This window comes from Pseudaestuariivita atlantica (genome assembly GCF_001205715.1).
GTDB classification, from domain to species: Bacteria; Pseudomonadota; Alphaproteobacteria; order Rhodobacterales; family Rhodobacteraceae; genus Pseudaestuariivita; species Pseudaestuariivita atlantica.
In genome coordinates, this window is sequence record NZ_AQQZ01000009.1 from 56175 (window position 1) to 166462 (window position 110288).

The following is a 110288-nucleotide window of genomic DNA, read 5'->3' on the forward strand; positions in this document are numbered from 1 at the left end:
TGGGCCTGCCCTTCGTGCGCACCTCTCCCGATCACGGCACCGCCTTCGACATCGCAGGTCAGGACCGCGCCAACCCGTCCTCGACGATCGAGGCGCTGAAACTGGCCGCGCGCATGTCGGGGAGCGGATCGTGACCGCCCCTGCCCGACGGACCCGGACCCATCATGGCGATTGACGACCTTCCTCCCCTGCGCGCGGTGATCGCGGAACACGGGCTCAGTGCGCGCAAGGCGCTGGGGCAGAACTTCCTGCTGGACCTGAACCTGACCGCCAAGATCGCCCGCGCGGCGGGCGACCTGACCGGCGCGGACGTGCTGGAAGTCGGACCGGGGCCCGGAGGGCTGACGCGCGGGCTGCTCGCCTCGGGCGCGCGGCGTGTACTGGCGGTGGAGAAGGACGCGCGCTGCCTGCCCGCGCTGGCCCAGATCGCCGCCGCCTATCCCGGCCGGCTGGAGGTGATCGAAGGCGACGCGCTCGACATCGACCCGCTGGACCACCTGACGCCGCCCTACAAGGTGGTGGCGAACCTGCCCTACAACGTGGGGACCGAACTGCTGATCCGCTGGCTGACGCCTGAGAGCTGGCCGCCTGCATGGTCCAGCCTGACGCTGATGTTCCAGCGCGAGGTGGCGGAACGTATCGTGGCGCAGCCGGGATCGAAGGCCTATGGCCGCCTCGCCATCCTTGCCCAGTGGCGGGCGGACGCGCAGATCGCGCTGACCCTCCCACCCGAGGCGTTCACCCCGCCGCCCAAGGTCTCAAGCGCGGTGGTGCATCTGACGGCGCTGCCCGAACCGCGTTACCCGGCGGATCCGGCGGTGCTGGAACGGGTGGTGGCGCGCGCCTTCAACCAGCGGCGCAAGATGCTGCGCGCGGCGCTGAAGGGGCTTGCCCCGGATATCGAGGATCGGTTGCGCGCGGCGGGCATCGCACCGACCGAACGCGCGGAACAGGTCCCGCTGGAGGCGTTCTGCGCGCTGGCGCGAACGCTCTCCTGAAACGCTGACTGTTACTCGGCTGCCTCGGGCGCGCCGCCGTCACCCTTGGGCGCATCATCCGATGATGCGTCACCCTTGGGCGCGGGTTTGCGCGACGACCGGCTGCGCGAACGCTTCGGCTTGGCATCGGCGTTCTCGGGCGTCTCGACAAGACCGCTGTCGCCATCGGACCCGCCAGACGTGAATTCGAGAACGTCGGGTTGCGGAGCCTCCGCCGGATCGGGCTGGCCGCCTTCGTTGCCGCCACCGCCCTGCTGGCCGTTCGATTCGCGTTCCTGCCGTTCGGCGCGGTCGCGGTCGCGCTGCGCCTGCCGCTCGCGGTTCTGGCGTTCCTGCTCTTCGCGGCGGGCATCCTGCTCTTTCTGGGCCTCGCCCAGCATGCGCAGGTAATGTTCGGCGTGTTGCTGGAAGTTTTCCGTCGCGACACGGTCACCGGACAGCTGCGCGTCACGCGCAAGCTGGTTGTACTTGTCGATGATCTGCTGCGGCGTACCGCGCACCTTGCCCTCGGGGCCTGAACTGTCGAACACGCGGTTGACGACATTTCCGACAGAGCGGTTGCGGTTTCCCTTGGACCGCGAACGTGACTTCGATGATCTCATGCGATTTGGGCAGCCTTGTTGCGTTATCCTGACCCGCGCCTTGCGAAAGCAGCCTACGAAGCGTCGGGGAAGTCGAGCGGGTCGGAAGCGGTAGTGCGCAGGACCCTTGCGTCGGACAAGTGACTGTGTAGGCAAGTTTCCCCGAATGTAAAAGGCAAAAGTGCCGAAATGGACGGATTGTGTGGGATTTCCGCCATGATCGGTCGGCATCCTGCGGCAAGTGATGCCGTTTGCGCCGGTCCCGGCCCCTGTCAGCCGCTGGCGCGGATCGCCCGGACGACCCGGTCGCGCCCATCGAGATCGCTGAGGATGCGCGTCTCGAATCCTTCGCCAAGAAAGATCGCGCAGACGTCGGCGCCCTGCGACGCGCCGATTTCGACAAGGATCGTCCCGCCGGGCGCAAGCCGGATCGCGGCCCCCGCCGCGATGGCGTGATAGGCGCTCAGCCCGTCGCCTTCATCGGTCAGCGCCATGCGCGGCTCGTGCGCCAGTTCGGGCGCAAGCTCGGCCATCTCGGCCTCGGCGATATAGGGCGGATTCGATACGATCAGGTCGAACTGATCGGTCACCCCGTCGAACCAGTAGGTCGCGCGGATATCGGCCCGCGCCGCGACACCGTGGGCGACCGCGTTGGCGCTGGCCACGAGGCAGGCGGCTTCGGACAGGTCGGTGCCTACGCCGACCGCGTGCTCCCGTTCGGCCAGCAGGGTGACAAGGATCGCGCCCGACCCGGTGCCAAGGTCCAGCACGCTGGCAAACGGCAGGGCCAGCGCGGCCTCGACCAGCGTTTCCGTCTCGGGCCGGGGGTCGAGCACCTGCGGCGTCACCTGGAAGCGGCGGCCATAGAACTCCCGCGCGCCGGTCAGGTGGCTGACCGGCCGCCGCGCGGCGCGCTGTGCCACGAGGTGAGCAAAGCGTTCGGCCACCGTGTCGGGCAGCGGTTCGGGCGCCATCAGGGTCACGCGGGTCGCGTCGACGCCCGCGGCATGGGCCAGCAGGCGGCGGGCGTCGCGGGCGGGATCGGGCACCTCGGCCTCGGCCAGTCGCGCCGCGGCCTGCGCAAGGGCCTGCGCGGCGGTCACACCGCCTCCATCGCCGCCAACTGGCGGGCCTGCGCGTCGGCGGTCAGGGCGTCGATCACCTCGTCCAGGTCGCCCTGCATCACCGCGTCCAGCTTGTAGAGCGTGAGGTTGATCCGGTGATCAGTCATCCGACCCTGCGGGAAGTTGTAGGTGCGGATGCGTTCCGACCGGTCGCCCGACCCGACCTGCGACGCACGATCTTCGGACCGTTCACTGTCGATCCGCTGGCGTTCGGCATCGTAGAGCCGCGTGCGCAACACCTGCATCGCGATCTCGCGGTTGCGGTGCTGGCTCTTCTCGCTCGACGTGACGACGATGCCCGTCGGAAGGTGGGTGATCCGCACCGCGGAATCGGTGGTGTTGACGTGCTGCCCGCCCGCGCCAGACGACCGCATCGTGTCGATGCGGATGTCTTCATTGCGGATCTCGATATCCACGTCCTCCGCCTCGGGCAGGACGGCGACCGTCGCGGCAGAGGTATGGATGCGCCCGCCCGATTCCGTGGCCGGCACGCGTTGCACCCGGTGCACGCCGCTTTCGAACTTGAGCCGCGCAAAGACATCCTGCCCGGTCACGTGGGCCACGACCTCCTTGATGCCGCCCAGCTCGGTCGCCTGTTCCTCGAGGATCTCGAACTTCCAGCCCCGCGCCTCGGCATAGCGCTGGTACATGCGCAGAAGGTCGCCCGCGAAGAGCGCCGCCTCTTCCCCGCCGGTGCCGGGGCGGATTTCCACCATGGCGGGGCGGGCATCGGCGGCGTCGCGCGGCAACAGCGCCAGTTGCAGGGCGTGTTCGGCCTCGGGCAGCGCGGATCTGAGCGCCGGAAGCTCCTCCCGCGCCAGTTCGCCCATGTCGGGGTCGTCCAGCATCTCCTCGGCATCCGCGATGTCCGACACCAGCCTGCGATAAGCCGCGATCTGCTCCACCACCGGCTTCAACTCGGAATATTCCCGCGCCAGTTTGGCGATGTCGGCCCCTGCCGCGCCTTCGGCCATCTGCGCTTCGAGGAACTCGAACCGCTGGGTGATCTGGTGGAGGGTATCGGCGGGGATCATGGCCCTGCGGTGTGGGCCAAGCGCGGGGACTGGTCAAGAGGCGCGGCTGTGGTATCCTGCGCCCATGCAACACCGCATCGCGATAACATCGTGCGGCCTCGCCCTGGCGGGACTGCTGACGACGGGCGTCTCGGCGGACGTGACCGGGCCGAACGGCAGGACGATCGATTGCTACTGCACCGACCGCACCGGCGGGCGCATCGAACTGGGACAGACGATCTGCATGCAGGTCGACGGGCGCATGTTCATGGCGCAATGCCAGATGTCGCTGAACGTGCCGATGTGGCGCGAGGTGGCCGAGGGCTGCCTGTCCTCAGCCCTGCCGCAATCGCTCCAGCCAGCCGTCGATCCGCTTGGCGTTGACGGATAGGTCCGACTGCCCGAACCGCAGCCGCCCGAACACGCGCAGTCGCCCCTGCGCGTAATCGACGGTCGTGTAATCGGGAAAGCCCCAGAAGGCCGACCGGGTGATGTAGGTCACCTTGTTTTCATCCACCGATCCCGCCAGCACCTGCGTGCGCGGCGTGTCGCGGATGATGGCATCCAGCGCCACGAAATCCTCGCGCGGGGCGGTCAGCACGCGCACCGCACCGCCCGAGAGGTTGGTATCCTCGGTCTGGGTCGGCGTCGCGTGCCAGCGGTCGGGATCACTGGGCGCAAGCCGGATATAGAGCATGAGAGCCGCGAGCGCGGCGGCGATGAGCAGCAGGATCTTCATGACCCGAGACATAGGGCGCAGGGGCGGCGGTGAAAAGGCGCGACCGCGCGGACCGGCTCAGCCCGCGGGCTGAGCGACCTCTACCAGCCGGGCGAAGAACGACGCGCCCACCGGCGCGATGCGGTCGTTGAAATCGTAATCGGTGTTGTGCAGCGCCGCGCTTTCGCCCTGGCCGAGGAACAGGTAGGCGCCGGGACGTGCCTCCAGCATGTAGGCGAAATCCTCCGCCCCCATCTCCCGCCCCGCCGCGTCGTCGACGGCACCGTCGCCCGCGACCTCGCGCGCGACATCGGCGGCAAAGGCGGCGCGCCCGGCATCGTTGACCGTGGCGGGATAGCCCTCTTCGATCCGCAGGGTGGCCGTCACGCCATAGGACGCGGCCTGCCCGTCGACGATGGCCTGCAGCCGGTCAAACACCATCTGCCGAACGTCCGCGTCGAAGGTGCGGATCGTGCCGTTCAGGTAGGCCGTGCCGGGAATGACGTTGTCGACCGTGCCTGTGTGGATCTGGGTGACCGACACCACCAGGTCGCCCAGCCCGTGACGGTTGCGGCTGACGATGGTCTGGATCGCGGTGGCGATGCCGCAGGCGGCGACCACCGGATCGCGCGTCTCGTTCGGGTAGGCCCCGTGTCCGCCCTGCCCGTCTATGTCGATGTGAAACGTGTCGACCGCCGCCATGATCGGGCCGGGCTTGGTCTGGAAACGGCCCTCGGCCACGTTGGGCGTGTTGTGCAGCGCAAAGACCTGCGCGATGTCGAACCGGTCCATGATGCCTTCGTCCACCATCACGCCCGCCCCTCCGCCACCCTCTTCCGCCGGCTGGAAGATCAGCGCGACCCGGCCCGCGAAATTGCGCGTCCCGGCGAGGTAGCGCGCGGCCCCCAGCAGCATCGTTGTGTGCCCGTCATGGCCGCAGGCATGCATCGCGCCGGGGCGGGTCGAGGCATGGTCGAGCCCCGTCGTCTCCTCCATCGGCAGGGCGTCCATGTCCGCCCGCAGCCCGATCGTCGGCCCCTCGCCCCTGCCCTCGATGATCGCCACGATACCCGTCTCGGCGATGCCTTCGTGGATCTCGGTGATGCCGAACTCCCGCAAGCGTTCGGCCACGAAGGCGGCGGTGTCGTGGCAGGCGAACTGCAATTCGGGGATCTTGTGCAGATGCCTACGCCACGCGGTCATGTCCTCGGCATAGGCGGCGATGCGGTTGATGACGGGCATGGACACGGGCCTCCGGCTGGCTAGGGTGCCACCGAACACCGAACCGCGAGGCAGCGCAATGGCCACCGACCCGATTTACGACACCCCTGACGGTTTGCCGCGCCTGCTGGAGATCATGCGCCGCCTGCGCGACCCGGAAACGGGCTGCCCGTGGGACGTGGAACAGACGTTCGAGACCATCGCGCCCTACACGATCGAGGAGGCTTACGAGGTCGCCGACGCGATCCAGCGCGACGACATGGACGACATGGAGGCCGAACTGGGCGACCTGCTGTTGCAGACGGTCTACCAGACCCAGATCGGGGCCGAGAAAGGGCTGTTCGATTTCCATTCCGTCGCAGCCCGGATCGGGGCCAAGATGATCGACCGGCATCCGCATGTCTTCGGCACCGAATCGAACGCCAAGTCCGCCGAACAGCAGACCCGCGACTGGGAGGCGCAGAAGGCCGCTGAGCGCGCCCGGCGGGGGGAGACGCGGGTGCTCGATGGCGTGGCGATGGGCCTTCCGGGCATGACCCGCGCGGTCAAGCTGCAAAAGCGGATGGCGCGGGTCGGGTTCGACTGGACCGACGTCGCGGACGTGCTCGCCAAGGTCGTGGAGGAAGCGGGAGAGTTGGCCGAGGCCAAGGCGACGGGCGATCCCGACAAGCTGGAAGACGAGTTCGGCGACCTGATGTTCGTGATGGCGAACCTCGCGCGGCACCTCGGCGTCGATCCCGAAACCGCTCTGCGCCGCACCAACGCCAAGGTCACCCGCCGGTTCAACGCGATCGAGGACGCGCTGGCGGCGCGCGGCGAACGCCCCGAGGACAAGACATTGGCCGAGCTTGACGCGCTTTGGGACGCGGCAAAGGCGGACGAACGCTGACACGGCGCGGAAACGATCTTGGAAGATCGTTAAGAGCGCCCGCGCGGGCGCTTGCAAGCCGCTTCGAAGCGGCTTTCCACCGCCCCGCGGCACGCGCGCATCGGGTGGCTTGCGCGCGGACGCACTTCGTCCCATCCTGCGCGGCAAAGGAACAGGCCCATGCCCCCCCGCAAGATCATCATCGACACCGATCCCGGCCAGGACGACGCGGTTGCGATCCTCCTCGCCCTCGCCTCGCCCGACGAGATGGAAGTGCTTGGCCTCACCTGCGTCGCGGGCAACGTCCCGCTGGCGCTGACCTCGAAGAACGCGCGCATCGTCTGCGAACTGGCGGGCCGCCCGGACGTGAAGGTCTTTGCCGGGTGCGACCGCCCGCTGGGGCGCGACCTTGTCACCGCCGAACACGTCCATGGCGCGACCGGCCTCAACGGCCCGAACCTGCCCGATCCCACGATGCCGCTGCAACCCGACCATGCCGTCGATTTCCTGATCGACACGCTCCGCGCCGAACCTGCGGGCACCGTGACGCTCTGCCCGCTGGGACCACTCACGAACCTCGCGCAGGCGTTCAGGAAAGCGCCGGACATCGTTGAAAAGGTGCAGGAAATCGTCCTGATGGGCGGCGCCTATTTCGAAGTCGGCAACATCACGCCCGCCGCCGAGTTCAACATCCATGTCGACCCGCAAGCAGCTGAAATCGTGTTCAGATCCGGCGCCCCCATTGTCGTCATGCCACTCGACGTCACGCACAAGGCGCTGGTCACCCGGCCGCGCAACGATGCCTTCCGCGCGCTGGGCACGCCCGTCGGTCGCGCCGTGGCCGAGATGACGGATTTCTTCGAACGCTTCGACAAGGAGAAATACGGCTCTGCCGGGGCACCGCTGCACGACCCCTGCGTCACCGCCTACCTGATCGACCCGACCCTCTTCTCCGGGCGCTTCGTCAATGTCGAGATCGAGACGCAGTCGGAACTGACCATGGGCATGACGGTTGCGGATTGGTGGGGCGTGACCGACCGCGCGCCGAACGCGATGTTCATGGGCGATGTCCGGGCCGACGCGTTCTTCGCCCTGCTGACCGAACGGCTGGCGCGGCTATGAGCGCGCAACTCCACCTCGCCCGCCCCGAGCACCTGCCGCAGATCCTGTCGCTGGTCGAAGCGATGCATGCGGAGACGGGGATCGACAGCACGGCGGAAAGCCGGGAGGCAGGGATCGCGCCCCTGCTGGACGGTGGACCGCTTGGCGCGGTCTACCTGATCGGCCCGGCCCGCGCGCCGCTTGGCTACCTTGTCGTGACCTTCGGCTGGTCCGTCGAATTCGGCGGCATGGATTGCTTTCTGGACGAAATCTTCATCCGCCCCGCGATCCGCGGGCGCGGCATCGCGTTCGAAGCGATCGGCGATCTGTGCCGCACGCTGAAAGAGGCGGGCGTGCGCGCCATGCACCTTGAAGTCGACGGCGCGGATGACAGCGCCCAGCGCCTCTATTCCCGCACCCGGTTCCAGCGCCGCGACCGCTACGTTCTGATGACACGGATGCTGTGACCCCGCGCCCATTGCGCATCGCGCCGCGCGACCCCACCTCGCTTCCACCTGCCCGCCCCAGCCCTTAGAGTGATCGCATGAGCGTTTCCCCGACCGTCGACAATTCCTATGCCGCCCTGCCTGCGGGCTTCTACACCCGGCAACCGGCCCGGCCCGTGGCCGACCCCAGGCTCTTCCAGTGGAACGACGCGCTTGCCGTCGAACTGGGCCTGCCGGAGGACGAGGACCGCGCGGCGATCTATGGTGGCAACCGGACGCCTGACTGGGCCGACCCGCTGGCGCAGCTTTATGCCGGGCACCAGTTCGGTCACTTCACGCCGCAACTGGGCGATGGCCGCGCGCTGCTGCTGGGCGAAGTGATCGACCGGCATGGCAATCGGCGCGACATCCAGTTGAAGGGATCGGGTCCCACGCCCTATTCCCGCAACGGCGACGGCCGCGCGGCGCTGGGGCCGGTCCTGCGCGAATACCTCGTGTCCGAGGCGATGCACGCGATGGGCATTCCCACCACCCGCGCCCTTGCCGCCGTGACCACCGGCGAGAAGGTGCAGCGCGAAACCGCGCTGCCCGGCGCGGTCCTGACCCGCGTGGCGTCCAGCCACCTGCGCGTCGGCACGTTCCAGATCTTCGCCGCGCGCCGCGACCTCGACGCGCTGCAGACGCTGTTCGACTACGCCCGCGACCGGCACCACCCGGATGCAGACGGCCCGCTGGAATTTCTCAATGCCGTCATCGCGGTACAGGCCGATCTTGTGGCGCGCTGGATGTCCGTTGGCTTCATCCACGGCGTGATGAACACCGACAATTGCACCATCTCGGGCGAGACGATCGATTACGGCCCCTGCGCCTTCATGGACACCTACCATCCCGACACGGTCTATTCCTCCATCGACCAGTTCGGGCGCTATGCCTATTCCAACCAGCCGCACGTGATCGTCTGGAACATGGCGCAACTGGCGACGTCGCTGGTGCCCCTGATGCCCGACACCGACGCCGCCATCACCGCCTTTACCGAGGCCGTGCACGCCATGCCCGCCCGTGTCGAAGAACGCCGGCAGCACCACTTCGCGGCCAAGATCGGCTTTGCCAAGGCCACGCCCGACACCGCCGCCTTGGTCGATGACCTGCTGGCGCGCATGGCCGCGCAACAGGCCGATTTCACCAACACGTTCCGCGCGCTTGGGACGGATAAGGCAAAGGATCAGTTTCTTGATCCAACCACCTATGAAGACTGGGAAAAGAGGTGGCGGGCGGCATCTCCTGACAGCGAACTGATGGCGCGCGTGAACCCCGCCGTGATCCCGCGCAACCACCGCGTCGAAGAGGCCATCGCGGCCGCCTATGACGGCGACCGCGCGCCGTTCGACGCGCTGCACGCCGCGCTGGCCCATCCGTTCGAGGACCCGGCAGACCCCGCCTTTACCCGGCCACCGCAAGCGCACGAGGTCGTGCGCGCCACTTTCTGCGGGACCTGATCGCTTGGCCCGTGCGGCCCGCCGTGCTAGGCCGCCGGGACACGAACCGGGACACGCACCATGACCATCCTGCAGATCGCCTCGCTCCTGATCGTGCTGGCAGGCGTGTTCGGGGCCATCAACCACCTCTTTCTCAGGCTGCCCTCGGCCATCGGTATCCTTGTCGTCGCGCTGATCGCCTCGTTCGGGATCATGGCGCTCGACCTCGTGATGCCCGGCCTCGGGGTGGCAGACACGGTGCGCGGCACGGTGCTGGAGATCGAGTTCTCGGACGCCCTGCTTGAAGGGATGCTGGGGCTCTTGCTGTTCGCCGGGGCGCTGCACATCAAGCTGACCGACCTGCGGCAGCAATGGGCGGTCGTGCTGCTGATGGCGACCATCGGGGTGGCGCTGTCGACGGTGATCGTGGGTGTCGGGTTCTCGTGGATCACGGGTGTGCCGCTTCTGATCGCGCTGGTCTTTGGCGCGCTGATCTCTCCCACCGATCCTGTCGCGGTGCTCAGCGTGTTGCGGGACGCGAAACTCAACCCCTCGCTCGAAGCCAAGATCGCGGGCGAGTCGCTTTTCAATGACGGGGTCGGCTATGTCGTGTTCCTCGTCCTCGTGGGCCTCGCCTTCCCCACCGGCGATGGCCACGGGTCCGGCCTGTCCGGCGCGGCAAGCCTTTTCGTGCAGGAGGCCTTCGGCGGCGCGGTGCTTGGGCTGGTGCTGGGCTGGCTGACCTTCCGCGTGATGCGGCTGATCGACGATTACTCGCTCGAGGTGCTGCTGACCCTCGGGCTTGCCTTCGGCGGCTACGAACTGGCGATCTGGCTGCACGTGTCGGCGCCGATCATGGCGGTCTGCGCGGGCCTTCTGATCGGTGATATCGGCGCGCGGGACGCCATGACCGAAGAGACCCGCAAATATGTCGACGCCTTCTGGAAGCTGATCGACGAGATCCTGAACGCCGTCCTGTTCCTGATGATCGGGTTCGAGGTGTTCTCCATCACCACCAACGCCGACTTCCTGCTGACGGGTGTCCTGTCCATCGCGCTGGCCCTGTTTGCCCGGCTTGCCGCCGTGGCCGTGCCCGTCCTTCTGCTGCGGCCGTTCCGCGATTTCAGCACCGGCGTGATCCCGATCATGACCTGGGGCGGGTTGAAGGGCGGCATCTCCATCGCGTTGGCCCTGTCGCTGCCCGATGGCGAGTGGAAACCGCTGATCCTGACCACGACCTATATCGTCGTCATCTTCTCGATCATCGTGCAGGGCCTGACCGTCGCCCGCGTGGCCCGCCGCGCCAGCCGCTCGGCCGAGGCTGCCTGACGCGACGCAGCATTGCGCGAATCCCCCAAAAAGTTGAAAAATGACAATTATTCAACTTCGGGAGTTGCAGATCATGGGTATTACACTCAGCTTTCTCATCAAGCATGTGCGCCCGCTGGGCGAGGACGGGTACACCGCCTATTGCACGCAGGATTTGATCCAGCAGCTGGGCAACCTCGGCTTCAACGCCAACGAGATCGCGGACATCCTCGCCCAGTGGCGCCAGACCGCGCTCAGCGATCCCGAGGGGCAATCGGACCGGTTCGTCGCCGCCGCGCAGGCCGTGTCCGAAGCGCGCTGGGGCGAGTTATACAACACCGATCAAAGCACGATCATGTTCCTCACGTGGGCAGAGCTGCAATCGCTCAGCGCGGCGGCGGCGCAGGCGGGGGCCAACGCGAACGTCAACTGGAACAGCGGGGGCGAGATCGGGATTTGCGTCACGATCACCCGCAATTCGAACGCGCACCACATCCGGTGGAACGCGACGGGCTGCACCGGCAACACCGACGGCAACGGCAACATGAACCACTTTACCGGTCTCACGCCCTGACGATCACCCCCTTTCCCTGCCGCGGCGCTTTGTCTAGAACCGGCGCGGCGCGAGGGACCAGAATGACCGACACCATCACCACACGTTGCGAGGCAAAGGGCCTGCGGATGACGGGCCAGCGCCGCACCATCGCCGCGGTGCTGGAAGATGCCGAGGACCACCCGGATGTCGAGGAGTTGCACGCCCGCGCCGCCGCACGCGATCCCGGCATCTCGATCGCCACGGTCTACCGCACGGTCAAGCTGTTCGAAGAAGCGGGCATCCTCGAACGCCACGAATTCGGCGATGGCCGCGCCCGGTACGAAGACGCCGAGCGCGACCACCACGACCACCTGATCGACATGTCGACCGGCGAGGTGATCGAATTCGTCGATGAAGAGATCGAGGAATTGCAGGAAAAGATCGCGGCCAAGCTGGGATACGACCTGCGCGGTCACCGGCTGGAACTGTACGGGGTCAAGCGCAAGGGCTGATCACTCGTAGTCGCTCAGGTCCTTGGGCGCATGCAGCAGCGTGCCGTCGTATTTCGGCAGGTCATCCTCCATCGCCAGCCATGGCAGTTTCGCCTGCCAGTTGACGTGGAACTCAGGCACAAATGTCTGGGGCCGCTCCATCGTGGCCGCGTACAGGTGCATGCCGCCCGCGTAATGCGCGGCCTCGAACCCCATCGGCGTGCCGCATGTGGCGCAGAAATGCCGCCGCACGCCCTCGGAACTTTGCCGCGTCTCAGGTGCCGCCCCCGTCCATTCGAAGTCGCGCAAGGGCATGCCCAGCCACGCCACGACCGGGGATGCGCAGTTGCGGCGGCAATCGTCGCAATGGCAATAGCACGACCAGGTCGGCGGCCCCTCGAACGCCCAGGTCGTGGCCCGGCAATGGCAATATCCGCGTGTCGTCATGGCGTCCTCCATTGGCCCGCACCTCACCACCCGGCGCACCGGCATACTTGCCCGCACGGGACGTCCTGCGCCCCGATTGCGACCTGACCGCTGCCCCTTGCGGATGGCGCGATTCCTGCGATGGTCGCGGCCAAAGGACAGGCGAACATGACCGACAATCTCAAGGGCATCCTCTGGATGATCGCCGCGATGGCGGGCTTTGCGCTTGGCGATGTCGGTATCAAGGCGCTGGCCGCACTGCACATGCCGCTAGGGCAGATCATGATGGGCCTTGGCGCGGGCGGAACGCTGGGGTTCGCCCTGTGGACGCGGGGGCGCGGATTGCCGCTGGTCACCGCGCGGCTCTGGCATCCCGCGATCCTCTGCCGCTACGTGGCCGAGGTGCTGGCCGCCTTGTGCATGGTGCTGGCGCTGGCGCTGACGCCGTTGTCCTCGGTGACGGCGATCCTGCAGGCGGCACCGCTGGTGGTGACCATCGGCGCGGCGCTGATCTTCAAGGAGGGCGTCGGCTGGCGGCGCTGGCTTGCCATCGCGGTGGGCCTTGCGGGCGTCCTGCTGATCCTGCGGCCCGGAACCGAGGCGTTCAGCCCCCTGTCGCTGTTTGCCGTGGGCGCGATGCTGTCGCTGGCCGCGCGCGACCTCGCCACCCGCGCGGTGCCACGCGAGGTTGCCAGCCTGCAACTGGCGACGGTGGGATTTTCGGCGCTGATCCTTGCGGGCGCGGTCCTCGTCCCCTTCGGCGATGCCTTCGTGCCCGCGGGCGTGGTGCACTGGTCGTGGATGGCCTTCACCGTGCTGACGACCATCGGCGGGTATTACGCGATCACCGTGGCGATGCGGGTCGGAGAGATCTCCGCCGTCTCCCCTTTCCGCTACACGCGGCTGTTGTTCGGGCTGGCGCTTGGCGTGACGCTCTTCGGTGAACGCCCCGACGGCTGGATGCTGATCGGGTCGGCGGTGGTCGTGGGATCGGGCATCTACGCCGTGCTGCGGGAGCGGCAACTGGCGCGGGGCTAGGACGAGCGCGGAATCAAGGCCGCAGGCCGCCGCGCCATCGACGGGCCGCCCCCCGGCACGTCGATTTGGCTGGTCTAGGCGCGCCGCTCGCAGCGATTGCGGAGGTGGCGGACATAAAGTGATCCGCACACCCGTTGATCGACGCACCGCGGCCCGTCGCTGGCGCTTTACCGAATTGCCGGTCCTACCCCCCACCCGGTTGCCCCCGCGTCCCGTCATGGTAAGACAGCGCCACCCGGACACGCGCCCCAAGGAGCCTCCCCATGAGCACCATCATCGACATCCACGCCCGCGAAATCCTCGACAGCCGCGGCAACCCCACAGTCGAAGTGGACGTCACGCTCGAAGACGGCACGCAGGGCCGCGCCGCCGTGCCCTCGGGCGCGTCCACCGGCGCACACGAAGCGGTCGAAAAGCGTGACGGCGACGCGGGCCGCTACATGGGCAAGGGCGTGCTGGAGGCCGTGGCCTCGGTCAATGGCGAGATCGCCGAGGCGCTGGTGGGCTTCGACGCCGTCGAACAGGTCGCTATCGACGAGGCGATGATCGAACTCGACGGCACGCCCAACAAGGGGCGGCTGGGCGCCAACGCGATCCTCGGCGTCTCGCTCGCCACCGCCAAGGCCGCCGCCGATTTCACCGCGCAGCCGCTCTACCGCTACGTCGGCGGCACCTCGGCCCGCCTGTTGCCGGTGCCGATGATGAACATCATTAATGGCGGCGAACATGCCGACAACCCGATCGACATCCAGGAATTCATGATCATGCCGGTCGCCGCCGACACGATCCGCGACGCCGTCCGCATGGGGTCGGAAGTCTTCCACACGCTGAAGAAAGAGCTGTCGGCGGCGGGCCTCTCCACCGGCATCGGCGACGAAGGCGGCTTCGCCCCCAACCTGTCGTCAACCCGCGACGCGCTCGATTTCATCCTGAAATCCATCGAGAAGGCAGGCTACAAACCGGGCGACGACATCATGCTGGCGCTCGATTGCGCCTCGACCGAGTATTACAAGGACGGCGCGTACGTCCTTGCGGGCGAAGGCAAAACGCTGTCGTCCGACGAAAACGTGACCTACCTTCAGGCGCTTTGCGACGACTATCCCATCATCTCGATCGAGGACGGCATGGCCGAGGATGACTGGGACGGCTGGGCCGCCCTGACCGCCGCGCTGGGTAACAAGGTGCAACTGGTGGGCGACGACCTGTTCGTCACCAACCCCGCCCGCCTCGCCGACGGGATCGCCAAGAAATCTGCCAACTCGATGCTGGTGAAGGTCAACCAGATCGGCTCGCTCACCGAAACGCTCAAGGCCGTGGACATGGCCCACCGCGCGGGCTTCACCAACGTGATGTCCCACCGCTCGGGCGAGACCGAGGACGCCACCATCGCCGACCTCGCCGTCGCCACCAATTGCGGGCAGATCAAGACCGGGTCACTCGCGCGCTCCGACCGGCTGGCGAAATACAACCAGCTGATCCGCATCGAGGAGCAACTGGGCGAGACCGCCGAATACGCGGGCCGGTCCATCCTGAAGTGAGCGAGGCTGCATTCATAAAAGCGGTCGGCACCCGCCTCGCGCATGTGACGGCGGCGTCCAACGTGGCTTTGATCCGAAAGCAGGGTCTTCATCCGGCCGCCGCGCTCGCGCGTGCGGCCAAGGTTGACCCGGCCACGTTGGCACTCCGACGAACGCGGATGGAATTGTCCGGCGGGGCCGTCCTGAACCATCAGCTGCCAATCGTTCACGGTCTCAGGGCCGCGCACCGCGAAATTGAAGGCTACAGCCCCGAGGAATGGGCAGAACAACTGGACAGCCGCGTTTTCTTCTGGCCCGCGCGCAAAGGCGCCGACTTTGCGAAATCCATCGCTCGCGACGTGCCGATCGCGACGCTTTGGTTTGATGCCGGGGCTTTTTATCGCGCTCATGCCGATCGGATTGATCTCGCTCCGGGCAATAGCGGCAATTTCCTTCAAGGCGGGTCTCATATGCGTCGCGGAGACTGGTTCTATGTTCCCGCCACACGCATGGCGGACTTTTCCCGCAACCGCGCGCGGCAAGGCATCAACAAGGGCGGTGATATCGTGAAAGAGGTTTCCCTTCGCGGGTCCCTGTCCGTGGCGGAATTGAACGATCTGATCGTAGACGGCGCCCCGTGACCCTCACCCCCGGTTTCCACGCCGCCCCGCCCGGCCACGTCGCCACCGTCGTCACGCATCTGGAGATGTCGGCGCCACCCGCCACGCTGGCCAACCTGCCGGACGACACGCACCTCGCCCCGCTCGACACGGCCACCCCCGACACCTACCGCGACCTTTTCCGCGCTGTCGGGCAAGACTGGCTCTGGTTCTCCCGTCTCCGCATGAGCGACGACGACCTCACCGCGATCCTCACCGATCCAGCCTACGACGCCTTCGCCCTGCGCCGGGGCGACGCTGACCTCGGCCTCCTCGAACTCGATTTCCGCGAAGAAAACGCCTGCGAACTCGCCTTCTTCGGCCTGACCCAAGCCGCCATCGGTACCGGCCTTGGCCGCGCCTTGATGGGAGAGGCCACGCGCCGCGCCTTCGCCCGCCCTATCACGCGCTTCCACGTCCACACCTGCACGCTCGACAGCCCGCAGGCGATGCCCTTCTACCGCCACTCGGGGTTCACAGCCGTCAGGCAAGAGGTCGAAATCGCCCCCGACCCGCGCCTCACCGGCGACCTGCCGCGCAACGCCGCCCCGCAGATCCCGATCATCGAAGCCTAGGCCAGCAGGTCGAGAAACCCCGCCTCCGCCTGCGTCAGCTCGGCAGGCGGGTCCGCCGCACCCAGCGCCTCACCACCGGCGAGGGCAATCACCTCCGGATGGATGTAGCTGTTCCGCGCAATCGTGGGCGTGTTGTGCAGCCGCTCCGCCGCCGCCGCGGCCATCGCCTTGATCGTCGCGCCACCCTGCCGTGCCACGTCGAACGCCGCGACCGACCCGGCCCATGTGCGGAAGGTCTTGGCCGTGGCATTCGTGGCCGTGTGCTCGGCAAGGTAGGCGTTCAGCGTCTCCGACCTGAGCGACCGCACTGCGCCATCCGCGCCCACGAAACTGAAAAGCGTCGCGCCGCCGTGGTCCTGCACCGCCTCCAGCGCCCGCGCCAGCGTCCGGTCGGACCGCGCCTTGCGCACCCGCTGCCCGCCCTTGGCGGTGTAGTCGAGCCGTACTTTCGACCCGTCCAGTGTCAGATGACGGTTGCGCAGGGTCAGCGCCCCGTAACTGCCGTTCTGCTCGGTATAGGCTTCGGACCCCGCCCGCAGCGCCATCCGGTCGATCAGCGCGGCGGCGGCGGCCAGCGCGAACCGCTCCTCCCCCGCCTCGCCCTTCAGGTCCGCGCGGATGCGGCGGCGCAGGCGTGGCAAACCCTCGCCGAAGGCAGGCAGATCGGCATACTTGTCCCGCGCCCGCTCCTCCACCCAGACGGGGTGATACCGGTACTGCTTGCGCCGCCGCGCGTCCCGGCCCGTGGCCTGCAGATGGCCATTGGCGAACGGGCTCATCCACACGTCGTCATAGGCGGGCGGCACCGCCAGCGCGTCCAGCCGCTTACGCTCCGCCCCCCGATCGATCCGGGTGCCATCGGGCGCGACATAGGAAAAGCCGCGCCCGCACCGACGCCGCAAGATCCCCGGCTGGTCGTCGGGGTAATAGCGCAGCGGCTCGCTCACGCCTTGCGCACTTCCGAGGCGAGCTTCAGGACGCCGTCACCGTCCTCCTGCTCGATATAAAGCGCCGGATCATCGTCCGACCCGTTCCGCGTGACCTCGCTGCCCTGCAGGGTGCGGGTGATCTTCTGGGTATAGGTCTTCTGAACGGTGCCCTCGGCCGTGCCGTTGCCCCGGTCCCATTCGACCTTGTCTCCTTGGGAATAGCTCATGTCAGATGCTCCTTGATCGGCTTGCCGACCCAACCCCAAGGCGGCAAGCTGGGTTCCGAAAGGACGCGCCATGACAGCCGACGACATCATCGACCATCTCGGCCTCCAGCCGCATCCCGAAGGCGGCTGGTACCGCCAGACATGGGAAGGCACCGAACAGCCCCGCGCCGCCGGAACCTGCATCTACTTCCTGCTGAAAGGCGGCGAAGCCAGCCACTGGCACCGCGTCGACGCGACCGAGATCTGGCACCTCTACGCCGGTGCGCCCCTCATCCTGTCGCTCGCGGCAACCGAAAGCGGCCCCGCAACCGACCACCTGCTCACCCCCGACCTCGCCAAGGGCGCGCCCCAGATCGTCGTCCCCGAAAACCACTGGCAGGCCGCCCGCACCACCGGCGACTGGACGCTCGTGGGCTGCACGGTCTCTCCCGGCTTCCAATTCTCGGGCTTCGACCTCGCCCCGCCGGGTTTCGGCATCCCCCGCGGCTGACCCGCCCCTTCTTCGGTTCTCAAATACCTCGGGGAGCGCGAGGGGCTGGCCCCTCGCTCCGCCCCTACAAAGGCAGCGCCGTCGTCGACTTGATCTCTTCCATCGACAGAAGCGCCGTGACATTGTGGATCTTCACTTCGGAAATCAGCGCCTGGTAGAAGGCGTCATAGGCCCTTGCATTGGGCACCCGCACCTTCAGGATGTAATCGATATCGCCTGCCAGCCGGTGCGCCTCCTGCACTTCGGGCCGGGCGTTCAGCGCCTCCAGGAACCGTTTCTGCCAGTCCTGTTCATGCTCGGACGTGCGGATCAGCACGTAGAAGCAGGCATCGAAGCCCAGCGCCTCGGCATCCAGCGTGACGGTCTGCGAGGTGATGATCCCCGCCTCCCGCATCTTGCGGATGCGATTCCACACCGGGGTCTTCGACGACCCCACTTCCGTTGCGATCTCATCAAGGGACCGGCTGGCATCCACCTGCAGGCAGCCAAGGATTTTCCGATCAAGCTCGTCGATCCGAACCGACATTTTCGCATGCTCCTCTTTCGGGGAAATTTCGTCCCGCTACGCGGTAAATCAGAACAAAGTTCCTTATTCAACCGCGCATCTAGCCTTCATATGGAATTTTTTCCTATATCTGGACGGGTAAACCGCCCGGAGGCCATCATGCCCAAACCGTTCACACCCAAGGTCGTCACCGCCAACGCGCTGATCGCGGGCGATGTCGTCTACCTCGCGGCGGATGACACGTGGACGCGGCACCTGTCGCGGGCCGAGGTGCTGACCGACGAGGCCGATGCCGACCTGCGGCTTTTGCTGGCGCAGTCGCAACCCGGTGAAGTGGTCGGGGCCTACCTCGCCGAGGTGACCGCCGATGGCACCCCCACCCATTTCCGCGAGGAGTTCCGCCGCACCGGCCCCTCCAACTACCCCCACGGCAAACAGGCGGACAGCGCCCATGTATAACTATACCGATTTCGACCGCGCCTTCCTCAAGGCCCGCAACGCGCAGTTCCGCGCGCAGGTGGAGCGCCGCATCGCGGGCGCGCTGACCGAGGACGAGTTCAAGCCCCTGCGCCTGATGAACGGCCTTTACCTGCAGCTGCACGCCTACATGCTGCGCGTCGCGATCCCCTACGGCACGCTGAACGGCGCGCGGATGCGCAAGCTGGCCGAGATCGCGGACCGGTGGGACAAGGGGTACGGCCATTTCACCACCCGCCAGAACATCCAGTTCAACTGGCCCGAACTGCGCGACGTGCCAGACATGCTGGATGCCTTGGCCGAGGTCGACATGCACGCCATCCAGACCTCGGGCAACACGATCCGCAACGTGACCTCGGACCATTTCGCGGGCGCCGCGGCCGACGAGATCGAAGACCCCCGCCCCACCGCCGAATTGCTGCGCCAGTGGTCCACCGATCACCCCGAGTTCCAGTTCCTCGGGCGCAAGTTCAAGATCGCCGTCGGTGCCTCGGAACAGGACCGCGCTGTGCTGAAGGCGCATGACCTCGCCGTGCAGATCGTGAGGCGTGGCGGCGAGACCGGATACCGTATCTTCGTGGGCGGCGGCCTTGGCCGCACCCCGATGATCGGCCAGGTCCTGCGCGACTTTCTCCCCCGCGCGGACCTGCTCCCTTATGTCGAGGCCGTTCTCAGCGTCTACAACCTGCTGGGACGGCGCGACAACAAGTACAAGGCCCGGATCAAGATCACCGTGCACGAGAACGGGATCGACCGCATCCGCGAACTGACCGAGGCGCGCTTTGCCGAGCTTCGCCCGGCGTTCAAGGGCGCCGACCAGCGCCTTCTCGCGCGTATCCGGGACCAGTTCCGCGGGCCGGATTACATCAAGGTCGCGGGCGATGCCTTTGATACGGCGTATGAAAACGATCCCGTTTTCCGGTCGTGGGTCGATACCAACGTGACCGACCACAAGCAGCCCGGTTACGCGATCGCCACCATCTCGCTCAAGGCGCATGGGGCGACGCCGGGGGACGCGACAAGCGACCAGATGCGCGTGATGGCGGATATCGCCGAACGCCTTGCACATGACGAATTGCGCATCAGCCACGAACAGAACGTCATCCTGCCGCATGTCCCCCGCGCGAACCTGCCGCAGGTTCACGCGGAACTTCAACAGGCCGGGCTAGGCACCTCGAATATCGGGCTTATTTCCGACATCATCGCCTGCCCCGGCATGGATTACTGCGCTCTGGCCACGGCCCGTTCGATCCCCGTCGCGCAGAAGATCGCGGAGCGGTTCGACGCGCTGAAGCTGGAACACGAAATTGGCGAGCTGAAGCTGAAGATCTCGGGCTGCATCAATGCCTGCGGGCACCATCACGTGGGCCATATCGGCATCCTCGGGCTGGACCGCGCGGGCGTGGAAACCTACCAGATCACGCTGGGCGGCGACGCCACGGAAACGGCCGCCATCGGCGACCGCACCGGCCCCGGCTTCAGCTATGACGAGATCGTGCCCGCGATCGAGCGCATCATCGACGCCTACCTCGCCCTGCGTGACGGGGCCGAAGAGACGTTCCTCGCCACCTATCGCCGCGTCGGGATGGAGCCGTTCAAGGCGGCGCTTTACGGCGAACAGAAGGCGCGCGCGGCATGATACACGCGGTCGATTTCGCGCCACGGGCGCAGGCGCTGAACCTCGCCTACCAGGAGCAGGCGGCGCTGTCGCTTTTGTCATCGGTCCTGATCGGGCGGTCGGCGGGGCGCGTCGCGGTGGTGTCGGCCTTCGGGGCCGACAGCGTCGTCATCCTGCACCTCGTCAGCCGCATCGACCCGACGGCCCCGGTGCTGTTCGTCGATACCGAGATGCTGTTTGCCGAAACGCTCGCCTACCAGCGCGAGGTCGCCGGAGCGCTTGGCCTGTCCAACGTGCAGGTCCTGCGCGGCGATACGGCGCGCGATGCCGATAACACGCTGCACCTGCGCGACCCCGACGCCTGCTGCGCCCTGCGCAAGACCGCGCCGCTGGACGCCGCGCTGCAGGGGTTCGATGCGTGGATCACGGGCCGCAAGCGGTACCAGGGCGGGCAGCGCGCCGACGTGCAGACATTCACCCCCGACCCGCGCGGGCGCGGGCTGACGATCAACCCGCTCGCCACCTGGGCGCGGGAGGAGGTGCAGGCCTACATCACCCGCCACGATCTGCCCCGGCACCCGCTGGTGGCGCAGGGCTTCCGCTCGATCGGTTGCGCGCCCTGCACGTCCCGCGTGGCCGAGGGCGAGGACGAACGCGCCGGGCGCTGGCGCGGGCAGGACAAGGACGAATGCGGCATCCACATCGTGGACGGCAAGATAGTGAGAGGCGCGGCATGACCATTCTCGTGACGGATCAGGGCTTTGCGCCCGACACTTACACCGGCACCTTCGTGCCTCTTGGTGAAGCAGCAAACGACGTGCGCGCGCTTGACGTGCCGTCGGACGCCGACCCGGATACGCTGGCGGACCGCCTGTCGGCAGAGGTGATCCGCGTCGATTTCCCCTCCTTCGCGGACGGGCGCGGGTTCACCATCGCCGCGCGGCTGCGGCGCATGGGCTTTGCCGGGCGGTTGAGGGCGCGCGGGCACGTGATCTCGGACCAGTACGCGATGGCGCGGCGGTCGGGGTTCGACGAGGTCGAGATCAGCGACGAATTGGCCCAGCGACAACCCGAACCCGAATGGCTATTTCGCAGCCAGTGGCGGGACCACGATTACCAGTCAAGGCTGCGTGACAGCTGAGACGCTTCTCAAACCTGACAGATTTCTCTAAGGATGTCGGGGGCCCGCGCGCCCCCGCGACGCATGACATGACCGAGCAGACACCCGTGAACACCCAGACCGCCGTCAAAGCCCTGCCCGACGCCCAGACCGTGACCGAGGTCACGCACTGGACCGACCGGCTGTTTTCCTTCCGCTGCACGCGGCCCGCATCGTTGCGCTTCCGGTCCGGCGAATTCGTGATGATCGGCCTGATGGGCGATCCCGATCCGAAGACCGGCAAGCAGAAACCGCTCTTGCGCGCCTATTCCATCGCGTCGCCCTCGTGGGATGACGAGCTGGAATTCTACTCGATCAAGGTGCAGGACGGGCCGCTGACCTCGAAACTGCAGCACATCCAGCCGGGGGAGCAGATCATCCTGCGCCCCAAGCCCGTGGGCACGCTGGTGCATGACGCGCTGTTGCCGGGCAAACGCCTGTGGTTCTTTGCCACCGGCACCGGGTTCGCGCCCTTCGCCTCGCTCCTGCGCGATCCCCAGACGTTCGAGGATTACGAGCAGGTCATCATCACCCATACCTGCCGCGACGTGGCCGAGCTGGAATATGGCCGCCGCCTGGTCGAGCATATCCGGACGGACGAGATGATGGGCGAGTTGCTGGGTCAGGAGAACCTCGGCAAGCTCACCTACTACCCCACCACGACGCGCGAAGAGAGCCTCAGGATGGGCCGCATCACGACGCTTCTGGAGGACGGGACGCTGTTTGCCGACCTGGGCATCGACGGCATGTCGCCCGACACCGACCGCGCGATGGTCTGCGGGTCGCTGGGGTTGAACACCGATCTGAAGGCGATCCTCGAAAGCTTCGGGCTGGAGGAAGGCGCGAACAGCGATCCCAAGCATTACGTGGTCGAAAAGGCCTTCGTCGGCTGACGGGGCCACGTCCCGGACATGCAAACGCCGCGCGGACCGTTGGATCCGCGCGGCGTTTTTGTCTTTCTTGGGCCGTGACTTAGCGGCCAAGCGCGGTCTTCACCTGCTCGATCACCGATTTCACGAGATCGGGGTTCTCTGCCGCTTTCTTGACGGCCGCCACGAGCGTCGTTTTCTGCAGCGCTCCGAGGTCCGAGTTCTCGATCATCTCGGTCACTTTCGACACGTCGAACCCGTCGACCGTCAGCGCCTCGGCAATGCTGCCTCCCGCATCGGTCGCCGCCGAGGTCGTCGCGGCAGCGGTATCCATCGCGGCGTCGGTCGCAGCAGCGGCGGTGTCCGTCGCAGTATCAGTTGCGGCGGCAGCCGTGTCCGTTGCAGCGTCAGTTGCGGCAGCGGCGGTGTCCGCTGCGGCATCGGTTGCGGCAGCGGCGGTGTCCGTCGCGGCGTCAGTGGCAGCAGCAACCGTGTCCGTCGCGGCGTCAGTGGCAGCAGCAACCGTGTCCGTCGCGGCGTCAGTGGCAGCAGCAACCGTGTCCGTCGCGGCGTCAGTGGCAGCAGCAACCGTGTCCGTCGCGGCGTCAGTGGCAGCAGCAGCCGTGTCCGTCGCAGCATCAGTTGCAGCGGCAGCGGTGTCGGTCGCGGTGTCCACGGCATCGCCCGCAGCGTCGGTTGCCGCGTCGGCAGCGGCGGCGGCGGTGTCGGTCGCGGTGTCCACGGCGTCGCTCGCCGCATCAGTCGCTGCATCGGCAGCCGAAGCGGCGGTGTCGGTCGCGGTGTCCGCAGCGTCGCTCGCGGCATCGGTTGCTGCATCGGTAGCTGCAGCGGCGGTGTCAGTCGCGGTGTCCACGGCGTCGGTAGCAGCGTCTGTTGCTGCATCGGCAGCCGCAGCAGCGGTGTCGGTCGCGGTGTCCACGGCGTCGCTGGCCGCATCAGTCGCCGCGTCGGCAGCCGCGGCGGCGGTGTCGGTTGCAGTGTCCACGGCATCGCCCGCGGCATCGGTCGCCGCATCGGCAGCGGCAGCAGCGGTGTCGGTCGCGGTGTCCACGGCGTCGGTCGCGGCATCGGTTGCCGCGTCGGCGGCGGCAGCTGCGGTTTCCTTCGCGGTGTCAACGGCATCGCTCGCGGCATCAGCAGCGGCAGCGGCCGTGTCCTTTGCCGTATCGACCGCATCGCTGGCGGCGTCGGTTGCGGCGTCGGCAGCAGCGGCGGCGGTGTCGGTTGCGGTGTCGACGGCATCGCTGACAGCGTCGGTGGCCGCGTCGTTTGCGTCCGATGCAGCATTCGACACGCTGTCCACGGCACTGTCTACGGCGTCGCTGGCGGAATCGACCGCGCCAGCGGCGGCGTCGGCCACGTCACTTGCCGCGTCCGTTGCGGTATCGACGGCGCTGTCGACCGCATCGCTGACCGCGTCGGCGGCATCGGACGCGGTATCGGCCACCGCGTCAGCCGCGCTGGAGGCCGCTTCGGTCGTCGCGGTCGCCGCATCACTCGCCGCTTCGGTTGCGGCGGTGGTCACGTCCGACGCAGTCTCCTGCGCGCTCGAGACGACGTCATCGACGCTGCGACCGGTGACCACGAAATACCCGATGCCCGCCACGACGGCGGCACCGATCAAAAGGATGATGGTCCTCATCAAAACACTCCTTGCACAAGGCTCCCCGAGGCGCATCCGGCGCCTGTCCGGTATTGATGGCGAGATGGCCAACCCCGTGACCGGCTGCAAGGGGAAAATCGGGCAATTTCCTGCATTCGGCCACTTTTGCCGCTTGAATCGGTAGGGGTGCCCCTCTACCTTGGCGGCTCAGATTTCGGCAACAATCGAAGGACAAGTCCGATAGCCCGCAGACCGCACAACGCGCCCCCTACCCGTGACACCGGACCTCGAGTCAACGACCGCATTCGTGCCCCGGAAATACGCCTGATCGGCGCCGAAGGCGAGAACGTCGGGGTGGTGACCCCCTCCCGCGCAATGGAACTGGCCGAACAGGCCGGGCTCGACCTTGTCGAGATCTCGCCCAATGCCAGCCCGCCGGTCTGCAAGATCATGGATTTCGGCAAGTTCAAGTACGAACAGCAAAAGCGGGAATCCGAGGCGCGGAAGAAGCAGAAGACCATCGAGATCAAGGAGGTCAAGTTCCGCCCCAACACGGACACGCACGACTACGACGTCAAGATGCGCAACGTGTACAAGTTCCTCGAAAACGGCGACAAGGTGAAGATCACCATGCGGTTCCGCGGGCGCGAGATGGCGCACCAGAACCTTGGCCGTGACCTGCTGGAACGGGTGGCCGAGGACACCAAGGAACTGGGCCGGGTGGAAAACTTCCCCAAGATGGAAGGCCGCCAGATGATCATGCTGATCGGCCCCCTGCCCGCCGGGACCAAGCCCAAGCCGAAGGCAGAGCCCGAAGCGGAACAGCAGGACGAGGCCTGACGCCTTGCCTGACCGGCGCGCCGTCAAAGCGGCGCGCCTCGGCTTTCCCCAAAACAAATGATGTCTAACCGCGCGCGCGGCGCGGTGTCGGGCGGCTTGGCATCTCTTTCAAGAGCCCGCCCACGCCCATTCGCGCGATATCGTCCGATGCGACGGCCACGCCGCAGATCACCCGTGACAGCACCCAGTCCGCCCCGTTCAACGCGGGCGAGCGCGCGCAGCCCGGCAAGCCGATCACCGGCCGCTCACCAAGGCTGCCGATGAACAGCAGGTTGCCGGGATCGACCGGCATCCCGAACCGTTCGACCCGCCCGCCCGCCGCGCGCACCGCGCTTGGGGCGACGTCCGAGGGGTCTGAGGTGGCCGATCCGGTGAGGACAAGGATCAGCTCCGCCTCCACCGCCGCCAGTGCGGTGGCGAGCGCGGTTGTCTCGTGCGGCACCTTGTCGACCCGGTCCAGCGTCACGTCGAGCGCCGCAAGCCGCGCCTCTATCGCGGCGCTGCCTTTCAGGCCCGGCCCGCCCGGTACCTCGGTCACGATCAGCGCGGCGCGCCTGACCTGCGGCGCGGCAAGGCCGATCGCGCCGCGCCCGGCCTCGATAGCCGCGTCCAGATGCGCGCCCGGCACGGCGTAGGTGATGATCTTGATCGTCGCCATCAGCCCGCGCGCCGCCATCCGGTGCCAGCGCGGCACGGTGGCAAGCGACACCGCCGGGTCGATCCCGTTCACCGCGTCGATCCTTGCGGCATCAAGCCGTGCCAGCCCCGCGCGGGTCGCAACCACGTTCACCCGGCCATTGGTCGGCGGCGTCAGGCGCATGTCCGCATGCCCGTCGGTCAGCGCCTCGGCAAGCCGCGCGGCGGCGGTGCCTTCGTCCACGTCTCCCGGCTCCAGCCGCGCCACGGTCACCCGGTCAAGCCCGCTGGCCGCAAGCGCCGCGATGTCGTCCGGGCCAAGGACGACGCCCTTGCGCAGCCTGCGACCGTCCAGCGCGACGGAATGGGCAAGGATCGCGCCCGCCGCCTCGGTCACGGGCACGGGGCCGAATTTCACGCCTTGCCCCGCAGGACGGCGATCATCTGGGCGAGAATCGACACGGCGATCTCGGCCGGGCCGGACGCCCCGATATCAAGGCCCACGGGGGCGTGGATGCGGGCGATGTCGGCCTCTGACAGCCCCGCCTCGGTCAGCCGCGCGACGCGCTTGGCATGGGTCCGGGTGGAGCCCAGAGCGCCGATGTAGAACGCATCCGAGACAAGCCCGCGCATAAGCGCCGGGTCGTCGAGTTTCGGATCGTGGGTGAGAAGGACAAGCGCCGTGCGCGCATCAAGGCCCACCGCGTCCACCGCCGCATCCGGCCAGTCGTCCAGCAGTGTCTCGCCGGGGAAGCGCGCGGACGAGGCGAAGGCGGGGCGCGGGTCGATCACCACCGGGTCGAACCCCGCCGCGCGCGCCATCGGCAACAGCGCCTGCGCGATATGCACCGCGCCCACGACGACCAGCCGCAGGGGCGGGTTGTGGATCGCGACGAAGGTGGTGCCGTCCGGTTCGAACCCGGACGCATCGCGGCGGAACCTAGCGTCATGGCCTTCGGTTTCCAGCCGTCGTGCGCCGGTGGCGGTGTCGGCGACATAGGCAACAGGCTGGCGGGCCGCCCGGCGGGCGACCAGATCGGTCAGCAGGTTTTCGGGCAGAACCGGACCGACCGGTTCGACCAGAACGCGGATCGTGCCGCCGCAGGCAAGGCCCACCGCGAAGGCATCGTCGTCGGACACACCGTATTCCAGCAGCCGCGCCTCGCCCTCTTCCAGCGCCTCCAGCGCCTCGACCACGACCGCGCCTTCGACGCAGCCGCCCGAGACCGAGCCCTGCATCTCCCCGTCATCGGCGATGACCAGCTGCGCGCCCACGCGGCGCGGGGCCGAACCCCATGTCTCGACCACGGTGGCCAGGGCCACGCCGCGCCCGTCGCTGTACCAGTCGAGCGCGCGTTCGGGGATGCCGGGCAGGTCAGTCACGGTGAAACCTCATGCCGGTACCGTGGCGCGGGCGTGACGCGGATGCAAGGCGTCCGGCCATGCAAAAAACCCCGCCGCGCGGATGCGCGACGGGGTCTGAAACCGTTCGGGTGTCGGGGTTACCCGTTGATGGGGCTGCCGCCATCGGCCTGGCCGTTGTCCTGGTCGTCCACGGTGCCCACGACGGCTGCGCTGCCGCCATCGGCCTGGCCATTGTCCTGGTCGTCGACCGTACCCACGGTCACACGCTCGGCGCCACGGCCGGGGCCTTCGGCAGCCTGGTTGTCGACGTCGACTTCTTCACCGGTCAGGCAGTTGGTGAGGATGCCGGCATCCGCGTCACATGCGACGGTCTGCGCGAGGGCCGCGGTCGAGGTGAATGCACCGAACACGGTGGCGGCGAGAAACAGGGGGGCTTTCTTGACGAGGGTCGTCATTTGGCTTTCCTTTCAAACTTTTACGGCGCTCAAGCATGGCGCCTTGTTGCAGCCCCAACCGCCTCTCCCCGAAAATGGTTGCGATCTTTATTGTTATTTCTCGAGCAACGTGCGCAAACGTCGCAGGTCACCTGAAAGGTCGCCGGACCCGGACAAAGCGGCGGCGAGCGCCTCGATCGAGGCGATGGAATGGCCGGCGCGGAAGGCGTCGACATGGGGCAACATCGTCGCGATGCCGGTGGCGCGCGGGGCGAAGCCCTCCCAACGCAAAAGCGGGTTCAGCCAGATGAGGTGGCGGCAGGACAGGTGCAGGCGTTCGATCGCGGGGCCAAGCAGGCCGGCCTCGTCCCGGTCGAGGCCATCGGTGATCAGCAGAACGACCGCGCCCTGCCCCAGAACGCGGCGCGACCAGTCGCGGTTGAACCGGTCGAGGCTGGTGCCGATCCGCGTGCCACCCTCCCAGTCCTGCGCCTCGGCGCCCGCGGCAGCGAGTGCCGCGTCGACGTCGCGGGTGGCGAGATGGCGGGTGATGTTGGTGAGGCGCGTGCCGAAGGTGAAGGCATGCACCCTGGCCCAGCCCGCGCCCTTGCGGTTCGCCACGCTGTGCACGAAATGCAGGATCAGCCGCGAGTATTGCGACATCGACCCGGAAATGTCGCACAGCACGACAAGGTTGGGCCAGCGGGTGCGGGGCTGCACGCGGGGCAGCGTTCCGATCTCCCCGCCCCGGCGCATCGCGGCGCGCAGCGTCGCCGCCCGGTCGATCCGCGCCCCGTTGGCCGAAGGTGCGGTCCGACGGGTTTTCAGCGGCGGGACAGGCAGCGTAAGCCGCGCCAGCATCCGCTTGGCCGCCGCGACCTCGGCCGTCGACATCTGTTCGAAATCGAGTGTGCGCAGCTTTTCCTCGGCCGACATGGTGCGCGAGGCGTCGATATCGATGCGGGTGTCCTCGTCGGGCTCGGCCGAGCCCGCCTCGGGGAGGTCGGGCATCGCGCCGTCCAGCAGCGCCTCGGCCGCGCGTTTCTCGGCCGCTTTCGCGGTGCGTTCCTCCTGCACGCCACGGATCGAGGGGAGCATGACGCTCATCATGTGTTCGAGGTAGCGCGGGTCGCGCCAGTAGAGGCGGAAGACCTGCGCGAAGGTGGCGCGCTGTTCGGGGCGGGAGACGAAGCAGGCGTGAAGGGTCCAGTAGAAATCGCGTTTCTCGGTGAACCCCGCTGCCGAGACCGCTTCGATGGCGTCGATCACCCGGCCCGGCCCGATGGCGAGGCCCGCCTTGCGCAGGGCGCGGGCGAAATGGGTGATGTTGCCCGCAAGCTTGGGGTCATCGGGCAGGTCGAGGGGCGCGTATTCGGGCATCTGTCCTGGGGGCGCTGCCCCCAGACCCCCGCCATATTTGGCAAGAGAAGAAGGGGCGATGGGTGGGATGTCAGGCGGGTTCGAGGGAGGCGCGGGCCTCGTCCAGCAGGCGTTTGGCCTCTGACCCCTGCAGTTTCTGGATGTCGTCCTGGTATTTCAGGAGCGCGCCGAGCGTGTCGGCGATGACCTCGGGCGAGAGGGTGAGCGTGTCGAGTGCCAGCAGGCATTTGGCCCAGTCGATGGTTTCGGCGACGCCCGGTTTCTTGAAGAGATCCTCGGTCCGGAGGCGCTGGACGAAGGCCACGACCTCGCGGCTGAGGCCCTCGGCGGCGTCGGGCGCGCGGGCGGCGAGGATTTCCATTTCGCGGGCATGGGAGGGGTAGTCCACCCAGTGGTAGAGGCAGCGGCGTTTCAGAGCATCGTGCACTTCGCGCGTGCGGTTGGAGGTGAGGATCACGATGGGCGGTTCCGGGGCGGCGATGGTGCCGATTTCGGGGATCGTGACCTGGAAGTCGCTGAGCGCTTCGAGGAGGAACGCCTCGAACGGTTCGTCGGTGCGGTCAAGCTCGTCGATCAGCAGCACCGGCGGGCCTTCGGCATGCGGGCGCATCGCCTGCAGAAGCGGGCGTTCGATGAGGTAGTCGGGGCCGAACAACTCGTCCTGCAGCGCATCGCGGTCGGTGCTACCCGTTGCCTCGGCCGTGCGGATCGCGACCATCTGGGCGGGGAAGTTCCAGTCATAGACCGCCTGCGCGGCATCGAGGCCTTCGTAGCATTGCAGGCGGATCAGGCGACGGCCGAGCGCCTGGGCGAGGGTCTTGGCGATCTCGGTCTTGCCGGTGCCGGCCTCCCCTTCGAGGAAAAGCGGCCGCCCGAGGCGCAGGGCAAGGAAGACCACCGTCGCCAGCGCGCGGTCGGACACGTAGCCCTGGGCGGCGAGCGTGCGTTCCACCGCGTCGATCGAAGAGATGTCGGCCATCTGCCCCCCATTGTCTGTGCCGCGCCACCCTGACCGGGTGCAGTGGCGCGTGTCAATCGCAACACAATTGGTCCGCAAACGCCCCCTGTCCAGCGCGGGCCCAAGCGATTCTTGACGGGATTCCGCGCCTCTGGCATGGTTTTGTTAACAATAAGAGCGGTATTCCGGGCGACAAATGACCCGGATGTGAGTGCAGGCAGGATACGAGGACGATGTCCAACCCCCAACCCGGAACCGGTGGCGCGATGCGGATCACCGCCGTGACATGCGTGAAGAACGAGGGTCCCTTCCTGCTGGAATGGATCGCGTTCAACCGCCTGATCGGGGTGACCGACTTCCTGTTCTATTCCAACGATTGCGACGATGGCACGGACACGCTGCTGGATGCACTGGCCGCGCGGGGCGGCGTGGTGCACCTGCCGAACCCCGCCGAGGGGCGCAATTACCAGATGGAGGCGTTGAAGGACGCCGCGCGGCAGAAGGTCGTGAAGGATGCCGACTGGGTGTGGATCGCGGATGTGGACGAGTTCCTGAACATCCATGCGGGCGATCACACGATCCCGGCGCTGATCGATGCCTGCGGCGATCCGCAGGCGATCAGCGTGACCTTCCAGTTCATGGCCAATGCCGGGGTCGAGGCATTCGTGGACACACCCGTGATCGGGCAGTTCCATCACAGCCACAATCCCGACATCTGGTGCGCGGAGACGGCGATAGAGGTCAAGTCGCTGATCCGCCGCGATTTTCCCTTGCACTATTACGGCGCGCACCGGCCGTTCTTCAAGGACACGCTGTCGCCGCGCGACCGGCCAAGCTGGACCGATGGCAGCGGGCGGGCGGTGCCGCACAAGTTCCTCGTCGCGGCAAACAAGCGGCGCATCCGCAAGTTCCCGGCCCGCGGCGCGCGGGCGCTGGCGACGCTCAATCACTACGCGCTGCGCTCGCTCGACAGCTACCTCGTCAAGAACGACCGTGGCGACGTGAACCGCGATCACCGCGCCTTCGATGACACCTATTGGCGCGAGCGCAACGATGCCGCGTACGAGGACCGTTCGATCGCGCGCTACCTGCCGGGACTTGAGGCCGCGCTGGCCGATCTGAAATCCGACCCCGAGATTGCCGCGCTGCACGCGGAGTGCGTGGCGCGGCACATCGCCAAGCGCGATCACCTGCTGACGCAGGACAGCTACCGCGAGATGCAGGCGCAATTGCGTGCCGCCGACACGCTGCCACCGGGCGAGGCGGAGTTCCTGGCCGAGATCGGGGCGGCGGCATGACGCTGAAGGTCGTCAACCTGGGCCTGCCCAAGACGGGCACCACGACGCTGGCGCGGGCATTGGGCCGGGCGAGCCTCAAGGTCGCCGATCACCGCATCAAGCCCGAGCAGACCGGCAACGCGGCACTGCATCACAGTTTCGTCGGCGTGCAGATGTACCGCGATTTCTTCGACACCGGCGATCCGCTGCACACGATGGCCGAGTTCGACGCCTTTACCGAGATTTCGACGATCACGGGCCCGCGTTCCTACTGGCCGCAGACCGACTGGGCACTGATCGACGCTATCCGCAAGCACCATCCGGGGGTGAAGTTCGTGGCCTCGTGGCGAGAGCCGCAGGATTTGTCCGACGCGATGCTGCGTTGGCGCAACCTGGGGACCGAACGGTTACCGGCGGGCAATATTCCCGGCCTTCCCAAGGGGTTCGGCGACACCCATGCCGAACGCAAAAGGTGGATCGAAGGGCACTACGCGCATCTTGACCGCCTGTTCGCAGGGGATGCGGATTACCTGCGGTATGACCTTGCCGACGACAACGCGCCGCGGCTCATCGCGGCGCATATCGGGCGGGACCTGCCATGGTGGGGCCGCGCCAACGTGAACCGGCACAAGCTGGACGACGTGTCCCCATGAAGATGTCGCTGCATATCGGCTGTGACGCCTGGTCGTCCGCGCGCATGCAGGCGGTGCTGGACCTCAAGCGCGGTGCGCTTGGCGGAAACGGCATCCTCTACCCGCGCGCACCGGGACGGCGCAATCATACGCGGCTGGCGATGGCGGTGTCGGACCGGGTCGATACGCTGCGCTTCAATCGCGGCTTCGCGCCCGCCGACAAGCAGGAGGCGCTGTATCACGAGGTCCGCGATGCGCTGACCCGCGAGTTGGCAGACACCAAGCCCGATCACGTGATCCTGTCGGCCCAGCAACTGGGCACGGGCCTGACCAACCGGGCAGAGCTTGAGCGTCTGCACTCGTTGCTCAGCCCCCATGCCGACACGGTCGAGATTGTGATCGCCGTCACGGACCCGGCCACCGCGCTGGCGCGGCACTTCGCGAACATGGTGCAGGACGGGCGCGCCGCGCCGCTGTCGCGTGACCTCGACCTGCTGGAAGCCGACGACTGGTGGGAGGCTGCGCGTTCGACCCATGACAGGGCCGATCCGCCACGCGGGATCTTCCCCGAGGTGCAGGGTGCCCCGCACTGGCTGGATACCGGGGCGCTGGCAGCGTTCTGGGGCGAGGTGTTCGGCACCGTGCGCATCGCGTCCGTGGACGAGGCGCGGCTTGCCGGGACGGACGCGGTGGAGGAAATCGCGCGCATCTTCGACCTGCCGCTGAAGGCGGGCAAGGTCGAGGCGGTGGACGGCCCGGACGCGCCTTCGGCGGCATGGCTGGAACGCGGCGTCGCCTATAACGACCTGCTTCTCAAGCTGATCGCGCACAAGGGATACATCCTGCCCCGCCAGATGTGGCGGCGGCTGGTCGCCGACCTGCACGTACCGGGTGACGGGATCGCGCCGGGATCGCTGTCGCGCGTGTCCGACCGGTTCGGCCCGGCGCTGGAACGGCTGGCGCAGGACCACCCCGCGCTTGACCCCGCGCATGTCAGTCCGCCCGAGGCCCTGCTGGAGTGGACGCCGCCCGACCCGATGTACGGCTTTCGCGCCTCGCAATACCTGCGCGCCGATGTCGGGCGGATCCGGCGCGCGCAGGAACAGGCGCGGGCCGAGCGGGGCGAGGATATCGCCGCGCTGTCGGCCCCTCCCAAGCGCCGCAAGGTGACGATCGACGGGTTGACCGCGCAGGCCCGCGCGCTTCTGCCGCCCGCCGCGCAGGCCAATTTCGCCCGCCTGCAGGGTTCGACCTTCCGCCCCCACAACAAGATGGGGCTGGTGAACGAAGAAGACCTCGCCGCCGCCTTTACGCCCGCGCCCGAACGCGATCTTCCGAAAGGGTCGACCGGCAACGTGATCGTCGGCTGCATGAAGAACGAAGCGCCCTATATCGTCGAATGGGTCGCCTATCACCGGGCCATCGGCGTCGACAATTTCCTCATCTATACAAATGGATGCGAGGATTCGACCTCGACCATTCTCGACCGGATGCAGGAAATGGGGCTGGTCGAACACCGCCAGAACGAGGACTGGAAAGGCAAAAGCCCCCAGCAATTCGCGCTCAACAAGGCGATGAAAGAGCCGGTGGTGCGGAAGGCCGACTGGCTGATCCATATCGACGTGGACGAATACATGAACGTGCGCTGCGGCAACGGCACGCTCGATGATTTCTTCGACCGCGTGCCGGGCGCGACCAACGTCGCGATGACATGGCGGCTGTTTGGCCATAACGGGATCACCCGGTTCGAAGATGACCTCGTCATCGACCAGTTCGACAGCTGCGCCCCGAAATACTGCCCCAAACCGCACACCGTCTGGGGGTTCAAGACGATGTTCCGCAACATCGGCGCCTACCAGAAGATGTCCTGCCACCGCCCCAACCAGTTGAAGGACGCCAAGGCCGACAAGGTGCGCTGGGTGAACGGATCGGGGCTCGACATGACGGCGGAGGCGATCAAGAACGGCTGGCGCTCGTCGAAGAAATCCATCGGCTACGACCTTCTGCAACTGAACCATTACGCGCTGCGGTCAGCGGAAAGTTTCCTGATCAAGCGGCAGCGCGGGCGGGCGCTGCACGTCAATCGCTCGATCGGGCTGAATTACTGGATCCGGATGGACTGGTCGGATTACCGCGACATCACGATCAAGCGGAACATCCCCCGCGTCCGGGCCGAGATGGACCGCCTTCTGGCCGATCCCGAACTGCGCCGCCTGCATGACGAAGGCGTCGCATGGCACCGCGCCAAGGCGGACGAATTGCACGCGGTGCCGGAATTCGCCGAACTGTACGAACAGGCGCTTGCCTGCAAACTCACGACAACCGAACGGGTGGCCTATGCGCTTGCCCTCGACCTGGAGAGTTGAGCCATGGATGACGGACAGACCTTTGCCCCGCGCAACCCGTTTCTGAACTCGCGCGGCCTGAAAATCCCGAAACACCCGCAATTCACCACCGGACAGGTGCGCGGCGCGCTGCGGGAAAACCGGTACGAGTTGCGCGAATCCGATGCCGCCCAGCGCATCATCCGCAAGGAGGACGTGGTGCTCGAACTTGGTGGCGGGATCGGCTACATGTCGGCGCTCATGGCCAAGATCTGCGGCGCGAAACACGTCCACACCTTCGAAGCGAACCCGGCCCTCATCCCCTACATGCACGAGGTGCACGCGGCCAACGGGATCGACAACATCACCATCCACCACGCGCTTCTGGCACAGCGGAAATCCAAGCCCGTGACCTTCTATGTCCGGCGCAACTTCCTCGCCTCGTCGATGGACCGCGACAATGCCGAGGACATCGTGAGCGAGCACGAGGTGGAGGTGCGCGGTCTCAACACCACGCTGAAGGACCTGCAACCGACCGTCCTGATGTGCGACATCGAAGGGGCCGAGGCCGAGTTGCTGCCGCATGGCGATTTCTCGGGCCTGCGCGCCGCGATCATCGAAACCCATCCGCAATGGATCGGCCAGCACGGCGTTCAGGCGGTGTTCGACGCGATGCACCGCGCGGGCCTCACCTATTTCCCAAAGGCTTCCACCGGCAAGGTCGTGACCTTCCTGAAGGGCTGGTGAGCGCGATGCGTTGCCTCGCCGTTCTGTGCGTTCGGAACGAGGCGGCGTTTTTGCTGGACTGGCTGGCGCATCACCGCGCCTGCGGGTTCACGGATGTGCTCGTTTTCTCGAACGATTGCGAGGACGGGACCGACCAGATGCTCGACCGCCTGTCGGAGATGGGCTGGCTGACCCATATCCGCAACGACGGGCCTTACGACAAACGCGGCATCCAGTTCACCGCGCTGAAACGGGCGGAAACGCTCGACATCGTGCAGGCGGCGGACTGGATCCTCGCGCTCGACATCGACGAATTCGTCAACATCCACGTCGGCGACCGGACGGTGCCCGCGCTGCTCTCCGCCCTGCCCGACGCCACCGCCATCACGCTGACATGGCGGCTCTTCGGCAATGCGGGGGTGGAGCGGTACGCGGACAGCCCGGTGCCGCAGGTCTTCACCCGCGCCGCGCCCGAGATCATGATGTGGCCGTGGCGGTCGGCGATGTTCAAGACGCTCTACCGCAACGACGGCACCTACCGGAAACTGGGCGTGCACCGCCCGCGCAACCCCGACAAGTCGCGGCTGGACGCGGCGCGCTGGTTCGACAGCGAGGGGCGCGAACTGGACGAACAGTTCAAGACGCGGCGGCTCTTTTCCAACTATGGCCAGCCGCTCTATCGGCTGGCGCAGCTCAACCATTACCCGCTTGGCGCGATGGAAAGTTTCGTGCTGAAGGCCGACCGGGGCCGCGCGGTGCATTCCGATCATACTCTGGGCCTCGATTACTGGGTCGAACGCAATTTCAATACCGATGAAGACCGCTCGGCGCTGTCGCTGGCAGGCGTCGACGACATCCGCGCCGAACTGGGCGCCGACCCCGAATTGCGCGCCCTGCACGCGGGCGCCGTCGCATGGCGCAAGGCCCGGTTCGAGGAATTACTGGCCGAAGAACCCTTCCGCGCGCTCTATGGACGGCTGTTGATGACCCCGCCATCCACGCCACTGCCCCGGAAAGCCGCGCAATTTTTGCAGGATCACGCCCGCGCGGCGCAGTAGAGCCGGCGACATTAACCTCAAATTCGCAGCAAATGTTTCTCATTTCTGCCCCAATGCGCCCCTAGCGTCGCGCCAAACATCCACGATCACGCGGGATGGAGAGCGAGCAAGATGCAAGACGCGCCCAACGCATTCGACCTTCCGATGCTTGGCCTGAAAAAGGCCGAGTGGCTGGCGAAGCTTGCCGAAGTGGCCGGCGCGCACGGCTTTTACCAGGAGCTCGGATCGCGGCACGCCTCCTCCTATATCGACGGCCAGGACACGCTGCTGGTCACGTTCGAGACGATCCAGGGCATCCAGGCCCTGTCCGATACCGGCCAGCCCATCGGCTTCGACCTTGTCCGCGCACTGGGCTGGTCGCACCTGTGCGTGTTGTCGGACGGCGATACGTGGTTCCGCAACGGCAAGGTGTTCGACTATTTCGACAACCTCACCGATGACGGGTTCTTCGACGAATTCGACCGGGTGATCTTTTACGGTGCCGGGCCGTGCGGCTATGCCGCGGCGGCCTTTTCGGTGGCCGCGCCGGGCGCGACGGTGGTGGCGATCCAGCCGCAGGCCACGCTCGACCCCACGGATGCCGGTTGGGACGACCGTTTCGTGCACATGCGCCGCACGTCGTTCACCGACCGCTACGGATACGCGCCCGATATGATCGAGGGGGCCGAGGCCGCCTTCATCCTGTTCGACCCGCGCGAAACGCTCGACGCGATGCACGCATCGCTCTTCCGGCGGCCCAACGTGACCGCATTGCGCATGCCGTTCATGGGCGCGGCGCTGCAATCCGACCTGCTGGAGATGCAGTTGCTCTACCGGGTGCTGGCCAAGGCAGGCGCCCGCAAACTGACCCCGCACAGCTTTGCCCGGATCACCCGCGCACGGCGCGATCATCCTGCCTATTTGCGGAACCTTCTGGCGCATCTCGATGCGCAGGGGCGCACGCGGCTTGTCCGCGCGTTGTGCGAAAACGTGGTCGAACGGTTGCCCGCGCCCAAGTTCAAGCGCCGCCTCGACGCGCTGAACGCGGCCAGCCGCTAGACGCGCCTACCCCATCCGCTCCATGATCCATGCCTTGATCGGGCGATGAAACGCGCCGGCCAGCCCGCCCGCGAGGATCACCACCGCGTTCCCGCCCAGCCCGCTCAGCGACACCAAGATCGCCACCGCCAACAAGGCGCAGGCAAAGCTCGCCACATCCAGCAACGGCGCCGCTTCGGATTCGTCCATCACCCGCGCCAGCAGGTCCGCGACATGCGGGCGCAATGTCCCGTGGAAAGCGCCCGCAAGCGCCGCCAGTATCAGGGTCAACAGCATCGAAAGCCTCCATCGGTCCCGCCACCACCTTGCCCCGTCCCGGCCCCCCTGTTCAACCGCGCACCTGCATGCTAGCGACCGGGCCATGACCCAGACGCTCACGATCCGCCGCCCCGATGACTGGCACCTCCACCTCCGCGACGGCGCGGTCCTGCAGGCCGTCCTGCCCGAAAGCGCCCGCCATTTCGCCCGCGCGATCGTCATGCCCAACCTCGTCCCGCCGGTGGTGACGGGGGCCGAGGCCGCCGCCTACCGCGACCGCATCCTCGCCGCCCTGCCCGACGGCGCGGCGTTCGCGCCGCTGATGACGCTCTACCTGACCGAGGACACCGATCCCGCCGACGTCGCCGCCGCCCATGCCTCGGGCCTCGTGCACGCGGTCAAGCTCTACCCGGCGGGGGCCACCACCAACTCCGCCTCGGGCGTGCGCGATTTCGACCGGGTCCGCCCGGTGCTGGAACGCATGGCCGAGATCGGCCTGCCGCTCTGCGTGCACGGCGAGGTCACGGATGCCGATATCGACATCTTCGACCGCGAGGCGGTGTTCATCGACCGCGTGCTCGACCCGATCCGCCGCGCCACGCCGGGCCTGAAGGTGGTGATGGAGCACATAACCACGGCCAACGCCGTGGGTTACGTGAAGGCCTCGGATGGCGGGCTGGGGGCGACGATCACGACGCACCACCTTGTCATCAACCGCAACCACCTGCTGGTGGGCGGCATCCGGCCGCATTACTACTGCCTGCCCGTCGCCAAGCGCGAGGAGCATCGTCAGGCGCTGCGCGCCTTCGCCACCTCGGGAGATGCACGCGTGTTCCTCGGCACCGACAGCGCCCCGCACGTGGACGCGGCCAAGGAAAGCGGATGCGGATGCGCCGGCTGCTTCACCGCCACCAACACTATGTCCATCCTCGCGCATGTGTTCGAGGAAGAAGGCGCGCTCGACCGGCTCGAAGCTTTCGCCTCGCTCAACGGCCCGGCCTTCTACGGCCTGCCCGCCAACGACGCGACCGTCACGCTCACCCGCGGCGATGACGCCGTCACCTACCCCGACCGGATTGAAACAGGCGACGGCCCCGTCACCGTCTTCGACCCCGGTTTCCCGCTTCACTGGTCGGTGTCCTGACACACCGGCTGCCCGCACCCGCAACTCCACGCCACCGGCAGGCCCCATGATCCCAAGCACCTATCCCGACCCGAAAACCATCGCGCAACTGACCGCCGGCATGCTCCTTGATATCGAGGCGGTGCTGTTCAACGCGGATGAGCCCTTCACGCTCGCCTCCGGCCTGCCCTCGCCCACCTATATCGACTGCCGCAAGCTGATCTCCTTCCCGCGCATCCGCTCGACGCTGATGGATTTCCTGACGGTGACGGTGATGCGCGGCGCGGGCCTCGAAGCCTTCGACAACGTCGCGGGCGGCGAGACGGCGGGCATCCCCTTTGCCGCGCTCGTGGCCGAGCGCATGGCGCTGCCCATGACCTACGTGCGCAAGAAACCCAAGGGCTATGGCCGCAACGCCCGGATCGAAGGCGCGATGAGCGAAGGGCAGCGGGTGCTGCTGGTGGAGGATCTCACCACCGATGGCGGATCGAAACTCAGCTTCGTGGACGCGATCCGCGAAACGGGGGCCACCTGCGCCCATACGGCGGTGATCTTTTCCTACGGCATCTTCCCGGAAACCGAGAGAACGCTGGGCGATCACGGCATCACCCTGCATCACCTCTGCACGTGGTGGGACGTTCTGGCCGAAGCCAAGCGGCGCGGCAGCTTCGACGCGGCGACGCTCGACGGGGTCGAAGATTTCCTGAACGATCCCCGCGCATGGCAGGCCGCCCGCGCCTGACCGACCGGTAGGTCGGGTGATCCTCACCCGACGTTTCGCGGCCCGGTCATGTAGGTTGGGTGATCCTCACCCAACCCCCGCCCGATCAGCGCGCATCCGAGCGTCGCATCCATCGCGGCGACCAGTTCCTCCACCGTTTCGGTCGCGGTGTAGGTCCCGCCCGTGCGGTCGGCGAGGCAGCGCGCCGGGGTCTCGGCCTGCACGTGGTCGCCGCCCTCGCCCGATTCCCAGTCGAAGTAATCCGCCCGCACCCGGAACCCCACCACGTGCACGACAAGGTCCGCGCTGTCGGCCCGCAGGGTTTCGGCCAGCGCGCAGGGCGTGCCGCCACAGGTCTCCCGCCCGTCCGTCACCAGCACCACGATCCCCGGCGCGCGGGTGTGATCCAGCGCCTCCGCCGCCTCGGACACCGCCGCCGTCAGCGGTGTCGAGCCGCCGGGCACCAGCGCGTCGATCTCGCCGATCATGCGCGAGGCGGTATCCGTCTCTGGCCCGAACCGCACGTCGACCGACCGGCAGCCCACCGATTCCATCGGGCTGGCGCCGGGCCCGTCGCCGGGCGTTCCGTTCGGCCCGTAGACAACCAGCCCCACCCGCCGCAGCACGGTGATCAGCGGCAGCGCCCTTCGCATGGCAGCGCGCGCATCCACGATGCGCGCCTCTCCCCGCGCCGCATCCCCCCGCTCCGCCATCGAGGCCGACCCGTCAAAGACAAGCATCGCGTCCGTCGCGCACGGCGTGAACGACGCACCCGCGGCCGTCGCCCCGCAGGCCAGCAAACCCGCCAGCATAACCGCTTTTCCGCCCACCGTTTCCTCCCGCTAAGTCCCTCAAACGACAATAGCTCAAACCCCGGTTTGCGCCACGTGACACGAATTTCATGTGGAAAAGGCATGTGGGCAGACCGGGATAAATCGCGATTCGCACCACCCGGCCATCCACGATGTTGCGATACCCGCACGATCTGCTACTTTATCTGGATGGTCGCGCAGTGATCCACAGGTTTCTCCCGGCGGACATCCACATATCTATCCGCCTAGGCACATCACCCGCGATCTGCCAGAACATGGCCACCGGTCGCGGGGGACGCGCGATCCGGACCCAGACACAAGACGACCAGGTCCGAGCAGAGGGATCGCTTCGATGAACGACTTGACGGCCATTGGTGCCGCGCTTCCGGCAGGAACCGACGCCACCGCGATGGATACGATGCCGCATTCCATCGAGGCCGAGCAACAGCTTCTCGGGGCGATCCTGACCAACAACGACGTCTACGACCGCGTCGCCAGCCTGATCGGGCCGCAGCATTTCTACGACCCGGTGCATGGCCGCATCTTCGAAATCGCCGCCGCGCGGATCGCCAAGAACAACCTCGCCTCGCCGGTCACGCTCGCCACCTTCCTCGAAGATGACGAGGGCCTCAAGGAACTGGGCGGCCCGCCCTACCTCGCCCGGCTTGCGGGTGCCGCGATATCGGCCTTCGCGGTGCGCGATTACGCGCAGATGATCTATGACCTCGCCATCCGCCGCGAACTGATCGGGCTGGGCCGGGATATCGCGTCGAAGGCCGGCAAGGTCGATGTCGCCTCCGAGCCGAAAGAGCAGATCGTGGAGGCCGAACAGGCGCTCTACAAGCTGGGCGAACAGGGCCAGACCGAAAGCGGGTTCCAGAGCTTTCTCAAGGCGGTCACCGATGCCGTGAACGTCGCCAACGCCGCCTACCAGCGCGATGGCGGGCTGGCGGGCGTGTCCACCGGCCTGATCGACATGGACAAGAAGCTCGGCGGCCTGCACCGGTCCGACCTTCTGATCCTCGCGGGGCGTCCGTCGATGGGCAAGACCTCGCTTGCGACCAACATCGCCTTCAACATCGCCAAGGCCTACCAGCGCGGTCAGCTGCCCGATGGCAGCGAAGGCGCGATCAACGGCGGCGTCGTGGGCTTCTACTCGCTCGAGATGTCGGCCGAACAACTCGCCGCGCGGATCCTCTCGGAAGCGGCGGAGGTGCCTTCGGAACAGATCCGCAAGGGCGACATGACCGAAACCGAATTCCGCCGGTTCGTCGAGGCGGCCAAGGCGCTCGAAGCCTGCCCCCTCTACATCGACGACACGCCCGCGTTGCCCATCTCCCAGCTTGCGGCGCGTGCCCGTCGGTTGAAGCGGACGCATGGGCTGGATGTCCTGATCGTGGACTACCTCCAGCTCGTGCGCCCCGCTTCGGCAAAGGACAGCCGCGTGAACGAGGTGTCCGAGATCACGCAAGGTCTCAAGGCCATCGCCAAGGAACTGGATATCCCGGTCATCGCCCTGTCGCAGCTGTCGCGCCAGGTCGAATCGCGCGAGGACAAGCGTCCGCAACTCAGCGACCTGCGCGAATCCGGGTCGATCGAACAGGACGCCGACGTCGTCATGTTCGTGTTCCGGGAAGAGTATTACAAGGAACGCGAAAAGCCCGGCGATCACGACCTCGACAAGATGGCGCTGTGGCAGGAAGAGATGGAGCGCCTGCACGGCCGCGCCGAGGTCATCATCGGCAAACAGCGCCACGGCCCCATCGGCACGGTCGAGTTGTCCTTCGAAGGCCGCTTCACCCGTTTCGGCAACCTCGTGAAGCCGTGGCAGAACACCGGCGGCGACCAGGAGTTCTGAGGCCCGCCGCCCATCCGCCTCAAATTCGCTTGACCCCGCCCCGCGCGCGACGGACAACCCGGTCATGGCCGCGGGACATCTTCATATCGACCTCGACGCAATCGCCGCGAACTGGCAGGCGCTGGACCGACTGTCGGGTCCGACGGTGGAAACCGGCGCCTGCGTGAAGGCCGACGGCTACGGTCTTGGCGCCGACCGGGTCGCACACCGGCTGGCAGAGGCGGGCGTGCGGCGGTTCTTCGTGGCGGTCGCCGAAGAGGGCGCATCCCTGCGCGCGGCCCTTGGCCAAGGCCCTGAAATCTGCGTCTTTTCCGGCCACATGATGGGCGATACCGCGCTGATCCGCGACGCGCGCCTGACCCCGCTTCTCAATTCCATCGACCAGATGCTGCGCCATGTCGAAGGCCTGCCCGGCCACCCGTTCGGCGTGCAGCTTGATACCGGCATGAACCGGCTGGGGATGGAGCCCGCCGAATGGGCCGCCCTGCGCGACGTGGCCGAGGACCAGTCGCCCAGCATGGTCATGTCGCATCTCGCCTGCGCCGATGAACCCGCGCACCCGATGAACGCCCAGCAATTGCAGGCTTTCCTCGACATGACGCGCGGGCTGGGTTGCCCGCTGTCGCTGGCGGCAACGGGCGGCGTCCTGCTGGGACCGGCGCTGCATTTCGACATCACCCGCCCCGGCATCGGCCTTTATGGCGGGCTGCCCTTCGCCGATGCGCGCCCCGTGGTGCGGCTCGACCTGCCGGTGATCCAGATACGCGAGCTGGAACCGGGCGAAACGGTCGGCTACGGCAATGCCTTCACCGCCACCCGCCCCAGCCGCATCGCCACGGTGGCCGCTGGCTATGCCGACGGCATCCTGCGCGCGGGCGGGCCTGCTCTGCGCCTCTGGCACGGCGGCACGCCCTGCCCGGTCGCGGGCCGCGTGTCGATGGACCTGATCACCGTCGACGTGACCGACCTGCCCGAGATGCCCGAGGCGCTGTCGCTCCTCAACCCGCACCAGAGCGTCGATACCGTCGCCGATGCCGCGGGCACGATCGGCTACGAAATCCTCACCTCGCTCGGGGCGCGCTACGCCCGGACCTATTCGTGACGGCGCTCACCGCTCCCCTCGCGGCGCTTGGCGCCACGGTGCTGGCGATCCTCGCAACCACGGGGCGCATCACGCTCTTCGCCGCCGATGCCGTCAGCCATATCCTGCGCCCGCCCTTCTACACCCGCGCGCTGCTCATCCAGCTGGTTCAGATCGGCTGGCTGTCGCTGCCGGTCGTGGGCCTGACCGCGCTGTTCACGGGCGGCGCGCTGGCGCTGCAGATCTATGCCGGCGGTGCGCGGTTCTCGGCCGAAGAGGTCGTGCCCTCCATCGTCGCCATCGGCATGGCGCGCGAACTGGGCCCCGTCCTTGGCGGGCTGATGGTTGCAGCCCGTGTCGCGTCGTCCATCGCGGCGGAAATCGGCACGATGAAGGTCACCGAACAGATCGACGCGCTGGTCACGCTGTCCACCAACCCCATGAAATACCTCACCGTTCCGCGCATCTTGGCGGCCACGCTCGCGATGCCTGTGCTGGTGGGCGTGGGCGACGCGATCGGGATCATGGGCGGCTACCTCGTCGGCATCAACCGGCTCGATTTCAACGCCGCCGCGTATCTGAGAAACACCGTCGACTTCCTCGAATTCTGGGACGTCGGTTCGGGCCTCGTGAAGGGCGCGGTGTTCGGGTTCCTCGTGGCGCTGATGGGCTGCTACCACGGCATGAATTCGGGCCGCGGGGCCGAAGGCGTGGGGGCTGCCACCAAGGCCGCCGTGGTCTCGGCCAGCGTGCTGATCCTCGCCGCGAACTACCTGCTCACCGAACTGTTCTTCGCCGCATGATCCGGTTCGACGACGTCCATAAATCCTTCGGCACGAACCACGTGCTGCGCGGCGTCGATCTGGACGTGGCGCGCGGCACCTCGATGGTCATCATCGGCGGCTCGGGCACCGGCAAATCGGTGGCCCTGAAATGTGTCCTCGGCCTCGTCACACCCGACAGCGGCCGCATCACCGTCGACGGCTCCGATGACGACCGCGACGCCTTCCTGTCGCGCTTCGGCATGCTCTTCCAGGGAGGCGCCCTCTTCGACAGCCTGCCCGTCTGGCAGAACGTCGCCTTCCGCCTCATGCGCAACCAATCCAAGGACGCCGCCCGCGACATCGCCATCGCCAAGCTGCGCCGCGTCGGCCTCAAACCCGACGTGGCCGACCGCTTTCCCGCCGACCTCTCGGGCGGCATGCAGAAACGCGTCGGCCTCGCCCGCGCCATCGCCGCCGAGCCCGAGATCATCTTCTTCGACGAACCCACCACCGGGCTCGACCCGATCATGGCGGGTGTCATCAACGACCTGATCCGCGAAATCGTGACCGAGATGGGCGCCACCACCATCACCATCACCCACGACATGACCAGCGTCCGGACCATCGCCGACAATGTCGCCATGCTGCACGATGGCCGCATCCAGTGGACCGGCCCCATCGCCGATCTGGACCACTCGGGCGATCCTTACGTCGACCAGTTCATCCACGGTCGCGCCGACGGACCCATCGAGGCCGTCCGCTGATCTTCTTCTCTTTCACAAATATGTCCGCCGGAGGCTCCCGCACCCGGCCATCCGCGCCTACATTGCGCCCATGTGGCTGAAAGCGATCAACCTGTCCCTGCTGGTGCTCTACCCCGTCGCGTGGTTCGCACCGCTCCTGCGCGCGGGGCTGCTGCCGCTTTTCGGGCTGTCGGAAATCAGCGTGATCTCGGGCCTGCAATCGCTCTGGGACAGCGACGTGGTGCTGGCGCTGATCGTGACCGCCTTCGCGCTCTTCGCGCCCTATCTCAAGACGCTGGGCCTTGCGCTCATTCATTTCGGCATCGCCCGGCGCAAGCTGCTGCCGGCGCTCGACATCCTCGGCAAGCTGGCCATGGCCGACATCTTCCTGATCGCGATCTACATCACCGTGGCCAAGGGGATCGGCATCGGGCGGGTGGAGGCCGCATGGGGCCTCTACCTCTTCACCGCCTGTATCCTCGCGTCCATCGCGATCGGGCACCTGACGGCCCGCAGACGCGCGCCCGACCGCTAGGGCCTTGCACCCCGCGTGCGCCGACGGCATCAGGGGGCATGGCCAAACCCACCACCTCCTTCGTCTGCGCCTCCTGCGGCAACGTCACCTCCAAATGGGCCGGGCGGTGCGAAAGCTGTGGCGAGTGGAACTCGATCTCGGAAGAGGCCCCGCTCAGCCAGGGACCGTCCGGCAAGTCGCTGGGTGCGCAGCGCGGGCGCAGCGTTGCTCTCAGCGATCTGGGCGAGGCCGAAGCACCGCCGCCCCGCACCATGTCGGGGCTGGCGGAACTGGACCGCGTGCTGGGCGGCGGGCTGGTTCCGGCTTCGGCCACGCTGGTCGGTGGCGATCCGGGGATCGGCAAGTCGACGCTCCTGCTGCAGGCCGCCGCCGCCTTTGCCCGGTCGGGCATTCCCACAGTCTATGTCTCGGGCGAGGAAGCCTCGGCACAGGTGCGCATGCGCGCCGCGCGGCTGGGCTTGATGGACGCGCCGGTGCGGCTGGCGGCGGAAACGAACCTGCGCAACATCCTCACCACGCTCGAGGCCGAACGCCCCGGCCTCGCCATCATCGACTCGATCCAGACGATGTGGCTCGACAACGTCGAGGCCGCGCCGGGATCGGTCAGCCAGGTCCGCGCCGCCGCGCATGAATTGACGACCTTTGCCAAGCGCACCGGCACCGCCATCGTGCAGGTGGGCCACGTCACCAAGGAAGGCCAGATCGCGGGACCCCGCGTCGTCGAACACATGGTCGACACCGTGCTCTATTTCGAAGGCGAACGCGGCCACCAGTTCCGCATCCTGCGCAGCGTCAAGAACCGCTTCGGCCCCGCCGACGAGATCGGCGTGTTCGAGATGACCGGCGCGGGGCTGGCCGAGGTCACCAACCCCTCGGCACTGTTCCTCAGCGAACGTGGCACGCCCGCGCCCGGCTCGGTCGTCTTCGCGGGGATCGAGGGCACGCGGCCCGTGCTGGTGGAAATCCAGGCGCTGGTCGCGCCCACGCCCCATGCCCAGCCCCGCCGCAGCGTCGTGGGATGGGACGGATCGCGGCTGGCGATGATCCTCGCCGTGCTCGAAGCGCGCTGCGGCATCCCCTTTGCCGGGCTCGACGTCTACCTCAACGTGGCGGGGGGCATGAAGATCAGCGAACCCGCCGCCGACCTCGCCGTCGCCGCGGCCCTTCTGGGCGCGCGCGAGGACACGGCGCTGCCCGAAGGGGCCGTCGTCTTCGGCGAAATCTCCCTCTCGGGCGCGCTCCGGCCGGTAACGCAGGCAGAAAACCGGTTGAAAGAAGCGGCAAAACTTGGTTTCACGTCCGCAATCGGGCCGGCGGCGGGCAAGGAGACGCGCGTCGCGGGCATTGCAGGGACACGATTGCCGGACCTCGCCGCCCTTGTGGGCGAGGTATTCGGAGCGGGCTGAGCCGAAGGGGCAGACGCAGATGGACTTTACGATTGTCGACGGGGTTGTCGGACTGGTTATCGTCGTGTCGGCGCTTCTGGCCTATTCACGCGGGTTCGTGCGCGAGGCGCTGGCCATCGCGGGCTGGGTGGTCGCCACCATCCTCGCCTTCATGTTCGCCCCCACGGTCGAGCCGCTGATCAAGGAAATCCCGGTCGTGGGCTCCTTCCTTGCCGACAGTTGCGAATTGTCGGTGATCGGCGCCTTCGCGGTGGTCTTCGCGCTGGTGCTGGTGGTCGCCTCGCTCTTCACCCCGCTCTTTTCCTCGCTGGTCCAGCGATCGGCCATCGGCGGGCTCGACCAGGGGCTCGGGTTCCTGTTCGGCGTGGCGCGCGGCATCCTGCTGATCGCCATCGCCTTTTTCGTCTACGACACGATCATGTCGTCGCAGAACGTTTCGATCATCGATGAAAGCCGGTCGGCCAAGGTCTTCACCCGCTTCACCGACAATATCGAGAACCAGGACCCCGAGGCCGCGCTTGGCTGGATCACCCGGCAATACGAGAACCTCGTCGGCGTCTGCGGCGAGTGAGGGCGGGGTCGGCTGACCAGCAGCCGACCTACATCCGGGTGCCCAAGTAGGTCGGCTGCTCGCCAGCCGACCCCCTTGTGCCCGGTTTTATTCGCTCGTTTCCACGATCACGAGGTCACGCTCGGACGCGCCGCGCGCGTGGGACAGCGCCGCCTGGTAGGCATCGCTGCGATAGCACGCCTCGGCGCTTTCCACGTCGGGGAACTTCGCCACCACGTTGCGGGGCCGGTCGGTGCCTTCAAGCTGCACGTACCGCCCGCCGCGCGCGATGAAGCGCCCGCCGTGATCGGCGATCGCCTTGGTCGCGCCCTTGGCGTATTCCGCGTAGGCCGCGTCGTCCGTGACCGTCACATGAGCAATCCAGAGTGCCGGCATGTCCTATCCTCCCATCACCGCGCGCGCCGCGGCGATCGCGGCCTCCGCGTTTTCCGCCGACGGTCCGCCGCCCTGCGCCATGTCGGGGCGGCCACCGCCGCCCTTGCCGCCCAGTTCGGCCACGGCCGCCTTGACCAGGTCCACGGCCGACACGTCCGCGTCGACCACGCCCGCCGCCACAGCCGCCTTGCCGCCGGTATCGGCGATCAGCAGCACCGCGCTGCCCGCGCCGAGCCGCGCCTTGTGTTCGTCGATCAGCGCCGGCAGGTCCTTGCCAGTGACCCCCTGCAACACCTGCGCAAGGAACCTCACGCCGCCCACCTCCTCGGCCTCGGGCGCCGCCGCGCCGCCGCCGCCTGACATGGCGAGGTCACGACGCAACTGCGCCACCTCGTTCTGCAAGGCGCGGCGCTCGTCCAGCAGGGACCGGACCCGTTCGGCCACGTCGCCGGGTTGCGCCTTCAGCTCCAGCGCCACCTCGGCCAGCCGGTGATCCTGCTGGCTGAGATAGTCGAAGGCCGCCGCACCTGTCAGCGCCTCGATCCGGCGCACACCGGCCGAGGACGCGCTGTCGCCCAGCGTCACGAAAGTGCCGATGTCGCCCGTCTGGCGCACATGGGTGCCGCCGCACAGCTCGATCGAATAGGTCTCGCCATCCGCGCCCTTGCCGGTGCTGGCCCGGCCCATCGACACCACGCGCACCTCGTCGCCGTATTTCTCGCCGAAGAGCGCCTGTGCGCCGATGGCGCGGGCATCGTCGGGCGTCATGATGCGCGTCTCGACGGCGCCGTTCTGGCGGATATAGGCGTTCACCTCCTGCTCGACCTGCTTCAGCTCCTCCGGCGTCAGCGCCTTGGTGTGGCTGAAATCGAACCGCAGGCGGTCGGCGGCGTTGAGCGAGCCGCGCTGCGCCACGTGATCTCCCAGCGCGTTGCGCAGCGCCTCGTGCAAAAGGTGCGTGGCCGAGTGGTTGGCCCGGATCGCCGTGCGCCGCGCGTGGTCGACCTCCAGTTGCGCCGCGGCGCCCTTGACGATCTGCCCGTCCTCGACTTCGGCCACGTGGATGAACACGTCCGCGACCTTGCGCGTATCGACGATCCGCGCGCGGCCCGTTTCGGTCACGAGCGTCCCGGCATCGCCCACCTGACCACCCGCCTCGGCATAGAAGGGCGTCTGGTTCAGCACGATCTGCACGGCCTCGCCGGGCCCGACCGTGCCCGTCTCGGCCCCGTCCTGCACCAGCGCGAGGATCTGCCCCTCGGCAACCTCGGTGTCGTAGCCCAGGAAATCCGTCGCGCCATGCGCCTCTGCCAGATCGAACCAGATCGTGGCATCCGCCGCATCGCCCGATCCGGCCCAGGCGGCGCGCGCCTTGGCCTTCTGCTCGGCCATCGCCGCGTCGAACCCGTCGGTATCCACACCGCGGCCCTTCTCGCGAAGCGCATCTTGCGTCAGGTCGAGCGGAAAGCCATAGGTGTCGTAGAGCTTGAACGCCGTCGCGCCCGGCAGGTCGGCGCCTTCGGGCAGCGCGCCCAGCTCGTCGTCCAGCAGCTTCAGACCCCGGTCGAGCGTCGCCTTGAACCGGGTCTCTTCCAGTTTCAGCGTCTCGGTGATCAGCGCCTGCGCCTGCCCCAGTTCGGGATAGGCCTGCCCCATCTGCCGCACCAGCGCGGGCACCAGCCGGTGCATGATCGGATCCTTCGCGCCAAGCAGGTGCGCGTGCCGCATCGCCCGCCGCATGATCCGGCGCAGCACGTAGCCGCGCCCGTCGTTCGACGGCATCACGCCGTCGGCCATCAGGAACGAGGTCGACCGCAGGTGATCGGCGATCACCCGGTGGTGGGTCTTGCCGGGACCGTCGGGATCAGACGAGGTCGCATCCGCGCTCGCCTCGATCAGCGCGCGCATCGTGTCGGTGTCGTAATTGTCGTTCGACCCCTGCAACAGCGCCGCGATCCGCTCCAGCCCCATGCCGGTATCGATCGACTGCATGTCGAGCGCGCGCATCGTGCCGTCTTCGAACTGTTCGTTCTGCATGAAGACGATGTTCCAGATCTCGATGAACCGGTCGCCATCCTCTTCCGGGCTGCCCGGAGGCCCGCCCCAGATGTGATCGCCGTGGTCATAGAAGATCTCGGTGCACGGCCCGCACGGGCCGGTCGGGCCCATCTGCCAGAAATTGTCCGACGTCGCGATGCGGATGATCCGGTCCTCGGGCACGCCGACCTTCTTCCAGATCTCGAACGCCTCGTCGTCGGTGTGGTAGACGGTGGTGTAAAGCCGCTCTTTCGGGATCTCGAAATCGCGCGTGATCAGCTCCCACGCGAACTGGATCGCCTCGGTCTTGAAGTAATCCCCGAACGAGAAATTCCCCAGCATTTCAAAGAACGTATGGTGCCGCGCGGTGTAGCCGACATTGTCCAGATCGTTGTGCTTGCCGCCGGCGCGCACGCATTTCTGGGCCGAGGTCGCGCGGCTGTAGTCGCGCTTTTCCACGCCCGTGAACAGGTTCTTGAACTGCACCATGCCCGAGTTGACGAACATAAGCGTCGGGTCGTTGCGGGGCACAAGCGGGCTCGACGGGACGACCTCGTGACCCTGCCGCTCGAAATACTCCAGGAAGGTCGAGCGGATATCGTTCATCGTTGGCATGGATCTGCCCTCATAGCGCGTGTTGGTCAGCGTTCTAAGGCAGCCCCCGGCGAAGGAAAACCGCCAAAACGAAGGAAGGCGCGCCCATGGGCACGCCTTGATTGTCTTTATGTCGTCTTGTTGCGGCCTGATGCCGGGGACGCGCGGCCCCCGTCAGCGCCCGGTCACGCTTCGAGGATGTCGTCATCCTCGCTGCGTTCGCCTTCGGGCATGTCGAAATCCAGCCCGTGCGCGGCGCGGATCTTGTCCTCGATCTCGTTGGCGATGCGGGTGTTTTCCTTCAGGAAGGTCTTCGCGTTTTCACGCCCCTGCCCGATGCGCTCGTCGCCATAGCTGAACCACGAGCCCGATTTCTCGACCACGCCCGCCTTGACGCCAAGGTCCAAGAGCTCGCCGGTCTTCGAGATGCCCTCGCCATACATGATGTCGAATTCGACCACCTTGAAGGGCGGCGCCACCTTGTTCTTGACCACCTTCACCTTGGTCTGGTTGCCCACCACCTCGTCGCGATCCTTGACCGACCCGATCCGGCGGATGTCCAGCCGCACCGAGGAGTAGAATTTCAGCGCGTTGCCGCCCGTCGTCGTTTCGGGCGAGCCGAACATGACGCCGATCTTCATGCGGATCTGGTTGATGAAGATCACCATGCAGTTCGACCGCGCGATCGCCGCCGTCAGCTTGCGCATCGCCTGGCTCATCAGGCGCGCCTGCAGGCCGGGGGCGCTGTCGCCCATGTCGCCTTCCAGTTCCTTCTGCGGGGTCAGCGCGGCCACCGAATCGACCACGACCATGCTCACCGCGTTCGACCGCACCAGCGTTTCGGTGATCTCCAGCGCCTGTTCGCCCGTGTCGGGCTGCGAGATCAGCAGCTCGTCAAGGTCCACGCCCAGCTTGCGGGCATATTGCGGGTCAAGCGCGTGCTCGGCATCGACGAAGGCGCAGACACCGCCCTTCTTCTGCTCCTCGGCCACGCAATGCAGCGTCAGCGTGGTCTTGCCCGAGCTTTCCGGCCCGTAGATCTCGATGATGCGGCCCTTGGGCAGGCCGCCGATGCCCAGCGCGATGTCGAGCCCCAGCGAGCCGGTCGATGTCGCCTCGATCTCCTGCACGGCGTTCTCGCCGCCCAGCTTCATGATCGAGCCCTTGCCGAACTGCCGTTCGATCTGTGCCAGCGCCGAATCCAGCGCCTTCTGCTTGTTCGCGTCTTTTTTACCAGTCATCGTGAGAAGATCTGCCGTGGCCATGGGTTTTGTCCTTATTCCACACCCCTTCCGGGGCGGCAATTGCTGCTTTGTTCACCTCTTGTTCTGAATGCCTTATCAGACCAAAACGAGAACATTTCAAGTAAAATTCGATTCACCTTTACTGTCGCGGCAAGGCGTTAAAGATTGGTTTATGGCGAAGGATGTCGTGGAGTTGGCTGGGTAAATGCTTGTTTTCTGGAAAGAAAGGCTGGTTTTCCTCGCGGTGCCCAAGACCGGCAGTACCGCCTACGAGACCGCGCTGGCCGGGCGGGCGGACATCGTCGTGTCAAACCCGCCCGAGCTGAAACACGCGCCGATCTATCGCTACAACCGCTTCTTCCGCCCGATGTTCGAGAAAAACGGCGCCCCCGACATGGAATCGCTGGCCGTGGTGCGGCACCCTGTGGACTGGCTGGGAAGCTGGTACCGGTTTCGCCGGCGGCCCTTCATGAAGGGCAAGCCCAACGCCACGCACCACGTCGATTTCAACGAATTCGTGGCCGCCTATTGCCAGGGCGACAGTCCCGGTTTCGCCAATGTCGGCAGCCAGGCGAAGTTTCTCGAACCGCGGCCCAACGGCACCCGCGCGACCTATCTCTTCCGCTACGAGGACCAGCCGGGCCTGCGCGCGTTTCTCGAAAAACGGCTCGACGTCACCCTCGAGACCGCGCGCGAAAACGTCTCTCCGCAGATGGAGTTGCAGCTTGATCCCAAGCTGGAAGGTCGGTTGCGCCGCAAGTTCGCCGCCGATTTCGAGTTGTGGGACGGGATCCCGGCCGAGGGCGGCACGCCCGCGACCTGACGGCGCGGTCAGTCGAGTTGCCGCTGCACGGTTTCCGTCAACTCGTTGAGAGAGAAGGGTTTCGGCAGGAAAACCGAATTGGGGATCCGCGCCTGCGATTGGCTCAGCGATTCCTCGGCATAGCCCGACACGAAGACCACGCCGACGCCCGGCCGCTTCTCCCGCGCCTTGCGCACCCATGTCGGGCCGTCGAGGCCGGGCATGACCACGTCGGTCACGAACAGGTCGACCTCCAGCCCGTCATCTTCAAGCGTCTTCAGCGCGTCCTCGGCCGATTCGGCCTCGACCACCGTGTAGCCCCGGAGCCTCAGCGCGCGGGAGGCAAAGGCCCGCACCGGCGCCTCGTCCTCCACCAGCAACACGACGCCGTCGCCGTGGCGCACCTGCTTGGTGACGTCCTCCTTGCGCGCCTCTACCGCCGGCTGGTCCACGTCGGACGTGTTGGCGGGGAACATGAGGGTGAATTCGGTGCCCTCGTTCACCACGCTGTCGATGAAAATGAAGCCGCCGGTCTGCTTGACGATGCCGTAGACCGTGGAGAGGCCCAACCCCGTGCCCTCGCCCGGACGCTTGGTCGTCACGAAGGGTTCGAACACCTTCTGCAGCTTGTCGGGCGCGATGCCGCAGCCCTCGTCGATCACCTTGACGACCACGTAATCGCCCACGGGCACCACCGCGTTGTCGCGCTCCAGCGGTTCGGTGAGGGTGATCGAGCGCGTCTCGATCCGGATCTCGCCGCCGCCGGGCATCGCGTCGCGGGCGTTCACGACGAGGTTCATCATCACCTGTTCCAGCTGCCGCCGGTCGGCGCGCACGTTCTTCAACTGCGGCGCGTGCATCTGGTTCAGCGTCACCCGCTCCCCCACCAGCCGGTTCAGCAGATGCGCCATGTCCGACACGGTCTCGCGCAGGTCCAGCACCTCGGGCCGCAGCGTCTGCTTGCGCGAGAAGGCCAGAAGCTGGCCCACCAGCGCCGCCGCGCGGTTGGCGTTCTGGTTGATCTGGATGAGGTCCCCGTAATCCGGATCCCCCTGGTCATGGCGCAGTAGAAGAAGGTCGCAATGCCCTGAAATCGCTGTCAGAAGATTGTTGAAATCATGCGCCACCCCGCCCGCAAGCTGGCCGATCGCCTGCATCTTCTGGCTTTGCACGAATTGCGCTTCAAGCGTCTTCAGCTCGGTCGCGTCGTTCAGGACCGCCACCAGCGCCGGCGCGCCGTTTTCCACCATTCGCTTCAGCGTGACTTGGACGAAAATCTCCCGGTCGTCGCGCTGGATGCGCAGGAATTCCGACTGGTTGGGCGCCCGGCCGGCCACCGCCTCTTCCAGCCAGTCGGGGATCGAGCGGCCCAGCCCCTCCATCAATTCCACGATGGAGCGTCCCTGCACGTCGCTCCGCCCCACGAGGCGGTTCGCCTCGACATTGGCGCGCAGGACCTCCCCGGAATGGGCGATCTTCATCAGCGGCACCGGCAGCGCGTCGAAGGCGATGGGATCGTTGGTCAGCGCCTCCGCCGACTGGACACCCGGCAGGAAGTAGTATTCCTGCCGACCGGGGCGGGAGGAGACCTCCCCCACAAGGCAATCCGCCGATCCATCCGCCGTCACGATCTGGTTGACCTCACCGGGGCGCAGGGGCGGCGTGACCAGCAACTGCTCCACCAGCTTGACGCGGCTGCCCACAAGGTCCCGCGCGGCGGGGTTCATGTGCAGGACCGATCCGTTGCGCCCTACCGTGACCAGCGGCAGGTTCGACATGTCGGGGACGCTGGTGACCGGGCGGTCGGGGTTGAACTCCTCCGCCCGCCACAGGAACGTCAGCTCCCCCACCCGCGTCACGCTGAGGCGCAGATGGGTGCGCCCGACCACCACGTCCTCCTGCGCGTGACCATGCCCCTCGGCCTGGTTCTGCAGCCTGAAAAGCACTGCCGACGGTTCGGCGAAGATCTGGCTGAGAAGAGCGGCGAGCGTCGGGCGCGCATGTCCGCCCAGCCGCGCGCGCGCGGCCTGGTTGGCGAACTGCACGGCACCGCTTTCATCGGCGACGAAACACATCGCGGCATCGTTCACGACGAAACTACCGATGGCGCGGCTGGTCTTGACCTGCAGGAACCGCCACCACGTCTCCCGCAGGGCCAGCGCAATCACGATGGTGCCAAGCGTCACGGCGGCGGCGAACAGGCCCAGCCGCACGATCGCGGATTCGGTCAGTGCCGCGCCCCCGAAGAAGGTGAGTGCGAGGATTCCAAGGCTGACAATCTTGCGCCAACGCAACAGGCGCACGGGCACGGGCCCGATGAATGTCCGCAATGCTAGTGCCAACGCGCCGCCTCCGTCAGAATCGTGGGTGCATTACAGCGCCCGGTGGTTAACCGGTGATTAAGGCTGTCACAAATAGCCACAGGTTGAAAGGATACAGTTCTAGTCGCGCTTTAAGTGCGCAGAAAAGAACCCGTCGCCCGTCTCGTCGATCGCATGGCGGTGCGACGCCGTTTGCACCCAGCCCGGATGGGCGGACAGGAAGGCATCGGCCTGCGCCTCGTTCTCGGGGCGAAGGACCGAACAGGTGGCATAGGCGAGCGTGCCGCCGGGCGCGACAAGACCCGTGGCGGAGGACAGGATATCGGCTTGCAGGCGCGTCAGGTCGTCCAGCTTTTCTTGGGTAAACAGCCACTTGCCGCCGGGATCGCGCCGCCATGCGCCGCTTCCCGAACAGGGCGCGTCACACAGGACCAGCGCATATGGCCCCGAGGGCCGGTCCGGCAGGCAGCGGATCGTGGCCCCCGCGCGCGCCGCCCGCGCCGGCAGGTCCACCATGCGCGCCGGGTTCGCATCCCAGGCGTCGATATCCCGCCCGTAACGCGCCGCAAGCGCCAGCGTCTTGCCGCCCCCGCCCGCGCACAGATCAAGGATCGGCCCGTCGCATTCGGGCAGGTCGGCCACCACCGACTGGCTGGACGCATCCTGCGGCTCTACCAGCCCGTCGGCGAAGGCGCGGGCATTGCGCAAGCGCGCGGCCCCCTCGCCAAGGCGCAGGGCGGTGGCGACCTGCGGGTGTGGCGCGGCCTCGATCCCGTCTTCGGCCAGCGCCGCGATGGCAGCATCGCGGTGTGTTTTCAGAAGGTTGACACGCACGAAGACGGGCGCGCGGCTGGCCAGTGCGTGGCATTGGGCGGCGGCTGTCTCGCCCAGCGCATCCTCGAAAAGCGGAACCAGCCAGTCGGGCAGGTTCCACGCCTCGGCACGGGTGGCGGGCGGGTGCCCGGCGGTGCGTTCATCCTCTGACAGGCATGCGGGCTGGTGGCGCGCGCCGGTAAAGACCGCGTCCACGTCCGCCCCTTCAGCACGCAACAGGCCCAGCATCAGGGCGCGGCCGCTGTCGCCGCCGCCAAGGCAGGCGAGGCTGCGCTTGCGGCGGAGTACGTCGAAGACGTGGTCGCGCACGGCGCGGCGGTCCTTCGACCCGGCAAAGCGGCTGGCCCGCGCCCAGCGCGTCAGCGCCTGTTCCGCCGGAGCGCCCGCCTGCACGGCATCCAGAACCTCGATCGCGGCCTGAACCCGCGCCGCCGGTGTCATGTCACATCACGCGGTAATTGGGGCTTTCGCGGGTGATCTGCACGTCGTGCACGTGGCTTTCCTTCAGCCCCGCGCCGGTGATCTTCACGAAATTGCAGCGCGTGCGCATCTCGTCCACCGTGGCATTCCCGGTATAGCCCATCGCGGCGCGCAGCCCCCCCACCAGCTGGTGGATGACGGCACCCGCGGACCCCTTATAGGGCACCTGCCCCTCGATCCCCTCGGGCACCAGCTTGTCGGTGGCGGCGTCCTTCTGGAAATACCGGTCGGCCGAGCCGCGCGCCATCGCGCCCATCGACCCCATGCCGCGATAGGCCTTGAACGACCGGCCCTGGTACAGGATCACCTCGCCTGGGCTCTCGTCGGTGCCCGCGATCATGCTGCCGACCATGGCGCAGGACGCGCCCGCCGCGATGGCCTTGGCGAAATCGCCCGAGAACTTGATGCCGCCATCGGCGATCACCGGCACGTCGCCCGCTGCCGCCGCGCAATCCATGATCGCCGACAATTGCGGCACGCCCACGCCCGCGACCATCCGCGTCGTGCAGATCGAGCCCGGCCCGATGCCGACCTTGATCGCATCGGCGCCCGCGCCGATCAGGGCGCGCGTGGCCTCGCCCGTGGCGACGTTGCCCGCCACGACCTGCACCTCGTTCGACAGGCGCTTGGCGCGTTCGACGGCGCGCGCGACACCCTCGGAATGGCCATGCGCGGTGTCGATCACGATCATGTCGACGCCCGCATCCACCAGCGCCTCGGACCGTTCGAACCCGGCATCACCAACGGTCGAGGCCGCGGCGACCCGCAACCGCCCCAACCCATCCTTGCAGGCCATCGGGTTCAGCACCGCCTGTTCGAGGTCCTTCAGCGTCAGAAGGCCCGTCAGCTTGCCCTCCTTGTCGGTGACCAACAGCTTCTCGATCCGGCGCGCCTTCATCAGGCTCTTGGCCTCTTCGCGGTCTGCGGGTTCGGTCATGATGGCAAGGTCGTTCGACGTCATCATCACGCGCACGGGCGTCGCGTCGTCGGTGGCGAACCGCATGTCGCGGTTGGTGACGATGCCGACGACGCGGCCCCGCTCGTCCACCACCGGGAAGCCGGTGAAATTGTACCGCTCCGCCAGCGCCTTGGCATCGGCGAGCGTCTGGTCGGGGGTCAGCGTGATCGGGTTGTAGACGATGCCCGACACGAAACGCTTCACCCGGCGCACCTGCCGCTGCTGCTCGTCGATGTCGAGGTTGCGGTGCAACACGCCCATGCCGCCGGCCTGCGCCATGCAGATCGCCATGCGCGCCTCGGTCACCGTGTCCATCGCGGAACTGAGCAGCGGGATGTTCAGGTCGATCGACTGCGTCACCCGCGTCCGGGTGTCCGCCGTGTTGGGCAGAACCGAGCTTTCGGCCGGAACCAGCAGAACGTCATCGAAGGTAAGCGCCTCGCGAATCTCCATGAAGACCTCTCGGGTTGGGAGTTTCGTTTGACGCCTCCCTATTTCACGCCCCTCGCCAAAAGAAAAGCCCCCGCCGCACCGGGCGAGGGCTGGGATTTGGTTGAAGGGGGTCGTCTGAGGATCAGCCGACCTACCCGTGCCGCGGCGATGTAGGTCGGCTGCTTGCCAGCCGACCCCGCCCAAGGCTCAGCGCTTTGCGAGCGACCAGCCACCGGCGACAAGCAGCGCCGCAAGCACGGCCTTGACCACGTCACCCAGGATGAAGGGGCTCACCCAACCGGCCCAGAGCTTGGCGGCAGAGGTGCCGACCCAGCCGGCCTCGACACCGAAGGCGCCGGCCAGCGACATCGGCCACAGAACGCCGGGGATATAGAGGGCCACGGCCGCGACCAGCCCGGTCAGGACCAGCGGCAGCAGGCTGCGCTGCCCGCGATCACCGGCCAGACCGGCGATGAAGGCCATCAGCACAAAGCCGAACAGGAACCCGGTCGTCGGGCCGGCAAACAGCCACGCCATGCCCGCCTTGCCACCGGCAAAGACCGGCAGGCCCATCGCGCCCTCGGCGAGGTACAGCGCCAGCGCCGCCGCGCCCAGGCGCGAACCCAGCACGAAGCCGACCATCAGAACCGCCAGCGTCTGCATCGAGATCGGAACCGGCCACATCGGGATCGATACCTGCGCGGCCAGCGCCACCAGCAGCGATCCGCCGACAACCAGCGCGATCTTGGTCCAGAGTGCATCCGAGCCGATCATCGCCCGGCCGAGCGTCATGTTGTTCGTCATCCCTCTCACCTCGTCATTTTCGGGGGTTGGCGCAGGTTCTTCGCGCTTGGCCCGCCTTTGTCAACCGTTTGACCCCGGATTTGCCCGCCCTTGCCGCGCGCGGCCCTTGCACCCGGCACATGGCTCTGGCAGTGGCTCGGCGCATGAGCACCGACAAACCCCTTGCGCTGGTCACCGGCGCGTCGCGCGGACTGGGCGCGGCGCTGGCGCTGGCCCTTGCCCCGTCTCACCACGTCGTCGCCGTCGGGCGCACCACCGGCGCACTCGAAGAGCTTGACGACCGCATACAGGCCGCCGGCGGCAGCGCCACGCTCGCACCCATGGACATCACCGAGACCGAGGCGATGGCCACCCTCTGCCGCGGGATCTATGACCGCTGGGGCGCGCTCGACCTCTGGGTGCATGCCGCGATCCACGCAGCACCCCTCGCCCCCGCCTCCTCTGTCGATGCCAAGGACATGGCGAAATCGGTCGCGACCAACGTGACCGCCACCGCCACGCTCATCCCCTTCGTCACGCCCCTTCTCGGAACGGACGGCACCGCGCTCTTCTTCGACGACCCGCGTGGCGGCGAGCCGTTCTTCGGCGCCTACGGCGCGACCAAGGCGGCGCAGATGGCGCTCGCCCGGTCGTGGCAGGCGGAAACGCGGCGCACCGGCCCGCGCGTGGTCATCGCCACGCCGCCGCCCATGCCCACCGCAACCCGCGCGCGGTTCTATCCGGGCGAAGACCGCTCCGCGCTCGCGACCTGCGACACCGCCGCCCACGACATCCTCGCCTCGCTGCGCGACTGACCAGCGCCCGGCACCGCCGCCGCCCATGCCCAACGCGACCCGTGCACGGGACTATCCGGGTGAAGACCGCTTCGCCCTCGCCACCGGCGGCCCCGCCGCCCGTGACATCCTCGCCACCCTGCGCAACTGACCTGCCCCCGGCACCGCCGCCGCCCATGCCCAAGGCGACTCGTGCGCGGTTCTATCCCGGTGAAGACCACACCGCGCTCGCCACCTGCGACAGCGCCGCCCGCGACATCCTCGCCACCCTGCGCGACTGACTTGCGCGTGGCTCCTTGTTCCTCCGCCCGCCCTGTCTAGCAGGCGGGCCGCACCTCACCGGCGTCCGATGCCACCCCTGCAACGCTGCGCAAGTCGGCATCGGTCATAGCGCTGGCGGTGACGGAAACCGTGCTCTCTCTGCCACCCGCGCCCCCGCCGCCCAGCAATATCCCCGCCGCCCCCGCGCGATTGACCGGCGCGCGGGGCCGCCGCTACGCTCGGTCCCATGCGTCTCAGCCTGCCCCGCCTCCGCTCCGGTCAATCAAGCCTGACCGCGCTTTACGACCGTGCGGCCTCCGGCTGGCAGGCGGGCCTTGCTTCGCTGGGGTTCGACGCCGCGTATGCGACGCTTTGCACGTCCGCCAAGGTAGGAGACAAACCCATCCGCGCCCTCGACGCAGGCTGCGGCACCGGTGCGCTCGCCCGTGCGTTTGCCACCCGAACGGTGCGGCCCCTTACGCTCGACCTTCTCGACCCCGCGCCGGCCATGCTCGACGAAGCCACCGCGCGGCTGACCGATTCGGGCACGCCCCTCGGACAGGTCTGGTGCGGGCTTCTGGAGGATCCCCGCGTGCCGGAAGGCGCCTATTCCCACGTTCTCTGCGCGCATGTCATAGAACACCTCGATGACCCCGATCCGGCCCTGCGCTGGCTTCGCGCGCGGCTCGCGCGCGGCGGGCAACTGGTGCTGGCGGTGTCGAAACCCCATTGGTGCACCGCGCTCGTGCGCTGGCGCTGGGGCAACCGGGCCTTCCGCCCCGCCGATGTGACCGCGCGACTGACCGCCGCGGGCTTTCTCGGGATCACCACCGTGCCCTTCCCCTCCGGCCCGCCATCGCGGGTCAGTTGCGGCTATGTCGCGCACACGCCCTGAGCCTTGCCCCAACCGCACGGACCCTCTAAGGAAACCGAAACCCCAGACGCGAGGCCCGGGCAGGCGATGCGCATCCTTCTGACGAACGACGACGGCATCGACGCGCGCGGCCTGGCCGTGCTGCAGACCATTGCGCGCGAGCTGACCGATTACACCCACATCTACACCGTCGCGCCGATGTCCGAGCAGTCGGGCGTCGGGCACTGCATCAGCTACACCCAGCCGGTGCGCTTCGAAAAGCGCGGCGCTCGGGACTGGGCGGTCGACGGCAGCCCGGCCGATTGCGTGATCGCCGCCGTGCACGCGCTGATGGCCGACAAACCGCCCGACCTGATCCTGTCGGGCGTGAACCGGGGCAACAACTCGGCCGAGAACGCGCTTTATTCCGGTACCCTCGGCGCGGCGATGGAAGGCGCGCTGCAGGGGCACCTCGCCATCGCGCTGTCGCAGTATTTCGGGCCGCGCAACGGATCGCTCGACGACCCGTTCGAAGCCTCCGCCGCGCATCTGGCCGGCGTGATCGAGGATATCCGCGCGCGCCATACCGGGGCGGTCGGCGGATATCTGCCGTTCTACAACGTCAACGTGCCGCCCGTCCCGGCGGACGAGGTGACCGGCACCGTCTGGGTGCGGCAGGGGCGGCGGCCCGATGTGAACTTCTCGGCGACACAGGCCGAAAGCCCCTCGCGCCGGCAATTCATGTGGATCGGTGGCGGCAACCAGCACGTGGACGTCGATGCCGAAACCGATGCCGCGGCGAACCTTGGCGGCGCGATCTCGGTCACGCCGATGCGGGCGGACCTGACGGCGCATGACCTTCTGCCCGGTGACGGGGAATGACCGCCAGCCCCGAAGTCACGATGCAGTTCCTCTATGCCCTGCGCTCGCACGGGGTGACGGACACGTCGGTGCTGGGGGCCATGGAAAAGATCGACCGGGGCCCTTTCGTCAAAGGCTATTTCACCGATCGCGCCTACGAGGACATGCCGCTGCCCATCGCCTGCGGCCAGACGATTTCGCAACCCTCCGTGGTGGGGCTGATGACGCAGGCGCTGCAGGTCACGCCGCGTGACAAGGTGCTCGAGGTCGGCACCGGCTCGGGCTACCAGGCGGCGGTTCTCAGCCAGCTTGCGCGGCGGGTCTACACCGTCGACCGGCACGCCCGGCTGGTGCGCGAGGCCCGCGCCCTGTTCGAGGCGATGGACCTGACCAACATCACCGCGTTCACCGCCGATGGCAGCCACGGCCTGCCCGACCAGGCCCCGTTCGACCGTATCCTTGTCACCGCGGCGGCCGAGGACCCTCCGGGGCCGCTCTTGGCGCAACTCAAAATCGGGGGTATCATGGTCGTACCGGTCGGCCAGTCCGACGCGGTGCAGCACCTGATCCGTGTCAAACGGCACGAGACGGGCTATGACTATGACGAACTGAGGCCCGTCCGCTTCGTCCCGCTGGTCGAAGGGCTGGGCCGCGAGGAGTGAACCGGGCCCATGCGCCCAGACCGGGACCCGCCACCCCATAAGGCGGGCCCACCCCGAGGACGAACAGGACACCGCCCATGCCGGCCCAGACCCTTTTGCAGGCTTCTTTCTCTCTGCCGCATCCCCGCATCCGCACCCGTACCGCCCGCCTGACGCTCGCGTCGATCTCGCTTGCGGCGCTTGTCGCCTGCGGCGACCAACCGCTTGATTTCGACCTGCGCGGCAAGCTGTCGAACAACCGGTTCGACACGTCCGAGGCCGCGCGCAACGCCACCATCGACCGCCCCGCGCCCGACAGCCGCGGCGTGATCTCGTACCCCACCTACCAGGTCGCCGTGGCCCGGCGCGGCGACACGCTGCGCACGCTTGCGACCCGCGTGGGCGCGGATGTGAACGAGCTGGCCCGCTTCAACGGCGTCAAGGCCGACGCGACCCTGCGCAAGGGCGAGGTCGTGGCCCTGCCCCGCCGCGTGCCCGATGCCGACACCAGCGCCCTGCCGCAAGCCGATGGCGTCGACGTGACCGAGCTTGCCTCGGGCGCGATCGAAAGCGCCGCGCCGACGCCGGTGCAGACCGCCGCGCTTGGCCCCGTCCAGACCGGCCCCGAACCCACCCGGCACAAGGTCGAACGGGGGGAGACCGCCTATACCATCGCGCGGCTCTACGGCGTGCCGGTGCGCTCGCTCGGCGAATGGAACGGGCTTGGCCCGGACTACGCCATCCGCGAGGGCCAGTTCCTGCTGATCCCGGTGGTCGACCAGTCGGCAACGCCCGCCTCCGCCCCGGAGGAGACGCCGAAACCCGGCACCGGATCGCCCACGCCCACCCCGCCTTCGGCCATCAAGCCGCTGCCGAAAGAGCCCGACATCACCGACGCGACCAAGCCGCCCTCACCCGATCTTGCCGCGACGGTCACGCCGCAGAAGACCGATGCGGCGATGGTCTACCCGGTGACCGGCTCGATCATCCGCGCCTATTCCAAGGGCAAGAATGACGGGATCGACATCGCCGCCTCGGCCGGCACGCCGGTCAAGGCCGCGCAGGGCGGCACGGTGGGGCATGTGACCTCGACCGCCGACCAGGCGAAGTTCATCGTGATCAAGCACTCCGCCACGCTTCTGACGGTGTATTTGAACGTGGACGGCATCTCGGTGAAGAAGGGCGACAAGGTGAGCGCCGGACAGACCATCGCCAAGGTCGCCGACACCTCGCCCTCGTTCCTGCATTTCGAGGTCCGCGAAGGCACCGACAGCGTCGATCCCGCCCTGTACCTCGAATAGGCGGCCACGGTCGCCGGGGTTTGCATACCCCGGCTACAAACCCCGCGCGGAATCAAGGCCGCAGGCCGCCGCGCATCGACGGGCCGCCGCCACGGCACGTCGATCTTGTTGGGCTTGGTGCATCGCCGGGGCATCGCGCGGACTTGGCTATGATAAAGGTCCCAGCCCACCCATCGGATCGACGCACCACGGCCCGTCCGCAACCGCTGCAAGAAAAACCCCGTCCCTTTCAACAGCCCCTCTAACCCGCGCGGAATCAAGGGCTTCAGCCCGCCGCGCATCGACGGGCCGCCCCCCGGCACGTCGATCTGGCCGGTCTTGGCGCATCGCCGGGGCAGAGTGCGGATTTGGCAGCCATAAACCACCCAGCCCACCCGTCGGATCGACGCACCGCGACCCGTCTGCGAACGTTTCAAGAAAGCTCTCGATAAATGGCCAGTGTCCCTCACCCTGCGCGGAATCAAGGCCGTAGGCCGCCGCGAATCGACGGGCCGCCCCAACGACACGTCGATTTGGTTGGTCTTGGTGCGTCGCTGGGGCGTTGCAAGGACTTGGCAGAAATAAAGTGTGCCGCGGGTCCGTCGGATCGACGCGCCGCGGCCCGTCTGTAACCCTCAGCGCCATTGAAGGCCACCGCCAAATGGTTACCGAAATATTAAGCAATTACAGACAATTGTAGTAACCCATGGGTTACCTCAACCGATCCGCACACCCTTGCGCCCTGCAAGATCGGTGAAGAACTGCCACGCCACCCGGCCCGACCGCGACCCGCGCGTCGCCTGCCACTCGATCGCGCCCGCGCGCAACTCGTCATCGCTCACCTCGACCCCGAAGGCATCGCAATAGCCACGGATCATGGCGAGGTAGGCATCCTGGTCGCAGGCATGGAACCCCAGCCACAGACCGAACCGGTCCGACAGCGACACCTTCTCTTCCACCGCCTCGGACGGGTTGATGGCCGAGCCGCGCTCGTTCTCGATCATGTCGCGGGGCATCAGGTGGCGACGGTTCGACGTCGCGTAGAAAACCACGTTGTCCGGACGCCCCTCGATCCCGCCGTCCAGAACCGCCTTCAGCGACTTGTAATGCTGGTCATCGTGGGAAAAGCTCAGATCGTCGCAATAGAGCACGAACCGCTGCGGCGCATCGCGCAAGAGGTTCAGAAGCCGCCCGACCGAGGGCAGGTCCTCCCGCTGCAACTCCACCAGCTTCAGATCGGGATGCCCGGCCTCCAGCGCGCCGTGCACGGCCTTCACGAGGCTCGACTTGCCCATCCCCCGCGCGCCCCACAGAAGCGCGTTGTTGGCGGGCAGGCCATCGGCGAATTGCCGGGTATTGGCCATCAGCGTGTCGCGCGCCCGGTCGATCCCCACCAGCAGATCCAGCGGGATGCGGTTGACCACCGGCACGGGCTCCAACCGGTCGGGCTCCACGTGCCAGACATAGGCCGAGGCGGTGAAATCAGGCGCGGGCGCGGGTGGCGGGCTGACCCGCTCCAGCGCCTCGGCGATCCGGTGCAGGGGGTCGTCAGCCGACAAGGTCTTCCTCGTCCTCGTCGTCGTAATAGCCCTCTTCGCGCAGCTTCGCCTCGCGCTTGGTCTCGACCCGCCGCACGAGGAAGATCGACACCTCGTAAAGGCCGTAGACCACGGTGAAGAGGATCAGCTGCGTCACCACGTCGGGCGGCGTCACAAGCGCCGCGAGGACGAGGATCCCCACCATCGCGTACTTGCGCACGGCACCCAGCCCCTCGGCGCTGACCAGACCCGCCTTGCCCATCAGGGTCAGCAGGACCGGCAACTGGAAGCACAGGCCGAAGGCCATGATGAAGACCAGCGTGATGCCCAGCGACTCGTTCACCTTGCCGAAGAAGGTGATGCGCACGCCTTCGTCGGCGCCGGGCGTGACCACCGCTTCGGCGGGCAGATCGCTGGCATTGCCGATGAAGGACGCGAAGATCGACGAAATGTCGGCAAAGCCGAGGAAGAAGGACATCGCCAGCGGCGTGACCACGAAATGCGCGAACGCCGCACCCAGCAGGAACATGATGGGCGAGGCGATGATGAACGGCAAAAACGCTGCCTTTTCAGTACGATACAGCCCCGGCGCCACGAAGCGCCACATCTGGTGCGCGATCACCGGGAAGGCGAGCGCGAAGCCGAACACCATGGCGATGCGGAACAGCGTGAACAGGTATTCCTGCGGCGAGGTGTATTGCAGCGTCGGCTGCGGATCGCCCAGCGCGCGCAGCGTGTCGGCGATGGGCGCGAGCAGGAATTCGAGGATATGGGCCGCGATGAATTCACCCTGGATCGGGATGAACATGAGGCAGACCCCGATCAGCAGCGCCACGACCGACCGGATCAGCCGCGTGCGCAACTCGGCAAGGTGCGCGATCAGCGGGGCCGATGAATCGTCGATCTCGTCGGTCTGGCTCATGTCAGCCGTCGTCCTTCTTGCCCTGCACCTCGGCCAGTTCGGCCTCGGCCTTCTCGGCGGCCTCGCGGGCGGCCTCGGCCTCTTTCAGCTTGCGGTCGGCGGCGGCGCGGGCGCTGGCGGCCTTGATCTTGGCCCCGTCGGCGGCGCGTTTCTCGGCCAGTTTGCCGGTCTCGCTTTCGGGGTCGAGGTCCATGAACTTGGTCGTGGTGTCCTTGACGCCCTGCGCGGCCGTCTTCAGCGGGTTCGCCGCCGCGTTCAGACCTTTCGAGATGTCCTTCACGCCCGCCTCGTCCGCCGCCTCGTTCATCGCGCGGCTGAACTCGCGCGCCATGCCGCGGGCCTTGCCCACGAACCGGCCCACCGCGCGGAACACGCCCGGCAGCTCCTTGGGTCCGATGACGATGAGGGCGAAGATCCCGATCAGCAGAATCTCGGCCCAGCCCAGGTCCAGCATGGCGGGATCAGGCCTTGTTCTTGTCGTTCACGTCGCGCAGCGTGGGGTCGGTTTCGTCGTTCGGCGTCGCGTCCGAACGGCCCGGAGGCGTGATGTCGCGCGCGTCCGCGGCGGCGTCGTCTTCCAGTTCCTTGGTGCTGTCGTTGACGCCCTTCTTGAAGGCGGTGATGCCCTTGCCGACTTCACCCATCAGCGACGAGATCTTGCCGCGTCCGAACAGGACCAGCACGACGACCGCGATGAGGATGAGACCCGGAAGTCCGATATTGCCGATGCCCATGGCTCTAGCTCTCCTTGAGGTGGGGCGCTTGCGGCCCCGGAATGTCAGGCCCTTCAGATAAACCTCCGCACCGGACGCGGGAAGGGCCGGATGGGGCATTTTGCTTGACCGGGGGGCCGGATTGTCATTTTTTGTGACACTAATCTGTCAGTTGCCAGGATAATGACAATTCCGGCGCCACAACACGAAAGCCCGACCCGAATCGATGGCGATGTTCCGCCCCCCCTGCCCGCCCGTTCCGCGCCATGCCGCCCCGCGGCGGGGCACGCGCCCATGACCCGGTCGGATCGCCTGTTCGACCTGATCCAGGTCCTGCGCGACGGGCGGCTGCACCGGGCGCAGGACCTCGCGGAGCGGCTGGGCGTGTCGATCCGCACGATCTATCGCGACATGGACACGCTGGTGGCCAGCGGCATCCCGATCCAGGGCGAGCGGGGGCTGGGTTACATGGCGACGGCGGCGATCACCCTGCCGCCCCTGAACCTGACGATGACCGAACTGGAGGCGCTGCACCTCGGCATGGCCGTGGTGGGCGAGGCGGCGGACGCCGAATTGCAGGCCGCCGCGCGCTCGCTTTCCGCCAAGATCGACGCGGTCCTGCCCGAGGACCGGCAGGCCCCGCCCACGGGCTTTGGGTTCGCGGTCTATCCCTTCGCGGATGCCGCCAAGGGGTTTGACCACATGCCCGCGATCCGGGGCGCGATCCGCGTGCGGCAGAAGCTGGAGATCACCTACCGCGAACTGGACGAAACCCGCAGCACCCGCGTGATCCGGCCTTTGCAACTGGAATACTGGGGCCGGGTCTGGACGGCGACTTGCTGGTGCGAGGCCTGCGAGGAGTTCCGCGTCTTCCGCGTCGACCGGATCGAGGCTCTGACCGTCCTTCCGGCGCTGTTCCTCGAAGAGGACGGCAAGACGCTGAGCGATTACGTGGCCGCGCGCGACGCGGGCTGATACCGCAGGGTCAGGCGCGGAAGATGTGGCAGCGGTTGCGCGGGATCGTGAGCCAGAACACCGTGCCCTCGGCGGGCAGGAAGACGTTCGGCACCAGCGCGCGGATGTCGGTCCCGGCATCGAGGCGGAAATCGACAAGGCTTTCCGAACCCATGAACCGCGCCCGCCGGACCACGGCCCGCGCCGCGACCCCGTCGGTGATGGTGGGGCTGGGCCCGCGCCCCTGCCGGTCGAAATCGATGCGCACGTGTTGCGGGCGGAAGACGATTTCGACCTCGGTGCCGTCGGGCATGCCGGGGCTGAGGAACTCGCCAAAGGGCGTTTCGGCCAGCGCCCCGCGCGTCACGGCACGGACCACGTTCACGTCCGAGAAGAAGGCGACGGCGTTGCGGTCGACGGGGCTGTTGTAGATGTTGTAGGGCGCGCCCTTCTGCACGATCCGCCCGTCGCGCATCAGCGCGATCTCGTCGGCCATGCGCATGGCCTCTTCGGGTTCGTGGGTGACCAGCAGGACGCTGGCGCCTTCTTCCTTCAGCACGGCCAGCGTGTCGTCGCGGATGCCGTCGCGCAGGCGGTTGTCGAGGCCCGAGAACGGCTCGTCCATCAGCATGACCTTGGGCCGGGGTGCCAGCGCGCGGGCAAGCGCCACCCGCTGCTGTTCGCCGCCCGACAATTCGTGCGGATAGGCCTGCGACAGGTGGGTGAGCGAGACCTTGTCCAGCAATTCGCCGACGCGGGCATCGGTGTCGGCGCGCGATCCGCGCAGGCCGAACCCGACATTGCCCGCGACCGTCAGGTGCGGAAAAAGCGCGAAATCCTGGAACATCAGGCCGATCTCGCGCCGTTCGGGCGGCACCCGCGTGACCGTGTCGCAGACCAGTTCGCCATCGACATAGATCTCGCCCCGGTCCTGCATCTCCACCCCCGCGATCATGCGGAGCGTCGTGGACTTGCCGCAGCCCGAAGGCCCCAGCAGGCAGGTCACCTGCCCCGGCGCGATTTCGAGCGACACGTCGTCGACAACCGTCACGTCGCCGATGCGGCGCGACATGTTGCGAACCTCGAGACGGGGAGCGGATGTGGGCACGGGGCGGTTCACCTTTCGCATGCCCGACCGTTTTGATCGGGAACCGCAGGGGGCGTAGCAAGCGCGCCTGCCGCGCGCAACCCGTCACGCGGTCAGATCGAACGCCGCGCGGGCGCGGGGGACACCGTTGACCTGCACGGTCAGGGCGTGGGTGCCGGGATAAAGGCGGAAGGTCGTGGCATCGCCCTTGAACCGGTGCCGCTTGTCCAGCCGCAGGGTGCCGTCCCGCCCGATACGCGCCTGTTTCAGCTTGAACACCTTGGGCGCGGTGCTGCCACCGGCCTTCACGAAATCGACGGCATAGTCGACCAGAACGCCCGCGCCCGGCGGGCCGGTGAGCGTGACAGCAAACGCCATGACCTCGCCGATCCGGCAGGTCGCGGGCAGGTCGAGCGTCGCGGATACGGAAAGGTCCGGGTCAAAGCCCACGATGCGCATGGCGCGGGGGTGGCCCTGTTTGACCAGCGTGCGCAGGGCGTGGGCGGTCATCCATGCCAGTTCCTTCGCCTCCTGCCGGTCGGCCTGCGCCCAGTCCTCCAGCCGGTCCATCGCCACGTCCGGCGCGACCTTGGCGATGTCGTTGAGGTGGTTGGCGACCGAACGGGTGACGAACCGCGCGGGATCGGCGTGCAGCCGGTCGAGCAGCGGCAGCGGATCGGTGAGGACAAGGTCGATGTTGCGCGCCCATGGCAGGCGGGGGCGCGTGCCCTCGCTCACCAGCCGCCGGACGTGGTAATGCGCGTCGTCCGCCCAGAGGTGCAGGCGCGCCATCGTCTCGGACGGCCAGCGGTTGAGGAAGGGGCGGATGTAGAACTCCATCGAGAAGCGCTGGGTGGCGGCGTGCAGCAGGTCGAGCGCACGGTCGCGGTGGTCTTCGAGCCCGTGGCGCACGGCCAGCACGCCCGGCACCGCGTGGATGAACCGCCCGAAATCGTCATCGCGCAGCGAGGGGTCGAGCGGCGGCAGCATCGCCGCTTCAAGCGCGTCGGCCATCGCGTTGAAATCGCGCGGCAATTGCGCTTCGAGGCAGTCGGCGATCCAGTCGAGCCGCTCCAGCAACTCGCGGCTTGCCAGCCCCGGCAGGACCGTTTCGAGAAACCGATCCGGATCGAACCCCGGCAGGACGGCATGTTCGCGCGCAAGGTCACCCAGCGTGTCGGCGTTGAAGAGGTGATCCTTCAGCGAGAACCCCGACCCCGCCGGGCGGCCCTTGTCGGCCATGTCAGAGCGTCGCGTTCACGTTGCCGCCGTCCAGAAGCACGTTCTGGCCCACCATGAAGCCCGCGTGTTGCGAGCACATGAAGGCGCAGGTGGCGCCGAATTCCTCGGCCGTGCCGTAGCGGCCCGAGGGGATCTCGGCCCAGACCTGTTTGGTCGCTTCCTCGACCGGGATGCCCTGCCGTTCGGCGATGGCACGGTCGAGCGAGGCGCGGCGGTCGGTGGCGTGGCTGCCGGGCAGCAGGTTGTTGATCGTCACGCCGTGCTTCGCCACCTGCCGCGCGGTGCCCGCGACATAGCCCGTCAGCCCGGCGCGCGCCGAGTTCGACAGGCCCAGCACCGGGATCGGCGCCTTGACCGATTGCGAGGTGATGTTGACGACGCGGCCCCAGCCCCGGTCGATCATGCCGGGCAGGCAGGCCTTCATCAGCGCGATGGGAGTCAGCATGTTGGCGTCGAGCGCGGCGATGAAGTCATCGCGCGTCCAGTCGCTCCACATGCCCGGCGGCGGGCCGCCCGCGTTGGTGACGAGGATGTCGATGTCGCCCGCCGCCTCCAGCACGGCCTCGCGCCCCTCTTCAGTGGTGATGTCGGCGGCCACGGCGGCGACGCTGATGCCGCCATGCGCGGCGTGGATTTCGACCGCCGTGGCGTCCAGCGCCTCGGCCCCGCGGGCGTTCAGGATCAGGTTGACCCCCGCCGCCGCCAGCGCCTCGGCACAGCCGCGCCCCAACCCCTTGCTCGATGCACAGACGAGCGCCGTCTTGCCCGCGATTCCCAGATCCATGGCCCTATCCTCCGTTCACGTCGCGCGAAGATTGCCGCGCCCGCGCCCGATTGCAAGCGGCGGTCCGCGCCCCGCGCCCTCCAACGGCCCGAAAATGACCGGGGCGTTGACCAGATTTCGTCACATCCATACTCTATCAACCACTTGACCCGTAGCTTGACGGGGCATTCCGACACCCTTGCAAAGGACCCCTTGCGCGTGATCGACGACGTCTCGACCGATGCCAAGCAAGCCCAGGCCGTCGCGGTTTTCCGCGCCGAGGCGCTGAAGGTGATCGCCGGGGCGAACCTGGGCGACGCGCTGTCCTTTGCCGACGAATTGCAACCCGACGACATCTATGCGCTGTCGGCCCATGCCGAACGGTCTCGGCTGGAACTGTTGCCGCAGGGCGGCGGGCGGTTCCTTGTCGCCGAACGCTCGCAGGCGGGCATGCCGGGCCACCGCGTGGTGCTGGACTGCGCGCTGACCTTCATGGCGCCCGACGGATCGACCACCGAGGTGCTGGTGCTGGTCGAGGTCGACGAGGCCGGCGGCGTGGTGGAAATCTTTGCCCTGCCCCTCGCCCCGATGCCGGTGAAAAGCGACATCACGCTTGTGGGCATCGACCGCGACAGCGCCGAGGAAAAGCTGGCGCAGGTGGCCTGCGTGTCCTTCACGCGGGGCACGATGATCACCGTCGCTTCGGGCGCGCAGGTGCCCATCGAACAACTGAGCGTCGGCGACAAGGTGCTGACACGCGACGACGGCGCGCAGGCGATCCGCTGGATCGGCCAGACCACCGTGCGCGCCAGTGGCGAGATGGCGCCCATCGTCATCACCGCGGGCACGCTGCACAATGCCGGCGATCTTGTCGTCAGCCCCGACCACCGCCTGTTCATCTACCAGCGACGCGACCGTCTGGGCGCGGGCCGGTCCGAGCTTCTGGTGAAGGTGCGCCACCTTGTGAACGGCAAGTCCGTCTACCGGATGCAGGGCGGGTTCGTGGATTACTTCCAGCTGCTCTTCGACGATCACCAGATCATCTATGCCGAGGGGATCGCGGCGGAATCGCTGCTGATCGACACCCGGACGCAACCCGCACTCCCGTCCGAGATCAACGCCGAGGTCGCGCACCGCATGCGCGGGCACGACCCGCTGATGCTGCGCGAGTTCGAGGTGACCGAACAATTGCTGGACCGTCCCGACGCAGCAGACCTGCTGCGCCGGTCGTCTTCGGGCTGAGGGTCGCGGGCTTAGCCGCCCGCGCCATAGAAGAACTCTTCCCGCACGATCTTGCCATCCGCAATGTGATAGACGGCGACCTCTTTCATGTCGTCGACGCGGCCGCTTTCCTTTTCCTTGGTCTTAACCTCGAAGATCACGGCAAAGCGGTCATCGCCATGCGGGAACGGGTCCGAGATGTTGGCCTCCAGCACCTCGAACGTCGAATCCCACCACGCGTGTTTGCCGCGAATGCCGTCAAGGCCGTGGGTTTCCGGCCCCTGGTCGCCCATGGCCATCGCCTCGACCGAGACGGCATTGTCGGCATAGAGCTTGCCGAGGTTCTCGTTCTCGCGCCCTTCGCGGCATCCGGCGACCAGTTCATTGGCGATTTCATTCAGTGTCATGCGGGAATCCTCCGTTTCGAATGAGCGTTCTCTACCAGCCAGTCCTGCCAGTTTATGTCATGAGCTGCTGACGGATATGAACCTTCTGCCCCTTCTCAGGACCGCTGCGCGTGGTTAGGTCTGTACCTGACAAAGGGAGCAGCCATGAAGATACTCGCCGCAACCGATCTTTCCGAACGATCCGACCGCGCGCTGGCGCGTGCGTTCCAGCTTGCGGGCGCGTCGGGGGCGCGGTTGTCGGTGGTGCACGTGCTGGACGAGGACCTGCCCGACGCCGTCGCCGACCCGATGCAGGCCAGCACGGTCGAGACGCAGACGCGGCTGTGCGATGCGCTGGCCGATGGGCAAGAGTGTGACTTCGCCTGCCTGCGCGGTGACCCGGTGGAGACGCTGTTAAGGGAAGCCGATACGGCGGACCTGCTGGTGATGGGCGCGCACCGGCCGCGCAAGTTCCTCGACATGCTGCGCGAGACGACGATGAGCCGGATCGTGCGCCACACCCGCACGCCCGTCCTGCTGGTCACGGGAGAGGCGGACGGCGCTTATTCCCGCATCCTCGCCGCGACGGATTTCTCCCCGGCCTCGGTTGCCGCGATGCGGACTGCCCGGCGCTGGGTGCCCGGTGCGCGGATCACGCCGGTTCACGCGCTGGAAATTCCCTATACCGGGCACCTGTCGCGCAACTCCGACACGATGGCCACGCTGGAGGCAGCGTTCCGCAAGGACGTCGCGGCCGAGGCCGACGCGTGGGAAGAAGCGCTTGACCCCGATCCCGCGCGGGATGGCGTGGAGGTTGTCACCGGCAGCCCGCTTCGCGTCATCAACGAAGCGGTGCAGCGCGACGGGGCGGACCTTGTGGCCGTCGGCGCGCATGGCCGCGTGGGCGGTGGCCCGGCCCTGCTGGGATCGCTTGCGACCGACCTGATCCGCACGCCGCCCTGTGACGTGCTGGTGGCGCGGCCCTGACGCAGGGCCCGCGCGCCTTGCCCTTGGGCGGCACATCGCCTATCTGCGCGCCATGCTGGACACGTCCCCCAACCGCCCCGATCTGCCACCCGAGATCGCCCGCCGCCGGACCTTTGCGATCATCTCGCACCCCGACGCGGGCAAGACCACGCTGACGGAAAAGTTCCTTCTGTTCGGCGGCGCGATCCAGATGGCGGGACAGGTGCGCGCCAAGGGCGAGGCCCGGCGCACCCGGTCGGACTTCATGGCGATGGAAAAGGACCGGGGCATTTCCGTCTCGGCCTCGGCGATGTCGTTCGATTTCAGGGAGTTCCGCTTCAACCTTGTCGACACGCCCGGTCACAGCGACTTTTCCGAAGACACCTATCGCACGCTGACGGCGGTTGATGCGGCGGTGATGGTGATCGACGGCGCCAAGGGCGTGGAAAGCCAGACGCGGAAGCTATTCGAGGTCTGCCGCCTGCGCGACCTGCCGATCCTGACCTTCTGCAACAAGATGGACCGCGAAAGCCGCGACACGTTCGACATCATCGACGAGATCCAGGAGAACCTTGCCATCGACGTCACGCCCGCCTCGTGGCCGATCGGGATGGGGCAGGATTTCCTCGGCTGTTACGACATGCTGCGCGACCGGCTGGAGCTGATGGACCGCGCCGACCGCAACGTCGTGGCCGAAAGCATCAAGATCGAGGGGCTGAACGACCCCGCGCTGGCCGAACACGTCCCCGACCACCTGCTGGAGCAGTTGCGCGAAGAAGTGGAAATGGCGCGCGAACTTCTGCCGAGGCTCGACCCACAGGCCGTGCTGGACGGGACGATGACGCCGATCTGGTTCGGCTCGGCCATCAACTCCTTCGGCGTGAAGGAACTGATGGACGGGATCGCCGGGTACGGCCCGCAGCCGCAGATCCAGTCGGCCGAGCCGCGCCAGATCCTGCCGGAAGAGCCGAAAGTGGCCGGGTTCGTCTTCAAGGTGCAGGCCAACATGGACCCCAAGCACCGCGACCGGGTGGCGTTCCTGCGCCTCGCCTCGGGCCATTTTAAGCGCGGCATGAAGCTGACGCATGTGCGGTCGAAAAAGCCGATGGCGATTTCGAACCCCGTCCTGTTCCTCGCCGCCGACCGCGAACTGGCCGAGGAGGCCTGGGCGGGCGACATCATCGGCATCCCCAACCACGGCCAGCTTCGCATCGGCGACACGCTGACCGAGGGCGAGGCGCTGCGCGTGACCGGCATCCCCTCCTTCGCGCCCGAGCTTCTGCAAGGCTGCCGCGCGGGTGATCCGCTGAAGGCCAAGCACCTTGAAAAGGCGCTGATGCAGTTCGCCGAAGAGGGTGCCGCCAAGGTCTTCAAGCCCAATATCGGGTCGGGCTTCATCGTGGGCGTCGTCGGCGCGCTGCAATTCGAGGTGCTGGCGAGCCGGATCGAGCTGGAATACGGCCTGCCCGTCCGGTTCGAACCGACGCAGTTCACCTCCGCCCGCTGGGCGTCGGGACCGAAGGACAAGGTCGAGGCGTTCGTGAACGCCAACAAGCAGCAGATCGCGCATGACCATGACGGCGACGTCGTCTACCTGACCCGCCTGCAATGGGACATCGACCGCGTGGTGCGCGACTACCCGGATGTGCATCTGACCGCCACCAAAGAGATGATGGTCTGACTGCGGCTTGCCATCGGGACCGATCCGTCAGATGATGTAATAACATTACATCAGGAAAGCCCCATGCGCGCCGCCATTCTTGCCCTGCTCTTCGCCTCCCCCGCCCTGGCCGACGGGTTGCACGTGGGCGAAGGCTGGATGGCCGCGACCGAAGGGCAAGTAGCGCGTGCCTTCGTGGAGATCCACAACGAGGGCGATGCTCCGGTGATCCTGCACGCGTTCCGCGCGGACTGGGCCGATGCCGCGCTGGTGGGTGCACCGGTCAAGGCGGACGGGCGGGACGTGCCGCTTGATGACTACATGCTCCTGCCGGGCGAAGAACTGGACATGGAGCCGGAAGGCGTCTTCATCCGTTTGACGGACCTCACCGTGCCGCTGGCGGAAGGCACAGAGGCGGACGTCACGCTGATCCTGTCCACCGGCACAGAGATTGCCATCACGATCCAGGTGGAAGGCGAAAACGCCGAGACCGAAAGCCACGCCGGCCACGATCACTGACCCTTGCCGCGAGGCGCGCCCGGTCGGGCGCGACGAGCCCCCGCTCAGGCCGGTTTGAAGGCGCGCAGGACCTCGCGGGTGGCGGTGAAGATCGGATCGTGCACCTCTTTCAGGATGCCCACCCGGTCGTACCTGTCGGGATCGGCGGCAAGTGCCGCGCGCAGCGAGGCGCCGAAGACCTGTCGCAACTCGGTGCCGATGTTGAACTTGCAGATCGCGCTGCCCCGCGACAGCCTCATGCGCTGCGCCACCGGCACGCCCGACCCGCCATGGATCACCAGCGGCACGTCGGTCACCGCCTCGATCGCCGCGATCCGCGCCTCGTCGAGCCCCTGCGAGGCCTGCGTCTGCAGATGCACGTTCCCGACCGAGATCGCCATCGCGTCCACGCCCGTCTCTGCTGCGAACCGCGCGGCCTCGTCGGGGTCGGTGCCTAGGCTTTCGGCCCCGCCGTCATAGCCCACGAACCCGATCTCTCCCTCGCAGGACACGCCCGCCTCGTGCGCCATCGCCACGATGTCTGACGTGATGCGGATGTTGTCCTCGAGCGGCAGTTTCGAGCCGTCGAACATGACCGAGGTGAAGCCCGCCGCGATCGCGTCGCGGCATTCCTGCACCTCGTAACCGTGGTCAAGATGCGCCACGACCGGCACGCTGACGCTGTCGGCAAGCCAGCGGAACATCGCGCCCAGCACCGGCAGGGGCGTGTGCGCGCGGCAGGACGGGCCGGCCTGCAGGATCACGGGGCAGCCTTCGGCCTCGGCCGCCTGCGCATAGGCGCGGGCATCTTCCCAGCCCAGGCAGACAAGGCCGGCCACCGCGTATCCCTGTTCGCGCGCAGGCTGAAGAACCTCGGTCAAGGTCGCGAGAGTCATGGGTTTTCGCCTCTTGCTAAAGCGTCACTTGAACTTGGCAACCATGTCCATGATGCCGGGGATCGTGTGCAGTTGTTCGGCGTGGGTCGGCTGGAAATACTGTTTCAGCGACCGCTGCGACAGCCCGCCGAGGATCGTGAAATAGTACATCTCGTATCCCGGCAGGACGCAGCACGGGTGGTAACCCTTGTCGATGCAGATCGTGGACCCGTCCATGATGTGATAGGCGTCGCCCGGTTCGTTATCGACCCGCTGGAGCATCTGCAGGCCCGAGCCGTAATTGGGTTTGAACCGGAAGTTGTAGGTCTCGTCGTGGCGGCTCTCGTCCGGCAGGCGGTCGGTGTCGTGCTTGTGGCTGGGAAAGCCCGACCAGCCGCCTGCACCCACCGTGAAGAGCTCGCTCACCAACAGCCGCCCGACGCGGTCGTGCTGGTTGGCACCGAGGATGTGTTTGATCTTGCGGTGGGTCTTGGTGTCGTCCGACCCGTATTGCACGAGGTCCAATTCGTTCCGGCGCACCGCGAAGGGCTTCAGCGTCTCGGCGAATTTCGCGCCCGCGACGAACACCTCGGCGCTGGCCGAGCGGCAAGTGATGCGCGCGCCGGTATCGGTTGGGACATAGACGCCTTCGGGTTCGCCGTCCCACACGTCCTCGCCGCGGTTGCCGATCCCGGCAAAGGTTTCGCCACCAGTCTCGACATCGACCGTGCCCGTGGCGGGGACGATGCAGGTCTCATACTCCGCCAGCCGGTAGTCGAAATGCTGGCCTTCGGTCAGCTTGACGATGTTGAAATAGTTCAGCGGAACCAAAGCATCATCAACGTCCACGATGGGTTTGTTTTCATTGTCGAAAGGCGGGATGTGCATTCAAGCCTCCGTGGGGCCGGGATGGGAGGCGAGGAACGCCTCGAGGTCGTCAGGGTATGGCAAAGCGGGCGCGCAGCCGGGGCGCGACACGGTGATCGCGGCGCAGGCGGAGCCGCGCAGGATCGCCTCTTTCAGCGGGTGACCGGCGGCCAGCGCGGCCATGCAGCCGGACATGAAGCTGTCGCCCGCGCCGGTGGGTTTCAGCGCCTCGACCGGGTAGATGCCGGTGCGGATCTCCTCGCCACCGGCGAAGGTTACGGCACCTTTCTCACCCATCTTGTAAACCACGATGGCGGCGCGGGTGGCGACTTCGCGTGCCTTGGCAAGGCCCTTGTCCAAGCCCCCGGCCATGAACCCGAATTCCTCGTCGTTGCCGACGATCATGTCGCACTGGTCGGCGGCGCGGGACAGGACCTCTTCGGCGACTTGCGGTGAGGGCCAGCTGTAGGGGCGGTAATCGACGTCGAAGATGATCGGCAGGCCCGCCGCCCTGGCGAGCTCGAACGCGCGGAACGCGGCGCTGCGCGACGGTTCGGCGGCAAAGACGGTGCCCGCCGTGATGAGCACGCCGAAGCGGGAATAGTCCACCGCTTCAACGTCTTCGACGGACATCTGGAAGTCGGCGGCGCCGTTGCGGTAGATCACGTTGCGGTGGCCTTCGACGCGGCTTTCATAGACGGCGAGCGAGTTGCGGTATTCGCCACCCACCCGGCGCACGTATTCCGCGCCGACGCCGTATTTTTCAAGCTGGCCAATGCAGTACGAGCCGATGCTGTCATCGCTGACGCAGGTCACGAGCGACGCCTTGCCGCCGAACTTGCAGATGCCCGCGCCGATATTCGCGGACGATCCGCCAAGACCCACGCTGACGCGTTCGGCATCCTCAACGGCGACGCCGGCATCGGTGAAGAAATCGATGCCCGCGCGGCCCACGATGATGAAGTTGTTCCGCGCGATCCCGTCGACCAGGTCCATCTAGACCCCCTGCCGCTGCTTGCTGCGCGAGGATTCCCATTCCTCGTGCTTGGCGCGCACCTCGGCGCTGTCTGACACCTGCGCCGTGCCGACCTCCCACCACGCGTGGCCGCCTTCGGTCCAGCCCTCGTAGGGGTCGACCTGCATGACGATCACGGTGGTCTTGTCAGACGCCTTGGCACGCTGGAACGCCTCGCCCAACTCAGCCGGGTTGGCGACGGTTTCGGCTTCGGCCCCCATGGCGCGGGCGTGGGCTTCGAAGTCGACGGCGAAGGCTTCGGGCACCGTCGGGCAATCGGCGATCAGGTTGTTGAAGCTTTCCTGTCCGGTGTTGTTCTGCAGCTTGTTGATGACGGCGAACCCGCCGTTGTCGAGCACCAGCACGATCATCTTTTTCCGCGTCAGGACAGACGAATAGATGTCGGAGTTCATCAAGAGGTACGACCCGTCGCCGACGAAGACGATGGTGTCCTGATCGGGTTCGACCTCGGCCTGCGCGATGCGCGCGCCCCAGCCGCCGGCGATTTCGTACCCCATGCAGGAGAAGCCGAATTCGACGTCCACGGTGCCGATGTCGAGAGTGCGCCAGTTGGCCGTTACCTCGGCCGGCAGGCCTCCCGCGGCGGTCACCACCCGGTCGCGCGGATCGCAGAGCGCGTTCACGACGCCGATGGCCTGCGCGTAGGAATTGGGGCGGTTGCCGTGGGCCACGGTGCGCGCGACCTCGTCATCCCACTTGGCGCGTTCGTCCCGCGCGCGTTTGGTCCAGTCTGCCGGCGCGGAATAGCCGGACATCGCCGCGCCCAGCGCCTGCAGCCCCAGTTTCGCATCGCCCACAACCGGCAGCGCGCGGTGCTTGCCCGCGTCGTGCCGCGCAGCGTTGAGCGACACGATCTGCGCCTCCTTGGCGAAGGCCGTCCATGACCCGGTCGTGAAGTCCTGCAGCCGCGTGCCGACGGCAAGGATCACGTCCGCCTCGGACGCGATGGTGTTGGCGCTGTCCGATCCGGTCACGCCGACCGGGCCGGTGTTCAGATCATGGGTCGAGACAAGGTTCGCCCGGCCCGCGATGGTTTCGACCACGGGGATCGCGTGCGCCTCGGCAAAGGAGGTCAGGTCGGATACCGCACGAGAATACTGCACCCCGCCGCCCGCGATGATCATGGGGCGTTTCGCGCCGCGCAGGGCGGCGGCGGCATCGGCGATCTCGTCCGTGTCGGGGGTCTGTCGCCGGATGCGGTGCACGCGGCGTTCGAACATCTCTGCCGGGTAATCCCATGCCCAGCCCTGCACGTCCTGCGGCAGCCCGATGAAGGCCGGGCCGCACTCGGCCGGGTCGAGCATCACCGCAAGCGCGGCAGGCAGCGACTGGATGATCTGCGCGGGATGCGTGATCCGGTCCCAGTAGCGCGTCACCGCGCGGAACGCATCGTTCAGGCCCAGCGACGGGTCGCCGAAGTGCTCAAGCTGTTGCAGCACCGGATCCGGCAGCCGCGTCAGGAACGTGTCCCCGCAGAGCATCAGCATCGGCAAGCGGTTGGCATGGGCCAGCGCCGAGGCGGTCAGGAGGTTCGCGGTGCCCGGCCCGGCGCTTGCCGTGCAGAACATGAACCGCTGGCGCAGGTGGTACTTGGCATAACCCGCCGCCGCGAATCCCATGCTCTGTTCGTTCTGGCCACGGTAAAGCGGCAGCTCGTCCTGCACGGGGTAAAGCGCCTCGCCCAGGCAGGGCACGTTGCCGTGGCCGAAGATGCCGAAGCCGCCACCGCAGATCCGCGTCTCGACCCCGTCGATTTCGATATATTGCGCCAGAAGCCAGCGCACGATGGCCTGCGTCACCGTCAGCCGATGCGTCTCCGCCATCCGCCGTCCTCCCGTTCGAAATTGCGCGCTTGCGCTTTCGTCCGGGCCAGATTAGTCAAATTGCAACCGGTTGCAATACTGGAATCGCGCGGACCGGTCTTGGGAGGATTGCCATGGCAACGATCGGGATCGGGGTCATCGGGGGCGGCTACATGGGCAAGGCGCATTCCGCCGCCTTCGCCGCTGTCGGGACCGTGTTTGAAACCACGCTGAAGCCGCGGCTGGCGGCGATTTGCGGTGCGTCCGAGGCCTCGGGTGCGCGGTATGCGCAGGCCTATGGGTTCGACCGGGCGGGAGCCAACTGGCAAGACGTGGTCGAGGACCCGAAGGTGGGCGCGGTGGTCATCGCCTCGCCACAGGACACGCATCTGGAGATCGCGCAGGCCGCCTTCACGCTTGGCAAGCCGGTTATGTGCGAAAAGCCCATGGGGCTGGACGTGGCCGAGGCAGAGGCGATGTGCGCCGCCGCCGACGCAGCGGGCGTGCCGCACATGGTCGCCTACAACTACATCCGCACGCCCGCCGCGCAGTTCGTGCGCAAGTTGTTGGCCGACGGCGCGCTGGGGCAGATCACCTCTTTCCGGGTGGAGCATACCGAGGATTTCTTTGCCGATGCGACGGTGTCGTCATGGCGGGCACATGGGGCGGCGAACGGTTGCCTCGGCGATCTGGCACCGCATCCGATCAATGCCGCGTTGGCGCTTATGGGCCCGGTGGCGGAGGTGAACGCGGTGATTGAAACCGTGCATCCGACGCGCGGGGGCGAGTCGGTCACCAATGACGACCAGGTCACCATGATGATGCGGTTCGACAGCGGCGTGCTGGGGCACCTGTTTGCCAGCCGCGTCGCGACGGGGCGCAAGATGGGGTACGTCTACGAGATTTTCGGGACCAGGGGCGCGGTGCGGTTCGATCAGGAAGACCAGAATTCCGTGCACCTGTATCTGGCCGAGGGGCCGGAGGCGCAGCGCGGCTTCACACGGGTCTTGACCGGCCCCGAACACCCCGACTACCTGCCCTTCTGCCAGGGGCCGGGCCACGGCACCGGGTACCAGGACCAGATCATCATCGAGGCCAAGGATTTCCTGACCGCGATCGACACCGGCCAGCCTGTCTGGCCCACCTTCCATGACGGGCTTGCGGTGCATCGCGTGATGGCCGCCGCCCGCGCCTCTGACGCCAGCCGCGGCTGGCAGGCCGTTTAAGGAGCGCCGCCCATGACCATCCAGATCGGCAACGCCCCCTGTTCCTGGGGTGTGGAATTTGCAGATGACCCGCGCAACCCGCCGTGGCGGCAGGTGCTGAAGGAAAACGCCGAGGCCGGGTATTCCGGGATCGAGCTGGGCCCCGTTGGCTTCATGCCCGAGGACCCCGCCGTGCTGGCCGAGGCGCTGGAGGAGTTCGACCAGACCCTGATCGGCGGCGTCGTCTTCCGCCCCTTCCACGACCCGGCTGCATGGGACGACGTGATGGACGGGTCGGTGCGCACCTGCAAGGCGCTGGTCGCGCACGGCGCGCAGCACCTCGTTCTGATCGATTCGATCTCTCCCCGCCGCGCACCCACGGCGGGTCGCTGGGACGCGGCGGAAAAGATGGATGACGCCGAATGGCAGGCCTACAAGGGCCGCATCGCCGACATCGCCCGCATGGGGGCCGAGGAATACGGCCTGACCGTGGGCATCCACGCCCACGCCGCGGGCTTCATGGATTTCGAGCCGGAACTGGAGCGCCTGCTGGACGAGGTCGACGACAAGATCCTCAAGATCTGTTTCGACACCGGGCACCATTCCTATGCAGGATACGACCCGGTCGCCTTCATGAAACGGCATATCGACCGCATTTCCTACATGCATTTCAAGGATATCGACCCGAAGGTGAAGGCCGAGGTCGTGGCGAATTCGACCGATTTCTACACGGCCTGCGGGCAGGGCATCTTTTGCAACTTGGGCGACGGCGACGTGGATTTCCCCGCGGTGCGGCAGGTGCTGCTGGATGCGGGGTTCGAGGGGTGGTGCACGGTGGAACAGGATTGCGATCCCACCCTGCCCGACACCGATCCGCTGGGCGATGCCAAGATCAACGCCAGCTACCTGAAAAGCATCGGTTTCTAGGCCACAAGCGAGGCCGCCCATCAGGGCGGATGAGCAGTTCCCGTGAAGGACAACGCAGATGACCAAACTGAACTGGGGCATGATCGGCGGCGGTGAAGGCAGCCAGATCGGGCCGGCGCACCGTCTGGGCGCACAGGCCGACGGACATTTCACCTTCGCCGCCGGCGCGCTCGACATCGACGCGGACAAGGGCCGCGCCTATGCGCAGTCGCTGGGCGTCGCCGCCGACCGCGCCTATGGCAACTGGCAGGAGATGCTGGACGGCGAGAAGGGCCGCGAGGACCGGATCGACCTCGTCACCGTCGCCACGCCCAACTCGACCCATTACGAGATCACCAAGGCCTTCCTTGAGGCCGGGTTCAACGTCCTGTGCGAAAAGCCGATGACCATGACGGTCGAGGAAGGCGAGGACATCGTCCGCACGGCAGAGGCCACGGGCAGGATCTGCGCGGTGAACTACTGCTATTCCGCCTACCCCATGGTGCGCCACATGCGGCACATGGTGGCGAGCGGAGAGCTGGGCGCGATCCGCTGCGTGGTCGCCAACTTCTCCCACGGCCACCACGCCGATGCGGGAGATGCCGACAATCCGCGCGTGCGCTGGCGGTACGATCCGGCGATGGCGGGCGTGTCAGGCCAGATGGCCGATTGCGGCATCCACGCGCTGAACCTTGCCACCTTCATCACCGGCGACGAGGTCACGACCCTCAGCGCCGATTTCGCCTCGACCATCCCGTCGCGGGTGCTCGAAGACGACGCGATGGTGAATTTCCGCCTGTCGAAGGGCACGATCGGGCGGCTCTGGACCTCGACCATCGCGATCGGGCGGATGCACGGGCTCGACATCCAGGTGTTCGGCGAGAAAGGCGGCGTGCGCTGGCATTCGGAACAACCCGGACAGGTGTGGTACACGCGCCTGAACGGCCGGACCGAGATCATCGAGAAGGGTGAAGGCGGGATTTCCGAGATGGCCGCGCATGTGAGCCGGGTGCCGATTGCCCATCCAGAAGGCTTTCCGCTGGCGGTCGCCAACATCTATGTCGATCTTGCCGCCGCGATCCGCGCACGACGCGACGGCACGCCGCTTGATCCCGCTGCCGACCACTTTCCGAAGGCCGAGGCCGGGTTGCGGTCGATGGCGTCGGTCTATGCGACGGTGGCGTCTGCCAAGGCCGATGGCGCGTGGGTGGACGCGCGGCCACCGATGTATCGCTGAGCCGCGCATCGTCGGGCCGCGGTGCGGCGATCAACCGTCTTTCTAGGAACCTTTATGGTTGCCAAGTCCGGGCAACATTCATGCGGCGCGTTGACGGCGGCAAAATCGCCGTGCCGGGGGGCGGCCCGGCGATGCGCGGCGGCCTGCGGCCTTGATTCCGCGCTGGACGCTCACCCCAAGGGCTTCAGCGTCCCCCGCTCCACCAGTTCGCAGGGGAAGGTCACCGCGCGCGGGACCCGCGCGGGATCCTCGATCGTGGCGACCATAGTCTCGATCGACCGCTCGATCATCGCGTCCAGCGGCTGGCGGATGGTGGCGAGACCGATGCCTTCCCACCGCGCCATTTCCATGTCGTTGAGCGCGATCAGCGACACGTCGCCCGGCACGTCCAGCCTCGCCTCGCGCACGGCACTCAGCGCGCCGATGGCCAGCACGTCGTCGCCGCAGAAATACCCCTGCGCCGGAGGCCCGTGCGACAGAAGCCGCTGCATCTCCGCCCGGCCCGCATCGAAGGAATAGGCGGCGGCATAGCTGGTGGTGACCGCCACGCCCGGCGCACCCGCCAGTTCGGTCACGAAGCCCGACCCCCGGTCCTGGGTCGAGGTCGCCTCCACCGGCCCGCCAAGGAACGCAACCCGCGTCATGCCGCGCGCAAGGAAAGCCCGCGCGGCGATCCGCCCGCATTCGACGTTGTCGATCCCCACCACGTCCACCGGCGGCTGGTCGGACGCCCGCCCGAAGGAATGCACCACCGGCAGGCCCGCATCGCGGAACGCCTTGGCAAAGGACGGCGGCAGGGTCGAGGACGCCACGATCACGCCATCCACCGAGTATTGCCGCAGCATCCGGACGGACGCCTCGGGATCGGTCTCGTCACTGAGATTGACCAGCAAGGGCCGCAGGCCGCGCTCCTGCAAGCCGCGCGTGAACAAGTCGAAGACTTCGAGGAAGATCGGGTTGTGGAAGTTGTTCGACACCAGCCCGATCAGTTGCGTCCGCCCCGTCGTCAGCGCCGAGGCCAGCGCCGACGGCGCGTAACCCAGCGCCCGCGCGGCCTCTTCCACCCGCCGGCGCGTGGCGTCCGACACCGATGCACCGGCGGTGAAGGTGCGCGATACCGCCGACCGGGACACGCCCGCGCGTGCCGCAACATCCTTGAGCGTGACAGCCATCGCTTCTCTCCCTGCCCGCGATGTTGCCGCATCCCGCAGCACCGTGCAACCGGTTGCAACACCGCCGTGGCCGCACCCCGCCAAACGCCCCGCAAAGAAACTTGGTGACAGGACCCGCCCGCTTGCGCTTATCTTGGGACCGGGCGGGGGGTGTCTTCTGGACCCGCCTGTGGCCAGCCTTGGCCGCCGAAACCCCTTCGTATCGCAACCAAACGCGTCCGGGCCGCATCCGTCGGCCCCGGATCACAAGGGAGACGCATCATGCGCACGGGCATCATCGGCATCGGTGACATGGGATCGGGACTGGCGAAGAACCTGATCGCGAACGGTTTTGAAACAAGCGGCTGGGACCTGCTGGATCACCGCATGTCGGCCTTTGCCGACCTCGGCGGCGTATGCAAGGACAACGCGGCAGAGGTCGGCGCGGCCTCGGACGCGGTTTTCGTCATGGTCATGAACGGCGATCAGGCCAAGGAGGTCATCCTCGACGGCCTCGCCACGACCATGGCCAAAGGCAGCGCCATCATCCTGTCGGCCACCGTCAAACCCCGCGAGGCGCGCGAAATCGGCGCAGCCCTCGAAGGCTCGGGCCTGCACCTGATCGACACGCCTGTGTCGGGCGGGTTTCCCGGCGCGCAGGGCGGCACGCTGACGATGATGGCCGCGGCCCCAGATGCCGTGCTCGACCGGTTCGCGCCGGTGATGGAGGCGGTCAGCGCCAATATCCACCGCGTGGGCACCCGCCCCGGCGATGGCCAGACGGTCAAGGCCTGCCTGCAATCGCTGATCGGCGCGCAATTCTCCGCCACGTTCGAAGCCGCCGCGCTGGCGGCCAAGGCGGGCGTTCCGGGAGAGGTCATCCTCAAGGTCTTCTCCACCTCCTCTGCGGGCTGCGGCGTGGTCAACAACGCGCTGGAAAAGATCATCGACCGGCAGTTCGAAGGCACCGGCAGCCACATCAACACGATGCACAAGGACCTCACGATCTCGATGGGGCTGGGCGAGGAACTGGGCGTGCCGCTGCACACGGCGGCGGCGGCGATGCAGATCTTCCACGCCGGGCGCACGCGCTACCCGGACGGCGACAACTGGACCTGCACCCGCGTGATCGAGGAGATCGTGGGCGCCGAACTGCACCGCCACGCCGCGAAGAAAACGCGCTGACGCGAGGCGGCCCATCAGGGCCGATGAGCCTGCATGCAAAGGAGACACCCCATGAAACTCGGCGTCATCTGCGACGGCATCAGCCGCGATCTCGCCCACGCGCTCGACGTGATGGAGGAATTCGACCTCGAATATGCCGAACTGCAATTCGTCGGCGATACCGAGGTCGGCGACCATACCGCGCAGGAAATCAGGGACATCGACACGCTGTTGCGCGACCGTGGCCACCCGGTGTCCTGCCTGTCACGCCACGTCTTCGCCGGAACGACCAGCGCCAACCGCCCCGGCGACGCGCTCCACACGCAACACATGGACGCGCTCAAACGGGTGATCGACATGGCGCACGTGGTCGGCTCCCCCCTCATCCGCATCATGACCCAGAAAAAGGAGCAGATCCTCTGGGGCAAGGGCGGAGCGGAAAAGTGGAACGTCGCCCACGGCGCGTGGGACACGATGGCCCCGATGATCGCCCCCGCCGTCGAACTGGCCCGCGCCGAGGGCGTCACGCTGGTGGTGGAAACCGGCAACGGCACAATGGTCAATTCCAACTATACCGCGGCCAAACTGATCGACGAACTGGACGCCAAGGACGCACTCAAGGTCCTCTGGGACCCGGCCAACAATTGCTGGTGCCACGAACGCGCATGGCCCGACGGGTATGACGAGGTGAAAGACGGCTATCTGGGCCATGTCCACATCAAGGACGTGCTCGTCGATACGCCCCGCGCCACGCTCGAAGTGCGCCGCATGGGTGAGGGCCAACTGGCCGACCAGTTCCAGCCCATCGCCGATGCCCTGCGCGCCGATGGCTATGACGGCGTGATCAGCTTCGAATCCGTCTACCACCCCGGCAACGGCAATTTCGAGGATGGCTTCCGCCTCTGTATCGAGCGGTTCAAGGCGATCTTCGGCTGAAAGCAGACCGCAAACGCCCCGCGATTTGATGTGACCCGCCCACGCGGTATGATCATGGCTTGATCCCATTTATTCCCGAGGTTTTGCCATGCAACGATTTCTGACCGCCTCTGCCATGTCGCTGACACTGGCGAGCGCCGCCGGCGCCGCGCCGTTTTCCTGGGCCGGCACCACCGACCCGCAAACGATGGACCCGCACGCGGTGAACTCCGCCCCGGTGCTGGGATTTCTCAACAACGTCTACGAAGGCCTCGTGCGCCGCGGCAAGGACATGGCCATCGAACCCGCGCTCGCCACGTCATGGGAGCCCATTCAGTCCGACGGCGGCGGTTGGCGCTTCACCCTGCGCCGCGGTGTGACCTTCCACGGGGGCGAGGATTTCACCGCCGAAGACGTGGTCTTCTCCTACGAACGCGCCGCCTCGCCCGAGGCCGACACCGCCAGCTGGTTCGCCGGCGTCACCGACGTGATCGCGGTCAACGACTACACCGTCGACATCCTGACCGCCGCGCCCAACCCGATCTTTCCCGACTCGATCGCCAACTGGATGATCATGGATGCGGGCTGGGCCGCCGCCAACGGCGCGGAACGCCCCGCCAAGGATGCCGAGAACTTCGCCACCCTCAACGCCAACGGCACCGCCGCATTCCAGCTGAGTGAACGCCAGCCCGGCCTCAAAACCGTCCTCACCCCCTTCGACGGCTGGTGGGGAGAGGCCGAACACAACATCACCACCGCCACCTTCACGCCGATCCAGAACCCCGCCACCGCCGTGGCGGCGCTCTTGTCGGGTGACGTGGACATGATCAACCCGGTCCCCATCCAGGACGCCGCCCGCCTCGACGGCCGCGACGGCGTAGAGGTCATCCGCGGGATCGAGGCGCGCGTGATCATGCTCGGCATGGCGCAGGGCGCGGACCTCCTGAAATACGGCGCCAACGAAGGCGACGCCAACCCCTTCACCAACGTCAAGGTCCGGCAGGCCGTGGCCCACGCCGTGAACGTCCCCGCGATCCTGCAGACGATCATGCGCGGATCGGCTGAACCCGCCAGCCAGCTCGTCAGCCCGGCCATGCGCGGCTACGTGCCAGCCCTCTCGGCACGTCCCGAATACGACCCGGCCAAGGCCCGCGACCTCCTGCGCTCGGCAGGCTACCCAGACGGCTTCGGCTTCGGCCTGAAATGCCCCAACGACCGCTACCTCAACGACGAAGCCGTCTGCCAGGCGGTCGTGTCGATGCTGGCGCAAGTAGGCCTCGACGCCGAACTCGACGCCATGCCCGTGCGCAACTACTGGCCAGAACTGCGCGAGGACAATTTCGACATGTACCTCCTCGGCTGGTCGCCGGGTACATTCGACCACGAACACCCGATCCGTTTCCTCCTCGCCACCCCGAACCCGGAAAAGAAACTCGGCTCCTGGAACTTCGGCGACTATTCCAACGCCCGGATCGACACCCTCCTGCCCCTGATCCAGTCCGAGGTCGACGACAGCAAGCGCCAGGCCCTGATGACCGAGGCGGTCGGCATCTACCAATCCGAACAGGCCTACGTCCCCCTCTACGTCCAACCGCTCGTCTGGGGCGCGCGCGACAACATCACCCTCACCCAACGCCCCGACAATTTCTTCATCCTGCGCTGGGTCACCGTGAAATGACACCAACATTGGGGGGCACACCCGCCCCCCTTCTTCTCTTTGAAAATATGTCGGGGTCCGGGGCAGCGCCCCGGTCCTGCCCTCCCCACCCGCGCCGCGACTGAACACTTCCGCGCCAGCCAAAGCGAGGCGCGCACGCAAGGGCGCGACGAGCGGCGCTTCCCCGGCGGCAATGCTTGACCTCGCCTCGCCCGCGCCCCACGATCCCCGGATGATCAGCTTCATCCTCCGCCGCGTGTTCCAGTCGATCCTGGTCCTGCTGATCGTGGGGCTGGTGGCGTTTTCGATGTTCACCTTCGTGGGCGACCCGATCGACAACATGCTGGGACAGGAGCGCACCGATGCCGATATCGCGCGGCTCCGCGCGCAGCTTGGCCTCGACCAGCCCTTCCCGGTGCAATACTTCCGCTTCCTCGAAAACGCGGTGCAGGGCAATTTCGGCATCTCCTACCGACAAGGCCGACCCGTCGCCGACATCCTGCTGGAACGCGCCCCCGCCACGCTGGAACTGGCGTTTGTCTCTGGCTTTCTCGCCATCTTCTTCGGCATCGTCCTTGGCGTCTTCACCGCGCTCCGTCGTGGCACGGTTGCCGCCAACGCGGTCATGACAATCTCGCTCATCGGCGTTTCGCTGCCCACCTTCCTGATCGGCATCCTGCTGATCTACGTCTTCTCGGTCGAGCTTGACCTCCTGCCCTCCTTCGGGCGCGGTGACACCGTGAACCTCGGCTGGTGGTCCACCGGCTTCCTGACATGGAGCGGCCTGAAGGCGCTGATCCTGCCCTCTATCACGCTCGGCCTCTACCAGATGACGCTGATCATGCGCCTCGTCCGGACCGAGATGCTCGAGGTCCTCCGCCAGGACTACATCCGCTTCGCCCGCGCCCGTGGCCTCCGCGACCGCGCCATCCATTTCCGCCACGCGCTCAAGAACACGCTGGTCCCCGTCATCACCGTCACCGGCCTGCAGCTGGGTTCGATCATCGCCTTCGCGATCATCACCGAAACCGTGTTCCAGTGGCCGGGCGTGGGGCTTCTCTTCATCAACGCGATCCAGTTCGTCGATATCCCCGTCATGGCCGCCTACCTGATGCTGATCTCGGTCATGTTCGTGGCGATCAACCTGATCGTCGACCTGCTCTATTTCGCCATCGACCCGAGGCTTCGCACATGACCGAGATGCCCGTCGACCGCCCTGACGTGATCCCGCCCTCGCGCCTGCGCCGCGCGTGGGACAGCGATTTCGCGTGGTCCTTCCGCCACTCGCCCGTGGCGATGGTGTCGGCCTTCTTCACCGCGCTGCTGGTCCTGTCGGCGGTCTTTGCCCCGCTTCTGGCCACGACCAACCCCTACGACCCCGCCTCGCTCAACCTGATGAACGGTTTCACCGCCCCCGGCACACCCAACGCGTTCACGGGTGAAAGCTTCCTGATGGGGACCGACGACCAGGGCCGCGACGTGTTCTCGACCATCCTCTACGGCATGCGCATCTCGCTTTTCGTGGGCTTTGCCGCGGTGCTCCTTGCCATGCTGATCGGCGTGACGCTGGGCCTTGTCGCGGGCTATCGCGGCGGCTGGGTGGAGACGCTGATCATGCGCACCGCCGACGTGCAGCTGACCTTCCCCGCGATCCTCGTCGCCATGCTCATCTTCGGCATCGCCAAGGGCGTGACACCGGTGGAATACCGCGACCAGATGGCGATCTGGGTGCTGATCCTCGCCATCGGCCTCAGCGACTGGGTGCAGTTCGCCCGCGTGGTGCGGGGTGCCACGCTGGTGGAGCGCAAGAAGGAATACGTGCAGGCCGCGCAACTGATCGGGCGGTCGGGTTTCGCCATCACCTTCCGCCATATCCTGCCCAACGTGCTGTCGCCGGTTCTGGTGATCGCCACGATCTCGCTGGCGCTGGCGATCATTGCCGAGGCGACGCTGTCCTTCCTCGGCGTCGGCGCGCCGCCCACCCAACCGTCCCTCGGCACGCTGATCCGCATCGGGCAGGGCTTCCTGTTCTCGGGCGAGTGGTGGATCCTGTTCTTCCCCGCCGTGACGCTTCTGGTGCTGGCCCTGTCGGTGAACCTGTTGGGCGACTGGCTGCGCGATGCGCTGAACCCGAGGATGCGGTGATGGTCAAAGGCGCAGACGGGCCATGCCCGACCTCGGGTGGGCATCGATCCATCAGGTCGGCGTGGTCACGTCAAAGCATCCACGACGCGGCGGCTGCGCGTGACGCCAACAAATGCCCTCCCGGGGGGAGGGGTGAGGCGGCTACCCGGAAATGCTCCAGTGGAGCGTTTCGCCGCCGAACGGGCGGAGCCCCGGGCGGGCATGGCCCGTCTGCGCCGGGCCGGGCGGTTGGCCAGTGGAGCGCATCAAATGGAGAGGTTCGACATGCCTGACACCCTCCTCACCATCGACGACCTCACCGTCGCCTTCCCGACCCGCCGGGGCCTCTTCGAAGCCGTCAAGCACGCCGCGCTGACCGTCGAACCGGGCGAAATCCACGGGCTCGTGGGTGAAAGCGGCGCGGGCAAGTCCACCATCGGCGCGGCCATCATGGGCCTTCTGGAAGGCAACGGGCACATCGCCGGCGGCACCGTGTCGTTCAGGGGCGAACAGATCTCGGGCCGGGACAGCGCGGCGATGCGCAGGCTGCGGGGCAAGACGATCTCGATGATCTTCCAGGATCCCCTGACGTCCCTCAACCCGCTCTTCACCGTCGGCGAGCAACTGACGGAAACCATCCAGGAACACCTCGGCCTCAGCGAACGCGAGGCAGCCCAGCGGGCTGAAGAGCTTCTGACCCGCGTCGGCATCCCCGACCCCAAAACCCGGCTCGACCAGTATCCGCACCAGTTCTCGGGCGGGATGCGGCAGCGGGTGGTGATCGCGCTGGCGCTCTGTTCGGAACCCGACGTGATCATTGCCGACGAACCCACCACGGCGCTCGACGTGGCGATCCAGAAACAGATCCTCGAACTGATCCGCGACCTGACCACCGAACGGCAGGTGGGCGTGATCCTCATCACCCACGACATGGGCGTGATTGCCGAGACGACCGACCGGGTGACCGTCATGTACATGGGCGAGGTGGTGGAAAGCGGGCCGACCGCGCAGGTGCTGGGCCACCCCGAACATGCCTATACCAAGAGCCTGATCGCCGCCGTCCCCCGCCCCGAGGTCAAGGTGAGGCGCTTCCCGCAGATCAGCTATGGCGGGCGGGAGACGACGTTCAACATCGCCGATCTCGCGCGCAACTGGCCCACGATCAAACCCAAGGACGGCCCGCTGATCGAGGCGCGAAACCTCACCAAACGCTTCCTCGAAAAGGGATCGCTCATCCCGTCGATGCGCCGGTATTTCACCGCCGTGGACGACGTGTCCTTCGACATCCAGCCCGGCGAGGTGTTCGGGCTGGTGGGCGAAAGCGGGTCGGGCAAGTCGACCATAGCCCGGATGATCGCGGGGCTGTACGATCTGGACGAAGGCGAGGTGCTGTATGAAGGCACGCGGGTGTCGGGCGCGGATGCGCAGACCGTGCTCGACTACCGCCGCGACATCCAGATGATCTTCCAGGATCCGTACTCCTCCCTGAACCCGCGCCACCGGGTCGATCACATCGTCGCAGAACCCGCGCTGCACCTCGGCATGATCCCGAAGGCCGAGGTCGGCGCGCGGGTGGCCGAACTGCTCGACAAGGTGGGGCTGGGGGCCGAGGCGGGGATGAAATACCCGCACGAATTTTCCGGCGGTCAGCGGCAGCGCATCTCCATCGCGCGGGCGCTGGCGACGCAGCCAAGGTTCCTGATCTGTGACGAGCCGACCTCGGCGCTGGATGTGTCGATCCAGGCGCAGATCCTCAACATCCTCAAGGACTTGCAGGAACATCTGGGCCTGACGATGCTGTTCATCAGCCACGACCTGCCCGTCGTGCGCCAGATGTGCGACCGGGTGGGCGTGCTGAAGGATGGCAAGCTGATCGAACTGGCCGAGACCGAGACGCTCTTTGCCGATCCGCAGACCGAGTATACCCGCGAACTTCTGCGCCTGATGCCCAAGACGGACCTGTTGTCGAAAGACGGTCTGGCCGATGCCGTTTGACGCGTTCTCCCCCGATCTTCTGACCTTCCTGCGCGAACTTGGCGCGCGGAACGACCGCGACTGGTTCGCGGCGCGGAAACCGGCCTACGAGGCGCATTACAAGCAGGCGGGCGAGGCGTTTGCCGACGCGATGGCGGTCGAGCTGGGCCGGATTTCTGCGCCGCCGGTCACATCGAAGCAAATGCGCATCTTCCGCGATGTGCGCTTTTCCAAGGACAAGACGCCCTACAACACGTGGCTGCGCATCCTGTTCACCCCGGCCCGTGGCGCGCCGTGGTTTTTCGGCCTCGACGCGGATGGCGTGACGCTGGGCACGGGCGTCTTCGAGTTGAAGAAAGAGCCGTTGCAGACGTTGCGCGACCGGATGGCCGGGCCTGATGGCGAGGCGCTGGAAGTGCTTTTGACAGAGGCGCAAGCGGACGGGCTGCGCGTATCGGAGCCGGAATTGAAACGGGTGCCCGCGGGGTTTGCCGCCGATCACCCCCGCGCTGAGATGCTGCGCCGCAAGAGCCTGACGGTCTGGACGGATCATCCACCCGAATTTGCCACCGCGCCTGATCTGGTGTCACGCGCGATGGCCGAGTATCGCCGCCTTGTCCCGATCCGCGACTGGCTGGGCTAGCCACGGTTCGGGACGGTGCGGCGCGAAAATTTTCCTGCTAAAATTTTCGCGCGTCCGGCTCAGAGGCCGTACTTGGCCTTGGTCGCCTCGAAGAAGCCCTTGGCCTGTTTCACCTTGATCCAGTTGTTGACGTAGTTGATCCACACCTGGTCGGCCTGTGGCAGCAGCATCGCGATGGGCGTCGGCGCGCGCGGCTCGGCGCCCTTGACGGCCACAACACCGAATTTCTCGACCAGCGTCGACCCTTCGATGTTCGACGTGATGAACACGTCCGCCCGGCCCGCCAGCACTTCCTGGAAGCCGCGCGCTGGCGCTTCGACGACCTTGATCGTGGCGTCGGGGAACCATGCGCGCACCAGCGCCTCGAACGAGGTGCCAAGCGTCGTCGCCACGGTCACGTCCGGCTTGTTGATGCTGTCGTAGCCATCGAACCGGTCGGCCTTGTCGGCGGTGGTGAACGGCAGCATCTCGACCGCGATGTAGCTTTCGGAGAAGCCCGCGACCTTCATCCGCGCGGGCGAGATCGAGGCCGAGCCGGTCATGTGGTACTGGCCTGCCACAACGCCGTTCACCAGCGTCTTCCAGTCGGTCGGCACGAATTCCACCTCGACGCCAAGGTCGGCCGCCAGTTCGGTCATCACGTCGATGTCGAAGCCCTTGTAGCTGTTGGTGGCCGGGTCGCGCAGGGTCATGGGGTTCCAGTCGCCGGTGGTGCCGACCTTCAGGACCCCGGTATCGAGGATCTCGTTCAAGGCCGATTGCGCAAGGCCGGCAGTCGCCAGGCCAATGCTCAGCACGCCCACCGCGGCGGCGGTGATCCAGTGTTTCATCGTGTCATCTCCCAAATGTACTGGTGTCTTGTCGGTCTGACAGACCGGAAACAACCGACTGCCACTCGCCCTTGATGTTCTGTGACATAGAACCATAGGTTCAAGTCAATTCTTTGCGCGGATCACCGCAGACGGGAGATCATGTCAGAACCTGCCATCAGACTGGACGGCGTTTCGAAGTATTTCGGCGATTTCCAGGTGCTGCGCGAGGTGTCGATGCGCGTGGGCACGGGTGAGCGCGTGGTGATCTGCGGCCCGTCGGGATCGGGCAAGTCGACCGTGGTGCGCTGCATCAACCGGCTGGAGACCCACGAGGCGGGCGTGATCGAGGTGTTCGGCCGCGAGGTGGGCAACCGCACCACGCCCGAGGCGCTGGGGCGCGAGATCGGGATGGTGTTCCAGCAGTTCAACCTCTTTCCGCATCTCAGCGTGCTCGACAACCTGACGCTGGGCCCGATGAAGGCGCTGGGGCTGTCGCGGCGCGACGCCGAAGAGCGCGCGATGGCCTACCTGACCCGCGTGCGCATCCCCGAACAGGCGGGCAAGCGTCCCGGCCAGTTGTCGGGCGGGCAGCAGCAGCGCGTCGCCATCGCGCGTAGCCTTGCGATGGAGCCGAAGGTGCTGTTGTTCGACGAGCCGACCTCGGCCCTCGACCCGGAAATGATCGCCGAGGTGCTGGACGTGATGATCGACCTTGCCGAGGACGGGCGCACCATGATCGTGGTCACTCACGAGATGGGGTTTGCGCGCAAGGTCGCCGACCAGATGATTTTCATGGACGCGGGCGAGATCGTGGAGACCGGCCCGCCCGCCGAATTCTTTGCAGCACCCAAATCCAAGCGCTGCCAGACCTTCCTCAGCCAGATCCTGAGCCATTGAGACCGCTTCTCCTCCTCGCGCTGCTGGCGCTGTCGGGCTGCGCGTCGTCGCAAAGCTGGGGCTGGTACGTGATCGACCCGACCACGCCGCAGGGCTGGACCAACGTGAAATTCCTCGTCTCGGGCATGTGGGCGACGATCCAGATCAGCGTGATCGCCGCCGTCCTGTCGATCACGATTGGCCTGCTGGTCGCCCTGCCCGGCCTCAGCGACCGCTGGGGCTGGCGCGCGGTGAACCGCGTCTATGTCGAGTTCATCCGCGCGATCCCGCTTCTGCCGATGCTGTTCTGGGTGTTCTACGGATTGCCCATCGTGTTCCGGTCGATGGGCGTGAACATCCCCATCGACCCGTTCTGGGGCGCGATCATCACGCTGGCGATATCCGACAGCGCGTTCACCGCCGAGATCTATCGCGCGGGCATCCAGTCCATCGCGCGGGGCCAGTCCGAGGCGGCGGCGACCGTGGGCCTGTCGCGCTGGCAGGCCATGCGTTACGTGATCCTGCCACAGGCGATCCGGCGCATCCTGCCGCCGCTGGCGAACCAGTTCATCTATATCGTGAAGATGTCGGCCTTTGCCTCGGTCATCGGGATGCAGGAACTGACCCGCCGCGCCAACGAGCTGGTGGTGACCGAATACCGCCCGCTGGAAATCTACACGCTGCTGATCCTCGAATACCTCGTGCTGGTGTTGATCATCAGCGCCGGCGTGCGGTGGCTGGAGCGGCGCATGGGTGCGGATGAACGCGGGCGGTGAGCCGTGCAGTCGGCGGGCCTGGTTCGGCGATCCTTGGTTGGAGCGGGGCACTTTATGTCGGCAAGATCCGAAAAAGGGGCATGCTGCGCGCTGTCGTCAGACAAATCGCCGGGCCGGGGGAGGCCCGTCGATTGCGCGGCGGCTTCGCCTTGAGTCTGCGCAGGTGCAAAGCCGTTTCTTGATGACCGTTTCCATCGGTAAGGAACAGATCGGACAGAGTGCCGGAGCCACCGAAAATTGTACTCCTCATCACCCCAACAGCTTCGACAGCTTCGTTTTCAACCGCAGACAAAATCATCTGGAACTCATTGGGCCAGCACTTCGCGTGGGTGCGGTCCAACAGAGTTGCAACAGTGGCAACTGCTTGGGCGAAATCGAGTCTGCTGATTTTCTGGGCATTCCCAGATCGCGGTGCCTTTGCACGTTGGACCTCAGGCCCCCAACGAACTATTCGTAAGCAGTCTTTAGCAACTTCGGCGGGTCAGAGCGTGCAAGGAAATCAGCTCGGTCTTGCAGACAGGAAACGAGGCTTCCGCCGCCTTCCCACCACCTGATTTCAACATCTTCTTCAGTCGCGCTGAAGGCGCGAACGTCGGCGCATCAAACACACACAAAAGGACATTTGCACATGGACTGGACAGACTTCATGGCCGAGACAGAGGCCGACATCACCACGCTGGCCCGCGAAATCCCGGCCACCGCCAAGGCGTTCGCCACGATGGGCGCGGCGGCCAAGACCAACGGCGCGCTGAACGAGAAGACCAAGGAGATCATGGCGCTTGGCATCGCCATCGCCACGCGCTGCGACAGCTGCATCGGGTTCCACGTGCGCAGCCTTGTACGGCTGGGCATCACGCGCGACGAATTGTGCGACGCGCTGGCGATGGCGACCTACATGGGCGGCGGGCCGTCCTATGCCTTTTCCGCCAAGGCGCTGAAGGCCTTTGACACCTTCTCGGACCGGGCCTAACTCTGGGGTGACGGCAAGAGAGGTCCCGCGATGAACTGCGTCTTCGTCCAACTGCGCTGCACACCCGGCAAGACCTACGAGGTCGCCGATGCCATCGTGCTGGAGGAAATCCATTCCGAGCTTTACTCGATCAGCGGGGAATACGACCTGCTGCTCAAGCTCTACATTCCCGAGGGCGAGGACGTGGGCAAGTTCATCAACGAGAAGCTGTTGCACATCAAGGGGATCGAGCGATCCCTGACGACGCTGACCTTCAAGGCGTTCTGACGCTGCACCCTGCCCTGCACCGCCCCACTTTCCAGGAGCCCTTGCGATGTTGTCTGACCACCCCGGCCTGATGGACGCCGTGCGCGACCGCTTTGCGCATGTGGAGGCCTGCCCCTTCACCGGCCCGCGCATCTTCTTCGAGAACGCGGGCGGCGCGCTGACGCTGAAATCGGTGGTGGAAACCTCGGCGACATATGCCGCGATCCCCGACAACCAGGGGCGGGACAACCCGGCCTCGGCGGCGCTGATGGCGGTGATCGCCAAGGGCAAGGAGGACGTGCGCACCTTCTTCAACGCGCCCGGCGGGCAGGTTTTCGTCGGCGAGACGGGGACGGAGGTGCTGTTCCGCCTGATCCGCACCGCGATGATGTCGAGCGCCGAGGGCGGGCGCGTGGTGGGTTCGACGCTGGAACACCCCGCGTCACGGTCGGCCATGGCGCATTGGGCCGGCAAGACGGGGCGCGACCACGTGCTGGCGAAACATGACGACGCGACCGGTACCGTGACGGTCGACGCCTATCGCCCGCTTCTGGGGCCGGACCTGCGGGTCGCGACCATCGTGCAGACCTCTCCGGTCACGGGCATGGCGGTGGATGTCGAGGCGATCGCGGCGGAAATCCGGGCGGCGGCGCCCGGTTGCCTGATCGTGGTGGACGGCATCCAGCATGCCAGCCACGGCCATATCGACGTGGCCGCACAGGGCGTCGATGGCTACGCGATCTCGCCCTACAAGGTGTTTTCACGGCACGGCTACGGGATCGGCTGGGCGTCCGACCGGCTGTCGGAGGCGACCGAGGCGCTGCAGGGCACGGCCCCCGGCACCTGGGAACTGGGCACGCGCGACACCGGGGCCTATGCCACCTTTTCGGACGTCATCGCCTATCTCGACTGGCTGGGCGGCGAGGTGAGCGACGCCACCGAACCCCGCGCCCGGATCGAGGCCGCGGCCGGCGCGATCCACGCGCAGGAGGCGGCGCTGACGCAGGCGATCCTGCACGGCACCGGCAACCACACGGGGCTCGCGCACCTGCCCGGCGTCACGCTGATCGGCGGCGCCGGGCCGCGCGAGGGCGTGGTGTCGCTGACGCTGGAGGGGATGTCCGCGGGCGACCTCGTGGCGCATCTGAACGCCCGCGGCATCCGGACGCATATCCGCAAGAACGACCATTACTGCGGCAACGTGCTGGCACCATTGGGCTTGGAGGAATGCGTGCGCGTGTCCTATAGCCATTACAACACCGAGGCCGAGATCGCGGCATTCCTGCAGGCGATGGGCGAAGCCGCCGCCTGAGGCGCGGCTCATCCGCCCTGATGGGCGGCCTCGCAGCGGGCAGAGCGAAGGAGGAAGACGGATGCGGGCATTGTTGATCGGGTTGATCCTGGGCGTCTACGCGGGCGGCTATGGCATGGTGCGGTTCCTCAACGGCGAAGAGATCGACGGGCAGCTGGTGGTGACCTTCCCCTCGCAACCGACCGCGGTGGCGACCGTGTTCGGCCCCGCCGTGTGGGTGGACAACTACCTGACGGGCACCACGTCGCGCATCGCCGAACCCGCCGCGCCCGAATAGGCGCAAGGCCGCTTTGACGCGGTGTCCTGCGCGCCGGGGGCCACTTTACCCCGGCGTGGCGAAACCTTATGTATCTGGTCAGGTATACCGACGAGAGGTTCCATGAACGACGCATCCCACCCGATCGAAGGCGCGCCGCTGATTGCGCCATCGACGACCGATCACCCGCTCTACGACGCGGTGGTCGAGGCGTGCCGCACCGTTTACGACCCCGAGATCCCGGTCAACATCTATGACCTTGGCCTTGTCTACACCATTGACATCAATGAGGAAAACGAGGTCCGCGCGATCATGACGCTGACCGCGCCCGGCTGCCCCGTCGCGGGCGAGATGCCGGGCTGGGTGGCCGAGGCGATCGAGCCGCTGCCGGGTGTCAAACAGGTCGACGTGGAACTGACGTGGGAGCCGCCCTGGGGCATGGACATGATGTCGGACGAGGCGCGGCTGGAACTGGGCTTCATGTAATGGCCGTCTCGCCCGAGCAGATCGAATGGGCGAAAGAGGTGTTTGCCGACGTGCCGGGCGTGACCACGAAAAAGATGTTCGGCGGCTTGTCGCTTTACTCCGAAGGTACCATCTTTGCCATCATCGGCCCGGATGAAGAGTTGCTGCTGAAAGCGCGCGACGACCTGGCCGAGGAATTGCAGGCCGAAGGCTGCACCCAGTGGGTCTATGACGGGCACAAGGACAAGAAGCCCACCGCCATGCCCTACTGGACGCTGCCCGACAGCGCCATGGACGACCCCGAAGAAGCCGCGCGATGGGCGCGGAAATCGCTGGACCAGAACGGATAAAAGCATGTTCGCCATTCCCGGAAAACAGGCCGTGTCGATGACCGAGGCCGCCGTTGCCCAGATCACCCGCCTGATGGAAAAGGGCGATCACGCGGGCCTGCGCATCGGCGTCAAGAAAGGCGGCTGCGCGGGGATGGAATACACGATGGACTACGTGTCCGACGTGGACCCCAACGACGAGGTGGTCGAACAGGACGGCGCGCGGGTGATGATCGCGCCTATGGCGCAGATGTTCCTGTTCGGGACCGAGATCGATTACGAGACCTCGCTGCTCGAATCCGGGTTCAAGTTCCGCAACCCGAATGTCGAAGACGCCTGCGGCTGCGGCGAGTCGATCAAGTTCAAGGATCTAGACGAGCTGAAGGCCGCCCAGGACGCCCAGAACGGCTGACCTTTCCGGCCCAGCAGGGCGGCCCGCGCCCGCAGGCAGCGGCGGCGCTTTTTCCATTTCCGGTATGATGCGACGCGGGCGAGGATCACCTCGCGCTCGGTCCTCCTGCCTGTTGCGCGGTTCGGCTTCAGGAAAACGACCATTGGAATTCCTTTCAGTTTTGAAGTGTTGACCGCAAGGTAATGCGCTATGATTGCGCAGATAACGCCACAAATCCGCGACTGACCTTTCATAAATGAAACAAAACCCGAGCCTTGACGACCTGATGCTGCTGCTTGCCGTGGGCGAGGCGGGGGGCCTTGCGGGTGCGGCGCGGCAGACCGGGGTCAGCGTACCGACGCTGGGGCGGCGGATGACGGCGCTCGAGGCGCAGATGGGGCGCCGCCTGTTCGAACGGGGCGCGCGCGGCTACCAGTTGACGGCGGATGGCCGGGCGCTGGCGCAGGAGGCCGCGCCGCTGCGCGCCACCGCAAGCCGCATCGCGGCCTTCGCCGGCGGGGAGACCGCGCCGCGCGTGCGCGTCACGGCGGGGACGTGGACGGCGCATTTCCTTGCCCGCTCCCTGCCCGCGACACATTCCGCGCGCTGGCGGATCGAGTTCCTGAGCTCCTACGCGATGCTTGACGTGGCGCGGCGCGAGGCCGATATCGGCATCCGCAACCGCCGCCCCGACCAGCCGTGGCTGGCCGGACGGCGGACCGCGACGGTGCGAATGGCGTTCTACGCGACCGGCCCGGACGTGCGGATGATCGCGACGCGCCCCGAAACCGCCGGCCTGACCCCCTCGGAACGCTGGCTGCACGCCAACATGGCCGCCGAAAGGTTGCTGATGGTCAGCGATGTGCGGCTTGCGCTCGACCTTGCGCGGGCGGGGCATGCGCGGGTGCTTGTGCCGACCTTCATCGGGGATGCCGAACCCGGCCTTGCGCGGCTGGGCGATCCGGTCGACGCGCTGAGCGGCGAGGAATGGCTGATCAGCCATCACGAGGCGCGCAACGACCCGCCGGTGCGCGCGGCGCTCGACGCGATCGCGCGGGTGCTGACCGACCGGACCCTGCGCGAGACCACGTGACCCGGCCTAGCCCGCCTTCAGGTGCACGTAGGTTTCGGCGAACCGCTTGGCGAGGTGATCGCCCGCCAGCACCGGCGCGGCCCCCGGAGGTGCGACATTGGTGTCGTATGTCGGGTTGAAGAACAGCGGGATCGACAGGCGTTCGGCATCGGTGCCTTTCACCCGGTGGGGTGTCGCCTTGATCTCTCCACCCGTCCAGATCTGCAGCATCTCCCCGAAATTGATGACGAATTCGCCGACGGGTGCGGTCACCGGGAGCCAGCCGCCGCCGCGCGTGCGGACCTCCAGCCCCGGTGTGCCGTCGGTCGCCAGAAGCGTCAGGCAGCCGTAATCGGTATGGGTCGCGATGCCGAAATCGCGCGGGCCGGCATCGGCGGGACGCGGCGGGTAGTAGTTGCCGCGCAAGAGCGCCATGGGCTTGTCGAACGCGTCGTCGAACGCGTCGGGCGACCGGCCGATGGCGGCGGAAACGGCGCGCAGGATGTCCATCGCGGTGCCAAGCGCGCGGGCGTAATAGGCGGCGACCGCTTCGTGAAAGCCTTCGGGCTCGGACGGCCACTGGTTCGGGCCGTAAACCGACAGTTTGGCCAGCGGATCCTCGGGCGGCAGGGTATAGCCCACGTCGAAGACCTGTTTGTAATCGGGGTTTGCCGCGGGATCGACCTGTTCGGAGCCCGGCGCGCCCCAGCCCCGGTTCGACCCGGTGCGCGCCATGTCGACGGCGGCCTTCTGCGATGCGGGCAGGGCAAAGAAGGCGCGGTACGCCTCCAGCACGCGCGCGACCAGCGGCGCGGGGATCGCGGTGTCGTGCACGGTGAAGAAGCCGACACCGGTCGCGGCCTCCTTCAGGCGGGCCAGCGTGTCGGGATCGCGGGCGGCCAGCGCACGCGCATCAAGGCGGGGGATATCGGTCTGCGTCATGCCGCGCGGGATACCACTCAGGCGCGCAGGGTCAACAAGGCCCGGCCCTTGACGCTGCCCAGCCGCTTTGGGAGAGGTGGTCCATATCCCAGAGGAGACCGCCCATGCGCCGCAAGCTTGCCGCCGGAAACTGGAAGATGAACGGCCTGCGCGCCGCGCTGAGCGAGATCGAGGCGCTCGCGCCCAAGGCCGCCGCCGCGCCGGGCTGCGACGTCCTGATCTGCCCGCCCGCGACGCTGATCGCGCCTGCCGTCACGGCGGCGACGGGCAGCGAGGTGATGATCGGCGGGCAGGATTGCCATGCCGAGGCCTCTGGCGCGCATACAGGCGACATTTCCGGCCTCATGCTGCGGGACGCGGGCGCGAGCCACGTCATTTTGGGCCATTCCGAGCGGCGCGAGGACCATGGCGAGCGGTCCGAGGACGTGCATGCCAAGGTCGAGGCGGCGTGGAACGCCGACCTGATCGCGATCATCTGCGTCGGTGAAAGCCTCGACCAGCGCGAGGCGCAGAACACGCTCGACATCGTGGGCGCGCAGATGTCGCTGTCGATCCCCGACGGGGTGACCGGGCTGAACACGGTGATCGCCTATGAACCCGTCTGGGCCATCGGGACCGGCAAGGTGCCGACGACGGACCAGATCGGCGAAGTGCACGATTTCATGCGCGCGCGGCTGGAACGCCGGTTCGGCGCGGGCGTGGGCAGGTCGGTGCGCTTGCTGTACGGCGGATCGGTCAAGGCATCGAACGCGGGCGAGATATTCCGCGTGTCGAACGTCGATGGCGCGCTGGTGGGCGGAGCGTCGCTGAAGGCCGCCGAGTTCGGCGGCATCATCGAGGCGCTGGCGGGGGTCTGACCCACCGGCCGCTTGTCGCTGCCCATGCTTGAGCGTGGCGGGTGCGGGCCTTACCATCCGCTCAACGCCTGTTGAAAGGGTCACCCCATGTTGCGCCGCGTCTGTCTTGCCCTCGGCCTTTTGCTGCCCGCAACGCTGCACGCGCAGGACGACGGGTTCGGTGACCTGCCAACCCTGAGCGAGCTGGGCGACCAGGTCGTGGCGCCCCCGGTCATCCCGGAGGGGGCCGTGGCGCTCAATTCCCTGCAATGGGACCTGATCGAGGCGGTGGAGATCAGCGAGCGGCTGGAAAACGACGCATACGTCGTGACCAAGACCTATCCGGGCGAGCTGGTGTCGATGGCCCAGTCTGGCAGGTTCGAGATCGAGGGTTATTTCGTCCCCGTCCTCGCGCAGGGCAGCGTCCGGCAGTTCCTGATGGTGCGCGACCCGGCGGAGTGCCCGTTCTGCGGCTCGTCCGGGTACGGGCTGGCGCTGGAGGTGATCACCAAGCGGCCCATCCCCGATCTGACGGAATTCGAGCGGATCCTCGTGCAGGGCCGGCTGGACCTCGTCGAGGACCCCGAAACGTGGCAGGCGGTGATCCTGCGCGATGCGAGGCTTGTGCGCCGCGGCAGCTGAGGCCCTTGACCCGCGTGACGGCACGCAGCACGGTCACCTGCATGCGCTGGGGCCTTGTCACCACCACCAACGCACCGACCCGCACGGTGCTGGATTTCGTTGCCTATCACCTCGACCAGGGCGCCAGCCGCCTGTGGCTGTTCCTTGACGATTGCAACACCGAGACCGCGGCGGCGCTGGCCGACCGCAGGGAGGTGAAATGCATCCTGACCGATGACGCCTATTGGCAGAAGAAGGGCCGCCGGCCCGTCGATCACCAGCCCCGCCAGTCGGTCAACGCGCGCCACGCCTACAACCGGTCCAACCGGTTCGATTGGCTGGGCCATATCGACATCGACGAGTTCCTGTGTCCCGAGGATGACATGGCGCGCGCCCTCGCCGCGCTGCCATCTTCGGCGCTCGTCGCCCGCATCCGCGCGGTAGAGGCGCTGGCCCCCGGCCCCGACGGCGCCACCCACTGGTTCAAGGCGATGCCCATCGACCGCGCCGAACGGCGGCTGAAGACCGACGCGCTTTACCCCGAATACGGCCGCCACCTGTTCGACGGGTTCCTCAGCCACCTCGCCGGCAAGATCTTCGTGCGGACCGGGCAGAAGGGCCTGAAGATGCGCATCCACAACGCCGTGCTGGACGGGATCGAGAACCCCGGACAGGTGGAGATGGGGACCGTTTCGCTGTGCCACCTGCATGCCGAGAACTGGGAGACGTGGCGAGCCCGGTTCGACTACCGTCTGGAACATGGCGTCTACCGCGCGTCGGTCGCGCGAAGGGGCCCCACGGGGATGAACACGCACGAGTTCTTCAAAGCGCTTCTCGCCGAGGGCGGGGAGGAGGCCCTGCGCGCCTTCCACACCGCCTTGTGCACCGCCACGCCGGACCATCTTGCCGCGCTTGAAACACATGGCCTGCTGCGGAAGCATACTCTGCAACTGTCCACAAAACGGAAACAATTCTTTCCTGACATGGCGGATTGACCGCGATTTTGCCGCTTCACGACGCCGCGGCGCGGCACGTTGCCTTTTGCGTCGCAATCCGCTATCTGCACGGGCACTTGCCGCCATCCGGGCGCTGCAGGACACCCAACCGCGACGGGCGAAGCGACATGTCCGTCAACCACGGATATGCATGACCAAGTTTTCTGATCTGAATCTGAACCCCAAGGTTCTGAAAGCCATCGACGAGGCCGGGTATGAGACGCCCACGCCGATCCAGGCCGGCGCCATCCCCCCTGCCCTTGAAGGCCGCGACGTGCTGGGCATCGCCCAGACGGGTACCGGCAAGACCGCCAGCTTCACGCTGCCCATGATCACCGCGCTGGCGCGGGGCCGGGCACGGGCGCGGATGCCGCGTTCGCTGGTGCTGGCACCGACGCGCGAACTGGCCGCGCAGGTGGCCGAGAATTTCGACCAGTACGCCAAGTACGTGAAGCTGTCGAAGGCGCTCTTGATCGGCGGCGTGTCGTTCAAGGAGCAGGACGCGCTGATCGACAAGGGAGTCGACGTGCTGATCGCCACGCCGGGCCGCCTGCTCGACCATTTCGAGCGCGGCAAGCTGATCCTTTCGGACGTCAAGGTGATGGTCGTGGACGAAGCCGACCGGATGCTCGACATGGGGTTCATCCCCGACATCGAACGCATCTTCGGCCTGACGCCCTTTACCCGGCAGACGCTGTTCTTCTCGGCCACCATGGCGCCCGAGATCGAGCGGATCACCAACACCTTCCTGTCGAACCCCGCGCGGGTCGAGGTCGCCCGCCAGGCCACCGCGTCCGAGACGATCGAACAGGGCGTGGTGATGATCAAACCATCGCGCCGCGATCGCGAGGGCACGGAAAAGCGCAAGGTTCTGCGCGCGCTCATCGACGGCGAAGGCGACAAGCTGACCAACGCGATCATCTTCTGCAACCGCAAGACGGACGTGGATATCGTTGCGAAATCGCTCAAGAAATACGGCTATGACGCCGCGCCGATCCATGGCGACCTCGACCAGTCGCAGCGCACGCGCACGCTGGACGGGTTCCGGGGCGGGGATTTGCGCATCCTCGTGGCCTCGGACGTGGCCGCGCGCGGGCTCGACGTGCCGTCGGTGAGCCATGTCATCAACTTCGACGTGCCCGGCCATGCCGAGGATTACGTGCACCGCATCGGCCGGACGGGCCGCGCGGGCCGTGACGGCAAGGCGTTCACGCTGTGCGTGCCCCGCGACGAGAAGAACCTCGACGACGTGGAGCGGCTGATCCAGAAAGAGATCCCCCGCGTCCCGAACCCGCTGAAATCCGACGCCCCCGAGGCCGAGGAGAAACCGGCAAAGGCGAAGGACGCCCCTGCCGAGGCAGCGGCACCTGCCGAGGCGGCAGCGTCCGAAGACAAGCCCACCCGTTCGCGCCGGTCGCGCGGTGGCAAGGGCCGCAATCGCGGCGGGTCGCGGGATGAAGGCGGCGGATCGAACGTGGTGGGCATGGGCGATCACCTGCCCTCGTTCATCGCGCTCAGCTTCGAAGAGCGCCAGGACGAGGCGAGCTAGGCCTCTGCCGCCACCCCGGCGGCGATCAGCGCGCCGGCATCCAGCCCCAACTCCTCCAGCACGGCACGCGTATGCGCGCCAAGCGCCGGGCCGTCATGCGTGATGGTCCCCGGCGTGCGCCCCATGCGCGGCGTCACGGCACGGGTCGGCAGGCCCGAGGGCATGGTCGTCAGCACGCCCCGGCTCTCGATGAAGGGATGACCCTGCAGATCGCTCATATCCGCGACGAGGCCGACCGTGACATCCGCCGCCTCGCAGGCTTCCAGCACGTCAGCCGCCGACCGTCCTGCCATCCAAGCGGCGACCGGTGCATCGCACTCCGCGATATGCGCGACCCGCGCGGTGTTGGTGGCAAAGCGCGGATCGTCGATCATGTCGGCCCGCCCGATCAGGCGGAACAGGCGTTCGGCCATGGCTTGCGTGGAAGCCGACAGCGCCACATATTTCCCGTCGTCGGTGGCATAGATGTTGCGGGGCGCGGTGATCTCGGTCAGCGACCCCATGCGCGGCGGCACGGTGCCGGTCAGGTGATAGTTCATCGCCTGCGGGCCGAGGACCGAGAAAATCGCCTCGAACAGCGAGATATCAAGGACTTGGCCGGTGCCGTCCCGGTCGCGCGCCCGCAGCGCCATCATCACAGCCGTCGCGCCCGACTGGCCCGCGACCATGTCGGCCAGTGCGAGAGGCGGCAGGACGGGCGGGCGGTCGGGAAAGCCGGTCATCGCGGCAAAGCCCGACAGCGCCTCGACCAGCGACCCGAAACCGGGGCGCGCGGCCCATGCGCCGGTCTGCCCCCAGCCCGAAATGCGGGCGATCACGAGGCCGGGATTGCGCGACAAAAGCGTATCGGGGGCAAGCCCCATCGCCTCCAGCGTGCCGGGGCGGAAGTTTTCGACCAGAACATCGGCCCGGTCGATCAGCCGGGTCAGCGCCGCCATCCCCTCGGCCGCGCGGGTGTCGAGGGCAAGGCTGCGCTTGTTCCGGCAATACTCGGCCCAGAAGGTCGACACGCCCGCCACCCGCCATGCGCGCAGGTCATCCCCGCGACCGGGCTTTTCCACCTTCACGACATCCGCCCCGAAATCGGCCAGCACATGCGTCAGCACGTTGCCCGCGACAAGGCGCGACAGGTCGACGACGCGCAGGCCGTGTAGCGGGGGCAGATCGGTCATGCCGCCAGCGTTTCAAACGCCGGCAGGCGGGTCAACCGCGCGTGTCAGCGCGCGAGGACCGCGTCCATCGTGATCTCGGCCTTGAAGAGTTTCGACACCGGGCACCCGATCTTGGCAGCGGTTGCCGCCTGCTGGAACTGTTCGTCCGTCGCGCCGGGCACCGTGCCGGCGACGTCGAGGTGGACCTTGGTGATGGCATAGCCGTCATCGCCCTTTTCCAGCGACACGGTCGATGTCGCCTCGATCCGGTCGGCGACCAGGTCGTGCTCGCCAAGGATCATCGACAGCGCCATGGCGAAACAGCTGGCATGGGCCGCGCCCAGAAGCTCTTCGGGATTGGTGCCGGGCTGCCCGTCGAAACGGGTGTTGAAGCCGTAGGGCTGCTGCGACAGGACGCCCGTCTGCGTCGAAACCGCGCCCTGCCCTTCGGTCAGCGATCCGGTCCAGACCGCCTGTCCTGATTTGCGAATCATGTCGATACTCCAATGCGTTGGGTTGGGATGCCAACGCGAGGGAGCGCACCGGGTTCCGCCCCGCACCTTCACGCGACGCGCGGTCGCGGTCAGTCGAGGAAGGTGTCGTTGCGCCGGCCCGCGCGTTCGAAATGGATCGGCAGCGCGCGCCCGTAAAGCTGCCGCGCGCGTTCGGGGGAGCCGACCATGTCGGGTGCCTCCACGTAGGACAGGATCGCGACGTAGCGGGGCACATCACCCGTCAGCGGCGCCACGCGGTGCAGCGCATATCGCCCCTTGAACAATTGCAGGTCCCCCGGTTGCAGGTTCAGCACCGTGACCCGGTCGGAGGTCCCGTCGAGGATGCGCGCGACCTCGGCAAAGTTCTCGCCATCGCGGCGGATGTCGGCGGCGTATTCGAACGCGCCCCCGCCCTCGGCATTCTGGATGGCGAGCGTGACGGTGAAATTGTTGGTGTCGAAGTGCCATGGAAATCCGTTGCCCTCGGTCGCCATGTTGACGATCACGTCGGCCAGTGGATCGGCATAGCGGTAGAACGCGTCTTCCTGCAGGCAGGACTGGATGAAGGCGTCGAAACCGGGATGGTCGTGGATCTGCCGCAGCGCGCCGTCGGGGCGGAAATTGTCGGCGGCGATGAAGGCGTTCGAGCGGTCGAAGAACCGCCGCCGCGGGTCGTCGGGCGGCAGCGACGGGTCGTCCTTGGTAAAGTAGGCATTGGTGCGGCTGAACGAGGCATGCGCCCGGTCGCGCACCCCCTCCGCCTCTGCCGCGAGCGCGGTCACGCCTTCGGCCGTCAGGAATCCGCGCAGGACGGCGCAGCCGTCATGGGCGAGGTCGGCGCGGACGCGGTCGATGACGGCATCCAGCGCGACGCCGGGCCTGTCCACGGGATAGGTGGCAAGGTCGATATGGGACATGGCCGCGCCCTCCTTCGCGTCACTATGGGCTACATCGCAGCAGCAGAAGGCGCACCCGTCTGTCCCGAACGCGGCATCGGCCATGTCGCGCGGCGTCAGGACAGGCGGCTGACGACCACCGTGACCTCGGGCTTCTTGCCGATCTCGTCCTGCGCGGAGTTGCGCACGACGCGGCGCAGTTCCTTTTCCAGCGCGTTGTCGTCGGCGCGGGTCTTGGTGCCGGCACGGTTGAGGAATTGCGACAGGTCCTCTTCCAGCACGTCGACCAGCGCCGCGCGGGAGCGGCCGATTTCCGGCAGACCCATCAGTTCGCACCAAGGATCGCCCAGCGGTTCGTCCTCGTCATCAAGGATCACCGTCACGATCACGTGGCCGTTCAGCGCCATGCGGATGCGGTCCCGCACCACGCCGTCCAGCGCGCCGATCTGCACCGACCCGTCAAGGTAGGTGCGGCCCGTCTCGACGAATTCCGCGACCGTGGGCGCGTTGCCGCTGAGGTCCAGCATTGTGCCGTTCACCGCGACGATGCCGGTCCGGCCCTTCGCCTGCGCGACCTTGACGTGTTCGCGCAGGTGGCGGTGTTCGCCGTGCATGGGGATCACCATCTGCGGGCTGACGATGTCGTGCAGGCGTTCGACGTCCGGGCGGTTGGCGTGGCCCGACACGTGGTACAGCCCCGAGGAATCGTCGATCACGTCGACGCCCATCTCGCTGAACTGGTTGATGATGCGGATCACGCCCTTTTCGTTGCCGGGGATGGTCTTGGACGAGAACAGGAACGTGTCGCCCTCCTTCATCTCGATCCCGTGGAACTTGCCGCGCGCCAGCTGGGCCGAGGCCGCGCGGCGTTCGCCCTGCGATCCGGTGACCAGCAGCATCAGGTTCTCGCGCGGGATGGCCTGCGCGTCCTCGGGGCCGACCACCTTGGGGAAGCCGGTCAGGACGCCGGTTTCCACCGCCGCCTCGATCATCCGGCGCATGGCGCGGCCCATCAGGCAGATCGACCGCCCGGCGCGTTCGCCCGCCTCGGCCAGCGTTTTGACCCGCGCCACGTTCGAGGCAAAGGTGGTCGCCACGACCATACCCTTCTGGTCGGACACCAGCTTCTCGATCTCGGGGCCGACGCTTGCTTCGGAGCGGCCGTCATGGGGGGTGAAGATGTTGGTGCTGTCGCAGACCAGCGCCTTGACGCCGGGCTTGGCGATCTCGGCCCACATGTCGGGGTCGAAGGGTTCACCGACGACGGGCGACGGGTCGAGCTTGAAATCGCCGGTATGGATCACCCGGTCGCCGCCCGCCTCGATCAGGAGGGCCGAGCTTTCGGGGATCGAGTGCGACACCGGCACGAAGGAGACGCGGAACGGCCCCGCTTCGACCGCCTCTGGCCATGCGGAGACGGTTGTCACCGCGTCCTCGGGGTGGCCGTGTTCGTCCATCTTGCGGCGGGCGATGTTGGCGGTGAAGGCGCGGGCATAGACCGGCGCGCCAAGCGCCTCGTAGTAATGCGCGACGGCGCCGACGTGGTCTTCATGCGCGTGGGTGATGAACACCGCCTCCAGCCGGTCGGCGCGTTCCTTCAGCCACGTGATGTCGGGAAAGATCAGGTCGACGCCGGGAGTGCCGTCCATGTCGGGAAAGGTGACGCCGATGTCGACGAGGATCAGGCGTTCGCGATCCTCGGGGCCGTAGCCATAGACATAGGCGTTCATGCCGATTTCACCCGCCCCGCCGAGGGGCAGGTAGATAAGTCTGTTTCTGCTCAAAGGTCTCTTACTTTCTTGCGTTGTGTTGGTAGATGACGGTCAGTCCGTGCATCGTCAGATCGTCTTCGAAGGCGTCGAAAAGCGCCTCCCCTTGCTGGAATAGGGGTGCCAGCCCACCTGTTGCGATGACCTTCATCTCGCGTCCGTGCTCCGCCTTGATGCGGTCGCAGATTTCGCGGATGAGGCCGATATATCCCCAGAACACGCCCGACTGCATGCAGGCGACGGTGTTGGTGCCGATCACCTTCTTCGGGCGCGAGATGTCCACGTGCGGCAGGGCCGCTGCGGCGAGATGTAGGGCTTCGAGAGAGGTATTCACCCCCGGCGCGATCACCCCGCCGATATAGGCGCCGTCGTGGTCTGCCACGTCGAATGTGGTGGCTGTTCCGAAATCCACAAGGATCAGGTTGCCGCCGTGCCGGTCGAAACCGGCGACCGTGTTCACTAGCCGGTCGGGGCCGACCTGCGTGCCCTGGTCGACGCGGATGCCCACCGGGATCTCGCACCCTTCCTTTCCCACGACCATGGGGCGCACGCCCCAGTAGCGGTCGGCGAGGACGCGCAGGTTGAACACCACGCGCGGCACGGTGGACGAGATGATGACCGCCTCGATATCGGGGCTGAGGCCGAAATGATCGCAGAGCGAGGTGAACCAGACGAAATACTGGTCGCCCGTGCGCTGGTGCTCGGTCGAGGTGCGGAAGGTGCAGATGAACTTCGTTCCGTCCCAGACGGAGAAGACGGTGTTGGTATTGCCGCAATCGATGCAGAGGAGCATGGGATCGGCCCTCAGAAATAGACATCCGCCGCGGGGATCGTGACGCGGCCCTTGGCCGTGTTCAACACGAGGCATCCCTGATTGTCCACCGTGTCGAAGGTTCCGGTGGTCTCCGAGGTCGCGGTGCGGGCGGTGATGACCTCTCCCAGCCGCGCGGCGCGGGCAAGCCACGCGGTGCGGATCGGGTCGAAGCCGTAGGTGCGGAAGGCATCCTCGCGCGTGGCGAAGGCGGGGGCAAGCGCGTCGAGGAAATCCTCGAGCGCGATGGTGGTTCCGGTCGCGGAGGCCAGCGCCACGGGGCGCGCGGCGCGCGCCTCCACCTCGCCCACGCCGGGAGCGGTGGCGAGGTTGACGCCGATGCCGATCAGGAGCGGCGAGGTCAGGCCGTGACGCTCCAGCAGGATGCCCGCCACCTTGCCGCCGTTCAGCAGCACGTCGTTGGGCCATTTCAGCGTGAAGGGATCGGTGCGCCCGGTGGTCGCGGCAAAGGCATCGGCCAGCGCCAGCGCCGCCACGAAGGACCGCAGCGCGGCGCGGTCGGGCGGGTCCGACAGCGGCAGGATCAGGGTTGCGGCGAAGTTGCCCGGCGGCATGGACCAGGCCCGGCCCCGGCGGCCTCGTGCTTCAGTCTGCTGGCGTGCCATGATCCACGTCGGCCCCGTCACGGCCTCCATCCGGCGCGCGGCCTCGGCCATGGTGCTGTCGACGGTGTCGAGAGTGATGGCTTGATAGGTCATTGACTAGCTCTCCCGCGCGGAATCAAGGCCGCAGGCCGCCGCGCATCGACGGGCCCTCCCCAGGCCCGGCGATATGTCTGCCGCCAGCGCATAGATCACAGCTTCTACGGATTTGCTGCCATAAAGCGCCGGGAAACGACCGTTGGCATCGCCGGTCCAGAGCCCGTCAATGCGCGGCTCAGTTCACCAGCGTCGCCGCTGCCGCCTGCGCCGCGCCCTCGATCCCGAAGAGGTTGATGACACCGATCAGCATCACCGCCGCGGGCACCATCAGGAACGCCCACAGGACGGGTGACTTGCCATCCGTCAGCGGCTCTTCCGCGTCGTCGCCGAAATACATGAAGTAGACGATGCGCAGGTAATAGAACGCGCCGATCACCGACGCGATCACGCCCGCCACGGCCAGCCATGC

118 protein-coding genes (2 of these 118 cut by a window edge) are annotated in these 110288 nt (G+C 67.1%); 71 read left to right on the forward strand and 47 right to left on the reverse strand.

The window, feature by feature from the left end; all coding sequences use genetic code 11:
• Both pdxA and rsmA read left to right on the forward strand, forming a co-directional pair.
• Window positions 1-134, forward strand: partial view of a 4-hydroxythreonine-4-phosphate dehydrogenase PdxA gene (pdxA, locus tag ATO11_RS17230; RefSeq protein ID WP_050532160.1) — the end only. The gene continues 850 nt to the left of window position 1, outside the view; 134 of the gene's 984 nt are visible here — the last part of the coding sequence; the start codon falls outside the window, past its left edge; it ends in the stop codon at window positions 132-134.
• 27 nt (window positions 135-161) lie between these two features.
• Entirely contained in the window at window positions 162-998 is an 837-nt protein-coding gene (gene rsmA, locus ATO11_RS17235; RefSeq protein ID WP_050532161.1) for a 16S rRNA (adenine(1518)-N(6)/adenine(1519)-N(6))-dimethyltransferase RsmA, read from the forward strand.
• Window positions 999-1009: 11 nt separating this feature from the next.
• Here rsmA and ATO11_RS17240 read toward each other — a convergent pair whose 3' ends face one another.
• The 3 genes from ATO11_RS17240 to prfA form a co-directional block, all read right to left on the reverse strand.
• A complete protein-coding gene (locus ATO11_RS17240) occupies window positions 1010-1600 on the reverse strand; it encodes a DUF4167 domain-containing protein (RefSeq protein WP_050532162.1) in 591 nt (196 codons plus the stop codon).
• 251 nt (window positions 1601-1851) lie between these two features.
• Window positions 1852-2682, reverse strand: a complete 831-nt coding sequence (gene prmC / locus ATO11_RS17245) for a peptide chain release factor N(5)-glutamine methyltransferase (protein WP_050532163.1) — start codon at window positions 2680-2682, stop codon at window positions 1852-1854.
• A complete protein-coding gene (gene prfA, locus ATO11_RS17250) occupies window positions 2679-3737 on the reverse strand; it encodes a peptide chain release factor 1 (RefSeq protein WP_050532164.1) in 1059 nt (352 codons plus the stop codon). The genes prmC and prfA overlap by 4 nt, the downstream gene beginning before the upstream one ends.
• Window positions 3738-3801: 64 nt before the next feature.
• Between prfA and ATO11_RS17255 the strand changes: the two genes are divergently transcribed.
• Entirely contained in the window at window positions 3802-4107 is a 306-nt protein-coding gene (locus ATO11_RS17255; protein ID WP_050532165.1) for a hypothetical protein, read from the forward strand.
• Here the strand turns inward: ATO11_RS17255 and ATO11_RS17260 are convergent.
• Both ATO11_RS17260 and ATO11_RS17265 read right to left on the reverse strand, forming a co-directional pair.
• A complete protein-coding gene (locus ATO11_RS17260) occupies window positions 4051-4455 on the reverse strand; it encodes a DUF1499 domain-containing protein (RefSeq protein WP_082176410.1) in 405 nt (134 codons plus the stop codon). The genes ATO11_RS17255 and ATO11_RS17260 overlap by 57 nt on opposite strands.
• A gap of 57 nt (window positions 4456-4512) precedes the next feature.
• Window positions 4513-5676 (reverse strand): M20 aminoacylase family protein, encoded by a 1164-nt coding sequence (locus ATO11_RS17265; protein WP_050532167.1) that lies wholly within the window; start codon window positions 5674-5676, stop codon window positions 4513-4515.
• Between the two features lie 58 nt (window positions 5677-5734).
• Between ATO11_RS17265 and mazG the strand changes: the two genes are divergently transcribed.
• The 7 genes from mazG to ATO11_RS17300 all read left to right on the forward strand — a co-directional run bounded on the left by mazG (window position 5735) and on the right by ATO11_RS17300 (window position 11900).
• Window positions 5735-6544 (forward strand): nucleoside triphosphate pyrophosphohydrolase, encoded by an 810-nt coding sequence (gene mazG / locus ATO11_RS17270; RefSeq protein WP_050532168.1) that lies wholly within the window; start codon window positions 5735-5737, stop codon window positions 6542-6544.
• Between the two features lie 159 nt (window positions 6545-6703).
• A complete protein-coding gene (locus ATO11_RS17275) occupies window positions 6704-7645 on the forward strand; it encodes a nucleoside hydrolase (protein ID WP_050532169.1) in 942 nt (313 codons plus the stop codon).
• Window positions 7642-8091, forward strand: a complete 450-nt coding sequence (locus ATO11_RS17280) for a GNAT family N-acetyltransferase (protein WP_050532170.1) — start codon at window positions 7642-7644, stop codon at window positions 8089-8091. Before ATO11_RS17275 ends, ATO11_RS17280 begins: the two co-directional genes overlap by 4 nt.
• A 77-nt stretch (window positions 8092-8168) precedes the next feature.
• On the forward strand, window positions 8169-9566 hold the full coding sequence (locus ATO11_RS17285) for a protein adenylyltransferase SelO (protein WP_050532171.1): 1398 nt from the start codon (window positions 8169-8171) through the stop codon (window positions 9564-9566).
• A gap of 60 nt (window positions 9567-9626) precedes the next feature.
• On the forward strand, window positions 9627-10874 hold the full coding sequence (locus ATO11_RS17290; protein ID WP_050532172.1) for a cation:proton antiporter: 1248 nt from the start codon (window positions 9627-9629) through the stop codon (window positions 10872-10874).
• 73 nt (window positions 10875-10947) lie between these two features.
• Window positions 10948-11427, forward strand: a complete 480-nt coding sequence (locus tag ATO11_RS17295) for a hypothetical protein (RefSeq protein WP_134643150.1) — start codon at window positions 10948-10950, stop codon at window positions 11425-11427.
• Between the two features lie 62 nt (window positions 11428-11489).
• A complete protein-coding gene (locus tag ATO11_RS17300; RefSeq protein WP_050532174.1) occupies window positions 11490-11900 on the forward strand; it encodes a Fur family transcriptional regulator in 411 nt (136 codons plus the stop codon).
• On the opposite strand, the gene ATO11_RS21280 is transcribed toward ATO11_RS17300, so the two are convergent.
• Window positions 11901-12326 (reverse strand): GFA family protein, encoded by a 426-nt coding sequence (locus ATO11_RS21280; RefSeq protein ID WP_242601454.1) that lies wholly within the window; start codon window positions 12324-12326, stop codon window positions 11901-11903.
• 147 nt (window positions 12327-12473) lie between these two features.
• Here ATO11_RS21280 and ATO11_RS17310 point away from each other — a divergent pair, with 147 nt between their 5' ends.
• From ATO11_RS17310 to ATO11_RS17325, 4 genes are all read left to right on the forward strand, one after another.
• A complete protein-coding gene (locus ATO11_RS17310; RefSeq protein WP_050532302.1) occupies window positions 12474-13343 on the forward strand; it encodes a DMT family transporter in 870 nt (289 codons plus the stop codon).
• A 263-nt stretch (window positions 13344-13606) separates the two neighbouring features.
• The gene (gene eno, locus ATO11_RS17315) at window positions 13607-14881 is read left to right on the forward strand and encodes a phosphopyruvate hydratase (protein WP_050532175.1); all 1275 of its coding nucleotides are present in this window, start codon (window positions 13607-13609) and stop codon (window positions 14879-14881) included.
• The gene (locus tag ATO11_RS17320; RefSeq protein WP_050532176.1) at window positions 14878-15501 is read left to right on the forward strand and encodes a DUF7002 family protein; all 624 of its coding nucleotides are present in this window, start codon (window positions 14878-14880) and stop codon (window positions 15499-15501) included. The genes eno and ATO11_RS17320 overlap by 4 nt, the downstream gene beginning before the upstream one ends.
• Entirely contained in the window at window positions 15498-16094 is a 597-nt protein-coding gene (locus tag ATO11_RS17325) for a GNAT family N-acetyltransferase (protein ID WP_050532177.1), read from the forward strand. Before ATO11_RS17320 ends, ATO11_RS17325 begins: the two co-directional genes overlap by 4 nt.
• Here ATO11_RS17325 and ATO11_RS17330 read toward each other — a convergent pair.
• Window positions 16091-17041 carry a DNA topoisomerase IB gene (locus ATO11_RS17330; protein WP_050532178.1) on the reverse strand — a complete coding sequence of 317 codons (951 nt, stop codon included), beginning with the start codon at window positions 17039-17041 and terminating at the stop codon, window positions 16091-16093. The two genes, ATO11_RS17325 and ATO11_RS17330, sit on opposite strands and share 4 nt — an antisense overlap.
• A complete protein-coding gene (locus tag ATO11_RS17335) occupies window positions 17038-17250 on the reverse strand; it encodes a hypervirulence associated TUDOR domain-containing protein (RefSeq protein WP_050532179.1) in 213 nt (70 codons plus the stop codon). The genes ATO11_RS17330 and ATO11_RS17335 overlap by 4 nt, the downstream gene beginning before the upstream one ends.
• 70 nt (window positions 17251-17320) lie before the next feature.
• On the opposite strand from ATO11_RS17335, the gene ATO11_RS17340 reads away from it, so the two are divergent.
• A complete protein-coding gene (locus ATO11_RS17340; RefSeq protein WP_050532180.1) occupies window positions 17321-17740 on the forward strand; it encodes a cupin domain-containing protein in 420 nt (139 codons plus the stop codon).
• Between the two features lie 64 nt (window positions 17741-17804).
• On the opposite strand, the gene ATO11_RS17345 is transcribed toward ATO11_RS17340, so the two are convergent.
• Window positions 17805-18266: an Lrp/AsnC family transcriptional regulator gene (locus tag ATO11_RS17345; RefSeq protein ID WP_050532181.1), complete on the reverse strand. Its 462-nt coding sequence runs from the start codon at window positions 18264-18266 to the stop codon at window positions 17805-17807.
• Window positions 18267-18404: 138 nt separating this feature from the next.
• Here ATO11_RS17345 and ATO11_RS17350 point away from each other — a divergent pair, with 138 nt between their 5' ends.
• From ATO11_RS17350 to ATO11_RS17370, 5 genes are all read left to right on the forward strand, one after another.
• A complete protein-coding gene (locus ATO11_RS17350) occupies window positions 18405-18704 on the forward strand; it encodes a DUF2849 domain-containing protein (RefSeq protein ID WP_050532182.1) in 300 nt (99 codons plus the stop codon).
• Window positions 18697-20361 carry a nitrite/sulfite reductase gene (locus ATO11_RS17355; RefSeq protein ID WP_050532183.1) on the forward strand — a complete coding sequence of 555 codons (1665 nt, stop codon included), beginning with the start codon at window positions 18697-18699 and terminating at the stop codon, window positions 20359-20361. The genes ATO11_RS17350 and ATO11_RS17355 overlap by 8 nt, the downstream gene beginning before the upstream one ends.
• A complete protein-coding gene (locus tag ATO11_RS17360; RefSeq protein ID WP_050532184.1) occupies window positions 20358-21077 on the forward strand; it encodes a phosphoadenylyl-sulfate reductase in 720 nt (239 codons plus the stop codon). The genes ATO11_RS17355 and ATO11_RS17360 overlap by 4 nt, the downstream gene beginning before the upstream one ends.
• Complete coding sequence (locus ATO11_RS17365; protein WP_050532185.1) at window positions 21074-21481, forward strand: DUF934 domain-containing protein; 408 nt, start codon at window positions 21074-21076, stop codon at window positions 21479-21481. Before ATO11_RS17360 ends, ATO11_RS17365 begins: the two co-directional genes overlap by 4 nt.
• 68 nt (window positions 21482-21549) lie before the next feature.
• Window positions 21550-22392 carry a ferredoxin--NADP reductase gene (locus ATO11_RS17370; protein ID WP_050532186.1) on the forward strand — a complete coding sequence of 281 codons (843 nt, stop codon included), beginning with the start codon at window positions 21550-21552 and terminating at the stop codon, window positions 22390-22392.
• A gap of 79 nt (window positions 22393-22471) precedes the next feature.
• Here ATO11_RS17370 and ATO11_RS17375 read toward each other — a convergent pair whose 3' ends face one another.
• On the reverse strand, window positions 22472-24031 hold the full coding sequence (locus ATO11_RS17375) for a hypothetical protein (RefSeq protein WP_050532187.1): 1560 nt from the start codon (window positions 24029-24031) through the stop codon (window positions 22472-22474).
• A 147-nt stretch (window positions 24032-24178) separates the two neighbouring features.
• Here ATO11_RS17375 and infC point away from each other — a divergent pair, with 147 nt between their 5' ends.
• Window positions 24179-24832 (forward strand): translation initiation factor IF-3, encoded by a 654-nt coding sequence (gene infC, locus ATO11_RS17380; protein WP_479725080.1) that lies wholly within the window; start codon window positions 24179-24181, stop codon window positions 24830-24832.
• A gap of 64 nt (window positions 24833-24896) precedes the next feature.
• Here infC and ATO11_RS17385 read toward each other — a convergent pair whose 3' ends face one another.
• From ATO11_RS17385 to ATO11_RS17405, 5 genes are all read right to left on the reverse strand, one after another.
• Window positions 24897-25886 (reverse strand): molybdopterin-binding protein, encoded by a 990-nt coding sequence (locus tag ATO11_RS17385; protein WP_050532188.1) that lies wholly within the window; start codon window positions 25884-25886, stop codon window positions 24897-24899.
• Window positions 25883-26851 (reverse strand): XdhC family protein, encoded by a 969-nt coding sequence (locus ATO11_RS17390; RefSeq protein ID WP_050532189.1) that lies wholly within the window; start codon window positions 26849-26851, stop codon window positions 25883-25885. Before ATO11_RS17390 ends, ATO11_RS17385 begins: the two co-directional genes overlap by 4 nt.
• 119 nt (window positions 26852-26970) lie before the next feature.
• On the reverse strand, window positions 26971-27288 hold the full coding sequence (locus ATO11_RS17395; RefSeq protein WP_050532190.1) for a hypothetical protein: 318 nt from the start codon (window positions 27286-27288) through the stop codon (window positions 26971-26973).
• A 93-nt stretch (window positions 27289-27381) separates the two neighbouring features.
• Complete coding sequence (locus tag ATO11_RS17400) at window positions 27382-28647, reverse strand: vWA domain-containing protein (RefSeq protein WP_050532191.1); 1266 nt, start codon at window positions 28645-28647, stop codon at window positions 27382-27384.
• A gap of 70 nt (window positions 28648-28717) precedes the next feature.
• Complete coding sequence (locus ATO11_RS17405; RefSeq protein ID WP_050532192.1) at window positions 28718-29626, reverse strand: AAA family ATPase; 909 nt, start codon at window positions 29624-29626, stop codon at window positions 28718-28720.
• A 245-nt stretch (window positions 29627-29871) separates the two neighbouring features.
• On the opposite strand from ATO11_RS17405, the gene ATO11_RS17410 reads away from it, so the two are divergent.
• The 6 genes from ATO11_RS17410 to ATO11_RS17435 all read left to right on the forward strand — a co-directional run bounded on the left by ATO11_RS17410 (window position 29872) and on the right by ATO11_RS17435 (window position 36660).
• Window positions 29872-30903 (forward strand): glycosyltransferase family 2 protein, encoded by a 1032-nt coding sequence (locus ATO11_RS17410; RefSeq protein ID WP_050532193.1) that lies wholly within the window; start codon window positions 29872-29874, stop codon window positions 30901-30903.
• A complete protein-coding gene (locus ATO11_RS17415) occupies window positions 30900-31535 on the forward strand; it encodes a hypothetical protein (RefSeq protein ID WP_050532194.1) in 636 nt (211 codons plus the stop codon). The genes ATO11_RS17410 and ATO11_RS17415 overlap by 4 nt, the downstream gene beginning before the upstream one ends.
• On the forward strand, window positions 31532-33880 hold the full coding sequence (locus ATO11_RS17420; protein WP_050532195.1) for a glycosyltransferase family 2 protein: 2349 nt from the start codon (window positions 31532-31534) through the stop codon (window positions 33878-33880). The genes ATO11_RS17415 and ATO11_RS17420 overlap by 4 nt, the downstream gene beginning before the upstream one ends.
• A 3-nt stretch (window positions 33881-33883) precedes the next feature.
• Window positions 33884-34585, forward strand: coding sequence for an FkbM family methyltransferase (locus ATO11_RS17425; protein ID WP_050532196.1), 702 nt, complete (start codon window positions 33884-33886; stop codon window positions 34583-34585).
• Between the two features lie 5 nt (window positions 34586-34590).
• The gene (locus ATO11_RS17430) at window positions 34591-35622 is read left to right on the forward strand and encodes a glycosyltransferase family 2 protein (protein ID WP_050532197.1); all 1032 of its coding nucleotides are present in this window, start codon (window positions 34591-34593) and stop codon (window positions 35620-35622) included.
• Between the two features lie 111 nt (window positions 35623-35733).
• Window positions 35734-36660: a hypothetical protein gene (locus tag ATO11_RS17435; protein WP_050532198.1), complete on the forward strand. Its 927-nt coding sequence runs from the start codon at window positions 35734-35736 to the stop codon at window positions 36658-36660.
• 6 nt (window positions 36661-36666) lie between these two features.
• On the opposite strand, the gene ATO11_RS17440 is transcribed toward ATO11_RS17435, so the two are convergent.
• Entirely contained in the window at window positions 36667-36936 is a 270-nt protein-coding gene (locus ATO11_RS17440) for a hypothetical protein (protein ID WP_050532199.1), read from the reverse strand.
• Window positions 36937-37021: 85 nt separating this feature from the next.
• Here ATO11_RS17440 and pyrC point away from each other — a divergent pair, with 85 nt between their 5' ends.
• Both pyrC and ATO11_RS17450 read left to right on the forward strand, forming a co-directional pair.
• On the forward strand, window positions 37022-38062 hold the full coding sequence (gene pyrC / locus ATO11_RS17445) for a dihydroorotase (protein ID WP_050532200.1): 1041 nt from the start codon (window positions 37022-37024) through the stop codon (window positions 38060-38062).
• A 46-nt stretch (window positions 38063-38108) separates the two neighbouring features.
• Entirely contained in the window at window positions 38109-38783 is a 675-nt protein-coding gene (locus ATO11_RS17450; protein WP_050532201.1) for an orotate phosphoribosyltransferase, read from the forward strand.
• 23 nt (window positions 38784-38806) lie between these two features.
• Here the strand turns inward: ATO11_RS17450 and ATO11_RS17455 are convergent, their stop codons facing one another.
• Window positions 38807-39574 (reverse strand): vWA domain-containing protein, encoded by a 768-nt coding sequence (locus tag ATO11_RS17455; protein WP_050532202.1) that lies wholly within the window; start codon window positions 39572-39574, stop codon window positions 38807-38809.
• 352 nt (window positions 39575-39926) lie between these two features.
• On the opposite strand from ATO11_RS17455, the gene ATO11_RS17460 reads away from it, so the two are divergent.
• The 7 genes from ATO11_RS17460 (at window position 39927) to ATO11_RS17490 (ending at window position 46532) form a co-directional block, all read left to right on the forward strand.
• On the forward strand, window positions 39927-41432 hold the full coding sequence (locus ATO11_RS17460; RefSeq protein WP_050532203.1) for a replicative DNA helicase: 1506 nt from the start codon (window positions 39927-39929) through the stop codon (window positions 41430-41432).
• A gap of 64 nt (window positions 41433-41496) precedes the next feature.
• Entirely contained in the window at window positions 41497-42534 is a 1038-nt protein-coding gene (gene alr / locus ATO11_RS17465) for an alanine racemase (protein ID WP_050532204.1), read from the forward strand.
• The gene (locus ATO11_RS17470) at window positions 42531-43316 is read left to right on the forward strand and encodes an MlaE family ABC transporter permease (RefSeq protein WP_050532205.1); all 786 of its coding nucleotides are present in this window, start codon (window positions 42531-42533) and stop codon (window positions 43314-43316) included. Before alr ends, ATO11_RS17470 begins: the two co-directional genes overlap by 4 nt.
• On the forward strand, window positions 43313-44041 hold the full coding sequence (locus ATO11_RS17475) for an ABC transporter ATP-binding protein (protein ID WP_050532206.1): 729 nt from the start codon (window positions 43313-43315) through the stop codon (window positions 44039-44041). The genes ATO11_RS17470 and ATO11_RS17475 overlap by 4 nt, the downstream gene beginning before the upstream one ends.
• Window positions 44042-44111: 70 nt before the next feature.
• Window positions 44112-44555 (forward strand): paraquat-inducible protein A, encoded by a 444-nt coding sequence (locus ATO11_RS17480; protein WP_050532207.1) that lies wholly within the window; start codon window positions 44112-44114, stop codon window positions 44553-44555.
• Between the two features lie 38 nt (window positions 44556-44593).
• Window positions 44594-45961 carry a DNA repair protein RadA gene (gene radA / locus ATO11_RS17485; RefSeq protein WP_050532208.1) on the forward strand — a complete coding sequence of 456 codons (1368 nt, stop codon included), beginning with the start codon at window positions 44594-44596 and terminating at the stop codon, window positions 45959-45961.
• A 19-nt stretch (window positions 45962-45980) separates the two neighbouring features.
• A complete protein-coding gene (locus tag ATO11_RS17490; RefSeq protein WP_050532209.1) occupies window positions 45981-46532 on the forward strand; it encodes a CvpA family protein in 552 nt (183 codons plus the stop codon).
• Window positions 46533-46619: 87 nt separating this feature from the next.
• Here the strand turns inward: ATO11_RS17490 and ATO11_RS17495 are convergent, their stop codons facing one another.
• The 3 genes from ATO11_RS17495 to recA form a co-directional block, all read right to left on the reverse strand.
• The gene (locus tag ATO11_RS17495) at window positions 46620-46907 is read right to left on the reverse strand and encodes a DUF1330 domain-containing protein (protein ID WP_050532210.1); all 288 of its coding nucleotides are present in this window, start codon (window positions 46905-46907) and stop codon (window positions 46620-46622) included.
• Between the two features lie 3 nt (window positions 46908-46910).
• Window positions 46911-49559 carry an alanine--tRNA ligase gene (alaS, locus tag ATO11_RS17500; protein ID WP_050532211.1) on the reverse strand — a complete coding sequence of 883 codons (2649 nt, stop codon included), beginning with the start codon at window positions 49557-49559 and terminating at the stop codon, window positions 46911-46913.
• A gap of 164 nt (window positions 49560-49723) precedes the next feature.
• The gene (gene recA, locus ATO11_RS17505; RefSeq protein WP_050532212.1) at window positions 49724-50803 is read right to left on the reverse strand and encodes a recombinase RecA; all 1080 of its coding nucleotides are present in this window, start codon (window positions 50801-50803) and stop codon (window positions 49724-49726) included.
• A 184-nt stretch (window positions 50804-50987) separates the two neighbouring features.
• Between recA and ATO11_RS17510 the strand changes: the two genes are divergently transcribed.
• A complete protein-coding gene (locus ATO11_RS17510) occupies window positions 50988-51605 on the forward strand; it encodes a sulfotransferase family protein (protein WP_050532213.1) in 618 nt (205 codons plus the stop codon).
• A gap of 8 nt (window positions 51606-51613) precedes the next feature.
• Here ATO11_RS17510 and ATO11_RS17515 read toward each other — a convergent pair whose 3' ends face one another.
• The 4 genes from ATO11_RS17515 to ATO11_RS17530 all read right to left on the reverse strand — a co-directional run bounded on the left by ATO11_RS17515 (window position 51614) and on the right by ATO11_RS17530 (window position 57413).
• Window positions 51614-53887 (reverse strand): hybrid sensor histidine kinase/response regulator, encoded by a 2274-nt coding sequence (locus ATO11_RS17515; RefSeq protein WP_242601456.1) that lies wholly within the window; start codon window positions 53885-53887, stop codon window positions 51614-51616.
• Window positions 53888-54025: 138 nt separating this feature from the next.
• Window positions 54026-55180, reverse strand: coding sequence for an RsmB/NOP family class I SAM-dependent RNA methyltransferase (locus ATO11_RS17520; RefSeq protein ID WP_050532215.1), 1155 nt, complete (start codon window positions 55178-55180; stop codon window positions 54026-54028).
• 1 nt (window position 55181) lies between these two features.
• Entirely contained in the window at window positions 55182-56630 is a 1449-nt protein-coding gene (gene guaB / locus ATO11_RS17525) for an IMP dehydrogenase (protein WP_050532216.1), read from the reverse strand.
• A gap of 186 nt (window positions 56631-56816) precedes the next feature.
• On the reverse strand, window positions 56817-57413 hold the full coding sequence (locus ATO11_RS17530) for a biotin transporter BioY (RefSeq protein ID WP_082176413.1): 597 nt from the start codon (window positions 57411-57413) through the stop codon (window positions 56817-56819).
• A gap of 143 nt (window positions 57414-57556) precedes the next feature.
• Between ATO11_RS17530 and ATO11_RS17535 the strand changes: the two genes are divergently transcribed.
• The 5 genes from ATO11_RS17535 (at window position 57557) to ATO11_RS17555 (ending at window position 62103) form a co-directional block, all read left to right on the forward strand.
• Entirely contained in the window at window positions 57557-58207 is a 651-nt protein-coding gene (locus ATO11_RS17535) for an SDR family NAD(P)-dependent oxidoreductase (RefSeq protein ID WP_050532217.1), read from the forward strand.
• Between the two features lie 487 nt (window positions 58208-58694).
• Entirely contained in the window at window positions 58695-59342 is a 648-nt protein-coding gene (locus ATO11_RS17540; protein WP_050532218.1) for a class I SAM-dependent methyltransferase, read from the forward strand.
• A gap of 66 nt (window positions 59343-59408) precedes the next feature.
• Window positions 59409-60182 (forward strand): 5'/3'-nucleotidase SurE, encoded by a 774-nt coding sequence (gene surE, locus ATO11_RS17545; protein ID WP_050532219.1) that lies wholly within the window; start codon window positions 59409-59411, stop codon window positions 60180-60182.
• Window positions 60179-60823, forward strand: a complete 645-nt coding sequence (locus ATO11_RS17550; protein ID WP_050532220.1) for a protein-L-isoaspartate(D-aspartate) O-methyltransferase — start codon at window positions 60179-60181, stop codon at window positions 60821-60823. Before surE ends, ATO11_RS17550 begins: the two co-directional genes overlap by 4 nt.
• 77 nt (window positions 60824-60900) lie before the next feature.
• Window positions 60901-62103, forward strand: coding sequence for a M23 family metallopeptidase (locus tag ATO11_RS17555; RefSeq protein ID WP_050532221.1), 1203 nt, complete (start codon window positions 60901-60903; stop codon window positions 62101-62103).
• A 695-nt stretch (window positions 62104-62798) separates the two neighbouring features.
• Here ATO11_RS17555 and ATO11_RS17560 read toward each other — a convergent pair.
• From ATO11_RS17560 to ATO11_RS17575, 4 genes are read right to left on the reverse strand one after another with little or no spacing between them, the layout of a single operon-like run.
• Window positions 62799-63641 (reverse strand): ATP-binding protein, encoded by an 843-nt coding sequence (locus ATO11_RS17560; RefSeq protein ID WP_050532222.1) that lies wholly within the window; start codon window positions 63639-63641, stop codon window positions 62799-62801.
• Window positions 63631-64542 (reverse strand): twin-arginine translocase subunit TatC, encoded by a 912-nt coding sequence (tatC, locus tag ATO11_RS17565; RefSeq protein WP_050532223.1) that lies wholly within the window; start codon window positions 64540-64542, stop codon window positions 63631-63633. Before tatC ends, ATO11_RS17560 begins: the two co-directional genes overlap by 11 nt.
• Before the next feature lies 1 nt (window position 64543).
• Window positions 64544-64996 (reverse strand): Sec-independent protein translocase protein TatB, encoded by a 453-nt coding sequence (gene tatB, locus ATO11_RS17570; protein WP_050532224.1) that lies wholly within the window; start codon window positions 64994-64996, stop codon window positions 64544-64546.
• Window positions 64997-65003: 7 nt separating this feature from the next.
• Window positions 65004-65276, reverse strand: coding sequence for a twin-arginine translocase TatA/TatE family subunit (locus tag ATO11_RS17575; RefSeq protein ID WP_082176415.1), 273 nt, complete (start codon window positions 65274-65276; stop codon window positions 65004-65006).
• A gap of 273 nt (window positions 65277-65549) precedes the next feature.
• Here ATO11_RS17575 and ATO11_RS17580 point away from each other — a divergent pair, with 273 nt between their 5' ends.
• Window positions 65550-66230 (forward strand): helix-turn-helix transcriptional regulator, encoded by a 681-nt coding sequence (locus ATO11_RS17580; protein ID WP_050532225.1) that lies wholly within the window; start codon window positions 65550-65552, stop codon window positions 66228-66230.
• Between the two features lie 10 nt (window positions 66231-66240).
• Here the strand turns inward: ATO11_RS17580 and ATO11_RS17585 are convergent, their stop codons facing one another.
• From ATO11_RS17585 to ATO11_RS17595, 3 genes are all read right to left on the reverse strand, one after another.
• Window positions 66241-67338 (reverse strand): ABC transporter ATP-binding protein, encoded by a 1098-nt coding sequence (locus ATO11_RS17585; protein WP_050532226.1) that lies wholly within the window; start codon window positions 67336-67338, stop codon window positions 66241-66243.
• Window positions 67339-67401: 63 nt separating this feature from the next.
• On the reverse strand, window positions 67402-68538 hold the full coding sequence (locus ATO11_RS17590) for a hypothetical protein (protein ID WP_050532227.1): 1137 nt from the start codon (window positions 68536-68538) through the stop codon (window positions 67402-67404).
• A gap of 1 nt (window position 68539) precedes the next feature.
• Window positions 68540-69322: an SDR family oxidoreductase gene (locus ATO11_RS17595; protein ID WP_050532228.1), complete on the reverse strand. Its 783-nt coding sequence runs from the start codon at window positions 69320-69322 to the stop codon at window positions 68540-68542.
• Between the two features lie 198 nt (window positions 69323-69520).
• Here ATO11_RS17595 and ATO11_RS17600 point away from each other — a divergent pair, with 198 nt between their 5' ends.
• The gene (locus ATO11_RS17600; protein WP_242601457.1) at window positions 69521-70543 is read left to right on the forward strand and encodes a Hint domain-containing protein; all 1023 of its coding nucleotides are present in this window, start codon (window positions 69521-69523) and stop codon (window positions 70541-70543) included.
• 11 nt (window positions 70544-70554) lie between these two features.
• Here ATO11_RS17600 and ATO11_RS17605 read toward each other — a convergent pair whose 3' ends face one another.
• Window positions 70555-70929, reverse strand: coding sequence for a nuclear transport factor 2 family protein (locus ATO11_RS17605; protein WP_050532229.1), 375 nt, complete (start codon window positions 70927-70929; stop codon window positions 70555-70557).
• A gap of 144 nt (window positions 70930-71073) precedes the next feature.
• Here ATO11_RS17605 and ATO11_RS17610 point away from each other — a divergent pair, with 144 nt between their 5' ends.
• The 3 genes from ATO11_RS17610 to ATO11_RS17620 all read left to right on the forward strand — a co-directional run bounded on the left by ATO11_RS17610 (window position 71074) and on the right by ATO11_RS17620 (window position 74053).
• Complete coding sequence (locus ATO11_RS17610) at window positions 71074-71895, forward strand: universal stress protein (RefSeq protein ID WP_050532230.1); 822 nt, start codon at window positions 71074-71076, stop codon at window positions 71893-71895.
• 52 nt (window positions 71896-71947) lie between these two features.
• The gene (locus ATO11_RS17615; protein ID WP_050532306.1) at window positions 71948-73555 is read left to right on the forward strand and encodes a peptide chain release factor 3; all 1608 of its coding nucleotides are present in this window, start codon (window positions 71948-71950) and stop codon (window positions 73553-73555) included.
• Window positions 73556-73618: 63 nt separating this feature from the next.
• Entirely contained in the window at window positions 73619-74053 is a 435-nt protein-coding gene (locus ATO11_RS17620; protein ID WP_050532231.1) for a copper chaperone PCu(A)C, read from the forward strand.
• A 44-nt stretch (window positions 74054-74097) separates the two neighbouring features.
• On the opposite strand, the gene ATO11_RS17625 is transcribed toward ATO11_RS17620, so the two are convergent.
• From ATO11_RS17625 to iolD, 4 genes are read right to left on the reverse strand one after another with little or no spacing between them, the layout of a single operon-like run.
• Window positions 74098-74928: a class II fructose-bisphosphate aldolase gene (locus tag ATO11_RS17625; protein ID WP_050532232.1), complete on the reverse strand. Its 831-nt coding sequence runs from the start codon at window positions 74926-74928 to the stop codon at window positions 74098-74100.
• 24 nt (window positions 74929-74952) lie between these two features.
• Window positions 74953-75795, reverse strand: a complete 843-nt coding sequence (locus ATO11_RS17630) for a 5-deoxy-glucuronate isomerase (RefSeq protein ID WP_050532233.1) — start codon at window positions 75793-75795, stop codon at window positions 74953-74955.
• Window positions 75796-76770, reverse strand: a complete 975-nt coding sequence (locus ATO11_RS17635) for a PfkB family carbohydrate kinase (RefSeq protein WP_050532234.1) — start codon at window positions 76768-76770, stop codon at window positions 75796-75798.
• Window positions 76771-78633 (reverse strand): 3D-(3,5/4)-trihydroxycyclohexane-1,2-dione acylhydrolase (decyclizing), encoded by a 1863-nt coding sequence (iolD, locus tag ATO11_RS17640; RefSeq protein WP_050532235.1) that lies wholly within the window; start codon window positions 78631-78633, stop codon window positions 76771-76773.
• Between the two features lie 113 nt (window positions 78634-78746).
• On the opposite strand from iolD, the gene ATO11_RS17645 reads away from it, so the two are divergent.
• From ATO11_RS17645 to ATO11_RS17655, 3 genes are read left to right on the forward strand one after another with little or no spacing between them, the layout of a single operon-like run.
• The gene (locus ATO11_RS17645) at window positions 78747-79838 is read left to right on the forward strand and encodes a Gfo/Idh/MocA family protein (RefSeq protein ID WP_050532236.1); all 1092 of its coding nucleotides are present in this window, start codon (window positions 78747-78749) and stop codon (window positions 79836-79838) included.
• Window positions 79839-79850: 12 nt separating this feature from the next.
• Window positions 79851-80744: a TIM barrel protein gene (locus tag ATO11_RS17650; RefSeq protein WP_050532237.1), complete on the forward strand. Its 894-nt coding sequence runs from the start codon at window positions 79851-79853 to the stop codon at window positions 80742-80744.
• 58 nt (window positions 80745-80802) lie between these two features.
• The gene (locus ATO11_RS17655; protein ID WP_050532238.1) at window positions 80803-81960 is read left to right on the forward strand and encodes a Gfo/Idh/MocA family protein; all 1158 of its coding nucleotides are present in this window, start codon (window positions 80803-80805) and stop codon (window positions 81958-81960) included.
• Between the two features lie 170 nt (window positions 81961-82130).
• Here the strand turns inward: ATO11_RS17655 and ATO11_RS17660 are convergent, their stop codons facing one another.
• A complete protein-coding gene (locus ATO11_RS17660) occupies window positions 82131-83132 on the reverse strand; it encodes a LacI family DNA-binding transcriptional regulator (protein WP_050532239.1) in 1002 nt (333 codons plus the stop codon).
• A gap of 261 nt (window positions 83133-83393) precedes the next feature.
• Between ATO11_RS17660 and ATO11_RS17665 the strand changes: the two genes are divergently transcribed.
• The 7 genes from ATO11_RS17665 to ATO11_RS17695 all read left to right on the forward strand — a co-directional run bounded on the left by ATO11_RS17665 (window position 83394) and on the right by ATO11_RS17695 (window position 91588).
• A complete protein-coding gene (locus ATO11_RS17665) occupies window positions 83394-84296 on the forward strand; it encodes an NAD(P)-dependent oxidoreductase (protein ID WP_050532240.1) in 903 nt (300 codons plus the stop codon).
• A gap of 51 nt (window positions 84297-84347) precedes the next feature.
• Window positions 84348-85211: a sugar phosphate isomerase/epimerase family protein gene (locus tag ATO11_RS17670; protein ID WP_050532241.1), complete on the forward strand. Its 864-nt coding sequence runs from the start codon at window positions 84348-84350 to the stop codon at window positions 85209-85211.
• An 88-nt stretch (window positions 85212-85299) separates the two neighbouring features.
• The gene (locus ATO11_RS17675; protein ID WP_050532242.1) at window positions 85300-86868 is read left to right on the forward strand and encodes an ABC transporter substrate-binding protein; all 1569 of its coding nucleotides are present in this window, start codon (window positions 85300-85302) and stop codon (window positions 86866-86868) included.
• A 211-nt stretch (window positions 86869-87079) separates the two neighbouring features.
• The gene (locus ATO11_RS17680; protein WP_050532307.1) at window positions 87080-88042 is read left to right on the forward strand and encodes an ABC transporter permease; all 963 of its coding nucleotides are present in this window, start codon (window positions 87080-87082) and stop codon (window positions 88040-88042) included.
• A 5-nt stretch (window positions 88043-88047) separates the two neighbouring features.
• The gene (locus tag ATO11_RS17685) at window positions 88048-88992 is read left to right on the forward strand and encodes an ABC transporter permease (RefSeq protein WP_423212718.1); all 945 of its coding nucleotides are present in this window, start codon (window positions 88048-88050) and stop codon (window positions 88990-88992) included.
• A gap of 264 nt (window positions 88993-89256) precedes the next feature.
• Window positions 89257-90966 carry an ABC transporter ATP-binding protein gene (locus tag ATO11_RS17690; RefSeq protein WP_110553763.1) on the forward strand — a complete coding sequence of 570 codons (1710 nt, stop codon included), beginning with the start codon at window positions 89257-89259 and terminating at the stop codon, window positions 90964-90966.
• Window positions 90956-91588, forward strand: coding sequence for a DUF2461 domain-containing protein (locus ATO11_RS17695; protein ID WP_050532245.1), 633 nt, complete (start codon window positions 90956-90958; stop codon window positions 91586-91588). The genes ATO11_RS17690 and ATO11_RS17695 overlap by 11 nt, the downstream gene beginning before the upstream one ends.
• Before the next feature lie 59 nt (window positions 91589-91647).
• Here the strand turns inward: ATO11_RS17695 and ATO11_RS17700 are convergent, their stop codons facing one another.
• Window positions 91648-92418 carry a transporter substrate-binding domain-containing protein gene (locus ATO11_RS17700; protein WP_050532246.1) on the reverse strand — a complete coding sequence of 257 codons (771 nt, stop codon included), beginning with the start codon at window positions 92416-92418 and terminating at the stop codon, window positions 91648-91650.
• 141 nt (window positions 92419-92559) lie between these two features.
• On the opposite strand from ATO11_RS17700, the gene ATO11_RS17705 reads away from it, so the two are divergent.
• Both ATO11_RS17705 and ATO11_RS17710 read left to right on the forward strand, forming a co-directional pair.
• Window positions 92560-93297 (forward strand): amino acid ABC transporter ATP-binding protein, encoded by a 738-nt coding sequence (locus ATO11_RS17705; protein ID WP_050532247.1) that lies wholly within the window; start codon window positions 92560-92562, stop codon window positions 93295-93297.
• On the forward strand, window positions 93294-94052 hold the full coding sequence (locus tag ATO11_RS17710; RefSeq protein ID WP_050532248.1) for an amino acid ABC transporter permease: 759 nt from the start codon (window positions 93294-93296) through the stop codon (window positions 94050-94052). The genes ATO11_RS17705 and ATO11_RS17710 overlap by 4 nt, the downstream gene beginning before the upstream one ends.
• A gap of 52 nt (window positions 94053-94104) precedes the next feature.
• Here the strand turns inward: ATO11_RS17710 and ATO11_RS22320 are convergent, their stop codons facing one another.
• Entirely contained in the window at window positions 94105-94392 is a 288-nt protein-coding gene (locus ATO11_RS22320; protein WP_134643151.1) for a hypothetical protein, read from the reverse strand.
• A 288-nt stretch (window positions 94393-94680) separates the two neighbouring features.
• On the opposite strand from ATO11_RS22320, the gene ATO11_RS17715 reads away from it, so the two are divergent.
• The 8 genes from ATO11_RS17715 (at window position 94681) to ATO11_RS17750 (ending at window position 99114) form a co-directional block, all read left to right on the forward strand.
• Complete coding sequence (locus tag ATO11_RS17715) at window positions 94681-95022, forward strand: carboxymuconolactone decarboxylase family protein (RefSeq protein WP_050532249.1); 342 nt, start codon at window positions 94681-94683, stop codon at window positions 95020-95022.
• A gap of 30 nt (window positions 95023-95052) precedes the next feature.
• A complete protein-coding gene (locus tag ATO11_RS17720; protein ID WP_050532250.1) occupies window positions 95053-95289 on the forward strand; it encodes an Lrp/AsnC ligand binding domain-containing protein in 237 nt (78 codons plus the stop codon).
• 46 nt (window positions 95290-95335) lie between these two features.
• Window positions 95336-96580, forward strand: coding sequence for an aminotransferase class V-fold PLP-dependent enzyme (locus tag ATO11_RS17725; protein ID WP_050532251.1), 1245 nt, complete (start codon window positions 95336-95338; stop codon window positions 96578-96580).
• Window positions 96581-96641: 61 nt separating this feature from the next.
• Entirely contained in the window at window positions 96642-96857 is a 216-nt protein-coding gene (locus ATO11_RS17730; protein WP_050532252.1) for a hypothetical protein, read from the forward strand.
• Window positions 96858-96959: 102 nt separating this feature from the next.
• A complete protein-coding gene (locus tag ATO11_RS17735) occupies window positions 96960-97322 on the forward strand; it encodes an SUF system Fe-S cluster assembly protein (protein ID WP_050532253.1) in 363 nt (120 codons plus the stop codon).
• Window positions 97322-97651: a TfoX/Sxy family protein gene (locus ATO11_RS17740; RefSeq protein ID WP_050532254.1), complete on the forward strand. Its 330-nt coding sequence runs from the start codon at window positions 97322-97324 to the stop codon at window positions 97649-97651. Before ATO11_RS17735 ends, ATO11_RS17740 begins: the two co-directional genes overlap by 1 nt.
• Window positions 97652-97655: 4 nt before the next feature.
• Window positions 97656-98042 (forward strand): HesB/IscA family protein, encoded by a 387-nt coding sequence (locus ATO11_RS17745; RefSeq protein WP_050532255.1) that lies wholly within the window; start codon window positions 97656-97658, stop codon window positions 98040-98042.
• 235 nt (window positions 98043-98277) lie between these two features.
• Window positions 98278-99114, forward strand: coding sequence for a LysR family transcriptional regulator (locus ATO11_RS17750; protein ID WP_050532256.1), 837 nt, complete (start codon window positions 98278-98280; stop codon window positions 99112-99114).
• A gap of 6 nt (window positions 99115-99120) precedes the next feature.
• On the opposite strand, the gene ATO11_RS17755 is transcribed toward ATO11_RS17750, so the two are convergent.
• Window positions 99121-100035, reverse strand: coding sequence for an isopenicillin N synthase family dioxygenase (locus tag ATO11_RS17755; protein WP_050532257.1), 915 nt, complete (start codon window positions 100033-100035; stop codon window positions 99121-99123).
• A gap of 104 nt (window positions 100036-100139) precedes the next feature.
• Here ATO11_RS17755 and tpiA point away from each other — a divergent pair, with 104 nt between their 5' ends.
• From tpiA to ATO11_RS17775, 4 genes are all read left to right on the forward strand, one after another.
• On the forward strand, window positions 100140-100892 hold the full coding sequence (gene tpiA, locus ATO11_RS17760; protein WP_050532258.1) for a triose-phosphate isomerase: 753 nt from the start codon (window positions 100140-100142) through the stop codon (window positions 100890-100892).
• A gap of 87 nt (window positions 100893-100979) precedes the next feature.
• Window positions 100980-101513: a hypothetical protein gene (locus tag ATO11_RS21725; RefSeq protein WP_050532259.1), complete on the forward strand. Its 534-nt coding sequence runs from the start codon at window positions 100980-100982 to the stop codon at window positions 101511-101513.
• 14 nt (window positions 101514-101527) lie between these two features.
• The gene (locus tag ATO11_RS17770; protein ID WP_242601458.1) at window positions 101528-102487 is read left to right on the forward strand and encodes a glycosyltransferase family 2 protein; all 960 of its coding nucleotides are present in this window, start codon (window positions 101528-101530) and stop codon (window positions 102485-102487) included.
• Between the two features lie 151 nt (window positions 102488-102638).
• Window positions 102639-104036 (forward strand): DEAD/DEAH box helicase, encoded by a 1398-nt coding sequence (locus ATO11_RS17775; protein WP_050532261.1) that lies wholly within the window; start codon window positions 102639-102641, stop codon window positions 104034-104036.
• Here ATO11_RS17775 and ATO11_RS17780 read toward each other — a convergent pair.
• The 7 genes from ATO11_RS17780 to nuoN all read right to left on the reverse strand — a co-directional run.
• Window positions 104033-105208: a CaiB/BaiF CoA transferase family protein gene (locus ATO11_RS17780; protein ID WP_050532262.1), complete on the reverse strand. Its 1176-nt coding sequence runs from the start codon at window positions 105206-105208 to the stop codon at window positions 104033-104035. The genes ATO11_RS17775 and ATO11_RS17780 overlap by 4 nt on opposite strands.
• A 44-nt stretch (window positions 105209-105252) precedes the next feature.
• Entirely contained in the window at window positions 105253-105681 is a 429-nt protein-coding gene (locus ATO11_RS17785; protein ID WP_050532263.1) for an OsmC family protein, read from the reverse strand.
• Between the two features lie 89 nt (window positions 105682-105770).
• Window positions 105771-106598, reverse strand: coding sequence for a HalD/BesD family halogenase (locus tag ATO11_RS17790; RefSeq protein WP_050532264.1), 828 nt, complete (start codon window positions 106596-106598; stop codon window positions 105771-105773).
• Window positions 106599-106693: 95 nt separating this feature from the next.
• Window positions 106694-108361: a ribonuclease J gene (locus ATO11_RS17795; protein ID WP_050532265.1), complete on the reverse strand. Its 1668-nt coding sequence runs from the start codon at window positions 108359-108361 to the stop codon at window positions 106694-106696.
• Between the two features lie 7 nt (window positions 108362-108368).
• Window positions 108369-109139: a type III pantothenate kinase gene (locus ATO11_RS17800; protein WP_050532266.1), complete on the reverse strand. Its 771-nt coding sequence runs from the start codon at window positions 109137-109139 to the stop codon at window positions 108369-108371.
• A gap of 11 nt (window positions 109140-109150) precedes the next feature.
• Window positions 109151-109876, reverse strand: a complete 726-nt coding sequence (locus ATO11_RS17805; protein WP_050532267.1) for a biotin--[acetyl-CoA-carboxylase] ligase — start codon at window positions 109874-109876, stop codon at window positions 109151-109153.
• A gap of 178 nt (window positions 109877-110054) precedes the next feature.
• Window positions 110055-110288, reverse strand: the final stretch of a protein-coding gene (gene nuoN / locus ATO11_RS17810) for an NADH-quinone oxidoreductase subunit NuoN (RefSeq protein WP_050532268.1). Its footprint extends 1203 nt past the window's final position; the window shows 234 of its 1437 coding nt (coding positions 1204-1437); the start codon falls outside the window, past its right edge; its stop codon occupies window positions 110055-110057.

Excerpts from the sequence above, each read along its gene's own strand:
- ATO11_RS17530 (WP_082176413.1), bottom strand. The coding sequence starts at position 57,413 with ATGACGAACAACATGACGCTCGGCCGGGCGATGATCGGCTCGGATGCA.
- surE (WP_050532219.1), top strand. The coding sequence starts at position 59,409 with ATGCGCATCCTTCTGACGAACGACGACGGCATCGACGCGCGCGGCCTG.
- ATO11_RS17655 (WP_050532238.1), top strand. The coding sequence starts at position 80,803 with ATGACCAAACTGAACTGGGGCATGATCGGCGGCGGTGAAGGCAGCCAG.
- ATO11_RS17790 (WP_050532264.1), bottom strand. The coding sequence starts at position 106,598 with ATGTCCCATATCGACCTTGCCACCTATCCCGTGGACAGGCCCGGCGTC.
- ATO11_RS17290 (WP_050532172.1), top strand. The coding sequence starts at position 9,627 with ATGACCATCCTGCAGATCGCCTCGCTCCTGATCGTGCTGGCAGGCGTG.
- ATO11_RS17370 (WP_050532186.1), top strand. The coding sequence starts at position 21,550 with ATGACCGAGCAGACACCCGTGAACACCCAGACCGCCGTCAAAGCCCTG.
- alaS (WP_050532211.1), bottom strand. The coding sequence starts at position 49,559 with ATGCCAACGATGAACGATATCCGCTCGACCTTCCTGGAGTATTTCGAG.
- tatB (WP_050532224.1), bottom strand. The coding sequence starts at position 64,996 with ATGCTGGACCTGGGCTGGGCCGAGATTCTGCTGATCGGGATCTTCGCC.
- ATO11_RS17275 (WP_050532169.1), top strand. The coding sequence starts at position 6,704 with ATGCCCCCCCGCAAGATCATCATCGACACCGATCCCGGCCAGGACGAC.
- ATO11_RS17300 (WP_050532174.1), top strand. The coding sequence starts at position 11,490 with ATGACCGACACCATCACCACACGTTGCGAGGCAAAGGGCCTGCGGATG.
- ATO11_RS17745 (WP_050532255.1), top strand. The coding sequence starts at position 97,656 with ATGTTCGCCATTCCCGGAAAACAGGCCGTGTCGATGACCGAGGCCGCC.
- iolD (WP_050532235.1), bottom strand. The coding sequence starts at position 78,633 with ATGGCGGAGACGCATCGGCTGACGGTGACGCAGGCCATCGTGCGCTGG.
- ATO11_RS17680 (WP_050532307.1), top strand. The coding sequence starts at position 87,080 with ATGATCAGCTTCATCCTCCGCCGCGTGTTCCAGTCGATCCTGGTCCTG.
- ATO11_RS17575 (WP_082176415.1), bottom strand. The coding sequence starts at position 65,276 with ATGGGCATCGGCAATATCGGACTTCCGGGTCTCATCCTCATCGCGGTC.
- ATO11_RS17265 (WP_050532167.1), bottom strand. The coding sequence starts at position 5,676 with ATGCCCGTCATCAACCGCATCGCCGCCTATGCCGAGGACATGACCGCG.
- eno (WP_050532175.1), top strand. The coding sequence starts at position 13,607 with ATGAGCACCATCATCGACATCCACGCCCGCGAAATCCTCGACAGCCGC.
- ATO11_RS17475 (WP_050532206.1), top strand. The coding sequence starts at position 43,313 with ATGATCCGGTTCGACGACGTCCATAAATCCTTCGGCACGAACCACGTG.
- ATO11_RS17360 (WP_050532184.1), top strand. The coding sequence starts at position 20,358 with ATGATACACGCGGTCGATTTCGCGCCACGGGCGCAGGCGCTGAACCTC.
- ATO11_RS17510 (WP_050532213.1), top strand. The coding sequence starts at position 50,988 with ATGCTTGTTTTCTGGAAAGAAAGGCTGGTTTTCCTCGCGGTGCCCAAG.
- ATO11_RS17775 (WP_050532261.1), top strand. The coding sequence starts at position 102,639 with ATGACCAAGTTTTCTGATCTGAATCTGAACCCCAAGGTTCTGAAAGCC.
- ATO11_RS17355 (WP_050532183.1), top strand. The coding sequence starts at position 18,697 with ATGTATAACTATACCGATTTCGACCGCGCCTTCCTCAAGGCCCGCAAC.
- ATO11_RS17480 (WP_050532207.1), top strand. The coding sequence starts at position 44,112 with ATGTGGCTGAAAGCGATCAACCTGTCCCTGCTGGTGCTCTACCCCGTC.
- ATO11_RS17805 (WP_050532267.1), bottom strand. The coding sequence starts at position 109,876 with ATGACCTATCAAGCCATCACTCTCGACACCGTCGACAGCACCATGGCC.
- ATO11_RS17585 (WP_050532226.1), bottom strand. The coding sequence starts at position 67,338 with ATGCGAAAGGTGAACCGCCCCGTGCCCACATCCGCTCCCCGTCTCGAG.
- ATO11_RS17520 (WP_050532215.1), bottom strand. The coding sequence starts at position 55,180 with ATGACACCGGCGGCGCGGGTTCAGGCCGCGATCGAGGTTCTGGATGCC.
- ATO11_RS17455 (WP_050532202.1), bottom strand. The coding sequence starts at position 39,574 with ATGCTGGCGGGTTTGCTGGCCTGCGGGGCGACGGCCGCGGGTGCGTCG.
- ATO11_RS21280 (WP_242601454.1), bottom strand. The coding sequence starts at position 12,326 with ATGACGACACGCGGATATTGCCATTGCCGGGCCACGACCTGGGCGTTC.
- ATO11_RS17620 (WP_050532231.1), top strand. The coding sequence starts at position 73,619 with ATGCGCGCCGCCATTCTTGCCCTGCTCTTCGCCTCCCCCGCCCTGGCC.
- alr (WP_050532204.1), top strand. The coding sequence starts at position 41,497 with ATGGCCGCGGGACATCTTCATATCGACCTCGACGCAATCGCCGCGAAC.
- ATO11_RS17785 (WP_050532263.1), bottom strand. The coding sequence starts at position 105,681 with ATGATTCGCAAATCAGGACAGGCGGTCTGGACCGGATCGCTGACCGAA.
- ATO11_RS17705 (WP_050532247.1), top strand. The coding sequence starts at position 92,560 with ATGTCAGAACCTGCCATCAGACTGGACGGCGTTTCGAAGTATTTCGGC.
- ATO11_RS17740 (WP_050532254.1), top strand. The coding sequence starts at position 97,322 with ATGGCCGTCTCGCCCGAGCAGATCGAATGGGCGAAAGAGGTGTTTGCC.
- ATO11_RS17665 (WP_050532240.1), top strand. The coding sequence starts at position 83,394 with ATGCGCACGGGCATCATCGGCATCGGTGACATGGGATCGGGACTGGCG.
- ATO11_RS17400 (WP_050532191.1), bottom strand. The coding sequence starts at position 28,647 with ATGCCCGAATACGCGCCCCTCGACCTGCCCGATGACCCCAAGCTTGCG.
- ATO11_RS17490 (WP_050532209.1), top strand. The coding sequence starts at position 45,981 with ATGGACTTTACGATTGTCGACGGGGTTGTCGGACTGGTTATCGTCGTG.
- ATO11_RS17310 (WP_050532302.1), top strand. The coding sequence starts at position 12,474 with ATGACCGACAATCTCAAGGGCATCCTCTGGATGATCGCCGCGATGGCG.
- ATO11_RS17240 (WP_050532162.1), bottom strand. The coding sequence starts at position 1,600 with ATGAGATCATCGAAGTCACGTTCGCGGTCCAAGGGAAACCGCAACCGC.
- ATO11_RS17440 (WP_050532199.1), bottom strand. The coding sequence starts at position 36,936 with ATGCTGTTGACCCTGATACTGGCGGCGCTTGCGGGCGCTTTCCACGGG.
- ATO11_RS17295 (WP_134643150.1), top strand. The coding sequence starts at position 10,948 with ATGGGTATTACACTCAGCTTTCTCATCAAGCATGTGCGCCCGCTGGGC.
- ATO11_RS17535 (WP_050532217.1), top strand. The coding sequence starts at position 57,557 with ATGAGCACCGACAAACCCCTTGCGCTGGTCACCGGCGCGTCGCGCGGA.
- ATO11_RS17615 (WP_050532306.1), top strand. The coding sequence starts at position 71,948 with ATGCTGGACACGTCCCCCAACCGCCCCGATCTGCCACCCGAGATCGCC.
- ATO11_RS17700 (WP_050532246.1), bottom strand. The coding sequence starts at position 92,418 with ATGAAACACTGGATCACCGCCGCCGCGGTGGGCGTGCTGAGCATTGGC.
- mazG (WP_050532168.1), top strand. The coding sequence starts at position 5,735 with ATGGCCACCGACCCGATTTACGACACCCCTGACGGTTTGCCGCGCCTG.
- ATO11_RS17260 (WP_082176410.1), bottom strand. The coding sequence starts at position 4,455 with ATGAAGATCCTGCTGCTCATCGCCGCCGCGCTCGCGGCTCTCATGCTC.
- ATO11_RS17555 (WP_050532221.1), top strand. The coding sequence starts at position 60,901 with ATGCCGGCCCAGACCCTTTTGCAGGCTTCTTTCTCTCTGCCGCATCCC.
- recA (WP_050532212.1), bottom strand. The coding sequence starts at position 50,803 with ATGGCCACGGCAGATCTTCTCACGATGACTGGTAAAAAAGACGCGAAC.
- tpiA (WP_050532258.1), top strand. The coding sequence starts at position 100,140 with ATGCGCCGCAAGCTTGCCGCCGGAAACTGGAAGATGAACGGCCTGCGC.
- ATO11_RS17755 (WP_050532257.1), bottom strand. The coding sequence starts at position 100,035 with ATGACGCAGACCGATATCCCCCGCCTTGATGCGCGTGCGCTGGCCGCC.
- ATO11_RS17605 (WP_050532229.1), bottom strand. The coding sequence starts at position 70,929 with ATGACACTGAATGAAATCGCCAATGAACTGGTCGCCGGATGCCGCGAA.
- ATO11_RS17730 (WP_050532252.1), top strand. The coding sequence starts at position 96,642 with ATGCGGGCATTGTTGATCGGGTTGATCCTGGGCGTCTACGCGGGCGGC.
- ATO11_RS17255 (WP_050532165.1), top strand. The coding sequence starts at position 3,802 with ATGCAACACCGCATCGCGATAACATCGTGCGGCCTCGCCCTGGCGGGA.
- ATO11_RS17375 (WP_050532187.1), bottom strand. The coding sequence starts at position 24,031 with ATGAGGACCATCATCCTTTTGATCGGTGCCGCCGTCGTGGCGGGCATC.
- ATO11_RS17625 (WP_050532232.1), bottom strand. The coding sequence starts at position 74,928 with ATGACTCTCGCGACCTTGACCGAGGTTCTTCAGCCTGCGCGCGAACAG.
- ATO11_RS17335 (WP_050532179.1), bottom strand. The coding sequence starts at position 17,250 with ATGAGCTATTCCCAAGGAGACAAGGTCGAATGGGACCGGGGCAACGGC.
- ATO11_RS17595 (WP_050532228.1), bottom strand. The coding sequence starts at position 69,322 with ATGGATCTGGGAATCGCGGGCAAGACGGCGCTCGTCTGTGCATCGAGC.
- ATO11_RS17285 (WP_050532171.1), top strand. The coding sequence starts at position 8,169 with ATGAGCGTTTCCCCGACCGTCGACAATTCCTATGCCGCCCTGCCTGCG.
- radA (WP_050532208.1), top strand. The coding sequence starts at position 44,594 with ATGGCCAAACCCACCACCTCCTTCGTCTGCGCCTCCTGCGGCAACGTC.
- ATO11_RS17590 (WP_050532227.1), bottom strand. The coding sequence starts at position 68,538 with ATGGCCGACAAGGGCCGCCCGGCGGGGTCGGGGTTCTCGCTGAAGGAT.
- ATO11_RS17690 (WP_110553763.1), top strand. The coding sequence starts at position 89,257 with ATGCCTGACACCCTCCTCACCATCGACGACCTCACCGTCGCCTTCCCG.
- ATO11_RS17410 (WP_050532193.1), top strand. The coding sequence starts at position 29,872 with ATGCGGATCACCGCCGTGACATGCGTGAAGAACGAGGGTCCCTTCCTG.
- ATO11_RS17715 (WP_050532249.1), top strand. The coding sequence starts at position 94,681 with ATGGACTGGACAGACTTCATGGCCGAGACAGAGGCCGACATCACCACG.
- ATO11_RS21725 (WP_050532259.1), top strand. The coding sequence starts at position 100,980 with ATGTTGCGCCGCGTCTGTCTTGCCCTCGGCCTTTTGCTGCCCGCAACG.
- ATO11_RS17365 (WP_050532185.1), top strand. The coding sequence starts at position 21,074 with ATGACCATTCTCGTGACGGATCAGGGCTTTGCGCCCGACACTTACACC.
- ATO11_RS17630 (WP_050532233.1), bottom strand. The coding sequence starts at position 75,795 with ATGCACATCCCGCCTTTCGACAATGAAAACAAACCCATCGTGGACGTT.
- ATO11_RS17750 (WP_050532256.1), top strand. The coding sequence starts at position 98,278 with ATGAAACAAAACCCGAGCCTTGACGACCTGATGCTGCTGCTTGCCGTG.
- ATO11_RS17580 (WP_050532225.1), top strand. The coding sequence starts at position 65,550 with ATGACCCGGTCGGATCGCCTGTTCGACCTGATCCAGGTCCTGCGCGAC.
- ATO11_RS17660 (WP_050532239.1), bottom strand. The coding sequence starts at position 83,132 with ATGGCTGTCACGCTCAAGGATGTTGCGGCACGCGCGGGCGTGTCCCGG.
- ATO11_RS17405 (WP_050532192.1), bottom strand. The coding sequence starts at position 29,626 with ATGGCCGACATCTCTTCGATCGACGCGGTGGAACGCACGCTCGCCGCC.
- ATO11_RS17670 (WP_050532241.1), top strand. The coding sequence starts at position 84,348 with ATGAAACTCGGCGTCATCTGCGACGGCATCAGCCGCGATCTCGCCCAC.
- prfA (WP_050532164.1), bottom strand. The coding sequence starts at position 3,737 with ATGATCCCCGCCGATACCCTCCACCAGATCACCCAGCGGTTCGAGTTC.
- ATO11_RS17720 (WP_050532250.1), top strand. The coding sequence starts at position 95,053 with ATGAACTGCGTCTTCGTCCAACTGCGCTGCACACCCGGCAAGACCTAC.
- ATO11_RS17695 (WP_050532245.1), top strand. The coding sequence starts at position 90,956 with ATGCCGTTTGACGCGTTCTCCCCCGATCTTCTGACCTTCCTGCGCGAA.
- ATO11_RS17450 (WP_050532201.1), top strand. The coding sequence starts at position 38,109 with ATGATCCCAAGCACCTATCCCGACCCGAAAACCATCGCGCAACTGACC.
- ATO11_RS17395 (WP_050532190.1), bottom strand. The coding sequence starts at position 27,288 with ATGACGACCCTCGTCAAGAAAGCCCCCCTGTTTCTCGCCGCCACCGTG.
- ATO11_RS17415 (WP_050532194.1), top strand. The coding sequence starts at position 30,900 with ATGACGCTGAAGGTCGTCAACCTGGGCCTGCCCAAGACGGGCACCACG.
- ATO11_RS17340 (WP_050532180.1), top strand. The coding sequence starts at position 17,321 with ATGACAGCCGACGACATCATCGACCATCTCGGCCTCCAGCCGCATCCC.
- ATO11_RS17420 (WP_050532195.1), top strand. The coding sequence starts at position 31,532 with ATGAAGATGTCGCTGCATATCGGCTGTGACGCCTGGTCGTCCGCGCGC.
- ATO11_RS17725 (WP_050532251.1), top strand. The coding sequence starts at position 95,336 with ATGTTGTCTGACCACCCCGGCCTGATGGACGCCGTGCGCGACCGCTTT.
- ATO11_RS17425 (WP_050532196.1), top strand. The coding sequence starts at position 33,884 with ATGGATGACGGACAGACCTTTGCCCCGCGCAACCCGTTTCTGAACTCG.
- ATO11_RS17435 (WP_050532198.1), top strand. The coding sequence starts at position 35,734 with ATGCAAGACGCGCCCAACGCATTCGACCTTCCGATGCTTGGCCTGAAA.
- ATO11_RS17735 (WP_050532253.1), top strand. The coding sequence starts at position 96,960 with ATGAACGACGCATCCCACCCGATCGAAGGCGCGCCGCTGATTGCGCCA.
- ATO11_RS17495 (WP_050532210.1), bottom strand. The coding sequence starts at position 46,907 with ATGCCGGCACTCTGGATTGCTCATGTGACGGTCACGGACGACGCGGCC.
- ATO11_RS17345 (WP_050532181.1), bottom strand. The coding sequence starts at position 18,266 with ATGTCGGTTCGGATCGACGAGCTTGATCGGAAAATCCTTGGCTGCCTG.
- ATO11_RS17540 (WP_050532218.1), top strand. The coding sequence starts at position 58,695 with ATGCGTCTCAGCCTGCCCCGCCTCCGCTCCGGTCAATCAAGCCTGACC.
- ATO11_RS17430 (WP_050532197.1), top strand. The coding sequence starts at position 34,591 with ATGCGTTGCCTCGCCGTTCTGTGCGTTCGGAACGAGGCGGCGTTTTTG.
- ATO11_RS17350 (WP_050532182.1), top strand. The coding sequence starts at position 18,405 with ATGCCCAAACCGTTCACACCCAAGGTCGTCACCGCCAACGCGCTGATC.
- ATO11_RS17610 (WP_050532230.1), top strand. The coding sequence starts at position 71,074 with ATGAAGATACTCGCCGCAACCGATCTTTCCGAACGATCCGACCGCGCG.
- tatC (WP_050532223.1), bottom strand. The coding sequence starts at position 64,542 with ATGAGCCAGACCGACGAGATCGACGATTCATCGGCCCCGCTGATCGCG.
- ATO11_RS17685 (WP_423212718.1), top strand. The coding sequence starts at position 88,048 with ATGCCCGTCGACCGCCCTGACGTGATCCCGCCCTCGCGCCTGCGCCGC.
- guaB (WP_050532216.1), bottom strand. The coding sequence starts at position 56,630 with ATGGAGATTCGCGAGGCGCTTACCTTCGATGACGTTCTGCTGGTTCCG.
- pyrC (WP_050532200.1), top strand. The coding sequence starts at position 37,022 with ATGACCCAGACGCTCACGATCCGCCGCCCCGATGACTGGCACCTCCAC.
- ATO11_RS17635 (WP_050532234.1), bottom strand. The coding sequence starts at position 76,770 with ATGGACCTGGTCGACGGGATCGCGCGGAACAACTTCATCATCGTGGGC.
- ATO11_RS17650 (WP_050532237.1), top strand. The coding sequence starts at position 79,851 with ATGACCATCCAGATCGGCAACGCCCCCTGTTCCTGGGGTGTGGAATTT.
- ATO11_RS17645 (WP_050532236.1), top strand. The coding sequence starts at position 78,747 with ATGGCAACGATCGGGATCGGGGTCATCGGGGGCGGCTACATGGGCAAG.
- ATO11_RS17460 (WP_050532203.1), top strand. The coding sequence starts at position 39,927 with ATGAACGACTTGACGGCCATTGGTGCCGCGCTTCCGGCAGGAACCGAC.
- ATO11_RS17675 (WP_050532242.1), top strand. The coding sequence starts at position 85,300 with ATGCAACGATTTCTGACCGCCTCTGCCATGTCGCTGACACTGGCGAGC.
- ATO11_RS17550 (WP_050532220.1), top strand. The coding sequence starts at position 60,179 with ATGACCGCCAGCCCCGAAGTCACGATGCAGTTCCTCTATGCCCTGCGC.
- ATO11_RS17780 (WP_050532262.1), bottom strand. The coding sequence starts at position 105,208 with ATGACCGATCTGCCCCCGCTACACGGCCTGCGCGTCGTCGACCTGTCG.
- ATO11_RS17800 (WP_050532266.1), bottom strand. The coding sequence starts at position 109,139 with ATGCTCCTCTGCATCGATTGCGGCAATACCAACACCGTCTTCTCCGTC.
- ATO11_RS17280 (WP_050532170.1), top strand. The coding sequence starts at position 7,642 with ATGAGCGCGCAACTCCACCTCGCCCGCCCCGAGCACCTGCCGCAGATC.